The sequence below is a fragment of the Kribbella sp. NPDC043289 genome (assembly GCF_056436705.1).
This window is the reverse complement of sequence record NZ_JBWKCB010000001.1, coordinates 975,183-1,089,402: the sequence shown is the minus strand read 5'-3', so window position 1 is coordinate 1,089,402 and position 114,220 is coordinate 975,183. Positions and strand designations below refer to the sequence as shown.

The following is a 114,220-nucleotide window of genomic DNA, read 5'->3' as shown; positions in this document are numbered from 1 at the left end:
GGCCTTCGCCCGGTACGTCGTCCGGTCGAGGTACATCAGCCGCATACCGCGCGAGACGGCGTAGCGAAGCGACGAGTTGAGCGGCAGATGTTCCTCACCACGGATCACGCCGATCGTGCCGAAGCCGCAGTACGACCCGACCGCAGCAGTGGCCCGGATGTGATTCGAATAGGCACCACCAAACGTCAGCAGAGTCCCGAACCCCAACTCCCGGGCAGTCGCGACGTTGTACTTCAGCTTCCGCCACTTGTTCCCCGCCACCTCTGGATGAATCAGATCATCCCGCTTCAGCAGAACCCGCACCCCCGCAGCCCTCAACCGTTCGTCATCAATCTCGACAACCGGCGACGGCAACCGAAGCCCCGCAATCAACCCATCCTCCACCACGCCAGCATGGCACGCCGCCATCGTTCTGCCCTCCCGCAGGCCCAGCGTCCGACCACGACACCAAAGCGGCCGCTGCTGCCCAAAACTGACCAGGCACCGGTCGCTCGTCGACCCGAGCCTTGATCGACAGCAGAAGCTCCGTGAGCCGCTGGATCTCATCAATGATCATCGGCTGTGGCCCGGCTTGCCTGCAGTATTCGTACGCCGTATGGTACGGCGAATCGTACAGCGTATGGTTATGGAAGGTCGTGGGTGCATGAGTGTGATCCGGATCGTGAGGGCGCGGGAGCACAACCTGCGAGACGTGTCGCTTGAGCTGCCCAAGCACCGGCTGATCGTGGTGACCGGTGTCTCCGGCTCAGGCAAGTCGTCGCTGGTGTTCGACACCCTCGCCGCCGAGGCGCAGCGTCAGTTGAACGAGACCTTCAGTACGTTCATCCGCAACCGGCTGCCGAAGTACGGGCAGCCCGCGGCCGACGGGATCGAGAACCTCTCGCCCGCGATCGTGGTCGCTCAGCGCCGGATCGGCGGTAACGCCCGCTCCACCGTGGGCACGGTGACCGACATCCACCCTCTGCTGCGCCTGTTGTTCTCTCGCGCGGGCCGACCCACGGCCGGGTCCTCGAACCGCTACTCGTTCAACGATCCTGAAGGTATGTGCCAGGACTGCCACGGCACCGGGATCAGCGCGCGGCTCGACGAGAGCGAGTTGCTGGACCGGTCCCGGACGCTGAACGAGGGCGCCTTCCGCTTCACGAGTTTCGCCGTCGGCACCTGGTACTGGCAGTACTACGGCGACAACCCGCTGTTCGACCCCGACAAACGACTCGGCGATTACTCCGATCGCGAGTGGGAGACCCTGCGCCGCGGCGGCAAGGCCGTTGATCCGTTGCCCGGGACGCCGACCGACTTCGAAGGTGTGGTCGACAGGTTCAACCGGATCTTCCTGCGCAAGGACGTCGCCAAGATGTCGCCCAAGCGCCGGGCGGAGTTCGAGCGGCTGGTTCAGTCCGGCACCTGTCCGACCTGTGAGGGCGCCCGGTTGAACGCGGCGGCGCTCGCTTCCCGGATCGACGGGCGCAACATCGCCGAGCTGGCCGCGCTGCAGGCCGACGAGCTGCTCGACGTACTGGAATCTGTCGACACGCCGGACGCCGCTTCGGTGGTCGAGAGCCTGCGGGACCGCTTGGGCAACCTGGTCACCATCGGCCTCGGTTACCTCAGCCTCGACCGGCCGACGACCACACTGTCGGGTGGCGAGTCGCAGCGGATCAAGATGGTCCGCCACCTCGGCAGCAGCCTCGGCGACATGCTGTACATCTTCGACGAGCCGACGGCTGGGTTGCATCCGAGCGATGTGCAGCGGTTCAACCAGCTGCTGCGCAAGTTGCAGGTCAAGGGCAACACGGTGCTCGTCGTCGAGCACGATCGGGACGTGATCGAGATCGCCGACCACGTTGTCGACGTCGGGCCGGGCGCCGGCCCGAATGGCGGCCAGGTCCTGTACGAGGGACCGGTCGACGGCCTGCTCAAGGCCGGTACGCCGACCGGTCGCGGCATGAACCGGCAGCTCGAGCTGAACCGCAAGCCCCGTCAGGCGAACGGCGTACTGACCGTCGCCAACGCGACCGCCCACAATCTGCAGGATGTGACGGTCGAGTTCCCGATCGGGGTCTTCACGGTGGTCAGTGGTGTCGCGGGCTCGGGTAAGAGCAGCCTGGTCAACGGCGAGCTGCGCAAGCGGTACCCGGACGCCGTGGCGATCGACCAGAGCCAGTTGTCCGGCAACAGCCGCTCGACCCCCGCGACGTACACCGGGCTGATGGACGAGATCCGCACTCTGTTCGCCGCTGCCAACGGTGTGAGCGCATCGCTGTTCAGCGCGAACTCCGACGGCGCCTGCCCGAAATGTCGCGGGCTCGGGTTCGTCACCACCGAACTGGCGTTCATGGACGACCTGAAGTCGGTGTGCGAGGAGTGCGACGGGAATCGGTACACCCAGGATGTGCTCGAGTACCGGCTCGATGGGCGGACGATCACCGACGTCCTGGAGCTGACGGTCGGCGAGGCCACGGGCGTGTTCGACAGCGAGGTGATCGAGCGTGTTGTCCGGTCGCTCGACGATGTCGGACTGGGCTACCTCAAGCTCGGGCAGCCGCTGAACACCCTGTCCGGCGGTGAGGCTCAGCGGGTCAAACTCGCCACCGAGCTGCGGACCCCGGCGAAGGTCTACCTGATGGACGAGCCGACCACCGGCTTGCACATGACCGATGTCGACCAGCTGCTCGGCATTGTCGACCGGCTCGTCGACGCCGGCAGCACGGTGATCGCCATTGAGCACAACCTCGACGTCATAGCCGCGGCCGACTGGATCGTTGATGTCGGTCCTGGCCCGGGCCACCACGGCGGCCGCATCCTGTTCACAGGTACGCCGGAGGCGCTGCTCGACCGCCCGGACTCGGCGACCGCCCAGCATCTGCGCGCCGCGACCGCGCGGTCAGCGGAGTCTGCTCAGGGCTTCGCGATGTGAGGCTCGGCAAGGTCATTCGCGGCGGTCTGCAGGCACACCTGGGTTCCCGGTCATCGAGAGGGGTGGCGTCTGCTCGGATGGTGGCAATGACGGCTTACGTTCGGACAGGACCGCCGCCCACGCGGCACGCCGCGTCGTCGGCGTTTCGCCCATCAGCCGCACCAGCTCCGGGGCGACGGTCAGCGACGCTGCCGCACCCGCCCCGAACACACGTTCACGACAGTAATGCGGGCCGGCGCCGGACGCGTGAGCGCAGCGCACCCCCGGTGCTCTACTCGCGACGGCTCCCGCTACCGGACCATCTCGACGCGGTCACCACCTCGACCGAGTGGATCCCGCTGTGAACCTGCTGGCCCTTGCCGCTCAGCCGGCGGTGAAGGTTGACGGGCCGGACGCGGCCCGATAGGTGGCAGCGGTTGCGGTTCTGCTGATGAGTACGGCGTTCGCCGGGGCGGCAACGTGTGCTGCGGGGGTCGCGAGTGGGACGACGACCGTGGGCTCGGTGCTCAAGGGCGTGGTGAGGGTCAGCTCGAGCCCGGCCGAGGTACGGCGCCAGCTGGACGTGATGCGGCCGCGGACGGTGTCGATCGAGGCAGTGATGTAGTCGAGACCTTCGGGTGTGCGCGCTGCGATGGTGACGGTCCGGTACGCCGGTGATGTCAACTGGATGCCGGCCAGCACGGTGTAGAGCGCGGCGTTGATACCGGCGAACATCGCGTGGTCGTGAGTGATCATGCCGGCGTCGTACGACCACTGCTCCCAGCCTGTGGTCGCGCCCTTGCCGATCTGGAACCCGAAACTCGGGTATGTGCGTTGCTGGAGGATCTGCATCGCAAGGTCCAGCCGGTCGATCACGGCCAGCGCGTCGACGAGATAGCGAGTGCCGAAGATGCCGGTGTCGAGATGGCCGGAGTTCTTGGTGGTGATGGTTTCGACCAGCTTCGCTCCGACGTCCTCGAGCCGATCGGCTGCGACGAGTCCGAGGGCCAGCGGGATCACACTGGTGCACTGTCTGCCGGAGCTGTAGGTGTTGTCGGTGTTCAGGAATTGCTTGTTGAAGGCCGACTTGATGGCTGCGGCCAATTGGTCGTAGCGAACGCGGTCCGCCTTCTGCCCGAGGGCGTTGGCCGACTTGGCCAGATCGACCGTCTGCTGATACCACAGCGCGGTGTTCACCAGCGATACTTCGCTGAAACACTCCCCGGCGTTCGGGCTGCCCATCCCGCCGTTGGCCTCAGGCCCGTGATCCGGCGGGCACCAGTCCCCGAAGCCCTGGTCGCCGGGCCAGATGAGGCTCGGCTGGTCCTGTGCGTTCTTGTCCACAAAAGCCTTCATGGCCGGGTACGTCGCAGCCAGTGTGGCGCGATCGCCGTACTGCTCGTACAGATGCCAGGCCAGCGAGACCTGTCCCCCGGCCATGTCGGGGTACTGCGCCTTCACGGCGTCACTGGGTAGCGCGGTCCCGGGCGGCAGGTCGCGCAGGTACTTGGCGTAGAAGCGGTTCATCCCGAACTCACGGATCGCCGCGTCCCGGTACGCCTGGACGTCCATCGTCGGTGGCGTGCGCTCGTCGCGCACCGGTGTGTCGGTCGGCAGGCTCATCGAGTTGTTGAGGATCGCCCACCGGTTGTTCCGCCAGATCGTGTTCAGCAGCTCGTCGGAGGAGTGGAAGGCACCGGTCGAGGCCACGTCGGCATGGACTACTCGCCCTTCGACCGCGTTCCGGTCCGGGCGACCCGGATAACCGGTCACCTCCACATAGCGGAAGCCGTGGTACGTGAAGCGCGGCTCAAAGGTCTCCAGGCCGGCAGTGCCCTTCAGGATGTAGGTATCGGTCGCGGCGGCGCCACGGTTCGTCCGCCGGTCCAGCAGGCCGTCGGCGCCCAGCTCCTCGGCAGTCCGGAGACGGACCTCGGTACCCCGCGGGCCGCTGACGCGCAGCCGTGCCCAACCGGCGATGTTCTGGCCGAGGTCGTAGACGTAGACGCCTGGCTTCGGCTCGGTCAGACCGACCGGGCGCAGGGTCTGCGTAACGCGGAGGGCCGGCATGGTGTTCGCGGCCAGCACCGGGCTCGGCGCGGGCGTGGTGCGGACGGGCTCCCAGTCACCGGCGTCGAATCCGGGGCGGTCCCAACCCGGCCGTTCCGCGCGGGCGTCGTACGTCTCGCCGGCATAGATGTCGTTGGCAACGATCGGCCCCGTCGACCAGGTCCACGATCCGTCGGTGCCGACCGCCTGCGAGGTCCCATCGGCGTAGGTGATCGTGATCAGCGCGATGACTTGTTTCGGCCCGGTCCATCGGAAGCCGTACGGGTTGTACCGCGCCCCGTAGCCGTTGCCCAGCCAGATCCCCACGGTGTTCGCACCATGCTGTACGTCATTCGTGATGTCGTAGGTGTCGTACAGGTTGTGCCGCTCGTACGGCGTACTGGCCGGACTCAGCACCCAGTCACCGACCTTGGACCCGTTGAGCCGCAGCTCGTAGAAACCCACACCGTAGACAGTTGCCCTTGCGCGGACGATGCGCTTGCCGACGGCGAAGTCCTTCCGCAACATCGGCGCCTCGGGCCCGCGGGTCATCAGCACCGGATCGCCGGTGTCAGGCGTGATCCACTGGGCGCCCTGCCAGGCGGCGTCGTTCAGCAGGCCGGTCTCCCACCAGGCAATCTCCCTCGAGCCGGCACGACGACCCCGGGTGTCCCAGACGTCGACGGTCCAGTAGTACCGCGTCGACGACGACACCGCAGGCCCGTCGTACCGGATGCCGATCGCCTCGTCGCTCGTGATCCGCCCGCTGTCCCAGACGTCGGCACGCCCGTCCCGTAGCGGCGCGGGTTCCGTGGCGACCAGGATCCGGTACGCCGTCTGTTGCGTGCTGCCGGCGAGCTGCCAGCTCAGGGCCGGTGCCAGGTTGTCGATGCCGAGCGGATTCACCGCATTGTCCACCCGAAGCTCAGTCGCCCGCACCGCACCTGGCGGCGAGCCCGCGATCATCACCGGCGTCAGAATAGCAACGAGCAGTTGCCGGGCCATTCACCTCCCGAGGTCACACGCGGTGGGAGACGGGCTACCAGCGACCGCGTACCGCACCAGACGGCGTACCGAAGCAGAGTTGGCTGTGTGCCCATTCTTGCCAAATCGCGGCGTTCGTGGCGAGAACGGGCAATTCGTTTACATGTGTCTTCCGGTGCTGCGTACCGGTTGGTGGCCGACACCGTCGGGAACGCCGAGCTCACGCCGTACTCGACGAGCACGTATACCCTCGTACGACGACGGGGCGACCTGGCAACGGCTGCAGCTGAAGGAGAGCAAGGGCAGCTGGGAGACGCGGCTGCAGGCGCCGCCGCGGCCGGGATGGTGTCGGTGCGGGTCATCGCCAAGCAGCGCAACGGCGGCGGCATCAGCCAGACAATCACCCGCGCCTTCGGCCTCAGATAATGCGGGCAGGCGACCGGTGCACACCGGTCGCCCGCAGTTGCTGTACTTGCGGCAATACATCCACAAGCGCTCCTCGCCGTGGGCGGCTCATGACCTCCTTGCGAACCGAGCAAGGCGACCACCGCTACCGAGAGCGTGAGGGCTGCCCTAGGGGGTCTTAGTCGCGGCCAGTGGCCGCGATCCGTTCGCGGAGCAGGTCGAGCTTCTCTGCGTTGGGCGTGCCTGGCTCGGCCCAGTTGAGCACGATGTGCAGGTCGGCGCACTCAATGGTGAGGATGTCGCAGTCCAGGGTGATCTCACCGAGCTCGGCATGCACGACCGTCTTGCGCGAGCGCCCGGTCGGGACGGTCTCGTAGCGGCTCCAGAGTTCGTCAAAGCGCGAGCGAAGTAGAGCCTGACGCCGTGGGAGGCGAGGTCGCGCGTGAGCTGGTCGAGCATGTCGGCCGCGGTGATGTCGATGAACGGAGTGGTCTCGCCGTCGAGCACCACGGCCCTCAACCCGGCTACGGCGAGGGCGCGGATGCTGTCACGGATGTGGTCGGCGTTGGCACGGTTTACGGGGTGACGATCGCGAAGCCGGGGTCGGGTTGATCAGTCAGACCGGCGATCATGGCGAAGATCTGTGGGTCACCGTCGAACTGGACGCCATCGGTTCCCGCACCGCCGAGCATGCCCAGCAGCTCCGGCTTGGTGAGGGTGATCACCAGGTCGGCGTCCTTGGTCTGGCTGGTCGGGAGGTGCGTGAGGACGCCGTTGGACAGCTCCATTCGGTACGTCTCGCCCGTGTCACTGAAGTGCCAGCGGATCGACGCCGTGGTGCCCCATGCGCGTTTGCCGTCGATGCGGATGGCCAGACTGTCGAAGAGCTGGGTGACGGTCAGAGCCGTCGCCATCCCGGCTGCGCTGACGGCCGCCGGCGTAACCCGACCACGAAGTTCTTGCGCGCCGGTGAGGAAGTTGTTGCGCCAGGTTCCGCATTCCGATCCGTAGCCCAGGCGGGTGAACACCTCGCCGAGCAGCATCTTGGCACCCGCATGGGCTGGGTCGGCGAACACGGCGTGACTGGCGAGCTCGGCCGCGAAGCGGAGGTCTCCGGAGTCAGCGAACTCGCGAACCCGCGCCATGGTCGCATCGATGCCCCCAATAGCCGCGACATAGCGGGCGGCAGCGGCCTCTGGCGGGTGCTGCCAGAGGTGGGCGGGATTGCCGTCGTACCAACCGAGGTAGCGCTGGTAGATCGCCTTCACGTTATGGCTGACTGAGCCGTAGTAGCCGTGGGTATGCCAGACCGCGTCCAGCTCGGGCGGCATCTCGATCATCTCGGCGATCTCGCTGCCCACGTAGCCCTGGTTCATCAGCCGCAGCGTCTGGTCGTGCAGGAACGCGTACAGGTCACGCTGTTGTCTCATCAGCGTGCGGATGTTGTCGGAGCCCCAGGTCGGCCAGTGATGCGACGCGAACGCCACGTCGGTGTCGTCACCGAACAACTCCATGGCTTCGTTGATGTACCGCGACCAGCTACGCGCGTCGCGTACCTCGGCACCGCGCAGCGTGAGCAGCTTGTGCAGATTGTGGGTGACGTTCTCGGCCAGACACAAGGTGCGCCGCTGCGGGAAGTGGAAGTTCATCTCGGCCGGCGCTTCGGTGCCGGGCGTCATCTGGAAGACGATCCGCACACCGTCGAGAGTCTCCTCCTGACCGGTACGGGTGATGTCCAGGGTGGGTGCGATCAGGCCGACCGCGCCGGTCGAGGTCCCAGGACCGAGGCCGACTCCGAGGGTTCCGGTCACGCTCACCGGCAGACCCATGCCGGTGTGGTACAGGCCACGGCGGAGCATCGCCGTACCGGCGTAGACGTTCTCCGACACTGCGTGCTCGAGGAATCCAGCCGGCGCGACGATGGGCACGTCCGTGTCCGCAGCCACCACACCGAGGACGCCGCCGAAGTGATCGATGTGCGAGTGCGTGTAGATCACCGCTCGCACCGGCCGATCGCCGCGGTGCTCTCGGTAGAGCGCCAGCCCGGCCGCCGACACCTCGGCGGACACCGCTGGATCGATCACGATCACGCCCGAATCGCCTTCGACGACGGTCATGTTCGACAGCTCGATGCCGCGAAGCTGGTAGATGCCCTCGGTCACTTCGAACAGGCCCTGGATCGAGGTCAGCTGACATTGCCGCCACAGGCTGGGATCCACGGTATCCGGACAGTCCCCGGCCGTCGCCTCGGTATAGGCATCAGCGTCATAGACCACCCGGCCGTCCGCGGCCTTGATCACTCCTGGCTTCAGTTGCGACACCAACCCACGCGTCGCGTTGTCGAAATCGGTGCGGTCGCTCATGTCCGCAGGCACGATCCGGACCTCCTCAGCAGAGGTGAACGTGTCCGCGCCGACCCTGACAACCGACCAGGCAGTCCGCCTCATCCGAGGCGGATGAACACGAACGGACCGCCGGGGTGGGCGCGGCGACCTTCCCTGTCGGCGCGTGCGCGGCGTTCGGGTCCTGCGCCGCTGGGGTGTCCGCGCCGCAGGTCGGCAGGGTCGACAGGCCCTGGGTCAGCGGGGTCCGGTTGGGCAGCGGTTTGCCGTTAGCAACCAGTGTGCTCTTCATCTGACACACGTCATCGGGGCTCGCGAGGGAGCACGATGTCCTGGTTCCACGCCTGCCGGCCGGTCCCAGCAGGACAAGCTCGATTGAAGCAGCGCCAGTACCAGACGTCGTTGCGCCTGCGCCGAAGATCGACGTCGGCCTTACCGCATTTCGGGCAGGTTGGCGGGTTCGCGAAAACCTCGGCGTGCTCGTGCTCGAGAATCTTGCGGGCGAAATGCGCGCCGCGGACGGTCACCATGATTTCGCGGGTCCAGCTTTGGGACAGGGCGTTCAGACTGCCGATCATCACCGTCTCCTCGTCCACCACGATGATCTTCTGGTGCATCATGTTCACCAGGATCGCGGAGTGGACGGCAGCGCGCAGTTCCGCCACCAGCTCCACAGCGGCTCGCTGTGTGGCGTCGCTCGGATCGCGGATGAAGACGACGATCCGGACGCCGCGCGCGGCGGCTTCCGTGAGATGCGGAACAAGCTGGCGAACGCGGTTGGCGACCCAGGGTGCCCAGATCCACAACGAGGCACGCGCCGTACGGATCGCATTGATGAAGGTCTCGAAGAACTCTCGCTCATCGTCGATATCGGTGATCTCGACGTGCCTCCCGAGGACCTCCCGCAGGCGTGATCCGAAAGGTCCCAGGGGGTCTGGGTCTGCGATGGTCCGGGGCGTGATCAATGCGGTTCCGGGCACCGTGCGATTGATCCGGTCCTTCAACTGAGCGAAAGCCGTTCCGGGGGCTGCCGCGGTGATCCGTTCGCGGCTACCTAGCAGATAGAGCCTGGTCTGGACACGGGTGATCGCGACGTTGAACAAGCGAAGCCCGTTCTGCTGCCACCCGTTGGTGCCGGAGCCGCGGCCTGCCTGTGCCATCCACAACGCTCTGCCGGCACTTCCCTCGACCAGGTCGAAGATCACGATCGGGAACTCCCGGCCCTGGAAACGGTGAGCCGTCCCCACCTCGGCCAGTGGGCCTCCGGTTCGCTCGACGTCGCGGAGCGCCTCGAGCGTCGCGGACGCCTGATCGCGGTACGGCGTCACCACACCTGTGGCCTCACCATTCTCTTCGTGCAGCTCGATCAGTGCCCGGGCAAGCAACGCGCCCGCGGGCCACCATCCCTTCGCGGCGCCTGTCCTGGTCGGTACGGCGAGTTCGCCCAGCCCGTCGGTGTCGATCAGCACGATCTCGGGATCGGCGCGGATGTCTCGCGCGGGCACCAGTGGCCCCGCCTCGAGCGCGCCGTCGTACGCGATCGCGTTGGCCAGGTCCATCACCGTGCGGCCGAAACGGTTCTGCGCCGTCAAGGTAATACACGAGGGGTGGGCCCTCGCCTTGGCCGGACTGACGATTCCGCAGTGCTCGAAGACATCGCGCTGCAGCCAGGTGACGATTTCTGGTTGCTTGCTCTTGCTGATGGCCTGCGGGAGTACGGCACCGAGCTGGAGGAAGTCACCAAGCAGGACCGCAGTTGACGATGCCCGCGAGACGGCCAGCAGGACCTCTGGCAGCGTTGCCGCCCCGACCTCGTCGACGAGAACAACGTCGTACCTGCCGTTGAGCACATGCTTGTTGGTCCGCGATCTGGCCAGTGTCGTAGCGACCAGCCGCGCCGTCGCGATGATCTCTCCCTCCGCATCGCGCGCCAGCCGCTCGAACTCCTCCTGAACAGCCTGGTACTGCGCCTCCAACTCGGCTGACCGCGGGCCGTCCACTTCCACGTGCCGTCGCAAGTGTTGCGCTTGGGTGTGCAGAACGGGCCGCCCGGCCGACTTCTCGGACCGAACGATCTCGTCAGCCCTTTGTGCGTCCTGCTGCCGCTCGACGGCCAACCGCAAGTGGCTGAAGGTCTCCTCTTTGATCCGGGTGAGCCGCTGAAGTTCCGGCGCGGCCGCACGTGCGCGGCTTTCCCGGTCCCGGATCACCTCGCTGCTGAACGGGATTCCGGACGCGATCGCCTGGGCTTGGTCGAGGAGAACACGTGACCGGCGATTGGCGACGTCACGAGCCGACAATGCCTTCGCTGCAAGGGTCGTCTGCTTCTCGGCCGCCAGTCGGAGATGTTCCGTCGTCGTGGCCAGTTCCTTGCGGGCTCGCCATTTCGAGATGCCCGAGAGACGTTCCAGCCCGCCCAGGCGACGCTCGACATCGCTACGCTCCTGATCGGCCATCAGAGCCGCTGCTTCGGCCTTGGTCGCCGCAACCTCGACCTGGTCCGCCTCTGCCCGGAGCTGCTGGACCTGTGTCCACAGGTGCCGGGAGTCGGCGACCTCGTCGAGCAGTTGCCGAGCCTGCCGGACCTCGCGAGCAGCGGCTTCCACATCGCCGGCCCGCTTCCGGCAGGCGGTCTCGGCGCTGAGCACCGCACTGCTCAACCCGGTCAGGTCGTCGTCGTGCCGGGCCAACAGTCGCCGCGCGCCGACGTACCGGTCGACGTCGAAGTCGGCGAGTTCCTTCTCCAGGGCGTCCAGCCGATCCTGACGTTCCTGAATGGCGACCAGTTCGTGCGAGATCGCCTGCCGCTTCGCCTCGATCGCCGTCAAGCGGTCCCGCACCAGCAGGGGCAGGGACACTGCCGCGTCCGCCGCGACCTCACGAAGCTGGGGCGGCCCGACTCGAAGGATTTCGCCGGCGGACTGACCGCCCTCCCGCAGCACGCCGAGCAACGCGTTGTCCACGGCGATATTGGTCCCGGAGACCAGCAGGATCCGCTTGCCTTCGGCCAGCAGATCGCCGATCGCACGTGTGAGGACCATCGTCTTACCGGTCCCCGGTGGCCCCCAGACCAGAAAGAGACCCGACCCGAGGCAGGCCCGGTAGGTCTCCATCTGAGCCGGCAGAAATCCGGGCCGGCCCGCCGTCGAGGCCGGCCTGCCCCGCAGATTTCCATCAGCGAGCAAGGCAGTGAGGGGAGCGTCGCCGAGGTCGGCCAACCCGTCGCGCAGCGCCTCGATCAGGAACGTCGTGGGCTGCCGTATCAGCCACAGGTGCGGGTCCTCGGGCCGAGCGAACTCGGCGACCCGGACCGTGAGTGTCGTCCCGCTCTGGGACACCTGCATCACAGCATGCCCGGAGTCGATGCTGGTTCGCTCCGGACCCGCCAGCTTCAGATCGTCGAGCTGGTCCGGTCCAAGCTCCGAACCCCGGACGTCGACGACGTACTCACCGTCGACCGCCGTCCGGATGGCACGCCCGATGCGCCGCCACGACGGCCGTCGCGAAGTGCCGCCCTCCAGGGCGATCCACTCCTCCACTGCCGCCACGACCTCATCGCTCCACCCCACCCCGCCCCCTCACCGAGAGTGATCGCTGTGTAGCAAACATCTCACAGTGAGCCCCCGAGCGCCTGTCGAGGCCGCGTCGATCGGTGCGAGCCCACCCGGCGCAACCCAAGAACTTCGAAGGCTTCTCCTAGGTCGGCCGGTCAGCCGTGGACGGTGCGGTAGCGGTCGGCGGCGCCTGGGTGGAGTTTTAGTGGGCTGGTGCCGATGAGTGAGTTCGGGTCGAGGTAGTGGGCGCCGACCGCGGAGGCCGGCACGAGGCCTGCTGCGCGCTTGACGAGGACGTCGACGATCTTCGACGCGACCGCACGGGGGACGTCGGGTCGGCAGATCAGCAGGTTCGGTACGCCGATGGTGCTGATCTGTTCAACACCGCTGTAGGTGCCGGCCGGGATCTGCGCGCGCTGGTAGACCACGCCGTACGCCGTGCGCAGCGTGGACAGCCAGCGATCGAGAGGCAGCAGACGGATGGGTACCTGGGAGGAAAGATCTGACAGCCGCCGGGTCGGTACCCCACCGGACCAGAACATCGCGTCGATCCGCCCGGTGGCAAGCGCGTCGGTGGCGTCCGACAGACGGAGGTTGGCGATCACGGGCGCACGCTCGGCGTGCATGCCGGCTGCGAGGAGGAGCCGGTCCGTGGTCAGCGCGGCGCCGGCGCCTGGTGGCCCGGAGGAAACCCGCTTGCCGACGAGATCAGGCAACTGGCGGAAGGGTCCGGCCGCGCGGACCACGCACTGCAAATAGTTCTCGTACACCCTGCCGAGGGCGACAACCTCGCGAGACTGCGCCGCGGCATCGGCGAGGCATAGTGCCAAGTCTGCTTGCCTGAGATGGAGGAGCTCGAGGTTCTGCAGGCTGCCCTCGGTCGACCGCACCTCGACGGCCCGGGCGACCTTTGCGGCCGTCAGCTGGGTGGCGAGGAGCTGTGCGAACTCCAGGTAGAACCCGCCACGTTCGCCGCCGGCCACCACCAGCCGGTCCACGAGAGGGCGGTCAGAGCTGCACCCAACGACTGACGACGCCAGTCCTGCAGCTAGCAGAGCCCGCCGGGACAAGCGCAGCATCTCCTGCCCAGTGCGTACGTCGTCGCTCATGTCGCCGTCCGCAGGTCGACGTGAACCGCCAGGCCGTGTGGCGTCACCGCCTCGATCGTGAGCGTCCCACCGGCGGCGCTCACCAGTTGATCGACGATCGCCAAACCGAGGCCACTGCCTCGCGACGACTGATGCTGGTCGGCGCGCCAGAACCGCTGCGATGCCAACTCACGTTGCTCCTGGGGAAGCCCTGGCCCGTCGTCGACGACACTCAGCCGTACGCCGTCCGCACCTGACTGCTCGATCCGGACGATCACCTGCGCTCCGTCGCCGGCGTACTTGATTGCGTTGTCGACGAGAGCGCCGACGATCTGTCGTAGGTCAATCTCGCTGATCGCCACAGGCGGTACGGCGGCGAGCTCGGCGGCCAGGTCGACACTGTTCTCGGCCGCGAGCAGCCGCCACGCTCCCACTTCACCGGGCAGCACCTCGGACACCACCGACTGACCGACCACGGCAACCGGGCGCCGGCTCTCGGCCTCAGCAAGCCTGAGCAGATCGTTGAGCAACGCTTCGAGCCGATCAAGATCCTGCTGTATGCCGGCGAACCGCGGGCTCGACGGATCGCGGAGCTCCGAAGCCAGCGCGTCGAGCCGGAGACGGACGGCGGCCAGCGGGTTCCGCAACTGGTGCGACGAGTCGGCCACCATCCGGCGCTGCATCTCCAGGGATCGTGTGACCGTGGCCGCCATGTCGGCGAACGATCGCGTCAGATGGCGCAGCTCCGGCGGGCCGGACAGCATGACAGCTGGACCAGTCGTCGGTGTCTCGGCAAGGCCGACGACGGCCTCCTCGAGCCGCCGGACCGGAAGGACCACCCAGCGAGTCAGCAGAATCGCCAGCTCGAGGAGGAGCAGCTCGGCGGCGATCGCCCCGGTCACGATCAGAGCCCAGTCGCGACGTACGCCGGAGATCGCCCGGCCGGCGTCGACTCGCAGTACAACTGCGCCGGCCAACTCATGGGGGTTGCCGACGGGACGGGCCAGCAGATGCCGTGGCTCGCTCCACGGCCGCACCGGGTCGAGGGTCGTCTGCGCAAGGTTCCGCGACGCGGAGGCCAGGGTCTCTCGCACACCCGGATCGTTGAGGTCCAGCGAGCCCGTTGACATGACAGGGTGTCCGCTCGGGCCGACCAGCAGCAGGTCTTCGCCGTACACCTCGGTCATCCGGGACGCTTCCGCCTGCACGGTGGCCAGGTCGCCGGCATCCTTCATCTCTCTGGCCAGTGCGGCAAGCCGGTCGAGTGTTGCGACGCGGCTGAGCAACAGCGCCTGCGTTCGGGCCTGAGAGGTGGTCACGAGCAACGGCAGAACCAACCCGGCAACCGCGACGATCGAGAACACCGTCAGCACGATCAAGACTCGCGTTCTCATGCGCCGAGCCGGTATCCGAAACCCCGGATGGTGGTGATCAGGCCGGGACTGCCGAGTTTGACGCGGAGCTGCGCAAGATGGACATCGAGCGCCCGCGAACTCGCCAGGAAGGCATCGCCCCACAACTCGTCAAGGATCACCTCGCGGCTCACAGCGGCACCCGCTCGGCGCGCCAGCGCCCCGAGCAGGTCGAACTCCTTCGGAGTCAGCGCGATCTCCCGCTCGCTGACCCTGACGCGTCGAGCGGTCAGGTCGATCACGACGTCACCCACCTCGACCACCCCGGCCGGCAGGGAGCTCCGGGCACGACGGGTGACCACGACGTCGATCCGGGCCAGAAGCTCGCCCAACCGCACAGGCTTCACCAGATAGTCGTCCGCGCCGAGCCGCAGGCCGCGCACCACCGACCGCTCGTCGCCGCGCGCGGTGACGACCACCAGCGGTACTTCGCTGACCTGGCGCAGCTTTCGCAGTACGTCCAGCCCATCTCCGTCGGGCAGGCCGAGGTCCAGCAACACGACATCGGCCGAGCTGTGCCGAAGCAGTACGTCGGCGCCTCTGGAGACCCGATGTGGTTGGTGTCCATGCGCGCCGAGGACGTCGACCAGCGCCGCACCGACGCTGTCGTCGTCCTCGGCGATCAATATCCGCACGACGTCAATGTCCTGACAACCGCCGTACTGCACAACCCCGAGCGCCGAATCCTTACGTGGCCTTGAGCACAACCGCTGGACTGCAGACGCGCACGTCTGTTGTCGGTACGCGCAGGATCGTGGAGGACTGCGTGGACGCGACAGCGCCGGACCGTGTTCCTTGACACGGAGGACTCAGTACTCCGTTGTCGCCCCGTGGAGGCCGTCATGCGATCTCGAACTCTTCAACGCCCGCGTATGCCCGGTTGGTTGGCGGTGGCGATGAGCAGTGTCCTCGCCCTTCTGGGAAGTCTGCTGGTCGTCATCGCCTCGACCCCGGCTGAAGCCGCGACGGTGATGGGCGAGGCGCAGGCGCGGGATGTCGCCGCCAGGACAGGGCGCCAGGTCGAGGTCGACACGCTGACCACCGAGACAGGGCAGGTGCTCGCCAATCCGGACGGTTCGTTCACCCGGCACGAGTCGGCGTTGCCGGTACGGGTACGCCGCTCGTCCGGGTGGGTGCCGGTGGATATGACGTTGCGGGCCGGAACGGACGGAACGGTGGCGCCTGTTGCCGCCCCGCTCGATCTGGCGTTCTCCGGGGGTGGCGAGACGCCTCTGGTGCGGCTTCGCCGGGACGGGCGTGAGCTGGCTGTCAGCTGGCCGGGCGCACTCCCCCAGCCGGTGTTGTCCGGCGACACCGCGACGTACCGGGAGGTCTTTCCCGGCGTCGACCTCGTCCTGACTGCCTCGACGACCGGTCTGTCGCAGATCCTGGTGGTCAAGAACGCGGCGGCCGCGGCGAACCCGGCGCTCGGATCGCTGCCGTATCGCCTGACAACCAAGGGTTTGGTGGCTCATGCCACGGCGGCCGGTCTGACCGCGACGGATCCGGCCGGCGAGGTCGTGTTCAGTGGACCCGCGCCGTACATGTGGGATTCCTCCGGTCACGGGTCCGCCGTACAGCCCGGTGGCCGGGTCACGGCAGTCGGTGCCCGGGTCGCCGGGGATCAGCTGTCACTCGTGCCGGATCGGGCGTTCCTGACCGGCAAGACCACCCGATTCCCGGTCTACATCGACCCGTCGTGGTCCGGCGTCAAGCAGGCTTGGACCCAGGTGTGGAGCAATTACCCGACTACGTCGTTCTACAACGGGGCGAACCTCGGGACTTCGGAGAAAGTCGCCCGGGTGGGCTACGACAGCACGGACAAGAAGCGCACCCGCTCGTTCTTCCAGTTCGACACCAGCGGCGTGAAGTACAAGCACATCCTCAAGGCCACACTGCAGACATCCTCGAACTGGTCGTGGTCGTGCACGGTGCGCGAGGTACAGGTCTGGGCGACGAACCCGATCTCCTCGGCGACCACCTGGAAGAACCAGCCAACCTGGGCGTACCAGATGGAGAAGAAGAGCTTCGCGAAGGGCTTCTCGTCGTCCAGTTGCCCGGCCGGCGGGGTGGAGTTCAACGTGACCAGCCAGGTCACGAACGCCGCGGCCAACGGTTGGTCCAACGTCACGCAGGGACTTCGGTCGTCGACGTGGGCGGAGAGCAACAACGATCCGTACTCGTGGAAGAAGTTCGCCAACAACCCGAGCATCACCATCGACTACAACACGATTCCTGACAACCCGGCCAACCTCACGACCGAAGGCTCGGCGTCGTGTGTCACGGGCCCCGAGCGGTTGGTCGTGTCCACGGTGACGCCGACGCTCCGAGCGACTCTCCAAGACGCCGACAACTCGGTCCAGGCGCACTTCGAGTGGTGGACGGTCGACGGTTCGGCCCCGGTCGGCGAGTACGTCTCGCCGACAGTCGCCGGCGCGACGCCGACGGTCGTGGCGACCACTGTTCCATCGGGTGCCTTCGGCAACGGTGCGGTCGGCAAGTGGCGGGTACGGGCGGAAGACGGCATCGACGTCAGCGCGTGGAGTCCGTGGTGTGAGTTCGCCGTGGACGCCACCGTGCCCGATGCGCCGACGGCGGTGTCGTCGGGGTTCCCGGACAACGGGGCCGGTGACGCGGTGATGGGGACGAGCCTGCCGGTGACGTTCGGCGCCAACGGCGAGTCCGATGTCGTCAGGTACGAGTACGCCCTGAACGGGACCTCGACTGCGCTGAACCTGACCGCGACGCCGTCGGAGCCGGGTGGCGAGGTGACGGTTTCGGTCGTGCCGGATCGGTACGTGAACTGGGTGCATGTCCGCTCGGTCGATGCCGGGGGCAACCGTTCCGCGGTGGTGACGGCGGTGTTCTACGCAGGCCCGGCGCCCGGCCCGGTGGCGGACTGGGGGCTGGACGAGACCGGTGACGGCACGGTGGCGATCGACTCCGGGCCGGGAGGACACGGCGCCTCCCTGGGTGGCGGCGCGTCCTGGGGCGACGGCAGGCAAGGCGGTGCCTTGACGCTCAACGGCACCACGGGGTACGCCGCGACGAGCGGGGCGGTGGTCAACACACTGAACTCGTTCTCCGTGTCGGGCTGGGTGCGGCTGACCGACACGTCGCGCAACTCGGTGATCGCCACCCAGGTCGGGAACCAGGCCGGCGCCTTCACGCTGTACTACTCGAGCTCGTACAAGCGGTGGATCTTCAACCGCACCTCGGCCGACGTCGCCTCGCCGACCTACGTTCGGGCGATCTCCACCACGGTGCCCGCGGCGGACGGCAGGTGGGTCCACCTGACCGGTGTGTACGACGCTCCGAACGCCCAGATCCGCCTGTACGTCAACGGTGTTCTCGAAGCCACCACGGCGTACACCACACCGTGGAGCGCGGCCGGCTCATTCCAGATCGGGCGGTCGAAGGTCAACGGCGTCTACGGCGAGTACTGGCCGGGCGACCTGGACCAGCTCCAGGTGCACAACCGGGTGTTGCTGCCCGGCGAGATCCAGCAGGTGGCCCGGCGCGACGGTCACTGGCAGATGGACGAGAGCTCCGGTACGACGGCCGGGGACGCCGCCGGGGCGCATCCGGCCAGTTGGTCGGCCAGCGGTGTGTCACGCGTGGCCGGGAAGACCGGCAACGCGGTGCAGTTGAACGGCAGCACCGGTGTGGTGACGGCGTCAGGGCCGGCGGTCCGCACCGACGGCAGCTTCACGGTGGCCGCCTGGGTGAAGCCGTCCACGGTCGGCAAGAACGAAGTCGTGATCAGTCAGGACGGTTCGCAGGTGAGCGGTTTCAGCCTGGGATACGTCTGGGACGACCTGTACGGCGGTTACCGCTGGTCGGTGGCAATGCCGGTCGCGGACTCGGCGTCGGCGGAGGTGCACACGGCGGTCGGCCCGTTCGACGAGCCGGTCGCCGGTGGCTGGACACACGTCGCCGGGGTGTACGACGCGAAGGATCAGATGCTGCGGCTGTACGTCGGCGGCCAGTTCGTCGCCGAGACGTATCACCGCAGTGCGTGGAACGCGACCGGGGCGGCACGCTTCGGCGCGAGGTGGACGTCGGCGGCCGGCCTCGGTGACTTCTTCACCGGCGCCATCGACGACGTCCAGATGTATTCCGGTGTGCTCACGGATCAGCAGATCGCCGACCTGTACTTGCCGTCCCAGCAGTAACCCACTCGTGGTCACAGAGTTCCGCCCCGCTCGATGAAAGGAGTGGCGCCATGCTGGTGCCGTTCACCGGAATAATCACGGCCGTCGCGCTCGCTGCCGGCGGCCTGGTCGCCGCGCCGACCGCGTACGCCGATGTTGGTACGTCGAACGCGTGGCGGCCCGCCGCGCAGTCCGAGTTCTCGGTACCGGGGCGCGATTCCGCGCCGAAGCCACGTCCGGCCGATCCGAAGGCAGCGTCCGTGCTGCAGCAACCTCCAAAGGTGAGTCGACCAGAGGCGGGTGAGGCGGAGGTGTCGCTCCCCCGCGACGGCACCACGACACAGGCCGGCCGGTTGCCGGTTCGGGTCGGCGCGACGCGGGTTCAGGGCGCTGCGTTGACGGACGTGAACCGCGTACGCGTCCAGGTTCACGACCGTTCGGCTGCCGAGAAGCTGGGCGTCTCGGGGATGCTGTTCAGCATCGGTCGCGCCGACCAAGTTGCAAGCAGCGGCCAGGTGAAGGTCGAGGTGGACTACTCGACGTTCCGTTCGGCGTACGGCGGTGACTGGGCAAGCCGGCTGCGGCTCGTCCGGCTGCCGGCGTGTGCGCTGACCACTCCGGACAAGGCTGGGTGCTCGAACGGGCAGGTGCTGAAGTCCAGTGTCACCGGCGACAACCGGATCGCTGCTGAGGTCGCTGCCTCGAGTGCGGAGACGGTGCTGGCGTTGACCTCGGCACCGTCAGGCAGCGCGGGTAGCTACAAGCCGACCGCGTTGTCGGCGTCGGCGTCATGGAACGCGGGCGGCTCGTCAGGTGCGTTCACCTGGGGCTACTCGATGGATAGCCCGGACAGTTTCGGCGGCCCGGAACCGGATCTTGATCTCGGCTATTCGTCGGGTGACATCGACGGCCGGGTGGCGTCGACGAACAACCAGTCGTCGTGGGTCGGGGAAGGCTGGGGCCTGGACGAGGGGTTCGTCGAGCGCCGGTACTCGTCGTGCGCGGATGAGGTGACGACGACACCGAAGCCCCAGGACCTGTGCTGGGAGACCGACAACGCCTACCTGGTGTTGGGTGGGACCGCGTCCGAAATCGTCCATGACGACGCCACCGGTGCCTGGAAGCTGCGGGACGACGACGGTTCGCGGCTGGAGCGGTTGACCGGTGGAGTGAACGGCGACAACGACGGCGAGCACTGGCGGCTGACGTCGCTGGACGGCACGCAGTACTACTTCGGACTGAACCGGCTGCCGGGATGGGCCGCGGGTAACGAGGAGACCGGGTCGGTCTGGACGGCGCCGGTGTTCGGCAACGACACGGGCGAGCCGTGTCACGGGGCGTCGTTCGCGTCGTCGTACTGCACGCAGGCGTGGCGCTGGAACCTGGACTACGTGGTCGACCCGAACGGCAACGCGATGTCGTACTTCTACGGCAGCGAGACGAACTACTACGGCCGGAACCTGACCGCGACCGCCGGCACCCAGTACGTGCGCGGTGGGTACCTGAAGCGGATCGACTACGGCCAGCGGTCCACGTCGATGTATTCAGCGCCCGCTCCGATGCGGGTGTCGTTCACTGTGGACGAGCGCTGCGCGGCGGGTGCGACCTGCGGCACCGGCGACATCACGTCGGCCACTGCCGCGAACTGGCCGGACGTGCCGTACGACCAGAACTGTTCAGCGGGTGCGAAGTGCACGGGGTTGTATTCGCCGACGTTCTGGACGCGCAAGCGGTTGGCGTCGGTGACGACCCAGCTGTGGGTGTCCGGGACGACGTACCGGGATGCGACGTCGTGGGCGTTGGGCTATGAGTTCCGTGATCCTGGTGACGGAACATCGCCGGCGTTGTGGCTGGCGTCGATCACCGCGACCGGCAAGGTCGGCGGGATCGCGTCGCTTCCCTCGGTGTCGTTCCAGGGTGTGCAGCTGGCCAACCGGGTGGACGCCGCCGAGGGGATTCCGCCGATGTACAAGTGGCGGTTGACCGACGTGTACGACGAGGCCGGCGGGCACACCCACGTCAACTACTCGGCGCCGGAGTGTACGGCGGGTTCGTTGCCGGCTCCGGATCAGAACACGAAGCGGTGTTTCCCGCAGTACTGGCAGGCCGACGGGTCGGACTCGTTGACGCGGGACTGGTTCCACAAATACGTGCCGGTCCAGGTGCTGGAGGATGACCAGGCCGGTGTGGCCGGGACCGAGCGCACCGACTACGAGTACGTCGGCGGCGGCGCGTGGCACTACGACGACAACGAGCTGACGCCGGCGAAGTACCGCACGTGGGGACAGTGGCGCGGCTACGGCCAGGTCCGGGAGCTCCACGGCAACCCCGGCGAGACGCGCTCCCAGGAGGAGAACCTGTACCTGCGCGGGATGGATGGCGACAAGCTCGCGAACGGCAGCACCCGCTCGGTGACCGTCACCGACTCCCTGGGCGGCACGATCGCCGATCACCCCGCGCTGGCCGGGTTCCAACGCGAGTCCCTCACCTACACCGAGGCAGGCGGCAGCGTGCTCGAGGGCGAGATCACCGACCCGTTGATCTCCTCCCCCACCGCCACCCAGGTCACCCGCAACGGCACGCTCAAGGCCTACATGGTCAACGAGGCCGCCGAACGGTCCCGCGAGGCGCTGTCGTCCGGCGGATGGCGCAACACCGAGACCCGCACCACCTACGACTCCTACGGACTCGCGGTCGAGGAGAACGACCTCGGCGACACCGCCAAGACCGGCGACGAGGAATGCACCCGCACCACGTACGCGCGCAACGTCTCGTCGTGGTTGATCGATTTCGAGGCCCGCGAACAGGCCGTGTCCGTGGCCTGCACCGCGACACCGTCGTACCCGGCCGACGCGGTGTCGGACGACCTGACCTACTACGACGGATCCACCACTCTGGGTGCGGCGCCGACCAAGGGCAACGAGACCCTCAGCAAGGAACTCGCCTCCTACTCCGGCACGACACCGGTCTACACCCAGGAGGGACGCACGGTCTACGACTCCTACGGCCGGCCGATCGAGACCTACGACCAACTGGACCGCAAGTCGTCGGCCACCTATACGCCGGCCAGTGGCGCGGCCGTCACCGATATCACCGTGACCAACCCGGCCGGGCATGTGACCACGACGACCGTCGAGCCTGCGTTCGGTGAGTCGGTCGCCGAGATCGACCAGAACGGGCGGCGTACCGACACGACGCGGGACCCGCTCGGCCGGATCACCGCGGTGTGGCTGCCGGACCGGTCCAAGGCGGCCGGAAAGACCCCGAACACCAAGTACTCCTACCTCATCCGGCAGGACGCGCCGTCGGTGATCACCACCGAGGAGGTCCGCGACGACGGCACGTACGAGGCCAGCTTCGACCTGTACGACGGGCAGTTGCGCGAACGGCAGACGCAGGACCCCGCGGCTGACGGCGGCCGCGTCGTGACCGACACGTTCTACGACTCCCGCGGCCTCGAGGCGAAGTCCAACGGCTCGTACTGGAACAACGGCACCGCCGGTACGACGTTGCTCACAGGCGTGACCGACGCGTCCGTGCCCGGCCAGGACGTGACCATCTACGACGGCGCCGAACGCGAAACGGTGGAGATCTTCCGCTCGCACGGGTTCGAGAAGTGGCGCACGACCACCACCTACGGCGGCGACCGCACCAGCGTGGACCCGCCAGACGGCGACACGGCCACCACGTCCATCACCGATGCCGACGACGCGGTCGTAGAGCTGCGCCAGTACACCGGCGGCTCACCCACCGGTTCCTACGATGCGACCACCTACACCTACAACAACCGTGGCGACATGGTCGCCACGACCGACCCGGCGGGCAACACCTGGAACACCACCTACGACCTGCGCGGCCGGGTCACCCAACGCGAAGACCCCGACACCGGAACGAGCAGTTTCACCTACGACAACGCCGGCCAGATCCTCACCAGCACCGACGCGCGCGGCACCACGCTCGCTTATACGTACGACGGTCTGGGACGCCGTACCGGCATGTACGACGGGTCCACCTCCGGCACCAAACGTGCTCAGTGGACCTACGACACACTCGTCACGGGCACGAGCGTCAAGGGCATGCTCGCGACCTCGACCCGCTTCGTGAACGGCAACGCCTACACCAAGTCGGTCGATGCCTACGACATCCGGTACCGGCCGCTGACCAGCACCGTCACGATTCCCGCGTCCGAGGGCGCGTTGGCCGGGTCGTACAAGACCAACACCGGCTACACCGCCACCGGGCTGCCGTCGCTGGTTTCCTACCCGGCAGCGGGTGGGCTCGCGGCGGAGACGCTGCGGTACGGCTACGACACGGCCGGCCGGTTGCAGACCGCGAGCAGTGGTCTCGGCACGATGCTCACCGCAGCGACGTACACGCCCTACGACGAGGTCGCCCAGTCGACCCTGTCAGCCGTGGCCGGCAAGCAGGTCGTCCACACCGCGTTCTACGACGACGCGACCCGGAACCTGGACCGGGTCCTGGTCGACCGCTCCACTGCCCCCGAGCACCTGGCGGACGTGAAGTACACCTACGACCCGGCGGGCAACATCACCAAGATCGCCGACACGCCTCAAGACGGCGTGAGTGATGTCCAGTGCTTCAGCTACGACCACCTGCGCCGCCTCACCGAGGCCTGGACCCCTGCCGCCGACTGCGCCGCCCAACCCAGCGCCACCGCGTTGGCCGGAGCCGCGCCGTACTGGCAGGGCTGGACCTACGACAAGACCGGCAACCGGCTCAGCGAAACCAACCACGACCCGGTCACCGGCGCCGCCACCACCTCCAACTACACCTACCCAGCCGCCGGAGGGCCCCGACCGCACGCGCTGGGCGGCGTCGCCACCGGCACCCGGACCGACACCTTCACCTACGATTCCGTGGGCAACACCACTGCCCGCAACGTCGCCGGGAAGGCCCAGACCCTCACCTGGGACGCCGAAGGCAATCTGGCCACCCTCACCGAGAACGGCAAGGCCACCAGCTACCTGTACGACGCCGACGGTGAGCGACTCATCGCCCGCGACACCGGTGGCAGCACCCTCTATCTCGACAACTCCGAAGTCCACCTCAGCCCCGCCGGCACTGTGACAGCCACCCGCTACTACGACCTCGGCGCCCCCAGCGCCGTCCGCAACGAGTCGGGTCTCACCTTCACCGTTGCCGACCACAACGGCACCAACACCCTTTCGGTCAACGCCACCGACCTCAGCCAGGAGCAGCGCCGCTTCACCCCGTTCGGCGTCGACCGCGGCACCAAGCCCGCGACCTGGCCCGACCAACACGGGTACGTCGACGGCGTCGACGACCCCACCGGCCTCACCCACCTCGGCGCCCGCGAATACGACTCCGCCCGCGGACGCTTCATCTCCACCGACCCCGTCGCCGACTTCGACAACCCGCAACAGCTCAACGGCTACGCGTACGCCGACAACACCCCGATCACGGCCAGCGACCCCGACGGCCAATGGCGCGTCCTGCCCGGCGGCCACTACTGCGACGGCTGCGGCGGCTACAACCACGCCCCCAAGAAGAAGAAAGCCAAGAAGCACAAGAAGGCCACCAAGAAGGCCGCCCCCCACTACTGCGATGGCTGCGACTACCAGCGCTACCTCGCGAAGAAGAAAAAGGAGAAGATCGCCGCGGCCAAGCGGGCCGCCAAGAAGGCCGCCGCCAAGAAGGCGCGTGAGAAGGCGGCCAAGCTCAAGAAGAAGAAGGCGAAGAAACACGCCAAGAAGCCCAAGAAGAAGGAACACCGCAAGGCGAAACACCGCCCCAAGAAGAAGGGGAACTCCATCCTCGGCGGCGAGGCCTGGGCACAGGTGAAGGTGGCCGGCGCCGGCTTCGCGGTCTGCCGGTTCATCCGGGGCACCCCGGCGAACACCTGCGCCGTCCTCGGCTCGGCGCTCGCGAAGGGGGAGGCCGACGGTGGCCAGTGGCACGCCGTCAAGTGGTACGTCTACGCCCGTGGAACCTGGACCCTCTACCGGGTCGGCGAGATCTGGAAGAAGGGCGGCGTCACCCCGCGGGGACAACTCGGCAAGGTCAAGGGCGAGTTCAGAGCCGATGGAAAGGCCTTCAGACGAGGCCTCGGCCTCTGGTTGCTCTACGACATGCTCGGTGGAGACACCCGCTCTCCACATCGCAACGACAAGCCCAAGCAGAAGACGAAGTGCGTGGTCTCGTGGAAGGCCTGGGGGCACAACATCTTCAGTATCTGCTGAAATCTGAACCCGAGTTCTCCTGCACCGGCGGCGCGCCTGATCGACTGCCCGCCGCCGGTCAGGAGAACTCGCTGCGTTCCGCACCACCTTGTCCAGGGATTCTTCTTAAGGCGAGGTAAGGATGCCGCGGTGGGGGTTGTGGGCCACCTGTGAACTGAGGATTGTTTGCGGCAGATCATTCACAGGAGGCCCCTTATGGCAACGAGCGCTATATGACTGCCATTACCGATTCGGTGAGCACCGGCCCGAGCGCAGAAGAACTGGCTGCTTTCGAGCAGGAAAGGCCGGCGCGGAGGCTGAGCCCGGCGCTGGACCGCGCCCTCTCGGTGTGCTGCGCATTGATCAGTGTCGGCGTTCTGGTGCAGGTATTCTTTCCGATTCCCGCGGGGACGCAGTTCTATCTGATGCTGTTTCTTGCCGCGGTGTTGCCGGGGGCGCTGTTGTGTTACCGCGGTTGGCGGGTGCCGGCGTTCCTGAACCCGTTCCGCGCAGATCGACGCAGCGACGACCCGCCGGTGGCGGACTGGGTCCTGGCGGCGGTTGCACTGATGGTCTCGCTGTACCCGTTGCTGGACTTCGACGCGTTTCTCGAGCGTCGGCAGGCTCCTACACAGCTCGATCTGCTCGCGGGGTCGCTGCTGCTGGTGCTGGCGTTGGAGGCGTGTCGGCGTACGACGGGCTGGGTTCTGCCGGTGGTGAGCCTCTTGTTCATCGCCTACGCCTATTACGGCGGCTATTTGCCGTACACGTGGGCCTTGGCGCACCAAGGATTCGACTTCTCGGCGATCGTGGCGCAGTTATTCATGGGTACGGCGGGCTTTTACGGGACGCCGTTGTCTGTAGCGGCAAGTTACATCGTCCTGTTCACGATCTACGGCGCCGTACTGGACGCTTCGGGTGCGGGGAAGTTCTTCATCGACGTATCGTTCGCGGCGTTCAAACGCAGCCGTACGGCGCCTGGGCGGACCGTCACGCTGGCGGGTTTCCTGCTGGGCACGGTGTCGGGTTCCGGTACGGCGACGGCGGTGTCGCTGGGCACCGTCGCCTGGCCGATCCTGCGCCGCGCGGGATATCCGTCCGAGCCGGCGGGCGGCATGCTGGCAGCGGCCGGTATCGGGGCGATCCTGTCGCCGCCCACGCTCGGCGCGGCGGCGTTTATCATCGCCGAGTATCTCCAGGTCAGCTATCTCGTGGTGCTCGGCTACGCGACAGTCCCGACCGTCCTGTATTACCTCGGCATCTTGCTGGCCATCGAGATGGACGCCCGGCGCCACGGCACGGAAGCGGCCGAGCCATCGACCCGGTCGGCGCGCCGACTGCTGCTGCGGTTCGGATATCACTTCGTGTCGCTGTTCCTCATCATCGGCTTCATGGCGATGGACATTCCGCCGTTCAAGGCCGTCGTCTACGCGACGTTGCTGCAGATCGGGCTGTCGTTCCTGGACCGTGAGCACCGGTTGACGCCACGCCGGCTCGGTATGGCGCTCGCGCAGGGCACTCGCTCGGTGCTCCCTGTCGTGGCGACCTGTGCCGTAGCCGGCATCATCGTCGCCGTCGTCACCCAGACCGGCCTCGGTCTGAACCTGGCCGAGATCATCGTGTCCGCGGCATCCGCGATCTCCGAGAACCACACCGTGGTACTGATCATGACCGTCACGCTGTCGGCGTTCGCGGTCATGGTGCTCGGGTTGGCGGTGCCCGTCACCGCATCGTTCATCATCGCCGCCGTGGTGATCGCGCCCGCCCTGTTCCAGCTCGGCGTGGCCCCGGCCGAGGCGTACATGTTCATCTTCTACTACGCCGTCCTGTCGGAGGTCTCGCCGCCCACCGCTCTCGCTGCTGTCGCGACGGCGGCGATCACCGGCGGGCGGGCGATCCCGACGATGTGGCAGGCGTGGAAGTACACGCTGCCTGCGTTCCTGGTGCCCTTCGCGTTCGTGCTGACGCCGAACGGGGCCAACCTGCTCGGTCTCGAGGGTCTGGGAGGTGCGGCCTGGACGCTGGTGGTCTCGGCGCTCGCCGTCGCCGCGCTGGCGGTGGTCACCGGTGGATGGATCGTCGTCCGGACCGGCTGGCTGGAGCGTGTCCTCTGTGTCCCTGCCGCATTGCTGTTGCTCTATCTCGCACCCATCACGATCGGCGTCGGCCTGGGGCTGCTCGGGGTCGCCGTCGTCATCAACCTCGCACGGCGTCAACGCCTGCGGAACACCACGGAAGGGCCCTTACCCTCATGAGACTCCGTTCTTTGTCCACTCTGGTGGTCGCACTCGCGTTGACGGTCTCGATGGCCGCCTGCGGCGGGCAACGCAAGCCCGAGAAGGGTGACGGCGCGGCAGGCGGTCGCCTTACCATCGCGACCGGCAACACCACCGGCGTGTACTACCAGCTCGGCGGTGCCCTAGCCTCCTTGATCTCGGACAACCTCGAGGGGTATCGCGCCACCGCCAGCGAGACCGGCGCGTCCGTGCAGAACATCCAGGGACTGACCGCCGGGAACTACGACATCGCCTTCTCCCTGGCCGACACCGCCGCCGACGCGGTCGCGGGCAAGGACAGCTTCACCGCGCCGCAGGACGTCGTCGCGCTGACCCGGCTGTACTCGAACTACACCCAGGTCGTCGTACGGGCGGCGTCCGGCATCACGAAGATGGCCGATCTGAAGGGCAAGCGGGTCTCCACCGGTTCGCCGAACTCCGGCACCGAGGTGATCGCGCGGCGCCTGCTCACCGCCGCCGGCGTCGACCCGGTGAAGGACGTGACGGCGCAGCGGCTCGGCCTGCCCGAGTCGGTGGACGCGATGAAGAGCGGACAGATCGACGCGTTGGTCTGGTCCGGCGGCCTGCCCACCAGCGGCATCACCGACCTGACGACGTCGATGGGCAACAAGGTGCGCTTCCTCCCTCTCGACGACGTGCTGCCCGTCCTGCAGAAGGAGCACGGAAAGGTGTACGCCGCGGGCGTGATCCCTGCCGCGGCGTACAAGCAGCCGACCGACACCGCGACGATCATCGTGCCGAACCTGCTGCTGGTCCGTAAGGACATGCCCGACGACCTGGCCGAGAAGCTCACCAGCCTGCTCCTCAAGAACAAAGAAGCCCTTGTGAAAGTCAATCCCGCGGCCAAGGGGATCGACCTCAAGAACGCTGCAATGACCGACCCCGTGCCGCTGCACGCGGCCGCGAAGAAGGCCATCGACGCACTCGACTGAGCGTCCGCCGTCGTTTGACGAGCCCTTAGAACCAACCGCCCAAGGCTCTTTTGCGCCGGAACAAGTGAGGTCCCTATGTCAACCGCGATCTGCACGCGTGGTGCCCCGGGTTCGCCCTATTCGGTCGACTCGTGGACGACTGACGATGTCAGACCACCGGAACGTGTCGAATACTGGATGAGCGTGATCAGCGCGGCCACCCGGTACCGGGTGGATCCGACGTGTTCGCCGGGGACCTTCCGGGGCCGGCTGCTGCGCATCGGCACGGTCGCCTACACGCTCGGCCGGGTGTCGGCCGACTGTGCGCAGGGACATCGAACCGCCGCCATGGCGTCGGAGGATCCGCACGACCTCCGCACGCTCATGGTGACGATCCGCGGTCAGTTGCTGGTCAGCCAAGATGGTCGGGAGTTTCGGGTCGGCCCGGGTGGGGCGTTCTTGGCGTCGTCGACTTCGCCGTTCGCGGCGAAGCTCGACCACGCCGACATCGCGCTGCTGACGATTCCCGGGGCGGAGGTGGACACCCGCCTGCGCCCCGGGGCGCGCCGCTCGGCATCCCGGATTCTCGACACCAACCGCGGCTTGGGCCGGGTTCTTGTCGGCATGCTGGGTGGACTGTTCGCTCAGCGGGCCCACCTGTCGGCAGCCGAATTCGACGCGGTCTGCGATCGGCTGGTCGATCTGCTGTGCATGCTCGCCATCGGTGACGACCGACCGGACACCGAGGGCGGCCTGAGCGAGGTCCAGGCGATGGTCAGACGCTACGTGCGAGAGCACGCCCCCGATCCGGGGCTGACCGGCGCAACGGTGGCACGTGCCCTGGGCTGGTCGCTGCGGCAGGTTCAGCTGGCCATGCAGCAGGCAGGTACGACGCCCCGGGAACTGATCCGGGAAGAACGACTCGCGCTGGTGCACGAACGCCTGCGCAGCCCCGTCCGCATCGTCATCGGCGACCTCGCCCACACCTGCGGCTTCTCCTCCAACAGCGCACTGAGCGCCGCATTCCGCCAGCGCTACGGCATGAGCCCACGCGAATTCAGAGCACAGTATTTGCTGGGCACCTGCGAAACGACCGTAGGGATGTCAGCGTGACGTACGGCGGATGGCGACCACTTTGGGCTCGGTGAGGGACTCGATGGCGCTGGTGATGCCTTCACGGCCGACGCCGGAGGACTTGAAGCCGCCGAAGGGCATCGCGTCGATCCGGTAGTCGGAGCTCGAGTTGATGAGGACGGCACCGACCCGAAGGCATTCGGCGATCTGCAGGGCTCGGTCGAGATCGTGCGTGAAGACGCCGGCCTGGAGACCGGTGTCGACAGCGTTGGCCGCCGCGATCGCGGTGGTCAGGTCGTCCCAGGGTTCCAGTACGACGACGGGCCCGAAGATCTCGTCGCGCCAGAGATCGCAGTCGTGCGGTACGCCGGTCAGAACCGCCGGATGCACGTAGGACCGTTGCCGCTGGCCACCACAGTGCAGAACCGCCCCTGCGGCGACAGCTCCCGCGATGCGCTCGGCGACCACGGTGGCGGCCTCTGAGCTGATCATTGGCCCAAGATCGGTCAACGGATCGGTTTTGGCGCCGACGCGGAGTGCGGAGGCCAGCGTGACGACCCGCTCGACGATCTCGTCGTACAGCGGCCGGGCAATCAGGGCTCGCTGCACCGACAGGCAGTTCTGGCCGGCCACACCAAAGGCGCCGTCAACGATCGCCGCGGACACCTCGGCAGGATCGGCGTCCGCGCAGGCGATCAACGCGTTGTTGCCGCCGAGCTCCATCAACAACTTCCGCGCCCGCCCCTGCCCCGCGATCTGGTCAGCAGTACGCCGTCCACCGGTGAACGAGATCACGTCAACCCGATCGTCGTCGACCAGTGCGCGTGCCGCCTCCAGCCCGGTCAGCAGCGCCAGGTGCGAACCCGGCACACCCGCCTCCAGCAAGATCTCCACCAACGCGTACGCCGACAGCGGCGTCAACTCCGACGGCTTCAGTACGACGGCGTTCCCGGCGAGCAACGCGGGCCCGAGCTTGTGCGCCACAAGATTGAGCGGATCGTTGTACGGCGTGATCGCACCGACGATCCCGACCGGTTCTCGCGTGGACCAACCGATCCACCCAGCGCCCCGCTCAGTGTTCTCGAACGGGACAGTCCGGCCCTCGAGCGCAGCAGCAGCCTCTCCCGACAACCGCAACGTCTCCGCGGCCCGCCGCACCTCAGCCGATGCCTCGCGCAGCGTCTTCGACGACTCGGCCGCAATCAAGGCCGCCAGTGAAGCAGCACGCGCATCGACCAGACGAGCGGCAGTTGTCATCGCCTCGCGTCGCGCCCACAGCGGCCAATCGGCTCGCGGGTACTCACGCGCCAGATGGCTGATCGCCCGATCGACCTCGGCAGCACCGGACTCGGAAACCGTGCCCACGACCTCTCCCGACCCCGGATCAAGAACCTCCAGAGCACGCGAGCCCCACGTCCAACGACCCTCCAGAAAGGCGTCGCCGGCCGGCTCGAAGAACTCCTCGTGGAACTCGCACGCGACCGCCGACGTCATGCCAGCGCCTCGCGGGTCTCGTCGGCCCGCAGACACCGCACCTCGTGTCCAGTGTCGACCACACTCAGCGAGGGCGCTTCCAGACGACACCGATCCGTCGCCAACGGACAACGCGTGTTGAAGCGGCAGCCGGCCGGCGGATGGACCGGTGACGGCGGCTCGCCCTGCGCGACGACGCGCTCCTCCCCCTTCGCATGCGTCGCCGCAGCAAGGAGCGCAAGCGTGTACGGATGGCGCGCGTCGGTGAACAACTGCTCCCGGTCGGCCGTCTCCACAATCTGCCCGAGATACATGACAGCCACCCGATCGCTGGTCAGCCGCACCACCCGGAGATCGTGCGAGATCAGCACCATCGTCAGATCACGCTCCCGGCGCAACTGACCGATCAGGTTCAGCACAGTCGCCTGCACCGAAGCATCTAGCGCCGACGTCGGCTCGTCGCACACCAACAGCTCCGGCTCGAGCAACAAGGCTCGCGCGATCACCACGCGCTGCAACTGTCCGCCGGAACAGTCGCCCGGATACCGATCGAGGTACTCCGCATCCAGGCCGACCTCCCGCAACGCCCGCACGACCCGCGTCTCCCGCTCCGAATGATCACCGATGCGATGCTGCGCCAGTACGGCGGTCAGACTCTGGCGGACCGTCATCCGCGGATCCATCACCGCGTGCGGGTCCTGGAAGACGATCTGCGCCTTCCGCCGGAACGCCTTGTCGTCCTTGCGTTTCAACGACGTCACCCGAACACCCGCGACATCGACCCGGCCGGTGTCCGGCTCCTGCAGACCGAGGATGATCCGGGCGAGGGTGCTCTTGCCCGAACCGGACTCGCCGACGATGCCCAGCGACGTACCGTTGTCGACGCTCAGGGTGATGTCGTCGACGGAGTGCACGAACTCGCGCTTGCCGAAGCCCCGCCGTCGCAGCGGGAAGTGTTTGACGACGCTCTCCAGTTCGACCAGGGCGTTCATGCGCCCTCCCTCTCGTCGGTGGTTCCCCAGCAACGGCACGCGTGCTCGGTCGGAGTTCCGCCGATCGACAGCAGGACCGGTTCGTTCGCGTCGCACACCTTTTCCAGGCGCGCTTGCTCGGTCAGGCCGCAGCGGGGCCGGAAGCGGCAGCCGTGGTCGAGTTCGCGGGCGCTGTCGCTGCCGCCGGGAATCACGTACAGCTGGCCGCTGGCGTCGGGTCGCAGCGTCGCGCACTCGATCAGTGCCTTGGTGTACGGATGTTCCGGGTTCGTGAGGATCTCGTCGGCGGTCCCGATCTCGACCACGCGGCCGGCGTACATGACGGCGATCCGGTCGGCGATCGAAGCGACGACGGTCAGGTCGTGCGAGATGAACAGGACACTCATCCCGAGCTCGCGTTTCTTCTGTTCGATGAGCTGCAGGATCTGGGCCTCGACCGTGACATCGAGCGCGGTGGTCGGCTCATCGGCGATCAGGAGGGACGGTGACGCGGCCAGCGCGACGGCGATCATGACCCGCTGCGCGAGCCCACCGGAGAGTTGGTGCGGGTAGGCCTGGGCGCGGCGTTCGGGCTCGTCGATCCCGACGTCGGCGAGCAACTCCAGGACACGCCGACGCGCATCGCGGCGGCTCAGGTGCAGGTGCCGGCCCAGGGGCTCGGCGACCTGGCTGCCGACCGTCGCGGTCGGGTCGAGCATCCGGCGCGGCTGCTGGAACAGCATCCCGATCCGGCCGCCGTGCAGCCTGTCGACCTCGCGGCCGCGCAACGACATCAGATCTGTGCCTTCCAGACGCATCGCGGTCGCCGACATCGATAGCGTCGACGGCAGCATCTGCATGACGGACAGTGCGGTCAGGCTCTTGCCGGATCCGGACTCGCCGACGACTGCCAGCACCTCACCTGGGGCGACCCGCAGGCTGACGTCGTCGAGCAGCGGCCGGGCCGCCGTACGCGTACCGACGGTCAAGCCGTCGATCTCGAGCAGGGGTTCCATGGTTGCCTCGGTTCCTCGCCGGGCGGGGCGGCCGCCCGGCGTCGTTCAGCGATTGAACACGCGGGCGTCCCCACCGTGGCTGTGGCCGTTCCCGTGACTGTGGCCGTTCCCGTGACTGTGGCCGCCGGACATGTCCTCGTCAGCGATGTCGAAGTGGTGGTCGATGGCGTCGGTCAGGGCTCGGCGGTCGCCGGTCTTCATCTGGTGCAGCATCACCTGGTGCTGCTCGATCAGCCCGGACCGCTCGGCGTAGGTGTCGATCACGAGGTTCAGCCCGAGCCGCATCTGGCCGAGTAGCGCCTGGTACATCTGCAGGAGCCGTGGACTGTCCGCCGCGGCGACCAGCGCCTCGTGGAACTGCAGATCGGCCGCTGCCACAGCTCGGACGTCGCCCTCATCGAGGGCGAGCTCCATTTCCCCCAGCACCTGTTCCAGGGTCGCGAGCGTGGCGGCCGGGATCCCGCGTTCGGCCAGCCTCAGCATCGCGGCACGTTCCAGCGCCGAGCGAGCGAAGTACAGATCCTGGACGTCGTCCGCGGACAGCACCGGGACGAAGATGCCGCGGTGCGGGCTGCTGACCAGGAGTCCTTCCTGCACCAGGCGCTGCATGCCTTCCCGCACCGGCCCGCGGCTGGTCGAGAAGCGGGTGGCGAGCTCGACCTCGTTCATCTGGCTGCCCGGTGGGATCCGCCCGGTGATGATCGCTTCCCGCAGTTCGGAGACGATCACCGCCGCCAGCGTCGGCTTGGGCACTCGGGTCGGCCGTTTGCGGCCCTCTGAGCTGTTTGCCATGGTGTCCTCTCTCCGGTGCGCGGCCGATCGCGGCGTACTCACGACCGGCTCCCTCGACGCGCGTTGATCCCCTGACCGATCATCGTCACGCTCAGTGCGGTGACGAAGATGGCCAACCCTGGGTAGACGACCAGATGCGGTGCCTGGCTGAGGAACGGCTGCGCCGCGGCGAGCATCGAACCCCAGTCCGCCGCCGGCGGCTGGACCCCCAACCCAAGGTACGACAGCGCGCCGACGGTGATCAGCTTGTGACCGAAGCGCAGCGCGGCGTGGGCCAGCAGCGGGTTCAGCGAGTTCGGCAGCAGGTGCCGCAGCACGATGAACCGCCGCGAGCATCCCAGCGCCCGGGCCGCCTCGATGAACCCGCGGGCGTCGACCTCCATCGCGACACCGCGGGCGAGCTTGGCGAACGGCGTCCAGCCGCCGACGGCCAGTGCCAGGATCAACGTCGTCTTGCTCGCCCCCAGGATCGACACCACGAACATCGCGACGATCATCTCAGGGAAGGCCAGCAGTACGTCGCAGACGCGCATCACGAGTTCGTCGAAGGCACCGCGGACGCGGGCGCAGAGAATGCCGATCAGCGTGCCGAGAACGGCGCAGATGATCACCGTGATCCCGGCGATCGTGACCGAGAACCGTCCGCCGTACATCAGCCGGGTGAGCAGGTCGCGGCCGAGTTGATCGGTGCCGAGCCAGTGCGCCGCGCTGCTGCCGGCCAGTCGCTGCGTGAGGTCCTGATGCGCCGGGTCCGACGGGGCGATCCACGGCGTCAGCAACAGCACGGCCACGACGAGACCGAGGATCGTGGCCCCGACCGTCAGCGTCCACGGCTGCCGGAAGATGTTCCGTGCGGAACGCTGTTTGCGCGCCGTCCCGGTCTGGGCGCCGTCCACGACGCTCATCGTCTTGGGGCCGTCAAGAACCGACATGGCTCCCCCTCACGGTCGGGTTGATCACGGTGTAGAGCACGTCGGTCACGGTCGCCAGTACGACGGTGATCGTCACGATCGTCACCATCGAGGCCTGGATCAGCGGGATGTCCCCGTTGTGTACGGCGTTGTAGACCAGCCGCCCCATCCCCGGGATCCCGAAGATGACCTCCACCACGACCGAGCCGCCCAGCAGACCGCCGAGCCACACCGAGAACAGTGTCAGCACCGGGATGAGCGCGTTCCGGATCCCGTGCCGCACGATCGTCCGGTAGCGCCCGAGGCCGCGAGCGCGGGCACCGACGATGTACGGCGACTCCAGCACCTCGACCATCGATGCGCGCGTGATCTGCGTGAAGTAGCTGATCGGCCGCAGCGCCAGCGTCACGCACGGCAGCACCATCCAGGCCGGCCCGGCCCAGCCCGCCGAGGGCAACGAACCCAGCTTGACCGCGAATACAAGGATCAGCAGCGGTGCCAGCCAGTACTCCGGGACGGCGACGAAGCCCTGTGTCACGGTCGTGATCGCCGTGTCGATCGGGCCGCCGCGCCGCATCGCAGCGATGATCCCCGACGGCAGCGAGATCGCGACGGCCAGTCCGAGCGCACCGGTGGCGAGCACCAGGGTGACCATCGCTGCCGCACCGATCTGTGGCATCACCGCGGCCTGGCTGGTGTAGGAGTACCCGAAGTCCCCATGCAGCACCGAGCCGAGCCAATCGGCGTACTGCACGAGCACCGGGCGGTTCAGGCCGAACTGCGCTCGCAGCGACTCCAGCTGCGCGGGATCGATCTCCATCGAGTTCACCCGCCCGCGGAGGATCTTGCGTGCGGGATCTCCCGGTGTCAGGTAAGGAATCAGGAACACCAGCAACGACACCGCGAGCAGCGCGGCGACCAGCACCGCCAACCGCCTGGCCAGGAATCGCATCACGAGCCTCCGAGCTACTTCACGAGATCCAGGAAGCGGAAGTAGGCACCCACCGGCGGCAGGAACCACGGCGGCCCGACATGCCCCGGGACCGCTCGGAACGTCAGATCTCCCCACGGGTTGGCGCGCGAGTCGCCGCCGATCACCTGTGCCGCGACCTTGCCCATGTGCGTCGCCATCTGGACGCCGTGACCGCTGTAGCCGACCGAGTAGAACACTCCGTCCTTGCGGCCGGCGTGCACCATCTGGTCGAGGGTCATGTCCACCAGACCGCCCCAGCAGTAGTCGATCCCGACGCCCTTCAACCGCGGGAAGACCTTCGTGACCGCCCGCCGCAGGACGTCACCCGACCGCAGGTCCGAGCCGGGGTTGGACATCGCGAACCGCGCGCGGCCGCCGAAGAGCAGCCGGTTGTCCGGGGTGATCCGGAAGTAGTAGACGAGGTTCTTACTGTCCGACGCGACGCGGCGCTTCGGCAACAACTCGTCGACGACCGCGCGATCCAGCGGCTCGGTGACCACGATGAAGCTGCCGATCGGCACCACCCGGCGGCGCAGCCACGGCAGCAGCCGGCCGGAGTACCCGCTGGTTCCGACGACCACGTCGTCCGCGAGCAGCGAGCCCTGCGAGGTGACGACCCGGTGGCGTCGCTCGCCGATCCGTTCCAGCTGGACGACCTCACAGTCCTCGTGCAGCGAGGCGCCGTACTGCGACGCCGCCATCGCGAGACCGCTGCACAGCTTGCCGACGTGCACGCCGGCGGCGATCGGGTCGATCATCGCCCCGTGGTAGAAGTCGCTGCCGATCTCGTCACGGATCTCGCTGCGTGGGACGAGCGTCATCTCGTGGCCCGCGTGTCGGGACAGCAACTCGGCCGAGCGCTGGAACTCCTCGTAGTGCGTGGGTTTGCAGGCCAGATTCAGCTTGCCGACCCGCTCGAAGTCGCAGTCGATACCCTCGCTGTCGACGACCTCTTCGATCGTGTCGATCGCCTCGTTGTACAGCTTGAACATCCGGGTCGCAGTGTCGAGCCCGTAGCGTTCGACGCCCTTGGTGAAATCGATCGCCAGGCCGGTCGTCGCCATCCCGCCGTTGCGCCCCGAGGCGCCCCAGCCGAGAGTGTGCGCCTCGAGGACCGCGACGGAGGCTCCCTGCTTGGCCAGGTGCAGCGCCGTGGACAGGCCGGTCAGGCCGCCGCCAACGATCGCCACGTCCACGGACGCCGGTAGCTCCTGGTGCCGGAAGTCCCCCGCCGGTTTGGCCGTGTCGAGCCAGTACGAGGTGAGCTTCATGGCGTCACAGCCCCAGCAGACCCGGTACGCCGGTCAGGTCGCTCGTCTCCGCGTATTCGTAGTACGGCGTCGACGGGTCGTACCCGCGGTTCACGTAGACCTTGTGCTTGATCCCGAGCTCGTGCGCCGGAATCACGTCGTACCAGATGTGTGACGACACGTGCAGGATCTCGGTCCGGTCGACGGCGAGCTGGTCGAGCATGTACTCGAAGGCGCGATACCGCGGCTTGTAGGCGCCGGCCTGCTCGGCGGTGAAGACCCGGTGGAAATCGACACCGAGCTTCGCGACGTTGCCGGCCAGGATGCTGTCGACCGCATTGGACAGGATCACCAACGGGTAGTGCGAAGCGAGCTTCTCCAGCGGCTCCGGTACGTCGGCGTGCGGGCCCCAGGTGCCGAGCGAGGCGATGATCGCGTCGACGTCGGACGGCTTGAACTGGATCCGCCAGCGGTTGCAGGTCCGCTGCCAGGAATCACGCAGTACCAGCGGGTAGAGCTTGAACTCCCCGAGCACCTCGTCGATCCGGTACGCGCGGAAGTCCTTGAGGAACCGGTCCGTGTGCTCCGGCGGGATCACGCCGTCGATCAACGGCCGCACGGTGTCGTTCATCTGGAAGTTGGTCAGCGTGCCGTAGCAGTCGAAGGTGATGTACTTCGGCTTGAACCCGAGGAGTTCCATGGGCGTGCCCCTTCTGGGAGATCAGTCGGTCAGGGAGAGCTGGGGAGTCAGCGCGTACCGTCCCAGCGGGTCGTCGACGAAGTTCTGTACGCCGGAACGCCGGGCCGCGATGGTCTTGTCCGAGACCATGAACACCGTGACGGCCTTCTCCTGCAGCTGTTTGGCGAGCTCGGCATAGATCACGTACCGGGCGGCGGGATCCTTCTCGCCGTTCGCCTGCGCGAGTCGCGCGTCGAAGGCCGGATCGCAGTAGTGGCTGATGTTGAACGAGCCCTTGCAGGTGTAGTCCGCGTCCAGGAACCCGATCGGGTCGGCGATATCGGTCAGGTGGTTCCGGGACAGCAGCGCCATGTCGTAGTTGCCGCCGAGCAGCGACGGTTCCAGGCCGGCGTAGTCGGACATCGAGACCTTGACCGTGATACCGATCTGCTTCAGCTGGTCCTGGACCACGGCGGCCAGATCGCCGAACTCGGGGCGTTCGGTGTAGGCCCGCAGCGTGAGCGTCAGTTTGCCCGGACCGTATCCGGCCTTCTGCAGCAGGGCCTTCGCCACCTCGACGTCGTGCTTGGCTGGTTCGACACCCTTCGGCGCCCAGGGCTCGCTCGCCGCGAAAGGTCCGAAGGCCGGCGTGACGGTTCCCGAGTAGATCGTCTTGGCGACCGCGTCGAGATCGATCGTCATCTGGATCGCTTTGCGGACATCAGGATTCGTGAACGGCGCCTTGCTGTCGTTCAGGTACAGGCCCGTGGTCCGCGGGGTGTTCGCCTCCGAGACCGTCAGAGACTTGTCGCCCTGGAGCTCCTGGACGCTCGCGGCCGGGATGCCTAGGCCGACCTGCGACTCCCCCGTGCGAACCTGCGTCGCCCGCGCGTTCCCGTCCGGGAGGAACTTGGCCTCCGCCTTGGCCAGCGTCGCCTTCGTTCCCCAGTACGCGTCGTTGCGTTCCAGCGACATCGACTGCTGAGGCTTCTGGGCCGTGATCGTGAACGGGCCGGTGCAGTGCTTCACCGGGTCGATCCCGCGTCCGGCGTACGCCGCCTTCGCCAGGATGCCCGTGTTGACGCTGGCCAACCGGTACGGCACCAGCGCACTGGGCTTCGGAGTCGTGATCCGCACGGTCGACGCATCGAGCGCCGTGACACCGCTGATCACCGACGGCTTGAACGCGCGCGGTGGCGCCGTCGCTTTGAGGAGTTTGTTCAGCGCGAGCGTCACGCTGTTCGCGTCGAACGGCGTACCGTCCTGGAACTTCACGCCCTGGCGGAGCGTGAAGTCCCACGTTGTCGGGCTGGACTGGGTCCACTTGGTCGCGAGCAGCGGCTGCAGCTCGCCGGCCTGGAAGTCGTACTTGAGCAGAGTCTCCAGGCACCCGGCCTGCGCGAGAACGAACGCGTCGTCGGTCTCGAGCGCGTAACCGGCCTTGGGCGTGAACTGGAGGGCGATGGTCAGGCTGCGGTCCGCAGCACCAGCGGCGTTGCCGGAACTGGTGAAGCTGCCGCAGGCCGTGACCGAGAGGAGTGCGGCGAGCGAGAGCGCGGCGCCGTGCAGGGGACGAATCGATCGCATGCGTCACCACCTGGTGGGAGGGGAGCCGTCGGAACGGGCTCCGGTGCGATACAGGGACGGTAGGAGGGGCCGTTCCAGATTGTCAACAACTCGGCACAAGCGACTGCACTGTCGACGTTCTGACAGTTACTTCCATTCCTTGTCGACGAAACACGGCGAGTCGCCAAACACGCGTAAAACAAGGCTTCCAAGCCACCGAGAGCGAGCAATGTGACAGCGAAATGACGGCAAGATTTCCTGTCGTTCAGGGTTGTCAACAATCTGTCCGCGGGTCATCATCATTGGCATGGCCCACACCGCCACCGACCCGGACGGTGTCCTGATCCGGGATCTCACAAGCGCCGACATCCCAGCCGCGCAAGCGGTCATGACGCGTTCGGTCGTCGAGGACTTCGGGTCCACGTACGACCCCGTCATCCATGCCGACATCGACGACATCCCCGGCTGGTACCTGCAGCCGACCGGCCCCTTCCTCCTGGTCGCCCAGGACACCGCGACCGGAGAAGTGATCGGCACCTGCGGCATCCGCGGCGGCGCGCTCAAGGAGGGGCTCAGCCCTGAGCATCTCGTCGAGCGCTACCGCGACGGACGCACCGGCCAGCTTGTTCGTGTCTACGTACTGAAGGAGCACCGCCGCCGGCACATCGCGAGGGCGCTCGTCCAGGCGACCGTCGAACGTGCCCGGCAGGAGCGCCACTACGACACGATCGCGCTGCACACCTACCCGCACTCCCCCGGCGCACTGCCGTTCTGGCTGTCGGTCGGCTGCGAACTGGTCGAGGACGACGTGAACGGCATGACCAAAGCGATGTTCTTCGAACTCCCCCTCACCGAAAGGACTTCCCTGTGAACCTCGACGCGAAGCGACGCGACCTCTTCATCTTCGTCCCGCAGCCCGGCAAGGCGGCTGAGGCGAAGCAGTACCTGGCCGACTGGCTCCGCTCCCTCGGCGACCACCCCGGGTACCTCGGTGGTTCGGTGCTCGAGGAGACCGCCGGCGAACTGCTCCCGGACACCCTCGTCATGACGCTGGAGTTCGAGTCGACCCACGCGGCCCGAGCACTCTGGCCGAAGATCGAGAACACCATCAACCCGCTGTACCCCGACGACAAGAGCGACAAGAGGCCGGACCAGGGCACTGCCTTCTTCGACGACACCACCGACCTGAACTACACCCGCGGCAACGGACTCCTGGCCCGGATGCTGCACATCCACGCGGCGGTGGCTGACGAGTTCAGCACCGAAACGGCCGCCGCCGGCGCCAGGTAATCCCGTGAGTACGCCACCCGCCCTGTGGCATCCGCAGGCGCACATGCCGACGACGATGCGGGAACGCCTCGTCGTCGCCTCCGCCAACGGCGCCTGGCTGACCACCGAGGACGGTCAACTCCTGCTCGATCTGCCCGCCGGTCTCTGGTTCGCCAACATCGGCCACGCCCGCGAACGGATGGCCGCCGCGGCCGCACAACAGATGACGAGGCTGGAGACCTATCACCTGTTCGGCATCCACGCGAACCGTCCGGCGCTGAACCTTGCCGATCGGCTGCGGGAGCTGGTGCCGATGCGCGATGCGTCGTTCATCTTCACCTCCGGCGGATCCGACTCCATCGACGCGGCCTGCAAACTCGCGCGCCGCTACTGGCAGGAGCTCGGACAGACCGGCAAGACCGTCGTGCTGAGCAGGACGGGTGGCTACCACGGACTCCACGGCTTCGGTACGTCGATCGCCGGCCTGGACTTCAACCGGGCCGGCTACGGCACCGACTCGCTGATCCCCGAAACGGCCCGTGTCCCGCTCGCAGATCTGGCCGAAACGCGCCGGATCATCGAGGAACTCGGCCCTGAACGCATCGCGGCCTTGGTCGCCGAACCAGTTGTCGGTACCGGCGGGGTGCATCCACCGCCCGACGGGTACCTGCCTGGATTGCAGGAACTGTGTCGTGAGTTCGACATCCTGTTCATCGCCGACGAGGTGGTGACCGGCTTCGGCCGCACCGGCGCCTGGTTCGGCAGTGATCGCTGGGAGATCCAGCCTGATCTCATGACGATGGCCAAGGGCATCACGTCCGGCTACCTGCCGCTCGGTGCCGTGGCGGTCTCGGCGCAGGTCTCCGCACCGTTCATGTCCGGCGCGGACGCACCAATCTTCCGGCACGGCATCACGTACTCCGGTCACGCCACCGCCTGCGCGGTCGCGCTGGAGAACCTCGCCGTACTCCAGGAAGAGGATCTGTTGGCCCGGGTGCGGATGCTGGAACCGATCCTCGCCGGCGCTTTCGGATCGCTCGCTTCGTCCGAGCTCGTGCAGGAGGTTCGCTCGATCGGGTTGATGGCTGGGGTGCAGCTGTCGCCCGATGTGCCCGCGGACGACGTGATCCGTGGGTGTCGCGAGGGCGGCGTCCTCACGCGACTGTTGGCCGGCAACACCCTGCATGTCTGTCCGCCGTTCGTCATCACTCCCGACGAGATCCAGTTCGCCGCCGACGTGATGGCGACCGCGATCACAGCGGTTGGGGAAAGGATCGCCGCATGACCACCGTTGCCTGGGGCACCGATGTACTCACGTCGGTCCCGGACGGCTTTCTGACCGACCGCTGGCGCCCGGCCGCCTCCGGCGCCACCTTCGATGTCGTCGACCCGAGCACCGAGCAGGTCATCGCCTCGGTTGCCGACTGTGGACCTGAGGACGCTCTCGCTGCGCTCGCTGCAAGTGCGACCTGGTCCGCTTCGACGCCGCGGGAGCGGGCCGACGTACTGCATCGGCTCTTCGATCTGCTGATCAGTCAACGCGAGCGGCTGGCCCAACTGCTCGTGCTCGAGGTCGGGAAGACCATCACCGAGGCTCGGGGCGAGGTGAACTACGCGGCGGACTACATCAGGTGGTACGCCGAGGAAGCGGTGCGGCCGCACGGACGCAGTACGGTCTCGCCCGACGGGCGGAACCACATCGTCACAGTGGCCGAGCCGGTCGGACCATGTCTGTTGATCACGCCGTGGAACGTTCCGCTGGCGATGGCGGCTCGCAAGGTCGCACCTGCGCTCGCGGCGGGCTGCACCGCCGCACTCAAGCCGGCCGAGCTGACTCCGCTCACCTCGCTGGTGTTCGGTGAACTGGTGCTGGAAGCCGGCGCGCCGCCCGGTGTGCTGAGCGTGATCACGACCAGTCGACCGGCTGACGTTTGCGGGCCGCTGCTGGCTGATCCGCGGCTGCGGAAGGTCTCGTTCACCGGTTCCACGGACGTCGGGCGACTGCTGCTCGAACAGAGCGGCCGACGGGTCCTGCGGACGTCGATGGAGCTCGGCGGCAACGCACCGTTCCTGGTCTTCGACGACGCGGATCTCGACCTCGCGGTCCGGGAGGCGATGATCGCGAAGATGCGTCTGGGCGGGCAGTCCTGCGTCGCCGCCAACCGCTTCATCGTCACCGACGGCATCGCGGACGCGTTCGTCAGCGCCCTCGCCGCGCGGATGGCCGCCCTCACCGTCGGGCGCCCGTCCCAGGAGGACACCGACCTCGGCCCGCTCGTCGACCACCGAGCTGTCCAGAAGGTCCGTCGGCTGGTGGACGATGCGGTCGCGAAGGGCGCCGAGATCGTCGCGCAGGCGCAACTCCCCGACGGTCCCGGGTACTACGTCGCTCCAACAGTGCTCGACCATGTACCCCCGACCGCGGACATTCTGCGTGAAGAGGTGTTCGGTCCGGTGGCCGCCGTACGACGGGTCTCCTCCGAGGCCGAGGCCATTGCTGCGGGCAACGACACTGAGCACGGTCTGGCCGCGTTCCTCATCACCCAGGACATCGACCGGGCCCGCCGGGTCGCGAGTCGTCTGCAGACCGGGATGGTCGGGATCAACCGCGGTCTCGTCTCCGACGTCGCCGCACCGTTCGGCGGCGTGAAGCAGTCCGGACTCGGCCGCGAAGGTGGACCGGAAGGACTGCACGAGTACCAGCACTTCAAGTACCTCTCGTCGCCGGGATTCCACTCGTGACGGTCAAGCGACTCGCGCTCATCCCCGGCGACGGCATCGGCGTCCAGGTGATGGAGTCCGCCCAACAGGTGCTCCGCGTCATCGAGCAGTCGTACGACGTGACGCTCGAGCTCACCGAGTTCGACTGGTCCTGCGAGCGGTACCAGCGCACCGGCGCGATGATGCCGCCGGACGGACTGGACCTGCTCGCTCCGCACGACGCGATCCTGCTCGGCGCGGTCGGCTGGCCCGGCGTACCGGATCATGTGTCGTTGTGGGGTCTGTTGATCCCGATCCGGCGAGCCTTTGAGCAGTACGTGAACCTCCGCCCGATGCGGGTCTTCGAGGGTGTGCCGGCACCGGTGCGAGCCGAGTGGTCCGCGGGCACCGACTTCGTGGTCGTGCGGGAGAACTCCGAGGGCGAGTACAGCGAGGTCGGCGGCCGGCTCGGGCACGGACGGTCCGAGGTGGCGTTGCAGCAGGCAACGTTTTCCCGGATCGGGGTCGAGCGGATCGCGGAGTATGCGATGAACCTGGCGGAGCGTCGTAGCGGCCGGGTCCGGTCCGCGACGAAGTCCAACGGGATCATCCACACGATGACGTTCTGGGACCAGGTGGTCGACGAGGTCGCCGCCCGGCATCCGAAGGTGACTGTGACCCGCGAGCACGTCGACGCGCTCGCCGCGCGGATGGTGCTACATCCCACCGACTTCGACGTGGTCGTGGCATCCAACCTGTTCGGCGACATCCTGTCGGACCTCGCCGCGGCGGTCTGCGGCAGCATCGGCATCGCTCCCTCGGCCAACCTCGCACCGGACGGGCCCGGGCCGTCGATGTTCGAACCGGTGCACGGCTCCGCGCCCGACATCGCCGGCCGCGGTCTCGCGAACCCGATCGGGATGCTCTGGTCCGTCGTCCTGATGCTCCAGCAACTCGGCCTCCCGGACCCGGCGACCGCACTCATGTCTGCCATCGAGGAATCGTTACGTGACCCCTACACCCGCACCGCCGATCTCGGAGGTACGGCGTCGACCGCCGAGGTGACCGCGTTCGTGACGCGCCGGCTCGCGAAGGAAGGACGAACCGATGACACACGCTGAGGTCGCCGTGATCGGGCTGGGCGCGATCGGGTCGATGACCTTGTGGCGACTCGCCGAACGCGGCATCGCAGTCCACGGCTACGAACGGTTCAGCGCCGGGCACGACCACGGCGCCTCGGCCGGAGAGACCCGGCGCTTCTCCGTCCAGAGCCAGGGCGATCCGCGCTTCACACCACTCGCCGTCGAAGCGCTCGAGCTCTGGCGTGAGCTCAGCGACCACTCGAAGCGCGAGCTCTTCACTCAGACAGGAGGCGTGATCATCGGTCCACAAGGCACACCCGCTCTCGCCTCCGCGATCGCGTCCGCGCAAGAGAACGGGCTCCCCCACGAGGCGCTCACAGCCGACGTACTGCGATCACGCTTTCCGCAGCACGTCGTACGGCCGACCGATGCCGGAGTCATCGATCCGCTCGCGGGGTACCTTCGCCCGGAGGCCGGTGTCAGCTCGGCCATCGCACGTGCCGACGCGTCGGGCGCGACAGTGCGGCTGAACACCGAGGTGCTTGCCGTCGAGCCACGGGACGGCGGGATCGCTGTCATCACGGGTGACGACGAGCAGACGTTCGAGCGGGTCGTTCTGGCACCAGGTGCTTGGGCAGGTGGGCTCGCACCGGAGGCGGTGAGTTCCGTCGTACCGCGTCGGCTGGTGCAGGGGTGGTATCTCGCCCGGCTGGCGAGCGACTACACCGCCGACATCTTCCCGGTGTTCGAGCGTGTCGGCGATGTGTCCGCCTACGGGTTCCCGTCGCTGGACGGGGTCACAGTGAAGGTCGGCGTCAAGTTCGGCGCGCACCCGGTGGTCCAGGACCTGAGGTTCGTCGACCGGTCCGTGCCGGCCGACTACCTGCGCCGCGTGGGCACGGTCATCCGCGAGTACCTTCCCGGGCTCTATCCGGATCCCGCTCGGCTGCAAACGGGTGTCGAGGGCTACAGCACGGACGGACGACCGTACGTGGGACTCTCCCCGACCGACCCGCGCCTCGTGATCACGTGCGGGTTCTCCGGCGCCGGATTCAAGTTCGCGCCCGTGATGGGTGACATCGCCGCCGACCTCGCCACCACGGGCAAGACCAACCGGGACATCACGTTCCTCGCTCCCGGTCGGCAGGCCGCCTGATCGCGGCCTCCAGCCAATCGGTTGCGATCGGCAAGCAACGCTCGTCGAGGTCGAACAGCGGGTGGTGGTGCGGCGCCGGGCTGCTCGCGCCGACCAGCACGAAGGTCGCCGTACCCCCGTCCCGCTGTACTGCGTCCATCAGCAGCGTCACGTCATCGCTCGCCAACATCGGCGCACCGCGCAGTACCTGGACGATCCCGGGGACGCCGTCAGCCGCGACCAGCAGCTCGTCGATCTCGGCCTCGTCGCATCGCGCCGTCAGCGCGCGCCCACTCACATCGACCGCCCAGCCGAGGCCGTACGACAGCCCAACGCCCGCGATGACTTCACGTGCCCGCTCTAGAAGAGACCCGAGCGCCTTGTCACTGTCAGCGCGGAGCTCGACCAGGAGTTCGGCGCGATTCGGGACGATGTTGGCCGCCGTACCGCCGTGCAAGGCGCCGACGTTCAGCCGGGTCACCGCGCCGGCGACCTGCGGAAGAGTGTGCAGCGCAAGCGTCGTCGCAGCAGCACCGAGGACGGCGTGGCGTCCGTCCGGTGGCGCGAGACTCGCATGGGCGGACCGACCAGTCAGGACCACGCGCCACTTCTCGGTCGCCATCACGCCCAGCGCCGACGCTGCGACCGTACCGACGGGCAGACCGATGCCCAGATGCAGACCGATCATCCGTCGTACGCCGCTCAACGCACCGGCAGCTCCACCAACTCGTCGGGCACTCCCGCGTCACCGGCCCGCCGACGAGCGTCCGCAAGCTCGGCGGACCCCGGTACTCCGGCGCTCGTCGGGAGCCGCAGCACGTCACGACCGAGAGCGATCGCGTCCGCGACCGGCTCGAGGAGTCGTACGACGGTCGCGGCCGTGATGACCTCGGTGAAGCCCAGTTCCGGGCGCGCGTGCAGTGCGCGACGAAGTTGGACCAACCGATCGCCCGAACCACCGTCGAACATCGCCGCTCCTCTTGCCCTCGGTCATCTGCACTGCTTAGTATCTGCATATGCGCGCAGATAAGCAATTGCATAGATCTGACCCGGACGAGGAGCACGTCGCCCTCGCCGTGGAGGTCTTCCGGATGCTGTCCGACCCCACGCGGGTCCGGCTGCTGTGGGCATTGCTCGACGGCGAGCGGCCCGTGAACGAGCTGGCCGAGGCGGTCGGGAAGTCCCCCGCGGGCGTCTCGCAGCACCTGGCCAAGCTCCGCATGGCCCGGCTGGTCCGGACCCGCAAACAAGGAATCCAGGTCTTCTACCGGATCGAGAACTCCCACGCGAGCCAGCTCGTCGAGGACGCGATCTACCACGCCGAACACTCCAGCGGCGGGTTTCCTGAGCACCACCGGGCCACCGGTTCGGTGACTCACGTCGACCCTGCCGCTGCCACCTGACGAATCAGAGGACGAAGAGCCGATGAGCGCCACAGAACACGACCACAAGCACCCCCACGAGGACACCGCCACCGCCGGGCACGGTCATGGGCACGGTCACGGCCACGAGCAGCAGAAGCACGACGACCATCAGCCGGCCGCCGAGCACGGCGAGGGTCATGGGCATGGACACGGGCATGGGCACGGCGCCGGTCACGGGCACGCGCATCACGACGGCTTCCTCGGCAAGCTCAAGGAGATCTTCGTCCCGCACTCGCACGACAGCGCCGACAAGGTCGACTCCGCGCTCGAGGCGAGCCGTGAAGGCATGCGCTGCCTGAAGATCAGCTTCGCCGGCCTGATCCTGACCGCGATCATCCAGACCGTGATCGTCATCTACACCAACTCGGTCGCCCTCCTCGGCGACACCCTGCACAACTACGCCGACGCCCTCACGGCGATCCCACTGGCGATCGCGTTCCTCGTCGGCCGCCGCCTCGCCACGCGTGCGTACACGTACGGCTTCGGCCGCGCCGAGGACCTGGCCGGCATCATCGTCGTGGTCCTGATCGCGTTGTCGTCCGCCTATGCCGGCTACGAGGCCGTCATGCGCTTCATCAACCCGTCCGACGTCCGGCACGTCGGCGTACTGATCATCGCCGGAGTCGTCGGCTTCCTCGGGAACGAGGTCGTCGCGCAGTACCGGATCCGTACCGGCAAGCGGATCGGTTCGGCTGCCCTGGTCGCCGACGGGCTGCACGCCCGGACCGACGGATTCACCAGCCTGGCGGTGGTTCTGAGCGCGGTCGGCGCCTGGCTGGGCTTCCCGCTCGCCGACCCGATCATCGGTCTGCTGATCACGATCGCGATCCTGTTCGTTCTTCGCGACGCCGCCCGCGAGGTGTACCGCCGGCTCATGGACGCGGTCGACCCCGCCCTCGTCGACCAGACCGAGCAGATCATCCGGTCCACGCCTGGGGTGATCGATGTCCGCGGCATCCAGCTCCGCTGGCTCGGCCACAGCCTCCGCGCCGAGGCCAGAATCGCCGTCGACACGAACACGTCCCTCACCGACGCGCACCACCTGAGCCACCAGGTCGAGCACGACCTGATCCACGGCGTACGACGCCTCTCGTCCGCCACGATCCACACCGAGCCCCTCGACCCGGAAGCAGCTCACCAACTGGTCGCGCATCACCAGTAGCAAATGCGGGGGTACGGCACGGTCGACGTACCCCCGTACCCGGCTACCGGCGGGGCCAGGCGGCGTTGCGGAGCAGGCGGAGGCCGTTGAGGCCCACGATGATCGTCGAGCCTTCGTGGCCGGCGACACCGAGTGGGAGCGGGAGATGGCCGACGAGGTCCCAGATCACGAGACCGGTGATGAACGTTGCCGCGATGACGAGGTTGGCGATCACGACACGGCGAGCACGTCGCGACAGCTCGATCACGGCGGGGATGGTGGTGAGGTCGTCGCGTACGACGATCGCGTCGGCGGTCTGCAAGGTCAGGTCGGAGCCGGCGCCGCCCATCGCGATACCGGCATGCGCGGCGGCCAGCGCGGGCGCGTCGTTGATCCCGTCCCCCACCACGGCCACCCGCGCACCATCGGCCTGCAGCCGACATACCTCGGCGACCTTGCCATCGGGCAGCAGTTCGGCCCGGACCTCGTCGATCCCGACCTGCGTGGCCACCGCGCTCGCCGCCGTCGCGTTGTCTCCGGTCAGCAACACCGGCCCGTCGCCGGTCAGCCGACGGACGTTCGCAACGACACCGGCTGCCTCGGAGCGAAGCTCGTCGACAAGCCCGAACACCGCGACCGGCAATTCGTCCACGGACATCACAACGGCCGTCGCCCCGAACGCCTGCAACCGGCGCACCTCGGTGAGATCTTCCCGCGGAGCAGCGATGCGAACGGCGCGACCGTCGACCCGCGCGGAAATCCCACGGCCGGCGGTCGCCTGGAAGTCGTCAACCGGCAGCAGGTCGATCTTGCGCTCGCGAGCGGCCCGAACGATCGCGGCGCCGAGCGGGTGCTCGCTCGCGTGCTCGGCCGACGCGGCCAGCCGCAGTGCATCGGCGTCGGAGAGGTCTGCGAGGAGACGGATCTCCGACAACTGGGGTGCGCCCCGCGTCAACGTTCCCGTCTTGTCGAACGCGACCCGGGTCGTTGCGCCGAGCGACTCCATGACGACCGCGGACTTCACCAGTACGCCGTGCCGGCCGGCGTTCGCGATCGCGGCCAGCAACGGCGGCATCGTCGCCAGCACCACCGCGCACGGCGAGGCGACGATCATGAACGTCATTGCCCTCAGCAACGTGGCGGTGAAATCGTGACCGAGCAACAGCGGGACGACGAGTAGCAGCACTGTCATCGTGACCATACCGACCGAGTACCGCTGCTCGACCTTCTCGATGAACAACTGCGTCTTCGCCTTGGTCTTCGATGCTTCCTCGACGAGCGCGGCGATCCGCGCCACCACCGACTCCTCGGCGGAACGGTCGACGCGCACGCGCAGTACGCCGGTTCCGTTGACCGTCCCCGCGAACACCTCATCACCCGACGCCTTGTCCACCGGCAGCGGCTCACCGGTGATGGTGGCCTGATCGACCTCGCTCGATCCGTCGAGCACGGTCCCGTCAGCGCCGACACGCTCCCCCGGGCGAACCAGGATCTCGTCACCGATCACGAGTTCACGGACCGGTACGACGTCCTCCGCCGTACGACTGACCCTCGTCGCGGTGTCGGGCGCCAGGTCCAGGAGTCCGCGGACCGAGTCCTCCGTGCGCTTCGTCGCGACGGCCTCCAGTGCGCCCGACGTCGCGAAGATGACGATCAGCAACGCGCCGTCCAGCACCTGCCCGATGGCCGCGGCCGCGATCGCCGCGACGACCATGAGGAGGTCGACGTCCAGCCGACGTTGGCGAAGCTCCTGCAGACCTGCCCAACCGGGCTCCCATCCTCCGGCCGCGTAGCACGCCAGGAACAGCGGCCACGTCAGCCACCCCGGCGCCCCTGCCAGCTGGGCCACCAGCCCCGTGGCGAACAGCGCGGTGGCCGCAGTCGCCCATCGCACCTCCGCCAGGGTCCATGCGGCTGACCACCAGCCGCCGGCACGTTCGTTCAGCCGGCTGATGTCGGGTGCTCGGGAGTCGTTGAGTTGGATCGTCACCCGATTAGCCTACATGCGCAAACATGCAGGTACGCACACAGGCAGGCAAGCAGGTAGGGCTACCATCGACCCATGCACTCGTCGATCGAAGACTTCGAGATGCCGAACGAGGAGCAGGTACACCTCGCGGCCGAGTCGTTCCGCCTGCTCGCCGACCCGACCCGGATCAAGGTGCTCTGGGCCCTCCTGCAGGGCGAATCGTCGGTGGCGTGTCTGGCCGAACTCGCCGGCGCCGCCCCGACCGCCGTCAGTCAGCATCTCGCCAAACTCCGCCTCGCCGGCCTCGTCAAAGGCCGCCGCGAAGGCACCTTCGTCTACTACTCGGCCGCCGACGACCACGTCCAGGGTCTCCTGGCCCAAGCCCTCTTCCACGCCGACCACATCGACCGCGGCTCAGCGGTCGGCCACGGTCCGAACGACGCCGCACCACGAAACGCAGCCACTCCGTAACCTGGTGGCGCAAGGGAATCCCGCGTGGGGATGGTCACAGCGCGTAGGGAACCATCCGACTGTCGGTGAGCGTTGTCCGCTGTGGATGCCGATTGACCCGGGAGGTGGCATGGGCCGATGGACGGCCGCGGTGATCACCGCGGTGCTCGCGGCTCTGCTGTTCCACGGCACTCTTTCGCACACCGTCGTACAGTCGGTCGCAATCGAGCGTGCTGCCGAACGTACCGACCTCGGGGTCGTCGATACCGCGGACGGCGACCCAGCGCACGACTCAGAACACCCGCCGGCCTCGGACACGGAGCGCCTCGCGATCTCCGGCGCCGGTCAGGCCCAACCGGGAACCGATGCCGCCGCTCTGTCGGCGGATGGCATCGTCGACGCGCGTGCCACGACGTTGCACTCCCGCCTGGCACGTGACCACCAGGCCCGGAGTGTCCGTATCGCGCCCTGCTCCATCGCGTTGCAGATCTTCCGCTGCTGACAGACCCACGCGCCTGGATCCGTTGCTGACCCCCGCGACCTCATGTCACGGCCTCGACAAGCAACGCCCGCCGCCGCTACATTGCACATATGAAGAGATCTGCAGATGTGGCCTTTAGCAACCGAAAGTCGGCCGAGTCGGCATGAGCGGGCACGGACACGGGCACCCGACAGCCACCGGAGAGCACCGGCGCGCACTGATCGGCGCCTTGATCGCGTCGCTCGCCATCCTGGTTGTCGAAGTGGTCGGCGCCATGGTGTCCGGCAGCCTCGCACTGCTCGCCGACGCCGGACACGTCGTCGCGGACTCCAGCGGCGTCGCCCTGGCACTCGCCGCGGCAACACTCGCTGCCCGCCCGCCGAGCGGCCGGCGCACGTTCGGCTGGGCCCGGGCCGAGATCCTGGCCGCCGCCGCGAACGGCCTGATCCTGACCGGAATGGGCCTCTACGTCCTCGTCCAGGGCGTACGCCGCCTCGTCGAACCGGGCCAGGTCGAAGCGGGATCGATGGGCATGTTCGCGCTTGTCGGGCTATTGGGAAACCTGGTCGCGCTGGCGCTGCTCTTCCGTGCCCGCGGCGCAAGCCTGAACCTGCGGGGCGCGTTCCTGGAGGTCGCCACCGACACGGCGGCCTCGGTCGGCGTTCTGATCGCCGCGATCGTCATCGCCACCACCGGATTCGTCCGCGCCGACGCTCTCGTCTCCGTGGCGATCGGGTTGCTGATCCTGCCGCGGGCGGTACGTCTGCTGCGTGACGCCGTACACATCCTGCTCGAGGCCGCACCCGGCGACATCGACCTTGACGAGCTCCGGCGGAACATCGAAACCGTGGAACACGTCACCGAGGTCCACGACCTGCACGTCACCACAGTGACCTCCGGTCAGCCGGTCCTCTCTGCGCATGTCGTGGTCGAGGAGACGTGTTTCCAGGACGGTTACGCTCCCCGGCTACTCGATCAATTGCAGGCGCGCGTCAGGAAGGACTTCGACGTCGAGCACGCGACATTCCAGCTCGAGCCGAGCGGACATGTCCGACACGAACAACCCCAGCACGCCTAATGGATGGTGACCGGATGGCAATGGCAATCGCCGCACTTGCGCTCTGCGCGACCTGGCTGACAGTCGTCTTCGGCTGGCGCAGTCTCGACCAACGCCGCCGTACGGGCGACACCGGCTTCCGCCGACTCACCGGCCGGCCCGGAACCGCTGCCTGGTGGGCCGGACGCCTGTTCGCCCTCGCGTTGATCGCCGGCCTGCTTGCGCCACTCGCGGATCTCTTCGGCCTCCCGACGATCCCCGGCCTGCAGCACACAACCATCGGCATTCTCGGCGGCGTCGTCGCCGTACTCGGAGGCGTCGGGACCGTTGTGGCCCAACACGCCATGGGTACGACGTGGCGCGTCGGGGTCGATGCACACGAACGGACCGATCTGGTGTCGACCGGCCTCTTCCGCCTCTCCCGCAACCCGTTCTTCACCTTCACGGCCGTCGCAGCGGCAGGACTCGCGGCAATGACCCCCAACCTCGTCGCCATCGCCGCACTCGTCACCCTCATCACCGCCATCCAACTCCAGGTCCGCGTGGTCGAGGAACCACACCTAACCAGGCTCCACGGCACGACGTACCGCAACTACGCAGCCGCAGTCGGCCGATTCGTCCCACTGCTGGGCCGCAGTGGCAGGTGAGCGGCCAGTGCCAACCCGGCCGCTCAGCTGAGGCTCAGAATTGGCTGCTAGCTTCGCGCCGGTGAACTGGTTCTCCGCCGTCGTCCTCGGCCTCGTTCAGGGACTCACCGAGTTCCTTCCCATCTCCTCGTCGGCCCACCAGCGGGTCGTCGCTGTCCTGGCCGGCTGGCCCGACCCCGGCGCAGCCTTCACCGCGGTCACACAGCTCGGCACCGAGGCCGCCGTACTGATCTACTTCCGGCGTGACATCGCCCGGATCATCGCGACCTGGTCGAGATCACTCGTACGCCGCGAACTGCGCAGCGACCCGGACGCCAAGCTCGGTTGGTACGTGATCATCGGAACCATCCCGATCGCCGCACTCGGCCTCGTCCTGCAGGATCACATCGAAACCGCGTTCCGCGATCTGCGGCTGGTCGCCGCGGCGCTGATCGGCTTCGGCATCGTTCTGGGGATCGCCGACCGCGTCGCCGCCGACGACAAGCCACTCACCCGGCTCACGAGCGGCAACGCCATCGCGTACGGATTCGCCCAGGCGCTGGCGCTGATCCCCGGCGTGTCCCGCTCCGGCGGCACCATCACCGCCGGACTCCTCATGGGCTACCGGCGCGAGGCCGCCGCCCGCTACTCGTTCCTGCTCGCGATTCCCGCCGTACTCGCCTCCGGGCTCCTCCAGCTCACCAAGATCGGAACCGATGGCGACACCCCGGCCTGGGGACCGACACTGCTCGCGACGGGCATCGCGTTCGTCGTCGGGTACGCCGCCATCGCCTGGTTCCTGCGCTACATCACCACCCACAGCTTCACCGGCTTCGTCATCTACCGGATCGCGCTGGGAACCGTCCTTCTAGGCCTCACAACCACGGGAGCACTGCCGCACTGAACGTCAGCGTGGTGGGCGGAGTACGGCGAACGGATCGGTGACGGTCAGCTCGCGGGCCACGAACTTGTAGACGGTCGCTGGACGGCCGCCGCTCTGGCCCGGGCTGGCTCGCCGTTCGGTCGGGTCGATCACGTGCCTGCGGGTCAGGACGCGGGTGAGATTCGTGGCGCCGAGCTCATAGCCGAGCGCGGCACCGAACAGATCACGGAGCTCCGCGATGGTGAACTCCAGCGGCGCCAGCGCGAAACCGATATTCGTGTACGACAGTTTCGCGCGCAACCGCGCGACCGCGGCCTCGATGAAGAAGTGATGATCGAACGCGGTCCGCGGCAACTCGTCGACCGGGTGCCACAGCGTGTCGGACGGAAGCTTCGGCTGTACGTCGGACGGCACCAGACCCAGATAGGCCGTCGCCAGCACGCGGGCCCGCGGATCACGATCGATCGCACTGTGCGTGGCCAACTGCTCGAGATGCGCGACGTCGCGTACGTCGACCTTCGTCGCAAGGTGCCCGGTGATGGCGTCCCGGAGCCGCTCGGTGGACTCTACCCCGCCACCAGGAAGCGCCCAACGGGCGCGGAACGGGCTCTGTCCGCGTTTCCACAGCAGCACACACAGCCTGCCGTCGCGAACGGACAGGACCACGGCGAGCACCTCGTGCGGGTAGCTGGGGAAGTTAACCGGATCACCTTTCTTGGCTGCGAGCACGAGGCCGATGGTAGCGTGCATCTAGTTATCGCCTCGGAAGCGAAAACATCACGGAGAGCAGGACAGCAGATGCAACTGACGACGGAGACGGTCCGGACCGCGGTGGCGGCCGCACTGATCGAGGACCAGGCGGCAGACGATGTCACCACCCGATGGAGCGTCCCGGAGGCGCTGGAGGTCGAGGCGACGATGATCGCCAAGCAGTCCGGTCGCGTGGCCGGCCTGACTGTCGTACAGGAGGTGTACGCCGCCGTCGATCCCACCGTGAAGGTACGGGCAGCTGTTGCCGACGGCGATCCGGTGGTCCCGGGGCAGCCGCTGGCGTGGATCAGCGGCGCGGCGCGGTCGGTCATCACCGGCGAGCGCGTGGCGCTGAACTTCGCACAACGGATGTCGGGCATCGCAACCCTCACGTCGGCATTCGTCGCCGCGATCGGAGCGCGTCCGGTCGCGCTCCTCGACACGCGAAAGACAGCACCCGGCCTCCGGGCCATGGACAAGTACGCCGTGAGTTGCGGCGGCGGCACCAATCACCGGCTCGACCTGTCCGCCATGGTGCTGCTCAAGGAGAACCATCTGGCCGCGGCCGGCGGCGTCCTTCCGGCCGTTCGCCGAGTTCGGGAGGGCATGTCCGCGGACGACAACGCCGTGGCGATCGAGGTCGAAGTCACCACTGCCGACGAGGCTCGCGAAGCGCTGGGCTGCCAGGTCGAGTGGATCCTGCTGGACAACATGACGGTCGAGCAGATGGCCCAGATCGTCGAGCAGCGCAACACCTCCGGCTCCACCACCCGACTCGAAGCCTCCGGCAACATCACCCTGGACACCATTGCGGAGGTCGCCGCCACCGGCGTCGATGCCATCTCGGTCGGCGCCCTGACCCACTCCCCTACTGCACTTGACATCAGCCTGCTGGTGGCCTTGCCATCTCCAGTTATCGCTCAATAAGCGAAAACTCCCCGAAAGAAGGACCTGTTGTGACCACAGCAATCACCTGGCAGGAAGAGGTACGTCGCCTCGCCCAGGAGCGCGATGCGGTGATACTCGCCCACAACTACCAGGAACCGGCGATCCAGGACGTGGCCGACCACGTCGGCGACTCACTCGCACTGTCGCGCATCGCGGCGAGTACCGATGCGTCCACGATCGTGTTCTGCGGCGTGCACTTCATGGCGGAAACCGCCAAGCTTCTCAGCCCGGACAAGACCGTGCTGATCCCGACGGCCCAGGCGGGCTGCTCGCTGGCGGACACCATCGATGCCGACCAGCTTCGGGCCTGGAAGGCTGAGCACCCCGACGCCGTTGTTGTTGCCTATGTCAACACGAGCGCGGCGGTGAAGGCCGAGGCGGACGTCTGCTGCACGTCGTCCAACGCGGTGGACGTGGTGAACTCGATTCCGGCGGATCGGCCGATCCTGTTCCTGCCCGACCAGTTCCTCGGCGCGCACGTCCGGCGGCAGACCGGCCGGGACAACATCGAGGTGTGGATGGGCGAGTGTCATGTGCATGCCGGCATCAGCGCGGCCGACCTGCGCGCTCAGGTAGCCGCCGATCCCGAGGCCGAGGTCCTCGTGCACCCCGAGTGCGGCTGCGCGTCATCGGCCATCTGGCTCGCCGGCGTGGGCGATCTTCCGGCCGAGCGAACCCACATCCTGTCCACCGCCGGCATGCTGGACACCGCTCGCGGCCTGACTTCGAAGACGGCTCTGGTCGCGACGGAGATCGGCATGCTCCACCAACTGCGCAAGGTCAACCAGCAGACGACGTTCCTGCCGGTGAACCCGAAGGCCTCGTGCCGCTTCATGAAGATGATCACCCCGGAGCTGCTGGTGCGGTGCCTACGGGAGGGACGCGACGAGATCCAGCTGCCGCCTGAGGTCGTCGAGCGGGCCCGGCGTTCGGTCGAGCGGATGGTTGCCATCGGCAAGCCTGCGGGTGCTCGATGACGCGCGTGGCCGATGTCGTCGTCATCGGCTCCGGCGTGGCGGGCCTGTCGACCGCACTCGGTCTCGCGGCGACCCGTCGGGTGATCCTGCTCAGTGCCGGCGACGGCAGCACGCCCTGGGCGCAGGGCGGCATCTCGGCCGCGTACGGCGATGACGATCCGCTCGACCACTGGCACGACACCGAGGTTGCGGGCGCGGGATTCTGCGATCCCCGCAACGTACGGGCGTTGGTCGAGGAGGGACCGCAGCGGCTTGCCGAACTCATCGCTCACGGGGCGCGCTTCGACCGCAACGGTGACGGCTCGCTGTCGAGGACCTTGGAGGGCGGCCACAGCCGTCCCCGGGTCGTGCACGCCGGCGGCGACGCCACCGGCGCTGAGGTCCATCGCGCGCTCCTCGCCGCCCTGCAGCGAAGCAACGTTCAGACGGTGACCGGGCGTACCGTCGGTCTGCTGCAGTCGGAGTCCGGAAGCGTGGTCGGGGTGCTTGTCGAGACGGGCACCGAGCTCACACAGATCGAGGCGCGCGCCGTCGTACTGGCCACTGGCGGTATCGGCAACGCGTACCTGGCCAGCACCAATCCCGCGGCGGTGCGCGGTGACGGGATCGCCTTGGCGTTGCGCGCCGGTGCGTCGCTGGTGGACATGGAGTTCGTCCAGTTCCATCCGACCGCGCTCCACACCGGGGAGACGAGCGGCCAGTTGCCCCTGGTCACCGAGGCGGTCCGTGGCGAAGGCGCCGTACTGCGCGACGTCCACGGCCGTCGGATCATGGCCGGACGGCATCCGCAGGCCGACCTGGCGCCACGAGACATCGTCGCCCGGGCGATCGAGGCGACGATGCGCCGCGACGGATCCGACCATGTCTGGCTGGATGCGACAGCGGTCGCGCCGGACGTACTCCGGAAGCGGTTCCCGACCGTACTGGCCTCGTGCGCACGCATCGGCGTCGACCTCTTGTCCGAGCAGATCCCGGTCGCGCCGGCCGAACACTTCCTGTGCGGCGGCGTTCGGACCGATCGGAACGGCGCAACCGACGTACCCGGCCTGTACGCCGTCGGCGAGGTCGCCGCGACCGGCGTCCACGGGGCCAACCGGCTCGCCTCGAACAGCCTGCTGGAAGGACTCGTCTTCGGGCGACGCGTCGCAGCGGCCTTGACCCTCGACCTCCCCGCGAAGGACCTCGGCCGCACCCGTGAGGTCACGCTCGGCGATGATCGTCAGCCGGAGCTGATTCGCACGATCCTGAGCAGGTACGCCGGCATCCGTCGCGACGGCGCCGGTCTGAACGCCGCCACGGACGAGCTCGACGCCCTCGGTACCGGACCGCTAGCGACGGTGGCGCGGGCTGTCGTCGTCGCGGCGACCGCACGGCAGGACAGCCGCGGCTGCCACTGGCGTTCCGACTATCCGCAGGCCGACGAACGATGGGACGAGCACATCGTCGTACGCCTCAACCAGGAAGGCCGACCGACTACGCGCCGACTTCTTTCCTCGGCGTCTTCGGCGTAGCTGCGTAGTGGTGGTCAGTCTGTGGTTCGCGGGCGGCGGAGGTGTCTGCTCAGCGCGGTGCAGCCGACGAAGACGATCAGGGAGAGGAGCGCGTAAACCGCGGCGTGGTCCAGGAGCAGGAGCCAGCCCGGGCCGAGAAGTGTCGGTAGCGCGATCGCGACACCGATACCGAAGGCCGGCACTCGCTGGCGGATCGACAGTACGACGACGGTGACCATGGTCACGAGCATTCCGGCGAGGATGCCGGGGAGAAAGCCGGCCGCGACTCCCAGGCAGTCCTCGTCGGGTTCACACTCCATCGACCCGACCACGCCCAACACGATCGCGACGACCACGCCGACCCCCACACCGAGGCCCACGGCACGCACCAAGCTGAACCAAACCGCCTGCGACCAGCTACGTTCACGCATCAGAGCACGGTACGACACCCACGGGTCGCCACCTGCCCGAGACCGTCGACAGGCTCTGTTTCACGCCAACCGACAGGTGTAGCGTCGATTAGACAGAACGCGTGGCATCGTCGATCACGCGCCGGCCCGCCGATAGGTGCCCTTGGCATCGATTCGGTGCATCCCCTTGCCGGCTTCAGGGCTCAGCTGCAGTTCAGGAAGGGGAACGCCATGGCAGACGACAACGTCCAGCACAACCTCAAGGGTATGGACGACCTCGACTTCACCGGGTGGAACAACGCCGACTGGGACGGTGTCTTCGCCGACCACCACACCGACGACGTCCTCGTCGACTGGAAAGGCCAGCCGCCGACGACGGGTGTCGCGCAGCACATCGACGCGATGAAGGCGTTCGTCGAATCGGCAGGGGGAACGCCGCCGCAGATCACTGCCCACCCGATCTCTTTCGGTTCCGGAGAGTGGACCTGCGTCGTCGGCGAGTTCGAGGGCGGCGGCCGGATGGTCACCGTCGCCAAGTGGCGCGACGGCGCGATCGCCGAGGAATACATCTGGTCGTAACCCTCGCAGTGGGTAGTACCCCGGTACGACGCGCAGCCCGAAGATCAGGCCGCGGTACCACGATCGGGCGCGTCACGCTGCCTAGCTTGGACGACGAGAGCGACCGAGCACCTGGTGCATGGAGTCAAGGGCGGCGTGATGATCGAGGCACGACAACTGAGCAAGAAGTACGGCGAGACGATCGCGGTCGACGGGCTGGAATTCACCGTGCGACCTGGTTCCGTGACCGGGTTCCTCGGACCGAACGGTGCGGGCAAGTCAACGACGATGCGCATGATCATCGGACTCGACGCTCCCAGCCACGGCACGGTCACCGTCAACGGGAAGCACTACCGGGACCACGCCGCTCCGCTTCAGGAGGTCGGAGCGCTACTGGAGGCCAAATCCGTCCATCCGGGCCGCACCGCCATCAACCACCTGCTCGCCCAGGCCTACACGCACGGAATCCCCCGCAGGCGCGTCGACGAGGTCATCGAGCTCACCGGCCTGCAGTCCGTGGCGAAGAAGCGCGCCGGCCAATTCTCGCTCGGCATGGGACAGCGGCTGGGAATCGCGTCGGCCCTCCTCGGCGATCCGGCAACTGTCATGCTCGACGAGCCAGTGAACGGCCTCGACCCTGAAGGCGTCCTCTGGATCCGCAACCTCCTGACCGGACTCGCCGCCGACGGCAGGACCGTTTTCGTCTCCTCCCACTTGATGAGCGAGATGGCCCTGGTCGCCGAGCGACTGATCATCGTCGGACGCGGTCGCCTGCTGGCCGACACGAGCGTCGATGAACTCGTGCGCGAGGCCGGTGGCGACACCGTGCGAGTCCTGACCGCGGATCCGGCGAGACTGCGCGACGTACTGGCGGGGCCGGGCGTGGAAGTCGTCGGGCGATCTGGTTCCGAGGAACTCGAGATCACCGGGCTCTCGGCTCGCTCCGTCGGAACGACCGCGGCCGAACACGGCATCGCGTTGTACGAACTGACCACGAAGAAGGTGTCCCTGGAGAAGGCGTTCATGGATCTGACGCGGGACGATGTCGTCTACCACGGCACCACCGAGCTCGCGGAGCGTGCAGCATGAGCGTCGTCGCGTCGCCGAAGCCCTCCGGCAGCGGATCGGCGGTTTCCGAGAAGCCGCGGTACCGCGTCACCGGTCCTCGGGTTCTCCGCTCGGAAACCGCCAAGCTCTGGTCCCTACGCTCGACCTGGACCACGCTCGGGCTCGGCCTGCTGTTCTTGATTGCCTTCGGCATCATCGCCGCGGCGCGTTATCACTCGCTCGTCACCTCCGGCCGGCGCATGGACCCTGACTTCGCCGATTCCACCACGCTCAGTCTCGCGCTCTTCGGCGTTCCACTCTCGCAGTTGGCGCTCGGCGTACTGGGCGTTCTGGTCATGGCCGGCGAGTACTCGACCGGGACGATCCGGTCCACGTTGGCCGCCGTTCCGCGCCGACTCCCGGTGTTGTGGTCGAAGGCCGCCGTGTACTTCGTGGTTGCCTTGGCGATCGCTCTGGTCGGGACCTTCACGGCGTTCCTCGTCGACAGTCGAATCCTGACCGGGACGCGGGCCGCGCTGACGATCTCTGACGCGGGCGTCGTACGAAGCCTGTTCGGCGCGACGCTGTACCTCGCCCTGGTCGGCGTACTCGGTGTCGCCCTGGGCGCGATGCTGCGGTCCGTCGCCGGCGCCATCTCGGCTCTGGTGGCGGCGCTCATGCTGGTGCCGGGACTGATCTCGCTACTGCCGACCTCGTGGCACAACGCGATCCAGCCGTACCTTCCGAGCTTCGCGGGCGAGTCGATGTACGCACTGCATCAGGCACCGCACACTCTGTCGCCAGGTCATGGACTTCTGGTCTTCGTCGGGTGGTCAGCCCTGGCCCTCGCTGCGGCCGCCTGGCGCCTCGTACGGAGCGACGCCTGAGCAGCATGAACGGGAACCCGTGTTGATCGACGGTCACAATGGACATGTGACCGCGACTGACAGCGCGCGGACGACGCCGATCGCCGACGCAACCGTCGCCGACCCGGATCCGTTGTGGCAGCACCCCTTGGTACTGCGCCTCGGCCGGATCGGCCGACGGTTGCGGCGCTGGGACCAGGCCCACCCCTGGACACTCGACACCCTGGTGGTCGTCGCGGCCCTGCTGCTCTTCTGCCTACCAGACCTCGTGCGCGACAACCGCCCACGCGAACTCGACGGGTTCTTCGCGCAGATTCCACTCTGGGCGACGGTTGCCCTGCAGGCCGGCCTGATCCTCCCCCTCTTCCTGCGCCGACGAGCACCGATGACGGCTCTCGTCCTGATCGCCACAGTGTTCGCGCTGCAATGGTCGCTGCCGGTGTTTCTCAGGGCCGATGTCGCTCTGTTCATCGCGCTCTACAGCCTGACGCTCCACAGCACGCTCCGGCGACTGCTGCTGGCCTGCGCGATCACCATCGTCGTACTGACACTTGCTCTCGTCCGGATCTCCGCGTTCGCGTCGGTGGCCGAGGTGGCGTTCTTCCTGGTCTGTGCCTCCACGGCGGCTGTCGCTCTCGGGCTCGTCGTCCGGATTCGGCGATCGCAGCTCGCCGGGCTGCGGGAGCGCGCGGCTCGGCTCGAGATCGAGCGAGATCAGCGCAGCGCCCTCGCGGTCGCCGGAGAACGAGCGCGCGTGGCCCGCGAGATGCACGACATCCTCGGGCACAACCTGTCCGTCATCATCCGACTCGCCGACGGCGGAGCGTACGCCGTCCGGACCAATCCTGCGCGAACGGCCGAAGCGCTCACCCTGATCGGCGAGACCGGACGCGAGGCGCTCAACGATCTACGACGTACCCTCGGCGCCCTGCGCGACGAGCCCGCCGTCGCGGACCTCGCACCGCAGCCGGGGATCGCCGACCTCGACGCGCTGTGTGACCGGATCCGGGCGGCGGGACCTCGGCTGACCTATCGGACCGCGGGCGTGCTCCCATCCGACCGCGGTCTGCAGTTGGCGACGTACCGGATCGTGCAGGAAGCGTTGACCAATTCGCTCAAGCACGCTGGCCCGGAGACCGAGGTGCGCGTTTCGCTCGAGGTGCAGCACGATCACCTGCGGATCCTGGCCGAGGACAGCGGCCCGACGCCTGCTTTCCGACCGACGACGCCGACGGCGGACGGACAGGGTCTGATCGGGATGCGCGAGCGGGCCGCACTGTACGGCGGGACAGTCACGGCCGGGCCGTCCAGCGCCGGTGGTTGGACTGTGCACACCGAGCTCGAACTGCCACCCATCGACGAGGGAGCACCGTGACCACCGTCTTGATCGTCGACGATCAGCCCCTGCATCGGCTCGGCCTCCGGATTCTGCTGGAGTCGGTCGACGAGACCCAGGTGGCGGGCGAGGCCGGCAGCGGTTCAGAAGCAGTACGGCGGACCGCGGAGCTGCATCCGGATGTCGTGTTGATGGATATCCGGATGCCTGGGATGGACGGTATCGAGGCGACCCGGCAGATAGTGGCTAGCGGCAACCGGTCTCGCGTGCTGGTGCTGACGACCTTCGACCTCGACGAGTACGCACACGCTGCGCTCAGAGCCGGAGCGAGCGGCTTCCTCCTGAAGGACGCCAGACCGGACGAACTGCTGGGCGGCATCCGCGCAGTCGCCGCCGGCGACGCGATCATCGCCCCCGCCATGACCCGCCGGCTCCTCGACACCTACGCCCACCGCCTGCCGCGCGCCGACCGCGACCACGACGACGCGAAGATCCAAGCCCTCACAGACCGGGAACGCGAGATCCTGGTCGCCATCGCCCACGGCTGGACCAACCCCGAGATCGCCGACCGCCTGCACCTGTCCGAGTCAACCGTCAAAACCCACGTCGGCCGAGTCCTCGCCAAGATCGGCGCCCGCGACCGAGTCCAAGCCGTCATCTTCGCCTACGACGCCGGCCTGGCGTACCCGAATCCTTCCTAGACCCCGGTGACCGTCGAGGCGAGCGGTGGCAGGTTGGTATGCCACCGGCTACACCCCTCGTGCACCGCCACAGCTAATGCCGTGGCACGAGCCACACATCCAGTACAGACTGGCAAAAGGGAGAAGGAGGGGCAGAGTGGAAACCTCGACGATGGCTGCGGCCGAGGCGTTCGTGGCCGACCGGCTCAATGTTGACTTCGCCGGGACCGGGTTGGACACGGTGGAGTTCCGCTACGACCCGTCCTGGTCCCACTCGGCCGGAGATGACGTCATCCTCGTCTGTGGCGGGCACGAGTTCCCGGTCGATGTGGAGGACGTTGAGGCCGCCTGCGCGTTCGCGGCCGACCGGTTGCAGGATGACGCGATGGATGAACTCAACCGTCCATGGCCCGAGCTGATCGGGCCTGGCGGTGAGTACCTGGGCGTGCTGGCGGTGCTGACGGATCCGGGGCCTGGGGTAGCGACCTGGGCGCTGAGAGGGCAGCCGTTCTGCGCGGTCGGGCACCTGCTCCGATCCGTCCAAGCGGCAGGCATGCGCATCAGCACCGCCCCGGAGTAACCGCTCCCGGGCACGAACCACTGCTCGGCGGCAGCACCGATCCAACGCCACCAGTCACCGGAATCAGCCAGGCTTCACGCCCAGATCGTTCTGATTGTCCGCCAGCCTCAACCACCAAATCCCCGTACGGCGCTGTGCTGCGCGTCGGTCAGAATCCGGTCAAGTGCTGATTTTGAAGTTTGCCGATGTCACCAGCTCGGCCAGCTGGTTGGGGGTGAACACCGGTTGCGTCAACGGTGAGCGGCTCTGGTCGTCGGTCTTCTTGGCCTGCGCGAGATACACGACGGTGCCGTCGGGGTGGCGGTAGGCGGCCCATTGGTCGTAGGTGGCGCGGCCCTTTGTGGTGAGTACGCCGACCTTCTTGCCGGCTACGTCGATGACGGTGCAGGTGCCGGTGCCGCCCCAGAAGCGTTGCGCGAGCTTGCATGGGGTTGTCGCCGGCTTGCCGTCGGGGGTGGTTGACTGCGCGAGCAGCTGGCCGACTCGGCCGTCTTTCTGCACGGGGATGATGGCCTGGTAGTCCCAGTAGTCCTGTTCACCGTCATTGGACGCGTACTGGGCTTGCGGCCATCTCATCGGGCGGCCGTCTGCGTACTTCAGGTTCGGCGTGGTGAATCCTGCCGGTACGGACGAGCTCAGCTCATCCATCAGCGCCACAGCCCGGTCGGCGCGTGGGCCCGTGGTCGCCGTACGGTCGATCTGGCCCTCCGGCCACGGGTCCGTAGACTTCCGCGTGGTCGTTGCCTTCGGTGTTACGGTGGCGACGGCTCGCGGCGTGGACACAGGCTGCGGCGTGCCGGTGGCACTCGCCACCATCGGGCCCGTCGGTCGGCCGGCGGTGACATGCGCGACCAGCGCTGGACCGGCCCCGATGCCAACCACCAGCGTGACGGCGGCGGCCCCTGTCAATGCCGCCGTACGGCGCTTGCGCGTTCGGCGGGCCCGGGCGAGGGCGCTCGCAGGGTCCATCGACGGCGGCGGGCTACTGCGCACCATGACGTCGTGCAACGCCTCGCTCAGATCCTCTTTCTTCATCGAACCTTCTCCTCTTCCAGCAGGCCGCGCAGCGTCGCCAGCCCGCGCGCGGCCTGGCTCTTGACATTTCCTGCCGAGCAGTCGAGCAGCGCGGCTGTCTGCTCGACGGACAGGTCCTCCCAGTACCGCAGGACCAGGACGGCGCGTTGCCGCGGCGGCACCTTCGCGAGCGCCTCCAGCAACACGAGCCGTTCGTCGGCGAGGCCGGACGACGGCGTGACGCGTTCGGTCTCCGAAGACCCGACCGACTCGTGCCGGAACCATCCCCGGCGCCGCTCGGACAGGAAGGTCCGCACGAGCGTCTGCCTGGTGTAGCTGTCCATGACCTCGTGCCGCTGGATCCGGCGCCACGCGAGATAGATCTTCGTGAACGTCTGCTGAACCAAGTCCTCCGCGCGATGCCAGTCGCCGCACAGCAGGTACGCCGTACCGCGCATGGCGTCCGACCGCGCCGCGAAGTACGCCTCGAACGCGGCGTCCCGGTCACTCATGTGCCCTCCAGATCCTCGGTACCGGGTTAGACACGCCTACGAGTGCAAAGTTGGTTGCATCGGCCCGGCCATCAATTCATCGGCCGCGGCGTACTCCTCACGAGGTAGCGCCGTGAACGACCGTTCCACCGTCGCCGACGAACTCATCCTGAACCCCTTGGCGGTGAGGTAGATGCCGAAGGTGGAAGGGTCGCGGGGTTTCTTCAGGTGCCCGGCGTGGCGGACCAGTGGGAAGCCCTGGTGTGACGTGGCCGCTCGAGGCCCATGGTGGAGGTAAGCACTCACGGAAGGCAGGAAGATGAGCTCAACCACCGCACCGACCGGGGTGATCGGCCGGGATCGGGCCCGGAGTCTGTTCGCGCAGACGATGCAGTACGTCGCCGGCACCACCGCACTGTTCGCGCTCGGGGCATACCTCGGCCGCAATCTGCACGGCGTGGTCGGCATCATCGCCTTCATCGCGGCGTTCGGCGCGCTGATCGGCATGCAGTTCGCGGCCCGGCGCTCGGCCGGGACAGCGCTTCTCCTGCTCGGCGCCTTCGGTCTTCTCCTGGGACTCGCGATCGCGCCGACGCTCGCCTACTACGCCTCGGTCGCCCCGAGCGCCTTCTGGCAGGCGGGCGGCGCGACGGCTCTCTTCGTCGCCGGCTTCGGCGCCGCGGGCTGGGCGACGCGCCGCGATCTGACGGTCCTCGCACGAATCGGGACCTGGGCGCTCGTCGGCCTGCTCCTGTTCGGCGTCGTACTCATCTTCGTCCGGATCCCGAACGGCGCGCTGATCTACTCGGTCCTCGGCCTGGTGATCTTCGCCGGACTGATCGCGTTCGACTTCCAGCGGCTGCGGAGGTCGCGCGACATCGCGTCCGCTCCGCTGATGGCCGCCTCGATCTTCCTGGACATCCTGAACGTGTTCTTGTTCTTCCTGCAGATCTTCTCCCGGTCCAGCCAGTAGGAGCTCACGGCAGCCGGACAGCATCCAGAATCGTCGCGGCGTACTCGGTAGGGGTGTCCTCCCAGGCGAAGTGACCGGACTCCAGCACCACGAGCCGGTTGTTCGGCAGGCGCTCAGCCAGGAATTCGGCGTTGGCCAGCGGTACGACGCGGTCGCCGGTGGCACCGATGACGGTCACGCGGGTCGCGATCGCCGGCAGGAGCTCCGCGAGTACGGGAAGCTCTGCGGGATAGCGGCGTACATAGGCCAGCGACTCGTAGAACCGGTCGCCTTTGTACGACGTCAGGTAGTCGGCCCGGATCTCATCCGGTACGTCGCTCGCGTGCGTGTCCATCGCCACGTTGACGACGGTGTGTGGGTCGACCTTCCGGTACTTCTCCAGGTCCGTGTCGAGCACCCACGACTTGAGCGGATCGCCCAGTTGCAGGGGAACCGCCACTCCCCCGGCGCCGACGACCAGACCGGCGAACAACTCGGGATAGTCGGTGGCCGCGAACAGCGCCGCCGCAGTACCGACGTCAGGCGCCACGACGTACGGTCGCCCCAGGTCCAGCTCACCGACCACGCGGCTGAGGAAGCTGCCCATCGCGCGCGGCGACATCAGATCGTCGCGGCGTTCCGACTGGCCGAATCCGGGGAGATCGATCGCGACGAGGCGGGCTGCTTCGGCCAGCGTCGGCCAGATCGGCGCGAACGCATACAGGCTTTCCGGCCAAGGGCTGGTCAGCAGGATCGTCGAGCCGCGCGAGCCTTTGCTGTCGGCGTAGCGGATCCGGAGCCCGTCGACAGTACGGAACTGCAGATCAGGAATCATGCTCGTCCCTTCCTGCCCGCGTTCGTCTGGCTCAGCCGAACGTGAAGGCGTAGGCGTGGACGCCGGGTTGTTGGAAGACGATCTCGAAGGTTCGGTCGATGATGGGTCCGGGCTGACGGAGGAGTTGGTAGACGCCGGGATGATCGAGCAATCCATTGCCCTCGGCATCTACGTCTGCTCCGTGCGAGGTCAGCGGTGGCGACCCGTCGATGCCCGTTCCGAACGCAGTTTCTGGTACAGACCGGCGTGCGCGCGGCATCCCCCATCCCCTCCCGCGCGACGACATCACTCTAACCGCGAGCACAGACCGGCGAAATGGTCCGTTCCGCAGCATCGGCCCCCCGTTCACCGGGTATCACGCTGCGCTCAGGACCGCTGCTCGATCGCGTGCACCGACTTCTTGAACGCGTTCGCGAGGACGCCCTTTCCGACGCTCGCGAACAGTGCGGCGAACACCTTGCCGCGGAAGTTCTTGCCGTCGCGGACGATCGTGTAATGGATATCCGTCGCACCGTCGGCCCGCGGAGTCAGGTCGTAGACGTGACCGGAGTCGCCGCCCCAGACGTTCGAGTCGGTGGTCTTCAGGACGATGTGTCGCGGGTTCGACCAGTCGTAGCTCAGCCGTTCCCAGACACCGTTCGACCCCTCGGTCACATCGGCGTGGTCGACGCCCTTCTCGTGCACCACCAGGTCCTTGTCGGTGCTGTTCCCGAACAGCTCCCTCCGGCCCGGCCCGAAGTCGGTCAGGCCCTCGACGAACTGCTCCGGCGTCGACTTGGTGTTCGCGTGCAACTGGATCGTGGTCATCGCAGATTCTCCTTCAACTGGTTCCTGTCTCTGCCCACCACGATGCCCCTGCGCGCCCCGGTACCGCGTCCGGTGAAGTCACTGGTCCCACCCACGGGCCGGTCACGTGCCTACGGGAAAGCTGTCGGATGCTGCAGCGCCGATGACGGAGTCGCGATGACGAGGCGTATCGCCCGACCGTAGCTCCCTGTGGCGGACAGTGTCTCTGCCGTGAGCGATGCGAACCTGCCGTCCTGGGCCGACACACACTGGTAGACCGCGTGGCCGCCGAGCTCCCCGCTTGGAGCTCATGAAGCTGGACTACGCCTAGCTGGTCACCACCAGTACGGTTCCTGCGGCATGTAGGGAGCTTCGAGGGCCTCAAGTTCCGTGTTCCTGAGGGCAACGTTGAGGGACTTGATTGCCTCGGTGAGGTGGTGGGGCTTGGTGGCGCCGACGATGGGGGCGGCGACGACCGGTTTGGTCAGGAGCCAGGCGATCGCGATCTGTGCCATCGAGACGCCGCGTGCTTCGGCGAGGGTCTGTACGGCGTTCACGATCGGGCCGTCGGCGGGACTGTCGAAGGTTTTCGCGACCTCGTCGACCGCGGACCGGGACGTCTGCGTGCCCCACGGGCGCGTGAGGCGGCCCTTGGCCTGCGGTGAGTACGGGATGCTGCTGACGCCGAGATCGAGGCACATCGGCAGCATCTCGCGTTCCTCTTCGCGTTTGAGCAGGTTGTACTGGTCCTGCATCGACACGAACGGCGTCCACCCGTGCAGCGCCGCGGCATGCTGGAGTTTCGCGAACTGCCAGGCCCACATAGACGACGCGCCGAGATAGCGGACCTTGCCGGCCCGTACGACGTCGTACAGGGCCTCCATCGTTTCCTCGACCGGTGTGTCGGGGTCGAAGCGGTGGATCTGGTAGACATCGATGTAGTCGGTGCCCAGTCGGGTGAGTGAGCCGTCGACCTGTTCGAGGATGGCCTTGCGGGACAGGCCGCTGCCTCCGGGTCCGTCGTGCATCCGTCCGGACACCTTCGTCGCGAGCACGATGTCCTCGCGGCGCGAGTAGCGGGTGATCGCGCGGCCGACGTACTCCTCCGAACTCCCGAGTTGGTAGACGTTGGCCGTGTCCCAGAACGTCACGCCGAGCTCGATCGCCTGCCGGAAGAACGGTTGCGCGGCGTCTTCGTCCAGGGTCCAGCTGTGCAGACCGCGGGTCGGATCGCCGTAGCTCATGCATCCGAGCGCGATCCGGCTGACCTCGAGCCCGGACCGGCCGAGCCTGGTGTACTCCATCGTCAGCCCTGCGCCGGCTGACGGGCGTCGAACGTGGTGGCGGCCCAGCTGGCGAGCAGCTTCATTCCTTCTTCGGACGGTGAATCCGGCTCGGGCGTGTAGGCCGTGAGGGTGAGACCTGAGTCGGCGGTCAGTTCCATCGCTTCGAAGCCGAAGGTGAGTTCGCCGACGGCGGGGTGCCGGAAGTGTTTGACGCCGGTCCGGTGGACCCGTACGTCGTGGGCCGCCCACCGGGTACGGAAGTCGCTGCTGCGGGTGGAGAGTTCGCCGACGAGGGCGCTGAGGTCACGGTCGTGTGGATCGTGGCCGGCGGCGGCTCGCAGCAGCTGGACGCAGGTGTTCGTCGCCTCCTCGAAGTTCGGGAAGAACTCGCGCGCGCTCGGGTCGAGGAAGTGGAACCGGGCCAGGTTCGGCGGGGAGATCTCGCTGGTTCGGGTCGGGCTGTCGAACACCGGCGCGTAGAGCGCTCGACCGAGCAGGTTGGTGCCGAGGATGTCGAGGCGCCCGGTGCGGACGAACGCGGCCGTCGTACTCATCGAATCGAGGACCCGCTGGACGGTGGGCCGGATCTGATGCGTACGGCGGCGGCGCTGACCAACCGGTGCGCTGGGCCGGCCGGAAGCGTTGGCGGCGCGGGCGAGGTCATACAGGTAGATCCGTTCGGCTTCGTCCAGCTGAAGAGCGTCAGCGATTGCATCCAGAACGCTGTCCGAGGCGCCGGCGAGGTTCCCCTTCTCCAGCCGGGTGTAGTAGTCGACCGATACCCCGGCGAGCAGTGCGGCTTCCTCGCGCCTCAGGCCGGGTACGCGGCGATGGCCGCCGTAATGGCTCAGCCCCGCCTGCTCGGGCGTGATCTTCGCGCGCCGGGTCACCAGGAAGTCGCGGGCCTCGCTGCTCTTCTGGTTCACGCCTCCACGGTACGGGGCCCACGCCGTACGAGAGAGGTTCTGCTGGTACCTGGAAGAGCTCGACCTGCCGCACGAACGGCAAGCGCGGTTGTCTCGTTGTCATGACCACCTTGGAGCGCGCACCCAGCCGCGCCGCGGGCACGACCCTCTTCACCGCGCTGCTCGGGTTCTTCCTCGTCACCCTGGACGCGGTCATCGTCAACGTCGCGCTCTCGCAGATCCAGGCCGATGTCGGTGGTGGGATCCAAGGGCTCCAGTGGGTGGTCGACGGGTACACGCTGCTGTTCGCCGCGTTCCTGCTCGCCTCCGGCGCGCTGGTCGACCGGATCGGCGCCAAAGCCTCTTTCGGACTCGGTACGGCGTTGTTCGTGCTCGCCTCCGCGGCGTGCGGTCTCGCTCCGACTCTTCCCCTGCTCGTGCTGTTCCGCTTCGTTCAGGGCACCGGAGCCGCGATCATCATGCCGTCCTCGATGGCACTGATCGCGCTGGCCTATCCCGATCCGCTGCGCAGAGCCCGCGCGGTGGCATGGTGGGCGATGGGTGGCGCTGTCGCGTCATCGGCTGGACCGATCCTGGGCGGTGCGCTGACGTCAGTGAGCTGGCGGCTGATCTTCCTGGTCAACATCCCGTTCGGCCTGGTCGCGCTCTTGCTCCTCACCCGGGCGGCCCCGTCTGGCCGGGCGCGGACTCCGTTTGACTGGCCGGGTCAGGTCGCGGCAGTCGTCGCGATGGCCGCGCTTGTCTTCGCGGCGATCGACGCCGGGCGGGCCGGCTTCACCGATCGCCGCGTGCTCGTCTCCTTGGGTGTTGCGGTTGCGGCGACGGTCGCCTTCGTCAGCGTCCAGCGCCGAGCCGCGCATCCGATGGTGCCACCAACGCTGTTCAGGTCGCGCGTCGTGGTGTCGAGCACGGTCGTCGGCTTCGCCTTCATGATCGGGTACTACGGACTTCCCTTCGTGATGAGTCTGTACCTCCAGCAGCACCGCAACCTCACCGCGCTCGAGACCGGAGCCGCGTTCGTACCGATGATGCTGATCGGCCTCCTCGTCACCCCGATCGGCCCGCGGACCGTCGAGCGATTCGGAGCTCGTCGTGTGATCGCGACCGGTCTGGTCCTCATGACCGTCGGCCTGACGTCTATCGCCGTCGCGCCGGCCGGCACGCCAATCGCCGTACTCGCGGCTCTGATGATCCTCGTCGGACTCGCGGGGCCGACCGTCATCCCACCGTTGATCGCGCTGCTGCTCAACGCCGTACCTGGCGAACGCCCCGGAACTGCCAGCGGCGTGTTCAACACCAGTCGACAGCTCGGTGGGGCTCTCGCCATCGCAGTCTTCGGAGCCCTTCTCGACACGCCTGGCGGACTTCAAGCCGGCGTACGCAACAGCCTCCTCGTCGCCGCGGCCGTCGTACTCGCCGCCGCGCTAACGGCAGCCATCTGCCTGTATGAAAGGAAACAGCAGTGACCGACCACTCGAACGAACCCTCCGGTGCCGCGAAGATCTTCGGCGATTTCGCGCCAGGCCTCGTGCACTTCACCGACGACGTACTGTTCGGCGAGGTGTGGAAGCGTACAGAACTCTCGCCGAAGGAACGCAGCCTGGTCACCGTCGCCTGCCTGGCCACCAGCGGCAACACCGACCAACTCGTCTTCCACCTCGCCCTCGCCAAGGCCAGCGGCAACACCGACCAACTCGTCTTCCACCTCGCCCTCGCCAAGGCCAACGACAACACCGAGGAAGAACTCATCGAAGCCCTCACCCACCTGGCCTTCTACGCCGGCTGGCCCAAAGCAATGTCCGCCATGACAGTAGCCAAACAAGTCTTCACCACCTGACCACAACTACTCGGAGTGTGCGGGGTTAGCCTCGTTCTTGTGGACAACGAAGCGGCCAAGGATGTGGTGCGGCGCGGCTATGACGCGGTGTCTGTTCGGTACGACGAGGCGTACGGCAGCGAGACGAAGTACGGCGACTGGTTGGAGGAGATCCTCACTCGGCTGCCCAGGCGCGGCCGGGTGCTCGACCTGGGCTGCGGATCAGGTGTGCCGGTAGCGCTTGTCCTGGCTGAGGCTGGTCACGAGGTAACCGGGGTCGATATCAGCGAAGTGCAGGTCAGCCGGGCGAGAGCTCGGGTCCCGGCGGCCACCTTCATCCAGGCTGACGCGACCAAGCTGAACTTCCCGGCGGCGTCCTTTGATGCGGTGCTGTCGTTCTATGCACTCATCCACGTTCCGCTCGACGAGCAGGAGGTGCTCCTCCAGCGCGTGGCGGAGTGGCTACGCCCGGGCGGTCTCTTCGTCGCAACTGTCGGCGCCACCGCCTGGACCGGAGCCGAGGAGAACTGGCTCGGTGGTGGCGCCCCGATGTGGTGGAGCCAGGCCGACGTATCCACGACCCGAACCTGGATCGAGCACGCCGGTCTCCAGGTGGAGCGAGAGGAATTCGTCCCCGAAGGCGACGGCGGCCACACCCTCCTCTGGACCATCCGAGCTTGACCCGTGTACCCGCTTCAGTTTTGGCCGGGATCGAAGTCGGGGTTGTGTACGTCGACCTCCGCGGACCGGTCCTCATCCGCCCGGATCTGGTCGCGTCGTCGCTCGAGCAGGTCGAGGATTCGACCTCGCTCGCCGTGGATGCGCTCGTATCCGATCAGCTGCTCCACCTGCTCGATATCAAGCCCACCCATCCGCGACGCCAGCGAAGCGGGCGGCACCACTTCGAAGTCCGGCACCGGTAGGGATCCGTTTCTGCGCGACACGCGACACTCCTTTCGTCTACGACGCGAGGTCCAGCAGCGCAACGTCACGGTGCCCGTGTCGGCCGCGCCAAAACCACCGGGCCGCGTGAGGATTCTTCGTGTCGGGGGCTGGGTACTTGGGGAAGGTCCCGGTCGCGGTTCAACCACCTGCCGTATTCGACCAGGACTGCGACAGGTAGGACGACCCCGTCATGGCATCGAACACCCCAGCCACGATCTCGTCGCGCCGCTCAGAGTCCTCCAGGCTGGAGAAACTCCTCAGAGCAGCCCACGCCGCGCGCGGACACCGGCGTACCGAACTCCTCGACCAGGCGATCGTCGCCGGCGTACCCCTCGCGCGCACCCTCGCCAGCCGGTACCGAGGCCGCGGCGTCGACCCCGAGGACCTCGAGCAGGTCGCGTTCGAGCACCTGGTACGGGCCGTACGCAACTATCGCCCGAGTGCCGGTTCGGACTTCCGGTCGTACGCCGTGCCGACGATTCGCGGCGGCATCCGGCACCACTTCCGCGACCACGCCTGGGCGATCAAACTCCCGCGGCGTCTCCAGGAAGTCCAAGCGCGAGTCAACGCCGTCCAAACCACATTGGCCGGCGACCTGGGCCACTGGCCGACGTACGCCGAACTCGCCGACGCGACCGGTATCGACATCGCCGAGATCACCGAAGCCGAACAGGCCCGTGGCTGTTTTCAACCCACCTCGCTGGATGTCGACCGGGTATCCGGCAGCGGTCCGGTCACTCAGGAGATCGCCGATCCACGCGACACCTACGAGCTGGTCGACCAGGTCCACTCTCTCCGACCGATCGTCGACGGGTTGCCCGAGCGGGATCAGCTGATCCTGCGCAGGCGGTTCGTCGACCACCACACCCAGGCGGAGATCGGCGCTGAGATCGGCGTCAGCCAGATGCAGGTGTCCCGGCTCCTGCACGCGATCATCGGCCGCCTACAGCTCGCCCTTTCCGCCTGACCTTCCCTACCCGGTGGGGGTCGATGTGGTTGTCTCGGGTGCCGGTGGGAGTTCGCGGGTGCTGAGCAGTTCGGCCGCGACGTCCCGCAGCTTGCGGTTCTGGTCCTGCGAGTAGCGACGCAGGACCGAGAACGCTTGATCCGCAGTCAGCTCGTACCTCTCCATCAGGATCCCGGAGGCCTGACCGACCCGTTGCTGGGCCTGCACTGCCTCATGAAGGTTCTCCTCCGAGCGCAAGGTGTCCAGCGCGACGGCGATGTGTGCGGCGAACACCCTCAGGTGGTACGCCGACTGCGCATCCAGCGGCTGACACTCGGAGTGAGCCACGGCCAGGACGCCCAGGGACCGGCGTCGGCGGTCGAGGAGGCAGAAACTGGCCCAACTGCGCCAACCCAGCTCGCCGGCGACCGGACGCCATTGAGGCCAGAGGTCAGTCCGAACAAGGTCGAGACACACCTCCGGCGTCGTGTCTCGGACCGTGTCGAGAGCGGGCCCTTCGTCGAACTCCACCTGGGCGAGGTCTGCTGCTGTCATTGCGGTGCTACTCGCAGCCATCGGTTCGAGAGTTGGTCCCCGCCGCGCCATCACGCTGACGGCGTACCCGGGGAGCAGATCCGGCCCGATAGTGGTTGCAGCCGCCGCGACCTCGGTCGGGCTCGTCAGCTGCGCCAGGTAGCCCGCGATCTCCGCGAAGGCACCGGCAGTGAACTCTGCAGGCATGCCACACTCCCACGATGGGTTACATGCGGCCCGATGCCTGAGCCCCTTCGACTCCAAGAATCTGAGTCATCGACGATCCTACCGTCCCATCGACTGAACCAAACCCGGCGGCCCGGACAGCAGGGACGGCGCGCACGCGGGCGTGATCCCCGCAGTTTTGGGCACCAAACACGGTGAGGAGGTGTACCCGTCATGTCGGACAAGACCAGTCCGGACCAGTCGGATCGGGGCCAACCGTCGCCACAGGACACCGGAACGATGGAAGGACAGGACGCACTCGCGGTCCAGCTGGGCCAGGTCGCGCGCACTCTGCAGGAGACCGACGACTCCGGTGCACTGCTGGCCGAAGCCGTCGTCGCCGCGGTGCACATGGTTCCGGGAGCCGAACACGGATCGATTGCCGATTTCGTCGCGCGAGAGCAGATCGAGCACAAGGCGGCGTCCAGCGATCTTGCCCGTCGCGTCGACCTGTTCATGCAGGAAACCGGCCAAGGGCCGTGCCTGGACGCGGCCTGGGAGCACAAGACCGTCCGTGTTGACGACACGCTCACCGAGCAGCGCTGGCCGAAGTTCGCGGAACGAACCGCCGACGCGGGAATCCGCAGCATGCTCTCACTCCAGCTGTACGTCGAGGCGGACAACCTCGGCGCCTTGAATCTCTACAGCAGCCGGCCCGGAGCGTTCACCGACGAATCCGAACATGTCGGCCTCCTCGTCGCCGCGCACGCCGCCGTCGCGTACGCCGATGCGCAGCGCCAGGACCAACTCGAGCAGGCGATCGACACCCGCGACCTCATCGGCCGTGCCATCGGCATCACGATGGAGCGCTACAAGGTCTCCGGTAACCGTGCGTTCGCCGTCTTGGCCCGGATCAGTCAGCAGTCCAACCGCAAACTCCGCGACGTCGCCGACGAACTGGTCCGCAGTACGGAGAAGCAGTTCGAATAGTTCGCGCCTGCGGATCAGCCTTCAGCTCTTGATCGCCGGGGTTGCCCACGCGGCGAGCAACTGGAGCCGTTCGGCGGATGGTGACTGCGGCTCCGCGGTGTAGACGAGCAGGATCAGGCCCGGTTCGGCGGTGATCGCGAGTTCTTCGTACGCGAGGTTGAGTTCGCCGACGACGGGATGGTTGAACCGCTTGGTGCCGGTTCCATGGGTGCGGACGTTGTGGTCCGCCCAGAGCTGACGGAACGTCTCGCTGCGGGTGGACAACTCCCCCACGAGGTCCTGGAGACCGCTGTCGTGCGGGTCGCGGCCGGCCTCGGCACGCATGATGCCGACGCACATCTGGGCGAACAGGTCCCAGTCCGGGTAGAAGTCGCGCGAGGCGGGATCGAGGAACTGGAACCGGGCCAGGTTCGGGACCCGGCCGCCGTCTCCGATGACCGGTGAGTAGAAGGCGCGGCCCAGGGCGTTGGTGGCGAGAAGGTTCTGGTGCGGGTCGCGGACGATCGCGACGCCGTCCTTGATCGCGTCGAGTGCCCATTGCAGGCTGAGCCGCGCGACCGCCTTGCCCGGCGTACGGCGGCGCGGCCGGCCCGAGGTCGGTATCCCGTCGGCGGCGCGGGCGAGGTCGAACAGGTGCGCTCGTTCAGTCTCGTCGAGTTGGAGTGCTCGGGCGAGCGCCTCGAGTACGCCGGTGGAGGCGCCGGCGATCTGCCCGCGTTCGAGCCGCGCGTAGTACTCGACGCTCAGCCCGGCGATAGTCGCGACCTCGCTGCGACGCAGACCGGGCACGCGGCGGGCGCCGGTGACCGGGAGACCGGCCTGATCCGGGGTGATGCGGGCGCGCCGAGTGGTGAGGAACTCGCGCACCTCTTGCCGGTTGTCCACACCATCGACAGTAGACGACCAATGACGGCGTACCGACGCTGAAGGGTGCCCTGGCAGTACACCCATCGACAGTGACTTCTCCCGCCACGCGCCGGGGCGTTGACTCGGAGCGTGGCCCCCGTTCGGCGGGTCTCGATCATGAGGAGAAGCACGCAATGCGTCAGGTAGTCATGCACGGCCCTGGGACCGTCCAGGTCGAGAACCGCGAGGACCCGAAGATCATCGAGCCGACCGACGCGATCATCCGCGTGTCGGCGACCTGCATCTGCGGCAGCGACCTGTGGCCGTACCGCGGCGCCGAGCCCGTCGACCACCAGGTGATGGGACACGAGTACGTCGGCGTCGTCGAGGAGATCGGCGACGAGGTGCGCACCATCAAGGTCGGTGACTTCGTCGTCGGCTCGTTCTGGGCCTCCGACAACACCTGTGAGATCTGCCAGGCCGGGTACCAGGCCTACTGTGTGCACCGCGTCTTGATGGGCACCCTGGGTACGCAGTCCGAACTGGCCCGCATCCCGCTGGCCGACGGCACCCTGGTCGCCACCCCCGCAATGCCCGACCCAGACCTGATCCCATCGCTGCTGGCGGCGTCCGACGTCCTCGGCACCGGCTGGTTCGCCGCCGTGGCCGCCGAGGCCGGCCCGGGCAAGACCGTCGCGGTCGTCGGTGACGGCGCCGTCGGCCTGCTGGGGATCCTGGCCGCGAAGCAGCTCGGCGCCGAGCGGATCATCGCCTTCAGCCGCCACGCCGACCGGCAGGCCCTGGCCACGGAGTTCGGCGCCACCGACATCGTCGAAGAACGAGGAGACGAGGGTGTGGCCCGGGTCAAGGAGCTCACCGGCGGGCTCGGGGCGCACTCGGTCATCGAGGCCGTCGGCACCCAGGAAGCCATGATGCAGGCGATCCGTTCCACCCGTCCGGGAGGCCACGTCGGATTCGTTGGCGTTGCCCACGATGTCGCCATCCCGGGTGACGAGCTGTTCATGGCGGGCGTCCATCTCCACGGCGGCCCGGCACCGGTGCGCCAGTACCTGCCCGAACTGATCCAGCTCATCTGGGACCGCAAGATCAACCCCGGCAAGGTCTTCGACCTCGTCCTCCCCCTGGACCGCGCAGCCGAGGGCTACGAGGCCATGGACCAGCGAACCGCCACCAAGGTCCTCCTCACCGTCTGATCCCGTGCTGAAGTCACCTCGCCAAGCCCGGCTGACGGCCGGGCTGGTTGCGACCGTGGTGTTCCTGACCGCGATCGCTCCCCTGGCCACCGACATGTACGTCCCTGCGTTCCCTCGGGTCGCCGGGGACCTGTCCACCACCGCGACGCAGGTTCAGCTGACGCTCACGACGTTCTTCGTCGGGATGGCGCTCGGCCAGCTGATCGGCGGACCGGTCTCGGACCAGCGCGGCCGGCGCGTCCCGCTCCTCGCGGCGCTCGCGCTAATGACTGTGACCTCGGTCGTCTGCGCGCTCGCACCGACGATCGCGGTGATGACCGTCGCCCGGTTCGTCCAGGGCTTCGCGGGCGGCTGGGCGATGGTCATCGGGCGGGCAGTGATCGTCGACGTGGCTACGGGCGCTCAGCTCGTCCGCGTGCTGAACGTCATCGCCGGCGTCGGCGGCCTCGCACCGATCGTCGGCCCGCTCCTCGGCGGGCTCATCCTGCAACTGTCGCACTGGCGGGTCTCGTTCTGGCTCGTTGCGGTGCTCGGCGTCGCGATGACGTTTGCGACCGTGCTCGCGGTACCTGAAACACTCCCGCGCGAGCGCCGTCACGCCGGCGGCCTTCGCAACTTCTTGGTTGCCGGTCGCACCGTTCTGGGCAACCGGGAGTATGTCGGCTACCTCGTCGTCGCCGGCGCCGCGATGGGTGCGCTGTTCGCGTACGTCGCGACCTCCGCGTTCGTGCTGCAGACGATGAACGGGCTCTCGCCGATCGCCTACTCCATCGACTTCGCGGTCAACGCCTGCGGCATGACAGCCGCAGCGCTGATCGCGGCGCGGCTCGCCGGGCGGGTCTCCACCCGCAAGCTCATCCTGACCGGGCAGATCGCCGCACTCGCCGCGGGCATCGCCTTACTGATCGGCGCCCTGTGGTTCGGTACGCCGCTGCTCCTCGCGCTCGTGTGCTTCTTCGTCCTCATGACCGCCCAAGGCCTGATGATCCCGAACGGCGGCGCGCTCGCGTCGGCCACCGTACCCGATCATCCCGGCACCGGCTCGGCCCTGCAGGGCTTCGTTCAATGGGTCGCGGCAGGGACCATCGCGCCGATCGCCGGCCTCGGCGGCGCCCGCACCGCCGTACCAATGGCCGCCCTCATCACCACCGGCGCGGTCGTTTCCCTGGCCGGTCTGCTCGGAGCCACCAGAGCTCGAAAAGCGCTCGTTGGCTCTGCTGGTCCTCGGTAGTGTGCTGGGCCATGTGGGGTGAAGCGCTACCGCCGACGCCTGGTCAGGTTTGCGATGCGTTCGGGGTGGACGTGGGCGAGTTCCGGGCGCGTGCGGGTGGGTTCGAGGCGGATGCGTTCACGGACGGGCGCTGGTTTGTGAAGTTGTGGCGTCAGGAGCCGGACAGTGATGCGGCGCTGGCGCTCACGGGTGAGTTGGCGGCTCGCGGCGTACCGGTCCCGGCTGCGCAGCGGGCGCTCGACGGCTCGTACACCGGTGAGCACCTCGGCCGGCGCTACGCCTTGTTCCCGTACGTCGAGGGCCGCCAGGCGACGCGCGACGACACCGAAGCGATTGCTCGGGCGATGCGCGCCGTACACGACATCGCAGACCTCGTCCTGCCGCGGACCGCTGTCGACGAGTGGTGCATCGAGGCACTGCGCGACCGGCGCGACCACCCTTGGCTGGGCGATCGCAGCGACGAACTCATGGCCTGCGTCGACCGGCTCGAGGCGGTGATCGAGCGGGCACGCGCGACCGACGTACCGCACGTCGTGTGCCATCACGACCTGTTCCCGCACAACGTCCTCATCGACCGTGACGGTCGCGTCGCAGCCCTGCTCGACTGGGGTCACACGATGCTGGCACCGCGTGAGCACGATCTGTTCGCCGCCTTGTGCGAGCCCGACACCGTTCGCTTTCTCCAGGCGTACGGCGCGGAGGGTCTCGACCTGACCCACCTCGAGTACGCCCGGCTCGCACGCTCGCTGCGCGACCTCGCAGTACGCCTCTGTGAGGAGGTCGACCTGGAGGGAATCAACACGTGGGGCTTCGCCGGCCTCCGCAGAGTCGACGCCGACCTGGACCTGGCCCGCCCGTACTGCGCCCTCTGAAACTCAGCCGACACTCAGGTAGGGACCACCGGGATTACGAAGCGTCACAATCGGGCACCACGCAGTCGAGCGACCCCCGGTTGACTGGCCCCCCACACAGCCGTCCCGGGGGTCGCGGCATTTCTCCCGCCTCGGCGGAGGGTTGCTTGCGGCGGGCAATTAATCCAGCGCCTTGTCCGCTCAGCGGTCGGTTTCGGGTGATGGGGTTGGCGGGCGCGCGAGGGCATCTACTGTGGGATGGTTCCGCCTGGCGGTCTCCTCCACCGGGCAGTTGATCGAGAGAGCCTGGCCGCGCGACCTCTACCCCCCACTGAGCCGTGCACATGCCGCCATCGGTCTGTGCCGCTGCCCGACACCGCCAGGCGGACACCTCGCGCTCGTGCGCGCCGACCCACCTCGTCGGCGCGCGCGACGCCAGTACACGTCACCTTCCACAGTCACGTCAGACCCGGCGTACAGCCTTCAGTAGTTCGGCCTTGGTCATCTTCGACCTGCCTTTGATTCCAAGGCGTTTCGCGTCGGCGTACAGCTCGGACTTGGTCTTCCCACTGTCCGGGCTCCCAGAACCGACGCCCGCCCGGGCCGCGAGGTCCATCGCGCCGGCCACGGCGTGCCGCACGCTGTCCTCCAGCTTGTCCCCTGCCTGCTCCCCGATCGTCCGATCAGACATGCTCCACTCCTCTCCATCCAGTCCCGTCAAACGCCCCATCCCTCACCTGCTATTCGGCTAGCAGCGACCCGAGCGGTCCGAGGTCGATGTTGAGGTCGGCCGGGCTCAGGTCGAATCGTTCCCGCAGGGTCGTCATCGCCTCGTCCAGGCGCATCAGGCTCAGCCCGAGCGCCTCGGTCTGTGCCGCGCTCAGGTCGCCCTGGTCGATCCGCCGCAGCGCTTGGCGTTCCATCACCTGACGGACCAACTCGACGATCGTCAGCACCAGCTTGAGCAACTCGCGCTCGACGGTGTCGGCGTCGGCTTCGATGCGCTCAGGCAGCGGCAACGCTCGATCCGTCATACTCGCGTCATCTCCTCGCGTACCGACTGGATCACCGCCGACAACTGGATACGCACCAGGTCGACGTCGGCCAGCGAGATCACCACGTCACCGGTAATCACGACGCCCTTGCCGAGCAGCCGGTCGAGCAGGTCCACCAGGCTCGGTTCGGTCCGCACGGCCTCCATGGTCATGGCGTGTCCAGTGCGGCGAACGAGTACGGCGGCCACGGCCCGTTCACCTCGATGTCGAGCGACGGGTACCTGGTCCGCAGTACGTCGACCAGATCGAGGAACTCCGTACGACGCTGATCGTCGACGAGGAACGTCGCGTTCGTGATCATCGCCGCCGACCGCCCGGTCAGTCGTCGGTCCTGTGGCGCGAGCCGACGGGTCGCCGCAGCGACCGGCACGAGGTCCCAGAACAACTGGTCGGCGACCACGGCCTTGTCTGCTGCCGCCTCGCGCTGCTGCTGGATCTGGGTACGGCGCCGCTCCAGGTATGCAACGCCCGCGCCCACCGAGTCCGACCTCGCGGTTGGCGATGCGGGCGTCGAGACCGGACGGTCGTAGACCTTCACGCTCCACTCGCCGCGCCGGTCGATCCGCTCGAGCGCGACCACGAGGTCGTCGTACAGCTCCTCGATCCGGTCGCAGACTGCAGCGTCCGACCGGTAGATCGTGACCAGCCGGAACGGCGCGAGAGCTGTCGTGGACGCGGCCGACCGCCGAACGATCTCGTCGTGCCGCCGTGCCGTTCGCTCCACCCAGTCGAGATTCTCGAGGTTCCTGCGCAGCGCCGACTCGCCGAACTCGGCCAGCCGGACCGTGCTCACGAGCACCGTCAGATCGCGATGCACGATCGCCCGCACCGGGCCACCACCGACACCTTCGAGGTCCGCGATCAGCTGCTCGTCGAGATGCCGGCCGACGGCATAAACGTAGGTCGCTCGGTCAGTCACCGTCACCCTCCAACTCCTCGACCCGCTGCCGCAGCTCGCGGTTCTCGTCCGCCAGGTCCCGCGCGCCGGCCGACAGCATCGGATCCCGGGTCCACCAGTCGATCCCCATCTCCATGGCCTTGTCGGCCGAGACGACGAGCAGGCGAATCTTGATCGTCAGCAACTCGATGTCGAGCAGGTTCACCTGGATGTCGCCGGCGATCACGATGCCTTTGTCGAGGACCCGCTCGAGGATGTCGGCGAGTCCGTCCGGCCGCGAGCTCGTGGGCGGCTGACCGTAGCGGTCCATGGCCGGCCGGCGGGCGGACAGCGTCGGTTCGGTCATAGCGCCTCCCTCAGTCCTCGATGCGCCCGCGGACGTACCGATTCATGCGCCGATAGCTGACCACCTGGCCGCCGTCGTCCACATTCACCTCGTAGACCGCGAGAATGTCTGTTGTCTCCGGGATCCGGTGCGACTCGACCACCTCGACCTGCACGCACCAGCCGTCGTCCCGTTTTTCCACCGCGACAATGCCTTCGGGCACCTGCCCGCTCAGCTGCGCGAGCTCCGCCGCGGCCGACACCGCCACAGTGCGCAGCGAATGCCGCCCCGTGCGTTTCCTGTCCTGCGACGCGCGGGGCGCCTTGTCCGTCGTACTTCGTTCGGACCCGTTCGCCGCCGTACGTCGTGGCGGACTGGTCTTGCGTGGCGTTGCCATCAGAACTCCCCACGCTGCTGGGCGTTGTGGACCAGCAGTCGGTTGAGCAGCTCGTCCTCGAGCGCGGTAGCTGCTTCCTCGTCGATCTCGCCGTTCCGCCGGAGTACGTCGATCTGCTCGAGCTGCTCGCGGATGCGCGCCGGATCGTAGTACTCGCTCTCGGCCTGCCGGCGGATCTGTTCCGCGATCGCAACGGTCGCGCGCACCGGGACCAGCGGCAGGGTCAGGAGACTCGTCATCAAGCCCATGACTGCTCTTCTTCCACGAAGTCGTACGGCGCCGTCGGTCCGACGAGCGTCAGCTCGATCCGGCCGGCGACAACGGTGGCCAGCGCTTCCATCGCGCTCTCGAACTCGTCACGCCGGCTGTCCTCGATCAACAGCGCGACGTCGAGCACACGGCCCGATCCACCGGGGGCCCGGAGGTTGGCAGCAGCGGCGTAGCGTTCGATCCGGGTCAGTAGCGCTTCCTCGTCCTCGGCGCTCTTCACCTCCAGAGCACGGGAAACCAGCTCACCCAGTCGCAGGTTCTCGCTGTACGAGGAGTGCTCCGGCCGCTCGCGCGAGGCGCTACGGAGCCGGGCGATCTCCGGATTCTCTGTCACGATCTCGGCCAGGACCCGCTCCTCGTCGTACCGAGCGCGCACGACGAACTGCGAGCGCCCCGACAGTTCGCCCAGCATGACCGCGAAGCGATCGCACCCCGGCGCGAGCAGCTCGCTCTCGACCGCGTGCCGGTTCTTCAGCACGGCACCGAAGCGAATCGGCACGACCGGACCCTGGGCAGCGACCTCGTCGACCACCCGGCTGTGCGCCATCAGTTCGGCACGACCGGCCACCGAGTGATCGCTCCCGAGCGAACTCACCACGGCGGCAACCTCGCCGTACCGGACCAGCCCGACGGCCTGCTCGGCGACGCCGAGCAGATCCGTCGGTAGGACGGTATCCCCTGCCACGATGCCGTACAGATAGCACGCCTGGTCGAGGTCATTGGGCGTCGTCGTCACCGGTCACTCCTTCGCCGACGAGCCGGCGCCTTCTTCGCGGGGCGCCGGCGTGGCCGCTCTTCCTCGTACTGGTCCTCGTCCTCGCCGTCCCGGCCGCCGGAGTCGTCATCGTCGTCGGAGCCGAGCAGTGCTTCTTTCGCTCCGGAGAGGAGCCCACGCGTCTTCCCCTGTGCGCCGCCTTCGCTCATCTCCTCGATCACCTCCGGCAGGTCCTTGCTCTTCGCCTCGAGATCCAGCCGGTTCGTCGCCTCCGCGAATCGCAGGTACGTGTCCACGCTCGCGACGACGATCCGGGCGTCGATGGTGAGGAGTTCGATGCCGACCAGGGAGACCCGGATGTAGGCGTCGATCACCAGACCCTTGTCGAGGATGCTGTCGATGACGTCCGCCAGACCGCTCGGTGCGGGCCGTTGCAGATAGCCACCAGAGCTACGGGCACTTGTGGTTGCGACGGTCATGGATCCACCTTTCAGATCGCTCGGTCAGCTGGCCCGGCGGTGCAGCCGGGTGGGCTCGTCGTACTCGTCCTCGCCCTCGTCCTCGGGCAGTTCCTCTTCGTCTTCATCCTCGTACTCGTCGTCGTACTCGTCGGCGTCGTCGTACTCCTCGTCGTCGGCGGGCTCTTCGTCCTCGTCGGCTTCCTCGTCCTCGTCGGCTTCCTCGTCCTCGTCGGCTTCCTCGTCCTCGTCGTCCGCGTACTCGTCGTCGGGCTGGTCACCTTCGTCGGTGTCCTCGTCCTCGTCGTACTCGTCCTCGGCGTCGTCGTACTCGTCTTCATCGGACTCGGCTTCGTCGGCGGGCTCTTCGTCCTCGTCGGCGGGCTCTTCGTCCTCGTCGGCGGGCTCTTCGTCCTCGTCGCCGTAGTCCTCGGACTCCTCACCGTCGTGGGTGTCCTCGTCCTCGTACTCGTCGTCGTACTCTTCCTCGCTGCCCTCCTCGAGCTCGCCATCATGGATCGTCCCGTGCCAGCCCTCGAGTTCCTCGGGGTGCTGGATCACGTGGACCATCACGTGCCGCTGGAAGTGCTTCAGCTCGACGCGGGCCCGGCGGCCCTGGGCGCGCCAGATGTTGCCGACCCGCTCGAACAGCCCTTGCGGGTAGTACTCGAGAACGACCAGGACGCGCGTCAGGTTCGGCGCCAGCTCGTGGAACGTCACCGCGCCGTCGACGTGCCCCTTCTGGCCCTTCGAGCGCCAGACGATCTTGTCCTCCGGCACCTGCTCGAGGATGGACGCTTCCCAGGTCCGGTGCGACCACACGATCTTCGCCTTGAAGTCCAGCGTCTCGTCGGACTTCTGCTCGACTCGCTCCACCTTCTTCATGAAGCCGGAGAAGTCCTGGAACTGCGTCCACTGGTTGTAGACGACATCGATCGGTACGCCGACGTCGATCGACTCGATGATGGTCGTCGCCTTGAGCGGGTTCTGCTTGCCACCGCCCCCGGACCCACCGCCGGAGCCGCCGCCCAACGCCTCGACCGCCTTGTCCTTCGCGCCCAGCACGCCGCCCTTCAACGCGCCGAGCAGGGGCGATCCGCCGGTTGCCGCAGCCTTTCCGCCTTCGGCCAGTACCTTCCCCGCGACGCCACCGTTCTGCGCCACATCGGTCAGCCGCTCGGTCAAGTCGGAGATCTTGTCGCCGGCGACTTCGACGCCGTGCTCAGCGACCGCGGAGAGCGCGTCCTGCAACTCCTCCTTCAGGCGGTCGAGCGGAAGCTCGTCGAGAATCGTCTGGAGCATGCTCGGTACCTCGGTACGCGATCGGTCAGCCATCGTCGATCACCCACGTCCCCGGGTCGAAGACCTGCTGGTGCTCTTCTTCGCCGCGGTCTTCTTCGCAGTCGCCTTCTTGGCGGTCTTCTTCGCCGCCGTCTTGCGCGGCGGCGCCGAGGTCTTGGCAGCGCTCTTCTTCGCCGCCGGCTTCTTGGCCGCGGCCTTCTTCGCCGGGGCGGAGCTCTTCTTCGCGGGCGACTTCTTGGCCGTCGACCTCCGAGCGCCGGAGCCGGACTCGCCGTCCGAGCCCGACTCGCTGCCCGAGTTCGAGGCCCGGCGCGATCGCGAGCCACCGTTCGCGCGCGAGGACTCACGCCCGCTCCGCGCGGAGTCCCGCCCGTTGCGTCCGGAGTCCCGCCCATTGCGCGCGGACTCGCGTCCGTTCGCGGCCGTCTCCCGGCCGCCCGAGCCGGTACGCCGCGAGCGACGGGAACCGTCACTCGACGAGTCGTCCTCAACCTCGTCGCCAGCCTCGTCGCCGCCGTCCTCGCTGTCCTGGCTCTCCGCCTGATCGTTCGATCGGCCGCCACGACGCCCGTGCAGACGACGCCGCCGCGGGCGCTCCTCGGCCTCGCCGTCCTCGCCGTCGTCGCCGTCGTCGCCGTCGTCGGAGCTGCTGTCCAAGTTCGCAGGAGACAGCATCCGGTCGGTACGGTCCCGGATCGAGTCGCTGACCCGGTTCAGCCGGTTGCTGGCGGCCGCGACGGCGGCCTCGCGCCCGGCGGTAGCCAGCTTGCCACGCACCTGGTCGGACAACTTGGCCAGCTCGGGGTTCTGCTCGACCACCGTCGCGAGTTGTTGCACGATCGCCCGCGGGTCGGTGGCGATGCGTTTCCCGGCCAGCAGTCCGCCGACGGTGATCGCCAATTTGAGTTTCTTGGTGCGGCCGAGAAGGTAGCCGCTGGCAATCGCCGCCGCCACCTTTGTGCTGGTGTTCATGAATTCTCCTACGGAAGTAATTACGCCATCCTCGAGTGATCTCCAAGAATGGTGTCGCGCGAGTCAGGTCATTGCGTCAGGGCGTTGATCCGACGCAGAATCGTCAGGCTCGGATAGGTCTCGTCCCGGACCTTGTGCAGCAGCAGCTGCACATAGACCCCGACCTCGTCCGGCCGGAGCATGGACTCGATCAGGTCGAGCATCGAGATCGACGGAAAACGATCCTCGGCCACCTTGTCGAGCAATGCGTCCAGCAGAAGCTCGCGGGGCTCGGGCGGTGTACGCGTAGTTGGCATGGTCACTCCAGAATCAACTCATTCGTTGATGTCGGGCGCCCGGTCAGCGATCAGAAATACCGACGTACCGATGCCCACGAAAGCCTCCTGACGTTTTCTCCCCGAGCCGAACATTGACTTCCCAACGCGGTACCCGGCGCCAACCGCATGAAACGGCACTACTTTCGGGCTATCGGCGGTCGCTTTACGCGTCGGTTCAGCCAAGCGATCGATTCAAACAATCGGCAGCCCCGCAAACGCGTCGGCGGGTGCGGCAGAATTGCCGCACCCGCCGATGTGAACCGCCGTCGCTATTCCTTGACGGCGTCCTTCGCCTTCTCGCCGGCCTGCTTCAGGTCGGCCTTCGTCTGCTCCGTCCGGCCCTTGGCCTCGAGGTCCCGGTTGCCGGTCGCCTCGCCGGTCACCTTCTTGACCCCGCCCTTCGCCGCCTCAGCAGCATGCTTCGCCTTACGCTTCACATTCATTGGCCTCTCCCTTCGCGCGTTGCGCACGATCAACACCATCCCGGTGCCCCCACCCAGCCGATCCATACCGCCGAACTCAGACGAGGCGGCAGGACCCCGCGGTTGATGCGTCGCGCGGCACCATATCGCAGATTCCTGCTGTGGGTCGCGGATTCCCGCTCACGATGTGGGCGGGGCGGATCGGTGGTTGGCGTGGGATGCAGGCTGGCCGGATGGCGTCGTTGTTGCTGGTTCTGGATCTGGCCGGGGTGCTCGTGTTCGCGATCTCCGGTGCGTTGCTCGCCGTACGTCGGAGGCTGGACATCGTCGGCCTGGTGGCGCTGGCCTCGCTGACCGCACTGGGTGGCGGCTGGATCCGCGACGTACTGATCGGGGCGACACCGCCCGCCGCGCTCGCCGACTGGCGCTACCTGGTCGTGCCGGTCGTCGCGGCGCTCGCCACGTTCTGGTTCCACCCGGCCGTGGCGCGACGGGAGCGAGCTGTCGACGTACTCGATGCCTTCGGGCTGGGCCTGTTCTGCGTCGCCGGGGCGCTCAAGGCGCTGGAGTACGGGCTCGGTCCCCTGCCTGCCATCGCGCTCGGCATCGTGACCGCGGTCGGCGGCGGGGTCCTCCGCGACGTCGTCGCGCTGCGTGTCCCCGCGGTCTTCGGTCCGGACGAGCTCTACGCGATCCCGGCCGCGGCCGGTGCGGCTCTCGCCGTCGTCGGTCACGAACTCGGCCTGCCGTCCGCCGCCGTCGCCACGGTCGCCGCCTCCGTCGCCATCGTCTGGCGATTGCTCGCCCGCACCCGCGGCTGGCACGCCCCCGTCCCAGCGCTCTGAAGCGCGAGGCGCTGACGGACCGTTCGCGGGTTAGGGTCCTGGGGGTGCAGCAGAGTCGCAGGGTTGTGTTGAAGGAGTCGGCGTCGAGCCGGGAGGTACTGGCGCTTGCGGCGGCGTTCCGGTGGGACTTTGTCGGAGAGCAACTGCCTGATCCGGATCGCGGCGTCGGTTACAGCGCGACCTGGACCGGCGCGGACGGGACCACCCTGCATTACCTCGAGGACCAGGTGTCCGGCTTCAGGTACGTCGTACTGCAGTCGCCGGCGAGTCGGGTGTTGGAGGCGCTCCTCGAGACGCTCGACGAGACGGAGTACGTCTGGGGACTGGACGAGCTGGTTGAAGAGTTCGACGCGGCGGACAACCCCAAGGAACTGGCGACGGCCGTCCTGAGGCTCGGAGCCGGCGCGCCGGACGAGTACACCGCCGAGATCGCGAGCCGGATCAGCGGCGCGCTCGCGCATGCGGATCCGTCAGTCCGGGATCACGCGCTCTGGGCTGTTGCTTACAGCAGCTACCCCGCGTACCTGCCCGCGTTGCGCCAGTTGGCGGAGGAAGATCCCGAGCTGCGCGAGCGTGCGCTGGCGACCGTCACCGCCATCACCGCGCAAGGCACGTAGTACTGGTCCCGAGGTGCCGCCCAGCGACGGCACCCCGGGAGTCGGTCAGATGGGCAGCGGGTCGTAGTTGGCACCGAAGGGCGCGTCCGGGCGAGCGAACTCCCCCATCAGTGCGCGCCGCAGAGGCGTGGTGCGCTCGAGGAACTCGGGGTCGTTGTTGAGACGGTCGGCGGCCCGGACCCACGGCGGGCTGTAGACGTAGTGAGTTGTGTAGCGGTCGTAATCGCCGTCGTGGCGGAAGGTGCGATGCCAGACGCCGTTGTGGAACACCAGCGCAGACCCGGCCTCGGCGCACACGACGTGGCCGATCGAAATGTCGCCTTTGGACTGACGGATCTCATCAGGTAAAGCGACTCGCGAGCGGTGGCTGCCGGGAATCAGTTCCATGTTGCCCATACCGGGAACGGTCTGGTCGGTGAGCAGGTACGAGACGCGGAGCTGCAGCAGCGGGACCGGGTATCCCAGCTCCTTGAAGTCGAAGGCGGACGATCCGTCCTGGTGCCAACCGCCGTTCCCGCCGTGCGCCGGCTGCATCGTGTTCCAGCCGGCCTGCAGCACGAACCGGTCGCCGAGCAGACCCTGCACCTTCGGCAGGACGTCCGGGTGATCGATCAGCCGCTCGAGAACCGGCTCGCTTTCGTAGGTACGGCCGATCTGCCCGAACTCGCGGTCGCGGCTCTGGTGCAGTCGCTGCGAAACGTCGTACGCCTCGGCAGCCTCTTGTTTGGTCAAGACGTTGGGGATCAGGAAATACCCCCACGACTCGAAGATGAAGCGGTCAGTCTCGGTGAGCTGACCTTTGTCGACGACGGGATCGAGCATCACGCTGTCCTTTTCTTCAGGGAGATGAAAACGACTTCTCAGAGCTGTGCCGGAGCGCTGACCGCAGCACAGGCGGTCAGCGCGACAGCCACCGTTCCACGGCAGTCCGTGGATGGTGGCTGTCAGAGATCGCTGAGGTCCTCAGAGCCGCAGCGGCCGCGACCAACGCCGACGACGGGGCACCACGACGGGCCCCTGCCGTCCCACACCGGGCTGGATGATGGCGGTCACAGTCCCATCCTTACCCGCATCCCACCCCCGATAAAGGGCCAACTTCGCCGGATTGGCATCAACTCTTCGCAGGAATGGGAGCCCGCGAGACCGGCATCTTCGACAAGTTCAAGACACGGCCGAGAATCTGAAGGACAAGGCCACCTGGATAGCCGCCGGGGGCCGATCCACCGAGTCGTGCATCGAGGCGCCTCCCACAACCGCCGAGTCGTGAATCCGGGTGCCGTCTCGCCCGCCACACCCCACGACTCGACCACCGGTGCGCGCCGTCGTAGTTTCCGGAGCATTTTCGTCGCCTGCTGCGGAACAAGTTCCGAACAGCGTCGGCGCGAGGCTCGCCTACGGTGTCGCGGCGGACCGTGGATAGCCTCCGAGGACTGCGCACAGGCTATTGCTTGTCCTCAGTCAGCGGCGGGGGTGCTCAGTTCGGGCTGCCGGCTGGAGTACGGCTCGCCGGTCGAGCTGCCGAACATCTACCACCGCAAGGAGTAGGAGGCCGGGATGGACCGCCCGCCCGACTACCGCCTCACCTGCCTCTTCACCGACCGCAATGACTCACCGGTCGGCCTCCTCGATCCGCGGCGGAACGCGACACGCACGGGCGATCCGCCGGTTGGGTGGCGCCGGTCAGGGGACAATGCGCGTCGGTGCCGTTGTGCCGCCGTACGTCGAACTTGCTCGCGAGACCGAAGAGGGACAGCTGTGACGATGCCTCAGGTTGTTGAGGTTCAGGTTGAGGATGACCCCTTTGCGGGGGGTGAGTGGCCGGCCTGGTGGGTTCGGGCGGTTGACGGTGGTGACGTGGTGGGGTTTCGGCTGCGGGTTGAGTGCGGGGAGGCGGCCGAGGTTGGTGTGCACGTGTCGGCGGATGAGCGGTATGAGTTGTGGGTCGACGGGGAGCTTGTAGGGCGTGGGCCGTCGCGGGGGGAGGTTGGGCAGTGGTCGTTCGAGAGTTATCGGGTGCGGTTGCCGGTCGGTGGGCATTGGCTTGCAGCCCGGGTGTGGAGCCTTGGGGACGACGCGCCGATGGGGCAGATGAGTCTTGGGGATGGGCCTACGTTCCTCCTTGCTGCTGAGGCTGTGAGCGGTCAGTTGGTTGAGCTCGCCACTGGCACGGCGGCTTGGCAGGCGGCTGTGTTGTCTGGGCATGGTCTGCGACCGAAGGGTGACGGGTATGGGTGCGGCGCCCGGCAGGTTAGTGACGGTCGTGCCTATCCGTGGGGTTGGCAGACCGGCGAGGACAACCTCACCTGGTCAGATGCCGCGACCGGAGACCTGGCACGCGCGAGCGACGACGCGGGCAAGCGTGCGGATGCCAGTGAGCGGTTGTTGGTGCCAGCTCGGTTGCCTGGGCCTGTGCGGCGGTGGGTCCAGGGGGCCCGCGTGCGTCATGTCGCGGAACATGCTGCGGGCGCCCAGACACACGATCGCGTCGTGGAACCAGCGGACCACTTGGACGATGAGGCCGACGACTGGCAGCGGCTGCTCGACGGTACGGCGCTGCACCTCCCGCCCGGGACCTGTCGCCGCGTGCTCATCGACCTCGACCAGTACGTTTGCGCGTACCCCGTTCTCGATCTCGAGGGCGGACGCGATGCCGAGGTACGAGTGCTCTGGCAGGAGTCCCTCTACGAGACGGACGCGGCAGCCGGCAAGGGACACCGCGACGTCATCGACGGCAAGCTCTTCGGCCGCCCGGGCCTCGAGGAAGACGGCATCGGCGACCTCTTCATCGCCGGCGGCGGCCGCGAGTCGCACAGCACGTTGTGGTGGCAGTCCGGCCGGTACGTCGAAGTTCTCGTCACCACCGCATCCGAACCACTGACGATCACCGGCCTGCGACTCCGCGAGACCCACTACCCGTACGAAGACCGCAGCGGCTTCACCGCGAGCGACCCCCGGCTCGCGAAGGTCGGCGTACTCGCGTTCCGCACCCTCCAGGCCTGCAGCCATGAGACGACCATGGACTGCCCGTACTACGAGCAGCTCCAGTACGCCGGTGACACCCGCCTGCAATGCCTCATTGCCTACGCCACCACCGGTGACGACGCCCTCGCCAGGCAGGCGCTTCGTGCTTTCGCTCGCAGTCAGGACGGCAACGGTCTGGTCGCGTCCCGGACGCCGTCCCGGCAGTCGTCCCCGATCCCGCCGTTCACGCTGTGGTGGGTCGCGATGGTGCACGATTTCGCGTTGTGGCGCGGCGATCTGGCCTTCGTCGCCGAGTTGATGCCCGCGGTCCGCGCGGCGGTCGACGCGCATCGCCGTACTGTCGACGAGCGCGGGATCTTCCACGCCTTGCACGGATGGAACTTCACCGACTGGGTGCCGGGCTGGGAAGCCGGTACGCCGCCCGGCATCGTCCAGGACGGCGAAGTACACGCGGACTGGCCCGGCCCGGGACGCGGTCAGTCAGCGGTGCTGCAACTACAACTGGCGCTCGTCGCGCGGCAGGTCGCCGAGCTGGAGTCGTGGGTCGGCGAGTCCGACGCATCAGCACGGTACGCACAGATGGCCGGCCAGCTCCTCGAAGCCGCCGACGAGGCGTTCTACGACGCCGACCGCGGGCTGTACGCCGACGATCTCGCGCACACCGCCTTCAGCGAACACGCACAAGCGCTGGCGGTGCTCGCGGGAGCGAAGTACGGCGAGACGGCGGTCCGGACGATGCTGCAGGAACCGTCCGAGGGGCTCGCGCGGACCACTGTGTACTTCGATCACTACCTGTTCGAGGCACTGCACGCGATCGGGCGAACCGACGTACTGCTCGACCGGCTCGAACTCTGGTACGGCCTGCTGGACCAGGGCCTGCGCACCGTGATCGAACACCCCGAACCCACCCGCAGCGACTGCCACGCCTGGGGCGCACATCCCCTGTACCACTACGTCGCGACGCTCCTCGGCGTCCGCCCAACAGCCCCCGGGATGACAGCCGTCACGGTCGCTCCCCAGCTCGGCGGCCTCGAATGGGCCCAGGCCTCGGTCCCGACCCCCCACGGTCCCCTCACCATCCGCGCAGAAGCCGGCAAACCACCAGCAGTCATCGCACCACCCTCGATTACGGTGACAGCACGCTGACCGGCGTCCGAAGACGCATGATGGACGGATGAATGGTTGGCCTGTCGTGCTGCTGCACGGGTGGCCGGTCACCGAGGCGCACTGGCGAGGCTTGCTGCCGGTCCTCAGCCGCAGCGGGTTCGTGCCGGTTCCGCTCACCTTGCCTGGGCTCGGCAAGCCGGCGGGAAGCACGACCAGTTTCAGGAAGAGCGATCTTGCGGCCGGGCTCCGCGACGAGCTGAGCGAGCGCGGTCTCACGCGGTTCTCGATCGTGGGCCATGACTGGGGTGGCACGATCGCGTTTCTGCTGGCGGCCGCGCTCCCCCAGGCGGTGAACGCGATCGTGATCGAGGAGGAGATCCTCCCCGGCATCGACGTCGACATCCCCGCACCAGGCGCCGAGTACTACCCGTCCTGGCACGGCCCGTTCAACCGCGCCCCCGACCTCGCCGAGCAACTCGTCCCCGGACACGAAGACGCCTACTACGGAACTTCCTCCAACAGAGCGCAGGCCCCGCAGGCCTCGACCCCGAGACGATGCGGTCCTACATCGACGCCTACACGACGTACGACGCTCTGCAAGCCGGACTCGCCTACTACCGAGCCCGCGCCGACGACATCGCCGACGTACAACGGCTCTCAGAAGTCCACACCCCCGTGCTCGCGATCGGAGGACACTACGCGATGGGCTCCGCCGTCGCCGACGGCCTCCGCACACTCGCGACGAACGTCACGGAACGAGTCCTCGAGCACTCCGGCCACTACCCCGCCGAACAAGAACCCGATCCGACAGCCCAAGCCATCGTCGAGTTCCTCCAGCAGGCCCGGTAAGACGGCTGCGGCCCGGCATGCGGGCCGCAGCCAAATCCAGCTACGGCAGCGAACGCAACTGCTGCGCCGACGCCGCGCTCTGGAATCCACGCAGCGGCAGGAACACTCCCTGCTTGCCGACCACCTGCTGACCCTGCTTGCTGATGATGAACTTGATCAACTCCTGCAGCACCGGATCCATCGCGCGACCCGGCGCCTTGTTCAGGTTGAGATAGACCAGCCTGCTCAGCGGATACTGCGCCGAGGCAACGTTCTCGTACGTCGGGGCGTACGCCGGATCGTTGTCGTGGTTGCTGAGCGACAGGACCTTGACCGGCTGGTCGACGTACGCCATCCCCGTGTACGCGATGCCGTACGGGTCCTGGCTCACGTGCTTGGCCTGGTTGAAGACCGTCGTCTCCCAACTCACGTTCGGATCGGTCTGGGCCGAGCGCCACTCACCGCGCTGCCCGTTGTAGTCGAGCACGCGCTCCCGGACGAACTCCTCGAACCCGTTCCACGGCTGGATGCCGTAGATGTGGATCGGCTTGTCCTTCCACTCGCCGGTCAGACCGAGATCACCCCAGGTCCGGATCGGCGTACCGCCCCGGTTCCGGGTGCTGGACAGCAACCGGTCGAGCTGGTCGAACGACAGCTTGTTCAGAGGGTTCGAGGAGTTGACGACGAAGCCCATCGAGTCGAGGAAGCCGAAGTGCCGGTAGCTTCCGCCCGAGATCGGGATCGACGTCGGACCGTAGCCGAACTTCGCCCGGAACGCGACGTCGTCGGACGGCTTCAGCTCGCGGGACACGAACACGCAGTCCAGCTTGCCGTCGATCAACGCCAGCGCTCCGAGGCTTCCGGCGTACGGCGGGTCGACGTTGATCGTCACCTTCGGGTACAGCGCGGTGAACTCCTTGATCCAGTCCTTCGAGAGCGCCGCGAGGACATCGGACGCGCCGCAGTTGTAGTTCCCGCGCAGCGCGTTCCGGCCGAGCGGTTTGTACGGCGCCAGGCTCGGGTCGGCACTGGGTTGCAGCAGCTCGGGAGCAGGCGTCGGCCGGCCGTGCTCCTTGTTGTAGGCGTCCTGCTCGTCGGTCTGCTTCGTGACCGTTTTCTGTGGTGCGACGGCCCAGACGGCCAGCTCCTTCGCGGTGAGGTCGGGTTCGGCCCCGGCACTGACTGCTCCTACGGCGGTGAGCGCCGCGCACGTCACCAGGATCGTCGCGATGCGTACCGGACGTTGTCTCATTCTGATCCTCCTCGTTCGGCGGACCCAAGCGGCGCGGGCGCCCTACACCGCTCCGGTGCCGATTACCGTAGGGAGGACCCTCGATCCGGCCCAGCTTGCGCTCGTTCGCGGCGTTGAGTTCATAAAGGTCACGGTGGCCGGCGGATGCGTGCGTTCCGAGGTGATCCCAGATCGCGGCGTGAACACTATGGTTCGAGCTGTGCGACGGACGTTGACGAGTGCTGCCACCGCGCGGCGGCCGCGGTTGCGGCTGCGCGACCAGGTGATCCTGCTCGTCACCGCACTGGTCGCGGCGACGCTCATCCCGTCCGTCCTGATCGCGGCGTACGTCGTCCGCGGCATCGTGCAACGCCAGTTCGAGATCCGTGCGCTGACGATTGCTCGCGGCGTCTCGGTCGACACCCGGTACGCGACGTGGCTCGCGATGCCCGCGGCGCAGGGCGGACCGATCCAGGCCGAGGCCGAGCGAGTCCGCGCCGCCACGAATGCGCAGTACGTGATCGTCGCCAACGCCGCGGGCACGCGCTACAGCCATCCCGATCCGGCGCGCGTCGGCGGCCGGACGGGCATGGACCTCGCGCAGGTGCGGAGCGGGAGCCAGCTCATGACCATCGATCGGGACGCGGAGCGTAGGTCGGCGACGGGCAGCGTGCCGCTGCGCGCGACCGACGGCCGCATCGTCGGAACCGTCACCGTTGGCCTCGCCATGAGCCGGGTCAACGAACGGGTGTGGTCGCTCACCCGCTGGCTGGTCGCCGGTGGCCTCGTCGCACTACTGCTCGGTGTCGCCGGCGCGATCGCCTTGGCCCGCCGGCTTCGCCGTACGACGCATGGTCTCGAACCGGCCGAGATGGCGGACCTGCTCCGTGATCAGGAGGCGATCCTGAGCGGCGTCCGCGACGGTGTCATCGCGGTGGATCCGGACGGCGTCATCACGGCCTGCAACTCCGAAGCCGAGCGTCTCCTCGGCATGCGACCCGAGGCCGGCCGGACGATCTCCCACGCCGGACTGCCCGCTTCGGTCCAGGCCCTCCTGGTCCGAGCCGAGGGACCGGTCGGAGAGACGATCGTCATCGGCGACAACACGGTGAAGGTGACCCGGCTGGCGGTGATTCGCCACGGGACCGACCTCGGCAGCGTTCTCGTTCTGCGCGATCACTCCGATCTCGACAACATCGCCCGCGAGCTCGAAGCGACGCGGGCCCTCACCGACGCCCTCCGCGCCCAGGCGCACGAGCACAACAACCGCATCCACGCGCTGACCGGCCTGCTCGGCCTCGGCCGGGTCGAGGAAGCCCGCGAGTACCTCGATGACCTCGGTCCGACGACGATCTGGGGCGAACGCCTCGCGGACCCGTATCTCGCCGGGCTACTGACCGCGAAGGCGGCCGTCGCCTCGGAGGTCGGCGTCGAGCTGCGACTCGGCGAGACGACCTGGGTCGACGAGCGCCTGACCCATCCGCTGGACTGCGTCACCGTGATCGGCAATCTGGTCGACAACGCTGTTCGCGCGGCGGCCGCGGGGACGCACGGCGCCTGGGTCGAGATCACGCTCGCCTCGGACGGGCAAACGCTGGTGATCCATGTCGCCGACTCGGGTGCTGGAGTTCCGGACGCCGCGCGTGGCTCGATCTTCGACACCGGGTTCACCACCCGCAACCTGCAGGGCCCCGCGCGCGAGAGCCACGGGTTGGGGCTCGGCCTCGCTCGACACACCGCGCGGCGGCATCGGGGCGACGTACTGCTCCTCGATCCGGGCAGTACCGCGACGCACGGCGCGATCTTTTCCGCACGGTTGGAAGACGTCGTCGGCGCACCCAGCACGATCCGAGTGCCATGAGTGCGGCTCTCCGGGTCCTGGTCGTCGACGACGACTTTCGCGTCGCGCAGCTCCACGCCGACGTACTCGACACACTGGCGGAGTGCGAGGTCGTCGGTCAGGCGCGCAGCGCGGCCGACGCGCTGCGACTCGCCCGGACGCAACGACCCGACCTCGTTCTCCTCGACGAGTACCTGCCCGACGCCCCCGGGACATCGCTGCTCCACTGCATCGGCGCGCCGTGCATCATGGTCACCTCGGCGAACGATTCGGACACGGTACGCCGAGCCATCGCCGGCGGCGTACTGAACTACCTCCTCAAGCCCTTCCCGGTCGAGGCGCTCGTCGAACGGGTCACGGCGTACGCCCGCGGCCGGTCAGGTCTCAGCGGATCCCGCACCGTCGACCAGGCGCACATCGACCACGCGTACGCCGTGATCCACGGCGGCGACCGGAGCACGACGAAGGGCCGTTCCGCGGCCACCCGAACTCTCGTCCGAGACATCCTGCTCGCCGCACCCAATGCCCTCACCGCGGCCCAGGTCGCCGAAGACGCCGGCATCTCGCGCGTCACGGCTCAGCGCTACCTTGCCGATCTCACCAAGTCGGGCCTCGCGAGTCTGACCCTCCACTACGGCACCACCGGCCGCCCCGAACACCACTACACCTGGCTCCGGTGAACGGACTAGTGCGTGGCTGACGACTTCGAGGGGCCGGAGTCCGGTACGTCGGCGTAGTCGGGCAGGTCGACGCCGTTGAGGGCCCGGTCGACGAGTTCCATGAAGGCGTCCATGTCGGGCTCCGGGCCCGGCTCGGCATCCGGTGCGGCGTCCGGTCCAGAGGCGGCGAGGCTCTCCACGTGCATCCGGCCGATCTCCTGACTGGCCTCGACCATCGCCCGCATCCGCGCCTGATAGGCGGCGAACCCGGCCTCCGGGTGCCACCCGGCGGCGGCCAGCTCGCCGGCGAGAACATAGGCGCCGACCAAGGCCAGCCCGGTCCCCTGCCCGGACATCGGTGACGCACTGAACGCCGCGTCGCCGATCAGCCCGACGCGTCCGTCGTGCCAGCGGGCCATGACGACCTGGGCGACCTGGTCCAGGTAGAAGTCCGGGGTGTCGTCCAGGTGCGCGAGGATGCGCGGGGTCAGCCAGCCGAGGCCGGTCATGTGCTCGCGCAGCAGCGCCTTCTGTCCCTCGATGTCGCGGTAGTCGACGTCCAGGCTGGCCGCGGGGAACGAGAAGATGGCCATCGCCCGGCTGGCGTCCTGGATCGGCCGCAGGCCCGCGGATCGTCCGGACTCGCGGTCCTGGTAGTCGAGCATCCAGCGGTCTAGCCCGAACTCGTTGGGCACGCTGTAGAACGCGAGCACGAGCCCGAGGTGGCGGATGAACTGCTCCCGCGGCCCGAAGATCGTCGCGCGGAGCGACGAGTGCAGGCCGTCGGCCCCGATGACGAGGTCGAACCGCCGCCGAGCGCCGCTCGCGAACGTCACGTCGACGCCGTCCGCGTCCTGGGTGAGCTCGGCGATCCGGTCATCGAAGATGTACTCGACGCCGTCGCGAGTGTCGTCGTACAGCACCTGGGACATGTCCCCGCGGAGGATCTCGATTTCCGCGATATACCCGTCGCCGCCGTCGTCGTCCGCGCGGTAGGTCTCCAGCACGTTCCCGTCGGCGTCCACGGTGTGCGCGCCGGCGGTGTCGGTACACGCCGCGCGTACCGCAGCGTCCAGCCCCATCCGCCGGATCACTTCCTTGGCCACGCCGCGCGCGTCCACCGCCTGCCCGCCGGGACGGATCCCGGGCGCGCGCTCCACCACGGTCACCTCGGCGCCCCGCCTGCGCAGCCAATGCGCCAACGCCGGCCCGGCGATGCTCGCCCCCGCCACCAACACCGTCGTACTCATCCAGTCCCCCACTCACCCGTCCGGATCAAGGCCCAGATCGTACTGCGTTCCCGAGTCTGAGCGGCCGAGGCGACGCCGCGGGCGGGGTGAGTGGCCCATCAGAACCGACTGCGAATGGCCTATCGAACACGGGCCATGACTGCCTACCGTCGAAAGTGACCAGCCACCGACCTTTTGCTGAGGATCCTCATGCGTGCCATCACTGTCCGGGACCGCGACGCCGACGACTACGGGCTGTCGCTGACCGAGCTGCCCTCCCCCACCGCTTCCGAGAACGACGTCGTCGTCGAGGTCCACGCCGCCGGATTCCTCCGCGGCGAACCGGAATGGCCCAGCACCTGGACCGACCGGGCCGGCCGCGACCGGACGCCGAGCGTCCTTGGCCACGAACTGTCCGGTGTGGTCGTCGAGCTCGGCTACGGCACCACCGGTCTGACCGTCGGCCAGCGCGTCTTCGGGCTGACCGACTGGGCCCGCAACGGTTCGCTCGCCGAGCAAGCCGCCGTCGAGGCCCGCAATCTCGCGCCGCTCCCGGCCGACATCGATCACGTCGCCGCGGCGGCTGTGGTGATGCCTGGTCTGACGGCGTGGCAAGCGCTGTACGACCACGGTCACCTGGAAGCCGGCCGTACGGTCCTCATCCACGGCGCGGGCGGTTCCGTCGGCTCGGTCGCCGTACAGCTGGCCCGCGAGACCGGAGCCCACATCATCGGTACCGGCCGAGCTGCCGACCGGGCGTTGGCGGGTTCTCTCGGCGTCCACGAGTTCGTCGACCTCGGCAGCGACCGGCTCGAGGACGTCGGCGCGGTCGACGTGGTCTTCGACGTGATCGGCGGCGAGATCCGGGACCGCTCCACTGCGCTGCTCCGACCGGGCGGCACCGTCGTCAGCGTCGCCGAGCCGCCGACCGTCCAGCCGAGCGACGGCCGGTCGATCTTCTTCGTCGTCGAGCCCAACCGCGAACAGCTCACGCAACTGGCCGCGCGCCTCCGCGACGGCCGGCTCACCCCGCTCGTCACCGCGGTCCACGACCTGGCCACCGCCCCCGCCGCCTTCACCGAGCACACCCGCGGCAGGTCCATCATCACCATGAAGTGACGTGGTCCCCCTCACATGCGCTCGACGGCGTAACGGCGTACCGCAGGATTCCGATACGTCTGCTGAGGGAGGGGGACGCCAATGAAGGTACGACGCTGTCGGAGCGAGCCGGATCCGTACGCCGCGGACTTGGTCCGTCGGCTGCGCGGTCTCCTGGCGATCGTCACCCGTCCCCCCGCGAAGTCCCAGAATCCGGTACGCCGCGACGACGAACTACTCGACCGCCTCTGACCTGACCCAGGTCTCCACGTCCCCCGGCGAGACGCGCCAGGGAGCACCGTGGCCGGGAAGGATCCAGGACGCGAACAGACCGGCGATCCGATCCAGGGACGACAAGGCCATCGCCGGGTCGTCGGTGAAGGGCGCGGCCTGCGGACCGGTACGGCCGGTGAGCACGTGCCTCGTGGTCAGGGCGTCGCCGACGAACACCGCCTCTGCCAGCGGGACATGCACCGCCACACTGCCCGGTGAGTGCCCCGGCATCCCCACGATCACCGGCTTCCCGGGCAGATCCAGGACGTCGCCGTCACCGATCTCGACGACCTCGCGGACATAGCGGGTCCGCAGGCCGTTCTTGCGAAGGGAGTACCCGAAGAAGCCGAGCGTCGGACCGAGCTTGGCCGGCCCGAAAGGCACCTTGGGCTTCTCACCGGTACGGGTCCGGACCGCGTCGGCGGCGTGCACGAACACAGGTACGCCGTGTTCACTGCGCAACCGTTCCGCAAAACCGATGTGGTCCGAGTCACCGTGGGTCAGCACGACTCCCCGAATGTCGTCCACCGACTTGCCCAGCACGCCCAATTCGCGCTGCAGATCCCGCCAGTGCCCGGGCAGTCCCGCGTCGATCAGCGTGATGCCGTCGGCCGTGTCCACAAGGTACGACGCGACGACGTCATTACCGAGCCGGTGTAGATGCGGTGCGAGTTTCATGGTCTTCTCCGAAAGTCTGATGCTGTTGAGGAACACACGGTCGTAGCCCGCAGCCAGTTCAACCGTCAGTTGGGGTCCGGGTGTACGCCGGTCAGCTCGGCGGTGCGGCGCCACAGTCGGGCGCGGAGTGCCTGGTCCTGTGCGCGGGGATCGATGCGGGCCGGACCGACGCCCCGGTAGAACTCGCCGAACTTCCGCGGCCCGTAGTATTCGCCGCCCTGTACGTCGGGTGCGGTCGCCGCGTACAGCACCGGCAGCGTCCCCTCGGACACCGGCTGGGACATCGCTTTCGTCATCGCGTTGAGCGGTCTCGCGAAAGCGCCGAGCCCCTGGTTGCGCGCGCCCGCGGCGGCGATCTCCGTGGCGGTGAACCCGGGGTGCGCGGCCACGCTGAGCATCGAGGAACCCTCGGCGCGCAGGCGGTGCTGCAGCTCCAGCACGACCAGCTCGCCGCCGACTGCCGCCGCGGCGCGCTCACCGCGCTCGCGGGACCGGCAGGCCAGGATCACCCGCGCGCCCTTGGCCGCGAGTACCGTCGCGGCGCGCAGGCCAAGCCCCGAGTTCGCCCCAGTGACCACGGCCGTACGGCCTTGCTGGTCGTGGATGTCATCGTCGCCCCAAGCGTCCACGCCAGCATGCTAGCGCCGTACAAGGGCTAGGTCTGTCGAGGCACAGGCGACCTCACCTGCGCCTCGACAGACCGTTGGAGGGCTAGCCGGCGTCAGCGCCGATGTTGGGTGGGTTGGGGATGGTGGTGCCGAAGTAGTCGACTCCCCCATTGCCGGAGATCGGGGTTCCCGCTCCGAGGGCCGGGGAGCCGGCAGTCAGGGTGTAGGCCTGCGGGCACGGTTGCGGTCCGGTGCCCGAGGGCGGCGACCAGGTGCAGGTTCCGCCGCCACCGGGTGACGTGAACAGCGGATCGCCCCAGACCGCGTTGGTCTCCACTCCGGCGGCCTGCCAGGCGGCGAAGGTGGTGTACGTCGTGCCACCCCAGCGCCAGCCGCCGGTGTTCGTCCCGTAGTACAGGTTGTTCGACAGTGTCATCCCGGTCTGGGTGTACGGGTTGTAGTACATCTGCCCGGTCTTGCCGAAGTTGTTCCGGTTCGTCAGATAGCAGATGTTGTCCTTGATCAGCGAGCCCGCCGCCCAGACTCCGGTGGCGTAACCGAAGTTGAAGCAGGCACTGGCGCCCTGCTTCTTGTTCGCGCTCTGGTCCTTGTTGCTGAAGAACGTGTTGCCGTAGATCGACAGCGCGTTCTTCGGCGCGTTCGGTACGACGTCCATCAAGCCGCCCTGGGCGAGCGCCGAGTCGTCGTTCTGCGAGATGTTGTACCGGTAGGTGTTCGGTCCCCACACCCGGGACGCGGCGGTCGACGTGTAGGCGAGCAGCCCGCTGCCGGCGTTGTCGTGGGTGTAGTTGTACTCGACGAGCGAATTCGTCGTACCGCCGTCGAGATCGATGCCGTCCCAGTCGCAGCCGGCCGTGTACGACGGCAGCGGCTGGACCTTGTACACCTCGTTGTTGCGGATGGTCACGCTGTTCGACGTGTACGACATGATCCCGCTGGTGCCGCCGCAGGACGTCACGTTGGCGCCGATGTCGTGCACGACGTTGCGCTGGATCAGCGCGACGTTCCAGCCGTTCGCGGTGATCGCGGCGCCGGTCGACTTCGGCGCCATCCCGAGGTTGTAGACGGTGTTGCCTTCGACGCGGACGTTGCTGATGTTCAGGCCGGAGCCCCAGCCGTACACACCCGGTCCCGCGTTCGACGTCGCGCTGGCGCCGTACAACTTGTTGTTGACGATCTGTACGTCGTTCAGCGGGCCTGAGTTCCCGTTGACGGCGTAGCCGAGCACCATGATCTGTCCACCGAACGTGCTGGTGCTACCGCTCGGGGTGGCGAAGTCCGAGATCTCCGCGTTGTTGATCTGCAGTCCGCTGGTCGCGGTCGTCGTGCTCTGGTTCTCCAGCAGGACACCGGCCGCAGTCGTGCCGCCGTTGACCAGTTTGATGTTGTTCAGCTGGAAACCGTTCACGGCGTCCGCGGTGACGGCCGCGGAGTAGTCGCCGACGCAGTTGGAACTGATCGTGGCCTTCCCGGTGCCGTACGACGCGACCCGGAACGGTACCGAGGCCGACGACACGGGGACGTTCGTCGGATTGAAGACCAGGCAGCCGGTGAACGCCGCGCCGCCTTCGAAGGAGATCAGGCTGCCTTGTGCATAGGTCGAACTGTTGACCTTGGCAATCGTCTTCCAGGCCTCGGTGGGTGACAGGCCGGTGTTGCTGTCGCTGCCGTTGGGCGAAACGTAGTACGTCGGACCGGCGGCCTGCGCCGGAAGGGTGAGAGTACCCGCCAGGAGGGCTCCCACCGTTCCGGTCAGTGCTGCGGCGAACCATCTCGATCTCATCTTTCTCCTCACTTCGTGGGCGTTGCGAAGATGTTCGAGAACCAGTCGAGCTGTGCTTCCTGCTGGTACGCCTGCCCGCCTTCGTGTTCGTTGTAGGGGTAGACCTCGATGTCCTTCTGCTCGCTTCCGTAGTGGTTGTAGGCGGCGAACACTGTCGAGGGCGGACAGTTCGCGTCCATCAGCGCGACCGAGAACAGTGCGGGCGCGGTGGCCAGCCGGCCGAGATTGACGCCGTCGAAATAGCTCAGGGTGTTCAGCGCCGTGTCGACCTGGTGCCGGAAACCCTTCAGGTACTGCGCTATCTCGTTGTAGCGGCCGCGATCGGTGAGCTGCACGGCCCGCTGGAAATGGCACAGGAACGGTACGTCGGCAGCGCAGCCGCGCAACTCGATCCCGGCCAGCGGGGCCAACCCGGCCGTCGCGATCGCGATGCCCCCGCCTTGGCTGACACCGGCCACGACCAACCGGTCCGGGTCAACGAACGGCGACGTCCGCGCGGCCTCGAGCGCCCGGACCGCGTCGATGTAGACGCGGCGGTAGTAGTACGTCTCTGGGTCCGTGATCCCCGACGTCAGGAACCCCGGCACGTGACTCAGACCGGCGTACGCGCTGTCGTCCGGCGTACTGCTGCCGCCCGACGTCCAGCCCTGACCGCGGGTGTCCGTGACGAAGTGGGCGTACCCGGCCTGAGCCCAGAAGTTGATCGCGTGCGGCAGGCCCCGGCCGCCGGAGTACCCGTGGTACTGAACGATCGTCGGCAGCGGACCGGTCGCGCCGGCCGGGACATGCAGCCAGCCCTTCACGGGCGAGCCGCCGAAGCCGGCGTACGTGACGTCGTAGGTGTCGATCACCGCGAGCTTGTTGTCGATCTCGGTGAACGAAGCGGACAGGTCGTCGGTGCGCGCCTTCTCGATCGAGCGGCGCCAGAACTCGACCAGATCGGCGGGAGCGGCCACCTCGGGCCGGTACTCGCGGAGCTTGTCGAGCGGAAGATCGAACATCGCCATCAGAAAGCCCTTCAGCTGTCGGGACGGACGACGGGCAGCCCGAGCCCGTTCGGCGCATTGGCGGTCAGGTGATCGGGCACGCGCTGTGCGACCAGCACGAACAACAGTCCGGCTGTCAGTACGTCGCTCGCGCGGCCCGCGAAGAATTCGGTCCAGGTCCCGCCGGCCGCCGTACCGGTGTCGAGCACCACCTCGGCGGCACGGCCCAGTGGTGAGTCGACCACCCCGGTGATCGCGACGGTCAACGCTCCGACAGCCTGCGACCGCCGGACGAATTCGAGCGCGGTCGTGTTGTGCCCCGACCGGATCACGGTCAGCGCGACATCGCCCTCGCCGAGCAGGCCGGCGCCGATCTCCGACGACTGCGGACCGTCGAAGAACCACACCGGAATCCCGATCCGCAGCAACCGGATGTACAACTCGCGAGCCGGGATCGCGTCGCCCCATTCACCGTAGATGTGAGTACGCCGGGCGCCCGCGACCGCGTCCGCGACCCGGGTCGCCGCGGCGAGGTCGATCGACGACAAGGCGTTCCGCAACGCGTTCGCCTGCGTCGAGGCGAGCACGTTCAGCACCTGCTCGGGCGGATCCGCCGGGCCGATCTCCGACCCGATGTCGCTCGCCCACCCGGCCTCCATTCCGCGGCCGACCTCCATCGCCAGCGCGGCCCGCAACGCCGGATAGCCGGCGTACCCGAGCTGCGTCGACAGCCGGGTGACCGCCGACGCCGAGGTCCGCGCGGCGTCGGCCAGTTTGGTGATCGACCCGCGCGCGACCTCGTCCGGGTTCGCCACGATCTGCTCGGCGACCCGCTGCATCGCACCGCTCAGGTCGGGCAGCGCCCGCCGCACCAGCTCCAGCGGGCTCGGACTGCCGGCTCGTTCCCCAGAGATCATGTGCCGCTCACTTGGCCAGCCCGAGGTCGGTGAGTTGCTTCTCGGCACCCTCGATGTACTTGCCGTAGCCGAACTTGTTCGTCAGATCGCTGACGAAGGCGTCGTACTGCGCCATCGGCTTCTTCCCGCTGATGAACTGGACCAGCTGCTCGTTCGAGTACCGATCGGCGTCGACCTGGTTGTACCCGTCGGGACTGACCACCAGGCTCGTGTAGGTGTCCAGCAGCGGCTGCTTCGCGGCGAAGTCGATCTCCTTCTTCTGGGCGGCGAACTTGATCCCGAGATACTCGCCCTCGTCCCGCCCGGTCACCTGGTAGAGCCAGAACCAGCCGCCATCGGTCGCCAGCTTCGGCGTCGGCTTCACCTTGCCATCGGCAAGCGTGTAGTGCGTGCCCTCGATGCCGTACGACACCAGCCGGTTGCCGGCCTCACCCGAGACGTACTCGAGGAACTTCATGACGTTCTTGAGCTTCCCCTCGTCCTTGCCGACCTTGGCCGGGATCGCATAGATCGACGCGAAGTTGTCGTCGTTGGCCATCGCGCCCGGACCGCCCGGCCCGGCGAGCGGCGCGAGCTGGATCCACTGCGCACCCGGCTGCGCCTTCTTCGCGGACGCGGTGAACTCGGGCTTGGTCATCTGCGGCCAGCTCTGGCAGATGATGCCCGACTTGCCCTGCATCGCACGCTCCTGAGCCTGTGCAAGCGTGCTGCTGAGGAAGTCCGGGTCCACCACCTTCGCGCTGACCAGCTTGGAGATGTACGACAGCGCAGTCTTGGTGTCCGGGTCCTGGTAGCCGTTGACGATCTTGCCGTTCTCGACGTACTCCGCGCCGGGACCGCCGGTGCCGAACCCGCCCCACAGCGGCGCCCATGGGTCGGCGTCCTTGCCGCCGGTGATCCCGTACGTATCCGGCTTGCCGTTCCCGTCCGGGTCCTTGGTGGTGAAAGCCGTCGCGACCGCGAACAGGTCGTCGGTCGTCTTCGGGACGGCCAGCCCGAGCTTGTCCAGCCAGTCCTTGCGGATCCAGTACGTGCTGTAGGCGTACTGCGGCCGCTTCACGACGCCGTACGTCTTGCCGTCCAGGATCGCGGCCTTCATCTGGTCCTTGCCGACGAACGACGTGTACTGCTTCAGATCCGTGTCCAGGTACTTCGACACGTCCAGCACCAGGCCCTGCTTGACGAACTGCTGGAGCCTGGAACGGTCGACCTGGAACAGATCGGGCGCGTCCCCGCCGGCCAGAGACGCCGACAGCTGGGCATAGTAGTCGTCACTCGAACCGACGGCGTTCAGCTTGATGTCCAGGCCGAGATCCTTCTTCAGCGCCTGGCCGATGACATCATCCTTCGGCGGCGTCGCGCCGTACGAGATCTCACTGATCGACAACTCGGTGTCCGCGGCCCCGTCCGCGCTTCCTTCCCCCGACGAACAGGCCGTGAGCAGCAAAGCGCTCCCCAGGGCAACCGCAACAGCACTTCTGTACATCTCTACTCCTAGTTGACTTAGCCCTTCACGGAACCGAGCAGAACGCCCTTCTGGAAGTGCTTCTGCACGAACGGATACACGGCGATCATCGGGATCGCCGCCACCACGACAGCGGCCATCTGCACGGTCACCAACGGCAGGACGGCGTCAGCGTTCTCGGTCGCCTGCGAACGCGCGAGCAGGTTGCGGACCACCACCTGGAGCGGCAGCAGGTCTGGATCGCGGACGTAGAGGATGGCCTGGAAGAACTCGTTCCAGTGCGAGACCCCGTAGAACAGGCCGAGCGTGAGCATCACCGGCACCGAGAGCGGCAGGATCACCTGCACGAGGATCCGGAGCTCACCGGCGCCGTCGATCCGCGCCGCGTCGACGAGTTCCTCGGGGATGCCTTCGAAGAACGTCTTCATGATCAGCACGTTGAACACCGACACCGCGCCCGGCACGATCATCGCCCACACCGTGTCGAGCAGCCCAGTGGCCTTGACGATCAGGTATGTCGGGATCATCCCGGCGCCGAACACCGTCGTGAACAGCGCGATCAGCAGTACGGCGCTCCGCCCCGGCAGATCGCGGCGCGACAACGGATACGCCATCAACGTGGTGAGCAGCATGTTCAGCGCGGTGCCGACGACCGTGATGAACACGGTGACCGACAGCGCCCGCGGGATCGCGGGATCGGACAGCAGCTCGCGGTACGCGTCGAACGTGATCGCCCGCGGGATCACGATGTAGCCACCGTTGCGCAACACCTCGCCGTACGGCGTGATCGACGCCGCGACCACGAACAACAGCGGGAAGACGCAGACCACTGCCACCAGCGCGCAGGCGACGTACACGATCGCGTTGACGATCCGGTCCTCGCGGCTGCTGATCCGGGTGGTGCTCGGGGTCTTGGTCCTGGTCTTGATCCGGGTCCTGACGAGTGTCACCACAGCTGACCGTCCCAGCGCTTGGCGATCCGGTTGGCGGCCAGGATCAGCACCAGCCCGATGATCGACTTGAACAGACCGGCGGCCGCGGCCAGCGAGAAGTTGAGGTTCTCCAGGCCGGTCCGGAACACCCAGGTGTCGAGGATGTCGGCGACCGGGTAGACCTGCAGGTTGTAGAAGATGTAGATCTGCTCGAACCCGGCCTCCAGCACATGGCCGAGCCGCAGGACCAGCAGCAGGATGATGACGTTGCGGATTCCCGGCAGCGTGATGTGCCAGATCTGCCGCAGCCGGTTCGCGCCGTCGACCCGGGCGACCTCGTACCGGGACGGATCGATGGCGACCATCGCGGCCAGGTAGATGATCGCGCCCCAGCCCATGTCCTTCCACACCTCGGTCCCGACCAGCACCGAGCGGAACCAGTCGGTCGAGGTGAGGAAGCCGATGGTGTGGCCGGTCAGTTGCTCCAGCCAACGGTTCACCAGACCGGTGCTCTCGGACAGGAACGCGCCGGTGATGCCGAAGATGATCACCCAGGACAGGAAGTGCGGCATGTAGCTGAGCGTCTGCACCCAGCGCTTCATCCAGTTCAGCCGGCACTCGTTGAGCAACAACGCGAGCACCAGCGGAAGCGTCGTACCCCAGATGATCTTGTAGATCGACAGCAGGAAGGTGTTGCGGAGCAGCTGGCCGAAGTACGGCGATCCGAAGAGTTCGCGGAAGTGGCCGTACCAGGGGTGGATCCACGGGCTGGCGACGATGCCTTCGCCGAGCGAGTAGTCCTTGAACGCGATCACGATGCCGTACATCGGCGCGTACTTGTAGACCGCCAGATAGACGAGTGCCGGCAGCAACATCGCGTACAGGACCCAGTACCGTCGGGCCCGGATCATGGCTGACACCAGCGCTGGATCGAGGACACGACGACCGCCATGAGCAGCAATGGCGCAGCCGGGAAGACGAAGGTCAGACCGGTGGCCAACGCCAGCAACGCAAGGGTTTTAACGGTCGCCAGCGGGCTGCCGACGGCCAACCGGACGGACGCCACGAGGATCCGCGGCAGGGACATGTTGTAGCCGACCATCAGCGTGAAGGCGTACGACGCGATCGGAGCGACCAGCACCGCGGCGACGACCGTGCCGGTCGGCAGGAAGAGCGCGAGGAACAGCAACTGCAGCACGAACGCCTGCCGGAAGTTCTCCCGGAAGTACTTCAGGAACGATCGCGCCAACGGCGGCTCGAGGCCGCGGTTCCAGTCCCGGACGACACCGAAGACCGCCGCGGTGGCCGGGCCGGCGGTGACCACCGGCAGGCTCGCGACCAGCCAGAGCAGGTTGAGCGCGACGACGCGGGCGAACCGGTCCGCGGCGCTGTAGGCCCGGGACGCGAGTACATCGCCCGGAGATCTCGACCTCACACCAGTGCTCCTCTCGCGCTGCAGTAGACGGGAAGCGGGCCGACACAACCCACGCGCGGTGCAAAACCTTTGCGGCTCGCACTCCGCTTCCCGTCAGATCGCGCAAAAGATTAGCGACAACACCAGTCTTTGCCTAGATCTCGTGCAAATGTTTTTCACCGACCCTCGCGACGTCACCGTCTCGGGCGGTCCGTCGCGGTCAGCTGACGCGGAAGACCGGCCAGGCGATTTCGGTTCTCCACGCCTGCGGATCGGGAGTGTCGCGGGGACCAGCGACGTACGTCTCCTGGACCGGGCCGGCCACGGTGAGGGTGTGTTCGTGGACCCAGCTGGCGAGCTGGCCGTAGGTGACGTCGATATCGTCGTGCGGGCCGTGGTGGACGGTCGCCGCCAACTCGACCGCGGGCAGTTCGACGGGCCGCACCCGGCCTCGGGACGGCGCTTCCGCGACCGGGTAGTAGACGAGGACCGTGCCGCGTCCGTCCGCGAAGAGCTCGTTGTCGTAGTGCCCTCCGGGTGGACCGAGAGGTTCGGGTACGGCGGCGTCGAGCTCGGCCATCGCGCCGTCGTACCACTGCAGAACGTCGTCCACGGCAACCACATCGGTGATCCCGGCAACCAACCTCGCCGGCTCCGATCGCAGCTCCACCTCGAGCTCGCCGGGATCCGGTCGGAGCAAGCGCTGCAGGGATGTCACCGCCGCCCGGGTCCGATCGAGCGATGTCTGCAACCGGTCGAGATGCGCCGCGATCAGCACCGACCGCTTGTCCGGGTCGGCACTCGCCACGATCTTTCCGACGTCGACCAGTGGTACGTCGAGTTCGCGCAACTGGTGGATCACCTGCGCGAGTGGGATCTGCTCCGTCGCGTAGTACCGGTACCCGCTCGATGCGTCCACCGACGCCGGCTCGAGCAATCCGCTCTCGTGGTACCGCCGCAGAGTTCGCACGCTCAGATGCGTCGCCCGCGCGAACTCACCGATCGTCAGCCCCCGGCTCATGACGCACACAATGCACCCTCTCCCCACGGGAGAGTCAACTCCTTGACCCTCCCCCGCCGAGAGCGTCCACGGTGGACGGCATGGACTTGAAAGACCGCCGAGCCGTCGTCACCGGCGCCAGCAAGGGAACCGGCGCAGCCATCACCACGCTCCTGCGGGCCCGCGGTGCGACCGTACTCGGCGTCGCCCGCACCGCACCACCCGACGCCGGCCAGTTTGCCACCGCCGACCTCACCACGGTCGACGGCACCGCTGACGCCGTCGAGTCGATTCGCACCACCCTGGGTACGCCGGACATCGTCGTCCACACACTCGGCGGATCGAGCAGTCCAGCCGGCGGCTTCGCCGTACTCGACGACTCGCTCTGGGACGCCGAACTGCAGCTCAACCTCCTCGCCGCTGTTCGCCTCGACCGGGCGCTACTGCCGGCGATGATCGAGGCCGGGTACGGCGCCGTCGTGCACGTCTCGTCCATCCAGCGCCGGATGCCGTTGCACGAGGCAACACTCGGGTACGCCGCGGCGAAGGCGGCGCTCACCACCTACAGCAAGGGGCTGTCCAACGAGGTCGCCGGGCACGGGATCCGCGTCAACGTCGTCTCCCCCGGCGCCATCCAGACCAGCGGTGCCGACCATCTCGTGGAGCGGATCGCCACCGCCCGCGGCATCGACCACGAGCAGGCGTGGCAGCAGGTCCTCGCCTCGCTCGGCGGCGTACCGCTGCAACGCCCCGCCCAACCGGCCGAGGTGGCCGAACTCGTCGCGTTCCTCGTCTCGGACAAGGCCGGCGCGATCACCGGCGCCGAACACACCATCGACGGCGGCACCGTCCCCACCCTCTGAGAAGGAGCACCCATGACCACGTTGCCCGAGCCCATCACGCAGTACCTCGCCAGCCACATCGCCCGCGACGTCGACACCGCGATGCAGTGGTACGCCGACGACGCCAAGGTCACCGACGAAGGCCAGACGCACCACGGACGCAACGAAATCCGCGCCTGGCTGCAAAGCGCCGGCACCGAGGCAACTCAGCTACAGGAGTTCTCACAGCGTGGGCATAGGCGGGTGGTGGCTATGGCCAGTAGGCGGTGGGTGGGGATCGGGCGTCGGCAGAGTTCGCAGAGGCCGAAGGTGCCTCGGGCGAGGCGGAACAGGGCGGCGTCGATCTCGGCGAGGGCGCGCCTGGCGCCGGTGGTCAGCGTCGCTCGGACCTCGGCCGCCGCAGGGCACGACACGTCCACCTCGTACGCGAGGCTGATCAGTTGTTCGAGGCGGAACTCCCGCGCCTGCTCGAGCTCGTGGCGGAACCACGCTATGTCGAGTGAAACACCGCCACCTGGGCCGACCTCTGCCGGCATGTGATCCGACACCACCATCGAGCAATCTCCTCATCCGCTGAGGCGCAGGCCACCCAGGTACCCACCCGAACTCGCGCCGACGCACCCCCCGCTCGCTGTCGAATAGTTTGTCGAGTGCGAATTAGAAATAGGCCCTTGACAAATTATTCGGCGCGATGCGAACCTCGGCTGCAGCAGCGATCACGAGGCTTCTGCGGCGAAGGGATCACAGGGTGAGCGAGCGGTCCGGAACCAGAACGCGGGGGCGGATGTCGTTCGGTGCCCGCCTGCTGCGCGACTACCCGGTGCTGCTGCTGGCGGTCCCGGGGATGGTGATCATCCTGGCGTTCCAGTACTACCCGCTGTACGGCAACGTCATCGCCTTCCAGGACTTCCAGCCGTACCTCGGGATCGGCAAGAGCCTGTGGAACGGGGTGGAGAACTTCGCGGTCATCGTCAACGGTGATCCGGAGTTCCTGAACGCGGTGAAGAACACGCTGATCCTCACCCTGATCCAGACCGTGATCGTGTTCCCGGCCCCGATCGTGGTCGCGATCACGCTGCACACCCTGTTGTCGAACAGGCTCCGGCAACTGGTGCAGTCGATCCTCTACCTTCCGCACTTCATGTCCTGGGTGATCGTGGTCGCGATCTTCCAGCAGGTACTCGGCGGAACGGGCATGATCAACAACTGGTTGCGCGGCCACGGCATGGATCCGGTGCACATCATCGGGAACGCGGAGGCGTTCCGCGCCCTGCTCACCTCACAGGTGATGTGGAAGGACACCGGCTGGGCGACGATCCTCTTCCTGGCGGTGCTGTCGCAGATCGACCGCTCGCTCTACGAGGCGTCGGCGGTCGACGGTTCGAGCCGCTGGCAACAGATCCGGTACGTCACGCTGCCGGGCCTGAAGCCGATCATCATCCTGCTGCTGATCCTCAAGCTCGGCGACTCGCTGTCGGTCGGCTTCGAGCAGATCATCCTGCAGCAACCCGCGGTCGGGACCGGGGCCAGTGAGGTCCTCGACACCTACGTCTACAACAACGGCATCCTCGGCGGCGCCTGGGGAGTCTCGGCGGCGGTCGGACTGGTCAAGGGGATCATCGGCCTCGCGCTCGTCCTCGCGGCCAACAAGATCGCCCATCGCCTCGGCGAAGAAGGGATCTACCGCGGATGACCACCCTGACACCGACGAAGCCTCCGACCACACCCACCGCCGCTCCGACGAAACCGGGACGTCATGCGGTGATCGACGGAATGCCCCGGCCCGGAATGCCGGAACGGGTGGTCAAGGGGATCTTCCTGACCGTCATCAGCGCGTTGGTGGTGCTCCCGTTCATCTCGGTGATCTCCACCAGTCTGGCGACCCCCGAGGAAGTGACCCGGGCCGGCGGCTTCGTGATGTTCCCGAAGCACGGCATCGACCTGTCGGCGTACCGATCGATCTTCGCCGGCGGGACGGTGACTCGGGCGCTGCTGGTGAGCGGCTTCGTCACGGTCGTCGGCACCGCGATCTCGATCGTCCTCACCTGCACACTCGGATGGGCGCTGAGCCGGCGCGGAACCCTTGGCAACAAGGCTTTGCTGATGCTGGTCCTGGTCAGCCTGCTCTTCAATCCGGGTCTCATCCCGACCTATCTCGTGGTCCAGCAGCTCGGTCTGCTGGACAGCCTGTGGTCGGTGATCGTCCCGACGTGTGTCAGCGCGTTCAACGTCATCGTCGTACGGTCGTTCTTCGCGGGGCTGCCGGCCGAGATCCTCGACGCCGCCCGCGTCGACGGCGCGTCGGAGTGGCGGATGTTCCGACACATCGGGCTGCCGTTGTCCAAGGCGGTCGTCGCCGTGATCGGACTCTTCTACGGCGTCGGCTACTGGAACAGCTTCTTCAACGCACTGCTCTATCTCAACGACGCCGGCAACTGGCCGCTGCAGCTTGTACTGCGGACCTATGTCGTGAACGGTGTCGAACTCGGCGGCCAGGATCTCGGGCTGGGAGCCGAATCCGTACCACCGCAGACCACGATCCAGATGGCGATCCTGATGATCTCCGTCGTCCCGATCCTCTGCGTCTACCCCTTCATCCAGCGGCACTTCGCCAAGGGCGTCCTGACCGGCGCCGTCAAAGGCTGACCGCGCAAACTCCGTTGTCTCACCCGTCACTGTGGGAGGTTCACCCATGTCGATTGTCGACGCGCAGTCGTTGTCCCGAAGGGCTCTGCTTGGCGCGGGCGCAGCCATCGGATTGTCCGGTGTCATGTCCGGGTGCTCCAACGCGGGCCGCGGCGGGGGTGCCGGAGGCAACGACACCGGGTCGAAGGAGAAGGTCCGTCCGGCGTACGTCCGGTACGACGGGGTCAAGGCCGACCTCGCCGGCGAGAAGTACGGCATTCCCGACGGCTTCCTCCGCTACCCCGCCGACCCGGTGCAGGCGATCGCCGATCGGCCCGGTGACGGCAAGCCGATCGAGGTGATGACCAACACCAACACCCCGATCCCGCCGAACGTCACCCAGAACGCGTTCTGGCAGCAGTTCAACGAGCGGGTCGGTTCACCGGTGCGCCTCAATCTCACCCCGTCGGTCGACTACGACGAGAAGTTCGCGACCGCGGTCGCCGGCGGCAAGCTCGGGGACCTGTTCATGATCGGCAACGTGCCGCAGAAGCCGCAGATGCTCGCGGCCAAGGCGGTCGACCTGACTCCGCATCTGGCCGGCGACAAGATCACGAAGTACCCCTACCTGGCCAATCTGCCCGAGACCAGCTGGAACTCGGCGATCTTCGACGGCAAGATCTACGGCGTCCCGATCCCCCGCGGCGCGATCAGCTCGCAGGTGCTGTACGCCCGCAAGGACATCCTCGACGCGCAGGGGCTCCCGGCCACGCTGAAGAGCGCCGACGACTTCGTTGCCCTCTGCAAAGAGCTCACCGACAAACGGAAGAACCGGTTCGCGCTCGCGGATCTGCCGACCCAGTTCGTGCAGAACATGTTCGGCATCGCGAACGGCTGGCGCGAGGCCGACGGCAAACTCGTCAGCAACAACGAGGATCCGGCGCAGCAGGAGGCATTCACGCTGGTCCAGAAGCTCTGGAAGTCCGGCTACATCCACCCCGACGCGTTCACGAGCCAGAACCAGGACCGCAAGACGCGCTTCGGCAACGGCACCGGACCGTTGGTGCTGGCAACGTTCAGCGGCTGGCCGACCTATCTGCAGACGATGGAGGAACAGGCCGAGATCGCGATCATCGCCCCGCCCGCGCACGACGGGTCGGGCCCCGGCCACACCTGGATGGGCGCCCCGAGCCTGTCGGTCACGGCCGTGAGCAAGACGGCCGAGGACCGGGTCGAGACGATGCTCGCGTACCTGAACTACCTGGCCGCTCCGTTCGGGACCAGCGAGTACCTGTTCCGCAAGTACGGCATCAAGGGCATCGACCACCGGGTGTCCGACGGGAACCCGGTACTGACGCAGAAGGGTTTCAGCGAGACCCAGCTCGCCCTGCAGTACCAAGCCGACGGTCCGTGGGCGATCTTCCTGCCCGAGCGGAAAGGCAGTACGGATGCCTGTTTCAACGCCATGAAGGAGATCTGCCCCGAGGCCGAGACCAACCCCGTCGACGGCATGTACTCCGAGACGCAGAGCCGCAAGGGTGGTCAGATCAACCGCGACCTCAACGCCGTGACCAGCGACATCATCCAGGGCCGGAAGCCGGTGTCGGCCTGGGCACCGGCGGTCAAGAAGTGGAAGAGCTCCGGCGGCGACAAGATCGCCGAGGAGCTGTACGCCGCCTACAAGGCGTCCCGCTGAACACCATTGCTGGAGGAGCCGACTCGATGAGCCGACCGAACATCATCTATTTCCACACCCACGACACCGGGCGCTACATCGAGCCGTACGGCGCCCCGATTCGTACCCCTCGACTGCAGGAGTTCGCCGAGGAGTCGGTGGTGTTCCGGAACGCGCACTCGGTCGCGCCGACCTGTTCCCCGAGTCGCGCCGGTCTGCTGACCGGCCAGTGGGCCCACTCCTCCGGCATGCTGGGTCTGACGCACCGCGGGCACGGGCTCAAGGACTACGACCAGCACCTGATCCACACCCTGCACCGGAACGGCTACACCTCGGCGCTGGTCGGTGTCCAGCACGAGGCGACCGGTCCGGAGGCGGCAACGAGGATCATCGGCTATCACGAGGACCTGCCGGTCGACAGTGATCTCGCACCAGCCCGTCGCGAGGCGGCTGTGCGCTACCTGCGGCGCAACCACGAGCAGCCGTTCTTCCTCTCGATCGGCCTGAACGAGACGCACACCATGGCGCGCTCGGAGTGGCTCTTCGGTCATCCCGCCGAAGACGATCGCTGGGCCGCCCCGGCCCCGACGATGCCTGACACTCCGGTCACGCGACACGACATGGCGCTGTTCCAAGCGGCCGCCTCACAGGTGGACCAGACGCTCGGCGCGGTGCTGGACACGTTGCGCGAAGAAGGCCTGGCGGAGAACACGATCGTCGTGGTCACGACGGACCACGGTCTGGCGATGC

Annotated in this window: 110 protein-coding genes and 4 pseudogenes (2 of these 114 only partly in view); 53 read left to right on the top strand and 61 right to left on the bottom strand. The window is 67.6% G+C overall.

The features are described 5' to 3' along the window. Positions 1-408: the beginning of a 1-aminocyclopropane-1-carboxylate deaminase/D-cysteine desulfhydrase gene (locus AC0662_RS05085; RefSeq protein WP_452198418.1), read on the bottom strand. It extends 519 nt beyond the left edge of the window; the window shows 408 of its 927 coding nt (coding positions 1-408); its start codon is at positions 406-408; its stop codon lies off the left edge, out of view. Between the two features lie 235 nt (positions 409-643). On the opposite strand from AC0662_RS05085, the gene AC0662_RS05080 reads away from it, so the two are divergent. After that, entirely contained in the window at positions 644-2,917 is a 2,274-nt protein-coding gene (locus AC0662_RS05080) for an ATP-binding cassette domain-containing protein (RefSeq protein ID WP_452198416.1), read from the top strand. Between the two features lie 363 nt (positions 2,918-3,280). Here the strand turns inward: AC0662_RS05080 and AC0662_RS05075 are convergent, their stop codons facing one another. Continuing rightward, a complete protein-coding gene (locus AC0662_RS05075; RefSeq protein WP_478298638.1) occupies positions 3,281-5,950 on the bottom strand; it encodes a family 78 glycoside hydrolase catalytic domain in 2,670 nt (889 codons plus the stop codon). Positions 5,951-6,094: 144 nt separating this feature from the next. On the opposite strand from AC0662_RS05075, the gene AC0662_RS05070 reads away from it, so the two are divergent. Beyond that, positions 6,095-6,355, top strand: coding sequence for a hypothetical protein (locus tag AC0662_RS05070; RefSeq protein ID WP_452198412.1), 261 nt, complete (start codon positions 6,095-6,097; stop codon positions 6,353-6,355). A gap of 157 nt (positions 6,356-6,512) precedes the next feature. Here the strand turns inward: AC0662_RS05070 and AC0662_RS05065 are convergent. The 7 genes and pseudogenes from AC0662_RS05065 to AC0662_RS05035 form a co-directional block, all read right to left on the bottom strand. Next, a pseudogene (locus AC0662_RS05065) lies at positions 6,513-6,716 on the bottom strand (MmyB family transcriptional regulator); the annotation flags it as partial. Between the two features lie 77 nt (positions 6,717-6,793). Continuing rightward, a pseudogene (locus AC0662_RS05060) lies at positions 6,794-6,877 on the bottom strand (hypothetical protein); the annotation flags it as partial. 32 nt (positions 6,878-6,909) lie between these two features. Continuing rightward, positions 6,910-8,781, bottom strand: a complete 1,872-nt coding sequence (locus AC0662_RS05055) for an alkyl/aryl-sulfatase (RefSeq protein ID WP_478298636.1) — start codon at positions 8,779-8,781, stop codon at positions 6,910-6,912. Between the two features lie 197 nt (positions 8,782-8,978). Beyond that, entirely contained in the window at positions 8,979-12,224 is a 3,246-nt protein-coding gene (locus tag AC0662_RS05050; protein WP_478298634.1) for an AAA domain-containing protein, read from the bottom strand. Positions 12,225-12,385: 161 nt separating this feature from the next. Further along, positions 12,386-13,309, bottom strand: coding sequence for a TAXI family TRAP transporter solute-binding subunit (locus AC0662_RS05045; RefSeq protein ID WP_478300192.1), 924 nt, complete (start codon positions 13,307-13,309; stop codon positions 12,386-12,388). A gap of 26 nt (positions 13,310-13,335) precedes the next feature. Beyond that, on the bottom strand, positions 13,336-14,712 hold the full coding sequence (locus AC0662_RS05040; RefSeq protein WP_478298632.1) for a sensor histidine kinase: 1,377 nt from the start codon (positions 14,710-14,712) through the stop codon (positions 13,336-13,338). Next, positions 14,709-15,365: a response regulator transcription factor gene (locus tag AC0662_RS05035; RefSeq protein WP_452198403.1), complete on the bottom strand. Its 657-nt coding sequence runs from the start codon at positions 15,363-15,365 to the stop codon at positions 14,709-14,711. The genes AC0662_RS05040 and AC0662_RS05035 overlap by 4 nt, the downstream gene beginning before the upstream one ends. Positions 15,366-15,626: 261 nt before the next feature. On the opposite strand from AC0662_RS05035, the gene AC0662_RS05030 reads away from it, so the two are divergent. The 5 genes from AC0662_RS05030 to AC0662_RS05010 all read left to right on the top strand — a co-directional run bounded on the left by AC0662_RS05030 (position 15,627) and on the right by AC0662_RS05010 (position 29,405). Continuing rightward, entirely contained in the window at positions 15,627-18,905 is a 3,279-nt protein-coding gene (locus AC0662_RS05030; RefSeq protein ID WP_478298630.1) for a LamG-like jellyroll fold domain-containing protein, read from the top strand. A 50-nt stretch (positions 18,906-18,955) separates the two neighbouring features. Further along, entirely contained in the window at positions 18,956-25,105 is a 6,150-nt protein-coding gene (locus tag AC0662_RS05025) for an RHS repeat-associated core domain-containing protein (protein WP_478298628.1), read from the top strand. A 212-nt stretch (positions 25,106-25,317) separates the two neighbouring features. Next, complete coding sequence (locus AC0662_RS05020) at positions 25,318-27,339, top strand: TRAP transporter permease (protein ID WP_452198397.1); 2,022 nt, start codon at positions 25,318-25,320, stop codon at positions 27,337-27,339. Between the two features lie 11 nt (positions 27,340-27,350). Then, positions 27,351-28,313, top strand: a complete 963-nt coding sequence (locus AC0662_RS05015; RefSeq protein WP_452198395.1) for a TAXI family TRAP transporter solute-binding subunit — start codon at positions 27,351-27,353, stop codon at positions 28,311-28,313. A gap of 75 nt (positions 28,314-28,388) precedes the next feature. Next, a complete protein-coding gene (locus tag AC0662_RS05010; protein WP_452198393.1) occupies positions 28,389-29,405 on the top strand; it encodes a helix-turn-helix domain-containing protein in 1,017 nt (338 codons plus the stop codon). On the opposite strand, the gene AC0662_RS05005 is transcribed toward AC0662_RS05010, so the two are convergent. Genes AC0662_RS05005 through AC0662_RS04965 form a run of 9 tightly spaced genes read right to left on the bottom strand, consistent with a single transcriptional unit; the run spans position 29,397 to position 39,018 of the window. Further along, on the bottom strand, positions 29,397-30,860 hold the full coding sequence (locus tag AC0662_RS05005; RefSeq protein ID WP_478298625.1) for an aldehyde dehydrogenase family protein: 1,464 nt from the start codon (positions 30,858-30,860) through the stop codon (positions 29,397-29,399). The two genes, AC0662_RS05010 and AC0662_RS05005, sit on opposite strands and share 9 nt — an antisense overlap. Beyond that, positions 30,857-31,831, bottom strand: coding sequence for an oligopeptide/dipeptide ABC transporter ATP-binding protein (locus AC0662_RS05000; protein WP_478298623.1), 975 nt, complete (start codon positions 31,829-31,831; stop codon positions 30,857-30,859). Before AC0662_RS05000 ends, AC0662_RS05005 begins: the two co-directional genes overlap by 4 nt. Continuing rightward, positions 31,828-32,826, bottom strand: a complete 999-nt coding sequence (locus AC0662_RS04995; protein WP_452198389.1) for an ABC transporter ATP-binding protein — start codon at positions 32,824-32,826, stop codon at positions 31,828-31,830. Before AC0662_RS04995 ends, AC0662_RS05000 begins: the two co-directional genes overlap by 4 nt. 45 nt (positions 32,827-32,871) lie before the next feature. Continuing rightward, positions 32,872-33,618 carry a GntR family transcriptional regulator gene (locus tag AC0662_RS04990; RefSeq protein WP_478298621.1) on the bottom strand — a complete coding sequence of 249 codons (747 nt, stop codon included), beginning with the start codon at positions 33,616-33,618 and terminating at the stop codon, positions 32,872-32,874. A gap of 38 nt (positions 33,619-33,656) precedes the next feature. Continuing rightward, a complete protein-coding gene (locus AC0662_RS04985) occupies positions 33,657-34,550 on the bottom strand; it encodes an ABC transporter permease (RefSeq protein WP_478298619.1) in 894 nt (297 codons plus the stop codon). Then, entirely contained in the window at positions 34,537-35,481 is a 945-nt protein-coding gene (locus AC0662_RS04980) for an ABC transporter permease (protein WP_478298617.1), read from the bottom strand. Before AC0662_RS04980 ends, AC0662_RS04985 begins: the two co-directional genes overlap by 14 nt. A gap of 14 nt (positions 35,482-35,495) precedes the next feature. Further along, on the bottom strand, positions 35,496-36,773 hold the full coding sequence (locus AC0662_RS04975) for an NAD(P)/FAD-dependent oxidoreductase (RefSeq protein WP_452198382.1): 1,278 nt from the start codon (positions 36,771-36,773) through the stop codon (positions 35,496-35,498). Positions 36,774-36,777: 4 nt separating this feature from the next. Beyond that, complete coding sequence (locus AC0662_RS04970; protein WP_452198380.1) at positions 36,778-37,452, bottom strand: haloacid dehalogenase type II; 675 nt, start codon at positions 37,450-37,452, stop codon at positions 36,778-36,780. Positions 37,453-37,473: 21 nt separating this feature from the next. After that, positions 37,474-39,018: an ABC transporter substrate-binding protein gene (locus AC0662_RS04965; RefSeq protein WP_478298614.1), complete on the bottom strand. Its 1,545-nt coding sequence runs from the start codon at positions 39,016-39,018 to the stop codon at positions 37,474-37,476. Positions 39,019-39,304: 286 nt separating this feature from the next. Between AC0662_RS04965 and AC0662_RS04960 the strand changes: the two genes are divergently transcribed. Genes AC0662_RS04960 through solA form a run of 6 tightly spaced genes read left to right on the top strand, consistent with a single transcriptional unit; the run spans position 39,305 to position 45,204 of the window. After that, the gene (locus AC0662_RS04960) at positions 39,305-39,868 is read left to right on the top strand and encodes an N-acetyltransferase family protein (RefSeq protein WP_478298612.1); all 564 of its coding nucleotides are present in this window, start codon (positions 39,305-39,307) and stop codon (positions 39,866-39,868) included. Beyond that, entirely contained in the window at positions 39,865-40,287 is a 423-nt protein-coding gene (locus tag AC0662_RS04955; RefSeq protein ID WP_452198375.1) for a hypothetical protein, read from the top strand. The genes AC0662_RS04960 and AC0662_RS04955 overlap by 4 nt, the downstream gene beginning before the upstream one ends. Before the next feature lie 4 nt (positions 40,288-40,291). Beyond that, entirely contained in the window at positions 40,292-41,551 is a 1,260-nt protein-coding gene (locus AC0662_RS04950) for an aminotransferase family protein (protein WP_452198374.1), read from the top strand. Beyond that, positions 41,548-43,008, top strand: coding sequence for an NAD-dependent succinate-semialdehyde dehydrogenase (locus AC0662_RS04945; protein ID WP_478298610.1), 1,461 nt, complete (start codon positions 41,548-41,550; stop codon positions 43,006-43,008). The genes AC0662_RS04950 and AC0662_RS04945 overlap by 4 nt, the downstream gene beginning before the upstream one ends. After that, the gene (locus tag AC0662_RS04940) at positions 43,005-44,087 is read left to right on the top strand and encodes a tartrate dehydrogenase (RefSeq protein WP_452198370.1); all 1,083 of its coding nucleotides are present in this window, start codon (positions 43,005-43,007) and stop codon (positions 44,085-44,087) included. The genes AC0662_RS04945 and AC0662_RS04940 overlap by 4 nt, the downstream gene beginning before the upstream one ends. After that, complete coding sequence (gene solA / locus AC0662_RS04935; RefSeq protein ID WP_452198368.1) at positions 44,074-45,204, top strand: N-methyl-L-tryptophan oxidase; 1,131 nt, start codon at positions 44,074-44,076, stop codon at positions 45,202-45,204. The genes AC0662_RS04940 and solA overlap by 14 nt, the downstream gene beginning before the upstream one ends. Here solA and AC0662_RS04930 read toward each other — a convergent pair. Next, positions 45,170-45,889 (bottom strand): peptidase dimerization domain-containing protein, encoded by a 720-nt coding sequence (locus tag AC0662_RS04930; protein WP_478298607.1) that lies wholly within the window; start codon positions 45,887-45,889, stop codon positions 45,170-45,172. The genes solA and AC0662_RS04930 overlap by 35 nt on opposite strands. After that, positions 45,886-46,152, bottom strand: coding sequence for a hypothetical protein (locus tag AC0662_RS04925; protein WP_478298605.1), 267 nt, complete (start codon positions 46,150-46,152; stop codon positions 45,886-45,888). Before AC0662_RS04925 ends, AC0662_RS04930 begins: the two co-directional genes overlap by 4 nt. Positions 46,153-46,217: 65 nt before the next feature. Here AC0662_RS04925 and AC0662_RS04920 point away from each other — a divergent pair, with 65 nt between their 5' ends. Beyond that, positions 46,218-46,586, top strand: coding sequence for an ArsR/SmtB family transcription factor (locus AC0662_RS04920; RefSeq protein ID WP_452198363.1), 369 nt, complete (start codon positions 46,218-46,220; stop codon positions 46,584-46,586). Between the two features lie 22 nt (positions 46,587-46,608). After that, entirely contained in the window at positions 46,609-47,769 is a 1,161-nt protein-coding gene (locus AC0662_RS04915) for a cation diffusion facilitator family transporter (RefSeq protein ID WP_478298603.1), read from the top strand. Positions 47,770-47,812: 43 nt separating this feature from the next. Here AC0662_RS04915 and AC0662_RS04910 read toward each other — a convergent pair whose 3' ends face one another. Beyond that, positions 47,813-49,738 carry a heavy metal translocating P-type ATPase gene (locus AC0662_RS04910; protein WP_478298601.1) on the bottom strand — a complete coding sequence of 642 codons (1,926 nt, stop codon included), beginning with the start codon at positions 49,736-49,738 and terminating at the stop codon, positions 47,813-47,815. A gap of 72 nt (positions 49,739-49,810) precedes the next feature. Between AC0662_RS04910 and AC0662_RS04905 the strand changes: the two genes are divergently transcribed. The 5 genes from AC0662_RS04905 (at position 49,811) to AC0662_RS04885 (ending at position 53,235) form a co-directional block, all read left to right on the top strand. Further along, positions 49,811-50,188: an ArsR/SmtB family transcription factor gene (locus tag AC0662_RS04905; RefSeq protein ID WP_478298599.1), complete on the top strand. Its 378-nt coding sequence runs from the start codon at positions 49,811-49,813 to the stop codon at positions 50,186-50,188. Positions 50,189-50,318: 130 nt separating this feature from the next. Beyond that, positions 50,319-50,669, top strand: a complete 351-nt coding sequence (locus AC0662_RS04900) for a hypothetical protein (protein WP_478298597.1) — start codon at positions 50,319-50,321, stop codon at positions 50,667-50,669. Between the two features lie 142 nt (positions 50,670-50,811). Beyond that, positions 50,812-51,726, top strand: a complete 915-nt coding sequence (locus tag AC0662_RS04895; RefSeq protein ID WP_452198350.1) for a cation diffusion facilitator family transporter — start codon at positions 50,812-50,814, stop codon at positions 51,724-51,726. A gap of 14 nt (positions 51,727-51,740) precedes the next feature. Further along, complete coding sequence (locus tag AC0662_RS04890; RefSeq protein WP_478298595.1) at positions 51,741-52,352, top strand: methyltransferase family protein; 612 nt, start codon at positions 51,741-51,743, stop codon at positions 52,350-52,352. A gap of 61 nt (positions 52,353-52,413) precedes the next feature. Then, positions 52,414-53,235 carry an undecaprenyl-diphosphate phosphatase gene (locus AC0662_RS04885; protein ID WP_478298593.1) on the top strand — a complete coding sequence of 274 codons (822 nt, stop codon included), beginning with the start codon at positions 52,414-52,416 and terminating at the stop codon, positions 53,233-53,235. Between the two features lie 3 nt (positions 53,236-53,238). Here the strand turns inward: AC0662_RS04885 and AC0662_RS04880 are convergent, their stop codons facing one another. After that, complete coding sequence (locus AC0662_RS04880) at positions 53,239-53,964, bottom strand: NUDIX hydrolase (protein WP_478298591.1); 726 nt, start codon at positions 53,962-53,964, stop codon at positions 53,239-53,241. Positions 53,965-54,012: 48 nt separating this feature from the next. Between AC0662_RS04880 and nadC the strand changes: the two genes are divergently transcribed. Genes nadC through nadB form a run of 3 tightly spaced genes read left to right on the top strand, consistent with a single transcriptional unit; the run spans position 54,013 to position 57,400 of the window. After that, positions 54,013-54,891: a carboxylating nicotinate-nucleotide diphosphorylase gene (gene nadC / locus AC0662_RS04875; RefSeq protein ID WP_478298589.1), complete on the top strand. Its 879-nt coding sequence runs from the start codon at positions 54,013-54,015 to the stop codon at positions 54,889-54,891. Between the two features lie 29 nt (positions 54,892-54,920). Beyond that, the gene (gene nadA / locus AC0662_RS04870) at positions 54,921-55,889 is read left to right on the top strand and encodes a quinolinate synthase NadA (protein WP_452198341.1); all 969 of its coding nucleotides are present in this window, start codon (positions 54,921-54,923) and stop codon (positions 55,887-55,889) included. Then, positions 55,886-57,400: an L-aspartate oxidase gene (nadB, locus tag AC0662_RS04865; protein WP_478298587.1), complete on the top strand. Its 1,515-nt coding sequence runs from the start codon at positions 55,886-55,888 to the stop codon at positions 57,398-57,400. The genes nadA and nadB overlap by 4 nt, the downstream gene beginning before the upstream one ends. A 14-nt stretch (positions 57,401-57,414) precedes the next feature. Here nadB and AC0662_RS04860 read toward each other — a convergent pair whose 3' ends face one another. Beyond that, positions 57,415-57,810 carry a hypothetical protein gene (locus AC0662_RS04860; protein ID WP_478298585.1) on the bottom strand — a complete coding sequence of 132 codons (396 nt, stop codon included), beginning with the start codon at positions 57,808-57,810 and terminating at the stop codon, positions 57,415-57,417. A gap of 210 nt (positions 57,811-58,020) precedes the next feature. On the opposite strand from AC0662_RS04860, the gene AC0662_RS04855 reads away from it, so the two are divergent. The 6 genes from AC0662_RS04855 to AC0662_RS04830 all read left to right on the top strand — a co-directional run bounded on the left by AC0662_RS04855 (position 58,021) and on the right by AC0662_RS04830 (position 62,856). Continuing rightward, a complete protein-coding gene (locus AC0662_RS04855) occupies positions 58,021-58,368 on the top strand; it encodes a nuclear transport factor 2 family protein (protein ID WP_452198336.1) in 348 nt (115 codons plus the stop codon). A 138-nt stretch (positions 58,369-58,506) separates the two neighbouring features. Next, positions 58,507-59,436: an ABC transporter ATP-binding protein gene (locus tag AC0662_RS04850; protein ID WP_478298583.1), complete on the top strand. Its 930-nt coding sequence runs from the start codon at positions 58,507-58,509 to the stop codon at positions 59,434-59,436. Then, on the top strand, positions 59,433-60,281 hold the full coding sequence (locus AC0662_RS04845; RefSeq protein WP_452198332.1) for a hypothetical protein: 849 nt from the start codon (positions 59,433-59,435) through the stop codon (positions 60,279-60,281). The genes AC0662_RS04850 and AC0662_RS04845 overlap by 4 nt, the downstream gene beginning before the upstream one ends. Positions 60,282-60,327: 46 nt before the next feature. Further along, entirely contained in the window at positions 60,328-61,635 is a 1,308-nt protein-coding gene (locus AC0662_RS04840) for a sensor histidine kinase (RefSeq protein ID WP_478298581.1), read from the top strand. Next, entirely contained in the window at positions 61,632-62,297 is a 666-nt protein-coding gene (locus AC0662_RS04835; protein ID WP_478298579.1) for a response regulator, read from the top strand. Before AC0662_RS04840 ends, AC0662_RS04835 begins: the two co-directional genes overlap by 4 nt. 136 nt (positions 62,298-62,433) lie before the next feature. Beyond that, positions 62,434-62,856, top strand: a complete 423-nt coding sequence (locus tag AC0662_RS04830) for a hypothetical protein (RefSeq protein WP_478298577.1) — start codon at positions 62,434-62,436, stop codon at positions 62,854-62,856. 159 nt (positions 62,857-63,015) lie between these two features. On the opposite strand, the gene AC0662_RS04825 is transcribed toward AC0662_RS04830, so the two are convergent. Further along, a complete protein-coding gene (locus AC0662_RS04825; RefSeq protein WP_478298575.1) occupies positions 63,016-63,891 on the bottom strand; it encodes a hypothetical protein in 876 nt (291 codons plus the stop codon). Beyond that, positions 63,888-64,382 (bottom strand): SigE family RNA polymerase sigma factor, encoded by a 495-nt coding sequence (locus AC0662_RS04820; protein ID WP_452198324.1) that lies wholly within the window; start codon positions 64,380-64,382, stop codon positions 63,888-63,890. Before AC0662_RS04820 ends, AC0662_RS04825 begins: the two co-directional genes overlap by 4 nt. Before the next feature lie 298 nt (positions 64,383-64,680). On the opposite strand from AC0662_RS04820, the gene AC0662_RS04815 reads away from it, so the two are divergent. Further along, positions 64,681-65,334 (top strand): Bax inhibitor-1/YccA family protein, encoded by a 654-nt coding sequence (locus tag AC0662_RS04815; RefSeq protein ID WP_452198322.1) that lies wholly within the window; start codon positions 64,681-64,683, stop codon positions 65,332-65,334. Between the two features lie 4 nt (positions 65,335-65,338). Here AC0662_RS04815 and AC0662_RS04810 read toward each other — a convergent pair whose 3' ends face one another. From AC0662_RS04810 to AC0662_RS04790, 5 genes are all read right to left on the bottom strand, one after another. Beyond that, positions 65,339-66,148, bottom strand: a complete 810-nt coding sequence (locus tag AC0662_RS04810) for an alpha/beta fold hydrolase (RefSeq protein WP_478298573.1) — start codon at positions 66,146-66,148, stop codon at positions 65,339-65,341. Positions 66,149-66,179: 31 nt separating this feature from the next. Beyond that, the gene (locus AC0662_RS04805) at positions 66,180-66,407 is read right to left on the bottom strand and encodes a hypothetical protein (RefSeq protein WP_478298571.1); all 228 of its coding nucleotides are present in this window, start codon (positions 66,405-66,407) and stop codon (positions 66,180-66,182) included. Between the two features lie 107 nt (positions 66,408-66,514). After that, positions 66,515-66,955, bottom strand: coding sequence for a hypothetical protein (locus AC0662_RS04800; RefSeq protein WP_478298569.1), 441 nt, complete (start codon positions 66,953-66,955; stop codon positions 66,515-66,517). A gap of 314 nt (positions 66,956-67,269) precedes the next feature. After that, complete coding sequence (locus AC0662_RS04795) at positions 67,270-68,238, bottom strand: aldo/keto reductase (protein WP_478298567.1); 969 nt, start codon at positions 68,236-68,238, stop codon at positions 67,270-67,272. 2 nt (positions 68,239-68,240) lie between these two features. Beyond that, positions 68,241-69,146, bottom strand: coding sequence for a helix-turn-helix transcriptional regulator (locus AC0662_RS04790; protein WP_478298565.1), 906 nt, complete (start codon positions 69,144-69,146; stop codon positions 68,241-68,243). Between the two features lie 101 nt (positions 69,147-69,247). Here AC0662_RS04790 and AC0662_RS04785 point away from each other — a divergent pair, with 101 nt between their 5' ends. Genes AC0662_RS04785 through AC0662_RS04775 form a run of 3 tightly spaced genes read left to right on the top strand, consistent with a single transcriptional unit; the run spans position 69,248 to position 71,643 of the window. After that, the gene (locus tag AC0662_RS04785) at positions 69,248-70,612 is read left to right on the top strand and encodes an MFS transporter (protein ID WP_478298563.1); all 1,365 of its coding nucleotides are present in this window, start codon (positions 69,248-69,250) and stop codon (positions 70,610-70,612) included. Next, positions 70,609-70,983, top strand: a complete 375-nt coding sequence (locus tag AC0662_RS04780; RefSeq protein WP_478298561.1) for a carboxymuconolactone decarboxylase family protein — start codon at positions 70,609-70,611, stop codon at positions 70,981-70,983. The genes AC0662_RS04785 and AC0662_RS04780 overlap by 4 nt, the downstream gene beginning before the upstream one ends. A 39-nt stretch (positions 70,984-71,022) precedes the next feature. Then, entirely contained in the window at positions 71,023-71,643 is a 621-nt protein-coding gene (locus AC0662_RS04775; protein WP_478298559.1) for a class I SAM-dependent methyltransferase, read from the top strand. Positions 71,644-71,657: 14 nt separating this feature from the next. Here AC0662_RS04775 and AC0662_RS04770 read toward each other — a convergent pair whose 3' ends face one another. Beyond that, the gene (locus AC0662_RS04770) at positions 71,658-71,906 is read right to left on the bottom strand and encodes a DUF8129 domain-containing protein (protein WP_478298557.1); all 249 of its coding nucleotides are present in this window, start codon (positions 71,904-71,906) and stop codon (positions 71,658-71,660) included. Positions 71,907-72,097: 191 nt separating this feature from the next. Here AC0662_RS04770 and AC0662_RS04765 point away from each other — a divergent pair, with 191 nt between their 5' ends. Continuing rightward, positions 72,098-72,874 carry a sigma-70 family RNA polymerase sigma factor gene (locus AC0662_RS04765; RefSeq protein WP_478298555.1) on the top strand — a complete coding sequence of 259 codons (777 nt, stop codon included), beginning with the start codon at positions 72,098-72,100 and terminating at the stop codon, positions 72,872-72,874. Between the two features lie 6 nt (positions 72,875-72,880). Here AC0662_RS04765 and AC0662_RS04760 read toward each other — a convergent pair whose 3' ends face one another. Then, positions 72,881-73,594, bottom strand: a complete 714-nt coding sequence (locus tag AC0662_RS04760) for an ANTAR domain-containing protein (protein WP_452198301.1) — start codon at positions 73,592-73,594, stop codon at positions 72,881-72,883. Between the two features lie 192 nt (positions 73,595-73,786). On the opposite strand from AC0662_RS04760, the gene AC0662_RS04755 reads away from it, so the two are divergent. Next, complete coding sequence (locus AC0662_RS04755; protein WP_452198299.1) at positions 73,787-74,542, top strand: GAF and ANTAR domain-containing protein; 756 nt, start codon at positions 73,787-73,789, stop codon at positions 74,540-74,542. Positions 74,543-74,563: 21 nt separating this feature from the next. Here AC0662_RS04755 and AC0662_RS04750 read toward each other — a convergent pair whose 3' ends face one another. Then, on the bottom strand, positions 74,564-75,427 hold the full coding sequence (locus tag AC0662_RS04750) for a helix-turn-helix transcriptional regulator (RefSeq protein ID WP_452198297.1): 864 nt from the start codon (positions 75,425-75,427) through the stop codon (positions 74,564-74,566). A gap of 155 nt (positions 75,428-75,582) precedes the next feature. Between AC0662_RS04750 and AC0662_RS04745 the strand changes: the two genes are divergently transcribed. The 3 genes from AC0662_RS04745 to AC0662_RS04735 are packed head-to-tail and all read left to right on the top strand — an operon-like array spanning position 75,583 to position 78,705. Continuing rightward, positions 75,583-76,602 carry a zinc-dependent alcohol dehydrogenase family protein gene (locus tag AC0662_RS04745; RefSeq protein ID WP_452198296.1) on the top strand — a complete coding sequence of 340 codons (1,020 nt, stop codon included), beginning with the start codon at positions 75,583-75,585 and terminating at the stop codon, positions 76,600-76,602. A gap of 4 nt (positions 76,603-76,606) precedes the next feature. Further along, a complete protein-coding gene (locus AC0662_RS04740; RefSeq protein ID WP_452198294.1) occupies positions 76,607-77,833 on the top strand; it encodes a multidrug effflux MFS transporter in 1,227 nt (408 codons plus the stop codon). An 11-nt stretch (positions 77,834-77,844) separates the two neighbouring features. Further along, the gene (locus AC0662_RS04735) at positions 77,845-78,705 is read left to right on the top strand and encodes a phosphotransferase enzyme family protein (protein WP_478298553.1); all 861 of its coding nucleotides are present in this window, start codon (positions 77,845-77,847) and stop codon (positions 78,703-78,705) included. A gap of 442 nt (positions 78,706-79,147) precedes the next feature. Here the strand turns inward: AC0662_RS04735 and AC0662_RS04730 are convergent, their stop codons facing one another. The 14 genes from AC0662_RS04730 to AC0662_RS04665 form a co-directional block, all read right to left on the bottom strand. Continuing rightward, positions 79,148-79,375: a Rho termination factor N-terminal domain-containing protein gene (locus AC0662_RS04730; protein ID WP_452198290.1), complete on the bottom strand. Its 228-nt coding sequence runs from the start codon at positions 79,373-79,375 to the stop codon at positions 79,148-79,150. Between the two features lie 49 nt (positions 79,376-79,424). Beyond that, positions 79,425-79,718, bottom strand: coding sequence for a gas vesicle protein K (locus AC0662_RS04725; RefSeq protein WP_452198288.1), 294 nt, complete (start codon positions 79,716-79,718; stop codon positions 79,425-79,427). Then, positions 79,715-79,891: a gas vesicle protein gene (locus AC0662_RS04720; protein WP_452198287.1), complete on the bottom strand. Its 177-nt coding sequence runs from the start codon at positions 79,889-79,891 to the stop codon at positions 79,715-79,717. Before AC0662_RS04720 ends, AC0662_RS04725 begins: the two co-directional genes overlap by 4 nt. Then, the gene (locus AC0662_RS04715; RefSeq protein ID WP_452198285.1) at positions 79,888-80,664 is read right to left on the bottom strand and encodes a GvpL/GvpF family gas vesicle protein; all 777 of its coding nucleotides are present in this window, start codon (positions 80,662-80,664) and stop codon (positions 79,888-79,890) included. The genes AC0662_RS04720 and AC0662_RS04715 overlap by 4 nt, the downstream gene beginning before the upstream one ends. Beyond that, positions 80,651-80,983, bottom strand: coding sequence for a gas vesicle protein (locus AC0662_RS04710; protein ID WP_452198283.1), 333 nt, complete (start codon positions 80,981-80,983; stop codon positions 80,651-80,653). Before AC0662_RS04710 ends, AC0662_RS04715 begins: the two co-directional genes overlap by 14 nt. 10 nt (positions 80,984-80,993) lie before the next feature. Continuing rightward, complete coding sequence (locus tag AC0662_RS04705) at positions 80,994-81,359, bottom strand: gas vesicle protein GvpO (protein WP_452198282.1); 366 nt, start codon at positions 81,357-81,359, stop codon at positions 80,994-80,996. Beyond that, complete coding sequence (locus tag AC0662_RS04700) at positions 81,359-81,598, bottom strand: gas vesicle protein GvpG (protein WP_452198280.1); 240 nt, start codon at positions 81,596-81,598, stop codon at positions 81,359-81,361. Before AC0662_RS04700 ends, AC0662_RS04705 begins: the two co-directional genes overlap by 1 nt. Beyond that, positions 81,598-82,365, bottom strand: a complete 768-nt coding sequence (locus AC0662_RS04695) for a GvpL/GvpF family gas vesicle protein (protein ID WP_452198278.1) — start codon at positions 82,363-82,365, stop codon at positions 81,598-81,600. Before AC0662_RS04695 ends, AC0662_RS04700 begins: the two co-directional genes overlap by 1 nt. Next, positions 82,362-82,823: a gas vesicle protein GvpJ gene (gene gvpJ, locus AC0662_RS04690; protein ID WP_452198276.1), complete on the bottom strand. Its 462-nt coding sequence runs from the start codon at positions 82,821-82,823 to the stop codon at positions 82,362-82,364. The genes AC0662_RS04695 and gvpJ overlap by 4 nt, the downstream gene beginning before the upstream one ends. Positions 82,824-82,847: 24 nt before the next feature. Next, on the bottom strand, positions 82,848-84,137 hold the full coding sequence (locus AC0662_RS04685; protein WP_478298550.1) for an SRPBCC family protein: 1,290 nt from the start codon (positions 84,135-84,137) through the stop codon (positions 82,848-82,850). Positions 84,138-84,143: 6 nt separating this feature from the next. Further along, positions 84,144-85,076 carry a hypothetical protein gene (locus tag AC0662_RS04680; RefSeq protein WP_478298548.1) on the bottom strand — a complete coding sequence of 311 codons (933 nt, stop codon included), beginning with the start codon at positions 85,074-85,076 and terminating at the stop codon, positions 84,144-84,146. A 68-nt stretch (positions 85,077-85,144) separates the two neighbouring features. Beyond that, positions 85,145-85,372 carry a hypothetical protein gene (locus AC0662_RS04675; RefSeq protein ID WP_452198270.1) on the bottom strand — a complete coding sequence of 76 codons (228 nt, stop codon included), beginning with the start codon at positions 85,370-85,372 and terminating at the stop codon, positions 85,145-85,147. Positions 85,373-85,390: 18 nt separating this feature from the next. Then, on the bottom strand, positions 85,391-85,576 hold the full coding sequence (locus tag AC0662_RS04670; protein WP_452198268.1) for a hypothetical protein: 186 nt from the start codon (positions 85,574-85,576) through the stop codon (positions 85,391-85,393). Between the two features lie 86 nt (positions 85,577-85,662). Then, entirely contained in the window at positions 85,663-85,836 is a 174-nt protein-coding gene (locus tag AC0662_RS04665) for a CsbD family protein (protein ID WP_452198266.1), read from the bottom strand. Positions 85,837-86,048: 212 nt separating this feature from the next. On the opposite strand from AC0662_RS04665, the gene AC0662_RS04660 reads away from it, so the two are divergent. Both AC0662_RS04660 and AC0662_RS04655 read left to right on the top strand, forming a co-directional pair. Beyond that, positions 86,049-86,660 (top strand): trimeric intracellular cation channel family protein, encoded by a 612-nt coding sequence (locus AC0662_RS04660; protein WP_478298546.1) that lies wholly within the window; start codon positions 86,049-86,051, stop codon positions 86,658-86,660. Between the two features lie 44 nt (positions 86,661-86,704). Further along, on the top strand, positions 86,705-87,277 hold the full coding sequence (locus AC0662_RS04655; RefSeq protein WP_452198260.1) for a HEAT repeat domain-containing protein: 573 nt from the start codon (positions 86,705-86,707) through the stop codon (positions 87,275-87,277). 45 nt (positions 87,278-87,322) lie between these two features. Here AC0662_RS04655 and AC0662_RS04650 read toward each other — a convergent pair whose 3' ends face one another. After that, positions 87,323-88,099, bottom strand: coding sequence for a phytanoyl-CoA dioxygenase family protein (locus AC0662_RS04650; protein WP_452198258.1), 777 nt, complete (start codon positions 88,097-88,099; stop codon positions 87,323-87,325). A 1,665-nt stretch (positions 88,100-89,764) separates the two neighbouring features. On the opposite strand from AC0662_RS04650, the gene AC0662_RS04645 reads away from it, so the two are divergent. The 3 genes and pseudogenes from AC0662_RS04645 (at position 89,765) to AC0662_RS04635 (ending at position 92,215) form a co-directional block, all read left to right on the top strand. Then, positions 89,765-91,405, top strand: a complete 1,641-nt coding sequence (locus AC0662_RS04645) for an alpha-L-rhamnosidase-related protein (protein ID WP_478298543.1) — start codon at positions 89,765-89,767, stop codon at positions 91,403-91,405. A 28-nt stretch (positions 91,406-91,433) separates the two neighbouring features. Then, positions 91,434-91,829: pseudogene (locus tag AC0662_RS04640) on the top strand (alpha/beta fold hydrolase); the annotation flags it as partial. 92 nt (positions 91,830-91,921) lie between these two features. Then, positions 91,922-92,215 carry an alpha/beta fold hydrolase gene (locus AC0662_RS04635; protein WP_478298541.1) on the top strand — a complete coding sequence of 98 codons (294 nt, stop codon included), beginning with the start codon at positions 91,922-91,924 and terminating at the stop codon, positions 92,213-92,215. 40 nt (positions 92,216-92,255) lie between these two features. On the opposite strand, the gene AC0662_RS04630 is transcribed toward AC0662_RS04635, so the two are convergent. Further along, positions 92,256-93,446 (bottom strand): PstS family phosphate ABC transporter substrate-binding protein, encoded by a 1,191-nt coding sequence (locus AC0662_RS04630; protein ID WP_452200245.1) that lies wholly within the window; start codon positions 93,444-93,446, stop codon positions 92,256-92,258. A gap of 199 nt (positions 93,447-93,645) precedes the next feature. On the opposite strand from AC0662_RS04630, the gene AC0662_RS04625 reads away from it, so the two are divergent. Both AC0662_RS04625 and AC0662_RS04620 read left to right on the top strand, forming a co-directional pair. Continuing rightward, positions 93,646-95,286: a sensor histidine kinase gene (locus AC0662_RS04625; protein WP_478298538.1), complete on the top strand. Its 1,641-nt coding sequence runs from the start codon at positions 93,646-93,648 to the stop codon at positions 95,284-95,286. Continuing rightward, on the top strand, positions 95,283-95,945 hold the full coding sequence (locus AC0662_RS04620) for a response regulator (protein ID WP_478298536.1): 663 nt from the start codon (positions 95,283-95,285) through the stop codon (positions 95,943-95,945). Before AC0662_RS04625 ends, AC0662_RS04620 begins: the two co-directional genes overlap by 4 nt. 5 nt (positions 95,946-95,950) lie before the next feature. Here AC0662_RS04620 and AC0662_RS04615 read toward each other — a convergent pair whose 3' ends face one another. Then, positions 95,951-97,174 (bottom strand): FAD-dependent monooxygenase, encoded by a 1,224-nt coding sequence (locus tag AC0662_RS04615; protein ID WP_478298534.1) that lies wholly within the window; start codon positions 97,172-97,174, stop codon positions 95,951-95,953. Positions 97,175-97,363: 189 nt separating this feature from the next. Here AC0662_RS04615 and AC0662_RS04610 point away from each other — a divergent pair, with 189 nt between their 5' ends. Then, complete coding sequence (locus AC0662_RS04610) at positions 97,364-98,272, top strand: NADP-dependent oxidoreductase (RefSeq protein WP_478298532.1); 909 nt, start codon at positions 97,364-97,366, stop codon at positions 98,270-98,272. 81 nt (positions 98,273-98,353) lie between these two features. Next, positions 98,354-98,503, top strand: a complete 150-nt coding sequence (locus tag AC0662_RS04605; RefSeq protein ID WP_452200253.1) for a hypothetical protein — start codon at positions 98,354-98,356, stop codon at positions 98,501-98,503. Here the strand turns inward: AC0662_RS04605 and AC0662_RS04600 are convergent. The 10 genes from AC0662_RS04600 to AC0662_RS04555 all read right to left on the bottom strand — a co-directional run bounded on the left by AC0662_RS04600 (position 98,486) and on the right by AC0662_RS04555 (position 108,349). Next, on the bottom strand, positions 98,486-99,202 hold the full coding sequence (locus AC0662_RS04600) for an MBL fold metallo-hydrolase (RefSeq protein WP_478298530.1): 717 nt from the start codon (positions 99,200-99,202) through the stop codon (positions 98,486-98,488). The genes AC0662_RS04605 and AC0662_RS04600 overlap by 18 nt on opposite strands. A 65-nt stretch (positions 99,203-99,267) precedes the next feature. Beyond that, on the bottom strand, positions 99,268-99,831 hold the full coding sequence (locus AC0662_RS04595; protein ID WP_478298528.1) for an SDR family NAD(P)-dependent oxidoreductase: 564 nt from the start codon (positions 99,829-99,831) through the stop codon (positions 99,268-99,270). Between the two features lie 82 nt (positions 99,832-99,913). Further along, complete coding sequence (locus AC0662_RS04590) at positions 99,914-101,614, bottom strand: right-handed parallel beta-helix repeat-containing protein (protein WP_478298526.1); 1,701 nt, start codon at positions 101,612-101,614, stop codon at positions 99,914-99,916. Positions 101,615-101,622: 8 nt separating this feature from the next. Then, a complete protein-coding gene (locus tag AC0662_RS04585; RefSeq protein ID WP_478298524.1) occupies positions 101,623-102,621 on the bottom strand; it encodes an acetylxylan esterase in 999 nt (332 codons plus the stop codon). 11 nt (positions 102,622-102,632) lie between these two features. Then, the gene (locus AC0662_RS04580) at positions 102,633-103,517 is read right to left on the bottom strand and encodes a MurR/RpiR family transcriptional regulator (protein ID WP_478298522.1); all 885 of its coding nucleotides are present in this window, start codon (positions 103,515-103,517) and stop codon (positions 102,633-102,635) included. A 7-nt stretch (positions 103,518-103,524) separates the two neighbouring features. Continuing rightward, on the bottom strand, positions 103,525-105,003 hold the full coding sequence (locus AC0662_RS04575) for an extracellular solute-binding protein (protein WP_478298520.1): 1,479 nt from the start codon (positions 105,001-105,003) through the stop codon (positions 103,525-103,527). 17 nt (positions 105,004-105,020) lie between these two features. After that, positions 105,021-105,932, bottom strand: coding sequence for a carbohydrate ABC transporter permease (locus AC0662_RS04570; protein WP_478298518.1), 912 nt, complete (start codon positions 105,930-105,932; stop codon positions 105,021-105,023). Then, positions 105,929-106,825: an ABC transporter permease gene (locus AC0662_RS04565; protein ID WP_478298516.1), complete on the bottom strand. Its 897-nt coding sequence runs from the start codon at positions 106,823-106,825 to the stop codon at positions 105,929-105,931. The genes AC0662_RS04570 and AC0662_RS04565 overlap by 4 nt, the downstream gene beginning before the upstream one ends. Further along, entirely contained in the window at positions 106,822-107,349 is a 528-nt protein-coding gene (locus tag AC0662_RS04560; protein ID WP_452200268.1) for a DUF624 domain-containing protein, read from the bottom strand. Before AC0662_RS04560 ends, AC0662_RS04565 begins: the two co-directional genes overlap by 4 nt. Positions 107,350-107,548: 199 nt before the next feature. Continuing rightward, entirely contained in the window at positions 107,549-108,349 is an 801-nt protein-coding gene (locus AC0662_RS04555; protein WP_478298514.1) for a MerR family transcriptional regulator, read from the bottom strand. A gap of 80 nt (positions 108,350-108,429) precedes the next feature. Between AC0662_RS04555 and AC0662_RS04550 the strand changes: the two genes are divergently transcribed. After that, a complete protein-coding gene (locus AC0662_RS04550) occupies positions 108,430-109,191 on the top strand; it encodes an SDR family oxidoreductase (RefSeq protein WP_478298512.1) in 762 nt (253 codons plus the stop codon). A 12-nt stretch (positions 109,192-109,203) separates the two neighbouring features. Further along, positions 109,204-109,350, top strand: a pseudogene (locus AC0662_RS04545) (nuclear transport factor 2 family protein); the annotation flags it as partial. Between the two features lie 26 nt (positions 109,351-109,376). Here AC0662_RS04545 and AC0662_RS04540 read toward each other — a convergent pair. Further along, entirely contained in the window at positions 109,377-109,724 is a 348-nt protein-coding gene (locus AC0662_RS04540; RefSeq protein WP_452200276.1) for a TraR/DksA family transcriptional regulator, read from the bottom strand. A gap of 194 nt (positions 109,725-109,918) precedes the next feature. On the opposite strand from AC0662_RS04540, the gene AC0662_RS04535 reads away from it, so the two are divergent. The 4 genes in view from AC0662_RS04535 to AC0662_RS04520 are tightly spaced (at most 46 nt apart) and all read left to right on the top strand, a layout consistent with a single transcriptional unit that may run on beyond the window. Then, positions 109,919-110,863, top strand: coding sequence for an ABC transporter permease (locus AC0662_RS04535; protein ID WP_478298509.1), 945 nt, complete (start codon positions 109,919-109,921; stop codon positions 110,861-110,863). Next, positions 110,860-111,816: a carbohydrate ABC transporter permease gene (locus AC0662_RS04530; protein ID WP_478298507.1), complete on the top strand. Its 957-nt coding sequence runs from the start codon at positions 110,860-110,862 to the stop codon at positions 111,814-111,816. Before AC0662_RS04535 ends, AC0662_RS04530 begins: the two co-directional genes overlap by 4 nt. 46 nt (positions 111,817-111,862) lie before the next feature. After that, positions 111,863-113,491, top strand: a complete 1,629-nt coding sequence (locus AC0662_RS04525; RefSeq protein ID WP_478298505.1) for an extracellular solute-binding protein — start codon at positions 111,863-111,865, stop codon at positions 113,489-113,491. A gap of 26 nt (positions 113,492-113,517) precedes the next feature. Next, a protein-coding gene (locus AC0662_RS04520; RefSeq protein ID WP_478298503.1) for a sulfatase family protein crosses the window boundary here: on the top strand, positions 113,518-114,220 show its 5' portion. The gene runs 581 nt beyond the window's last position; only the first 703 of its 1,284 coding nucleotides appear in the window; it begins with the start codon at positions 113,518-113,520; the stop codon falls past the right edge of the window.

Bases quoted from the DNA above. Each gene is read 5' to 3' on its own strand.
- AC0662_RS05080 (WP_452198416.1), top strand. From the start codon at position 644: ATGAGTGTGATCCGGATCGTGAGGGCGCGGGAGCACAACCTGCGAGAC.
- AC0662_RS05075 (WP_478298638.1), bottom strand. From the start codon at position 5,950: ATGGCCCGGCAACTGCTCGTTGCTATTCTGACGCCGGTGATGATCGCG.
- AC0662_RS05055 (WP_478298636.1), bottom strand. From the start codon at position 8,781: ATGAGGCGGACTGCCTGGTCGGTTGTCAGGGTCGGCGCGGACACGTTC.
- AC0662_RS05045 (WP_478300192.1), bottom strand. From the start codon at position 13,309: ATGCTGCGCTTGTCCCGGCGGGCTCTGCTAGCTGCAGGACTGGCGTCG.
- AC0662_RS05040 (WP_478298632.1), bottom strand. From the start codon at position 14,712: ATGAGAACGCGAGTCTTGATCGTGCTGACGGTGTTCTCGATCGTCGCG.
- AC0662_RS05030 (WP_478298630.1), top strand. From the start codon at position 15,627: ATGAGCAGTGTCCTCGCCCTTCTGGGAAGTCTGCTGGTCGTCATCGCC.
- AC0662_RS05025 (WP_478298628.1), top strand. From the start codon at position 18,956: ATGCTGGTGCCGTTCACCGGAATAATCACGGCCGTCGCGCTCGCTGCC.
- AC0662_RS05020 (WP_452198397.1), top strand. From the start codon at position 25,318: ATGACTGCCATTACCGATTCGGTGAGCACCGGCCCGAGCGCAGAAGAA.
- AC0662_RS05010 (WP_452198393.1), top strand. From the start codon at position 28,389: ATGTCAACCGCGATCTGCACGCGTGGTGCCCCGGGTTCGCCCTATTCG.
- AC0662_RS05005 (WP_478298625.1), bottom strand. From the start codon at position 30,860: ATGACGTCGGCGGTCGCGTGCGAGTTCCACGAGGAGTTCTTCGAGCCG.
- AC0662_RS05000 (WP_478298623.1), bottom strand. From the start codon at position 31,831: ATGAACGCCCTGGTCGAACTGGAGAGCGTCGTCAAACACTTCCCGCTG.
- AC0662_RS04995 (WP_452198389.1), bottom strand. From the start codon at position 32,826: ATGGAACCCCTGCTCGAGATCGACGGCTTGACCGTCGGTACGCGTACG.
- AC0662_RS04990 (WP_478298621.1), bottom strand. From the start codon at position 33,618: ATGGCAAACAGCTCAGAGGGCCGCAAACGGCCGACCCGAGTGCCCAAG.
- AC0662_RS04985 (WP_478298619.1), bottom strand. From the start codon at position 34,550: ATGTCGGTTCTTGACGGCCCCAAGACGATGAGCGTCGTGGACGGCGCC.
- AC0662_RS04980 (WP_478298617.1), bottom strand. From the start codon at position 35,481: ATGCGATTCCTGGCCAGGCGGTTGGCGGTGCTGGTCGCCGCGCTGCTC.
- AC0662_RS04975 (WP_452198382.1), bottom strand. From the start codon at position 36,773: ATGAAGCTCACCTCGTACTGGCTCGACACGGCCAAACCGGCGGGGGAC.
- AC0662_RS04970 (WP_452198380.1), bottom strand. From the start codon at position 37,452: ATGGAACTCCTCGGGTTCAAGCCGAAGTACATCACCTTCGACTGCTAC.
- AC0662_RS04965 (WP_478298614.1), bottom strand. From the start codon at position 39,018: ATGCGATCGATTCGTCCCCTGCACGGCGCCGCGCTCTCGCTCGCCGCA.
- AC0662_RS04960 (WP_478298612.1), top strand. From the start codon at position 39,305: ATGGCCCACACCGCCACCGACCCGGACGGTGTCCTGATCCGGGATCTC.
- AC0662_RS04945 (WP_478298610.1), top strand. From the start codon at position 41,548: ATGACCACCGTTGCCTGGGGCACCGATGTACTCACGTCGGTCCCGGAC.
- solA (WP_452198368.1), top strand. From the start codon at position 44,074: ATGACACACGCTGAGGTCGCCGTGATCGGGCTGGGCGCGATCGGGTCG.
- AC0662_RS04925 (WP_478298605.1), bottom strand. From the start codon at position 46,152: ATGTTCGACGGTGGTTCGGGCGATCGGTTGGTCCAACTTCGTCGCGCA.
- AC0662_RS04915 (WP_478298603.1), top strand. From the start codon at position 46,609: ATGAGCGCCACAGAACACGACCACAAGCACCCCCACGAGGACACCGCC.
- AC0662_RS04905 (WP_478298599.1), top strand. From the start codon at position 49,811: ATGCACTCGTCGATCGAAGACTTCGAGATGCCGAACGAGGAGCAGGTA.
- AC0662_RS04895 (WP_452198350.1), top strand. From the start codon at position 50,812: ATGAGCGGGCACGGACACGGGCACCCGACAGCCACCGGAGAGCACCGG.
- AC0662_RS04890 (WP_478298595.1), top strand. From the start codon at position 51,741: ATGGCAATGGCAATCGCCGCACTTGCGCTCTGCGCGACCTGGCTGACA.
- AC0662_RS04880 (WP_478298591.1), bottom strand. From the start codon at position 53,964: ATGCACGCTACCATCGGCCTCGTGCTCGCAGCCAAGAAAGGTGATCCG.
- nadC (WP_478298589.1), top strand. From the start codon at position 54,013: ATGCAACTGACGACGGAGACGGTCCGGACCGCGGTGGCGGCCGCACTG.
- nadB (WP_478298587.1), top strand. From the start codon at position 55,886: ATGACGCGCGTGGCCGATGTCGTCGTCATCGGCTCCGGCGTGGCGGGC.
- AC0662_RS04860 (WP_478298585.1), bottom strand. From the start codon at position 57,810: ATGCGTGAACGTAGCTGGTCGCAGGCGGTTTGGTTCAGCTTGGTGCGT.
- AC0662_RS04855 (WP_452198336.1), top strand. From the start codon at position 58,021: ATGGCAGACGACAACGTCCAGCACAACCTCAAGGGTATGGACGACCTC.
- AC0662_RS04850 (WP_478298583.1), top strand. From the start codon at position 58,507: ATGATCGAGGCACGACAACTGAGCAAGAAGTACGGCGAGACGATCGCG.
- AC0662_RS04845 (WP_452198332.1), top strand. From the start codon at position 59,433: ATGAGCGTCGTCGCGTCGCCGAAGCCCTCCGGCAGCGGATCGGCGGTT.
- AC0662_RS04825 (WP_478298575.1), bottom strand. From the start codon at position 63,891: ATGAAGAAAGAGGATCTGAGCGAGGCGTTGCACGACGTCATGGTGCGC.
- AC0662_RS04820 (WP_452198324.1), bottom strand. From the start codon at position 64,382: ATGAGTGACCGGGACGCCGCGTTCGAGGCGTACTTCGCGGCGCGGTCG.
- AC0662_RS04815 (WP_452198322.1), top strand. From the start codon at position 64,681: ATGAGCTCAACCACCGCACCGACCGGGGTGATCGGCCGGGATCGGGCC.
- AC0662_RS04810 (WP_478298573.1), bottom strand. From the start codon at position 66,148: ATGATTCCTGATCTGCAGTTCCGTACTGTCGACGGGCTCCGGATCCGC.
- AC0662_RS04805 (WP_478298571.1), bottom strand. From the start codon at position 66,407: ATGCCGCGCGCACGCCGGTCTGTACCAGAAACTGCGTTCGGAACGGGC.
- AC0662_RS04800 (WP_478298569.1), bottom strand. From the start codon at position 66,955: ATGACCACGATCCAGTTGCACGCGAACACCAAGTCGACGCCGGAGCAG.
- AC0662_RS04795 (WP_478298567.1), bottom strand. From the start codon at position 68,238: ATGGAGTACACCAGGCTCGGCCGGTCCGGGCTCGAGGTCAGCCGGATC.
- AC0662_RS04785 (WP_478298563.1), top strand. From the start codon at position 69,248: ATGACCACCTTGGAGCGCGCACCCAGCCGCGCCGCGGGCACGACCCTC.
- AC0662_RS04765 (WP_478298555.1), top strand. From the start codon at position 72,098: ATGGCATCGAACACCCCAGCCACGATCTCGTCGCGCCGCTCAGAGTCC.
- AC0662_RS04760 (WP_452198301.1), bottom strand. From the start codon at position 73,594: ATGCCTGCAGAGTTCACTGCCGGTGCCTTCGCGGAGATCGCGGGCTAC.
- AC0662_RS04755 (WP_452198299.1), top strand. From the start codon at position 73,787: ATGTCGGACAAGACCAGTCCGGACCAGTCGGATCGGGGCCAACCGTCG.
- AC0662_RS04745 (WP_452198296.1), top strand. From the start codon at position 75,583: ATGCGTCAGGTAGTCATGCACGGCCCTGGGACCGTCCAGGTCGAGAAC.
- AC0662_RS04735 (WP_478298553.1), top strand. From the start codon at position 77,845: ATGTGGGGTGAAGCGCTACCGCCGACGCCTGGTCAGGTTTGCGATGCG.
- AC0662_RS04730 (WP_452198290.1), bottom strand. From the start codon at position 79,375: ATGTCTGATCGGACGATCGGGGAGCAGGCAGGGGACAAGCTGGAGGAC.
- AC0662_RS04725 (WP_452198288.1), bottom strand. From the start codon at position 79,718: ATGACGGATCGAGCGTTGCCGCTGCCTGAGCGCATCGAAGCCGACGCC.
- AC0662_RS04720 (WP_452198287.1), bottom strand. From the start codon at position 79,891: ATGACCATGGAGGCCGTGCGGACCGAACCGAGCCTGGTGGACCTGCTC.
- AC0662_RS04710 (WP_452198283.1), bottom strand. From the start codon at position 80,983: ATGACCGAACCGACGCTGTCCGCCCGCCGGCCGGCCATGGACCGCTAC.
- AC0662_RS04705 (WP_452198282.1), bottom strand. From the start codon at position 81,359: ATGGCAACGCCACGCAAGACCAGTCCGCCACGACGTACGGCGGCGAAC.
- AC0662_RS04700 (WP_452198280.1), bottom strand. From the start codon at position 81,598: ATGACGAGTCTCCTGACCCTGCCGCTGGTCCCGGTGCGCGCGACCGTT.
- gvpJ (WP_452198276.1), bottom strand. From the start codon at position 82,823: ATGACCGTCGCAACCACAAGTGCCCGTAGCTCTGGTGGCTATCTGCAA.
- AC0662_RS04685 (WP_478298550.1), bottom strand. From the start codon at position 84,137: ATGGCTGACCGATCGCGTACCGAGGTACCGAGCATGCTCCAGACGATT.
- AC0662_RS04680 (WP_478298548.1), bottom strand. From the start codon at position 85,076: ATGAACACCAGCACAAAGGTGGCGGCGGCGATTGCCAGCGGCTACCTT.
- AC0662_RS04675 (WP_452198270.1), bottom strand. From the start codon at position 85,372: ATGCCAACTACGCGTACACCGCCCGAGCCCCGCGAGCTTCTGCTGGAC.
- AC0662_RS04665 (WP_452198266.1), bottom strand. From the start codon at position 85,836: ATGAATGTGAAGCGTAAGGCGAAGCATGCTGCTGAGGCGGCGAAGGGC.
- AC0662_RS04660 (WP_478298546.1), top strand. From the start codon at position 86,049: ATGGCGTCGTTGTTGCTGGTTCTGGATCTGGCCGGGGTGCTCGTGTTC.
- AC0662_RS04650 (WP_452198258.1), bottom strand. From the start codon at position 88,099: ATGCTCGATCCCGTCGTCGACAAAGGTCAGCTCACCGAGACTGACCGC.
- AC0662_RS04635 (WP_478298541.1), top strand. From the start codon at position 91,922: ATGCGGTCCTACATCGACGCCTACACGACGTACGACGCTCTGCAAGCC.
- AC0662_RS04630 (WP_452200245.1), bottom strand. From the start codon at position 93,446: ATGAGACAACGTCCGGTACGCATCGCGACGATCCTGGTGACGTGCGCG.
- AC0662_RS04620 (WP_478298536.1), top strand. From the start codon at position 95,283: ATGAGTGCGGCTCTCCGGGTCCTGGTCGTCGACGACGACTTTCGCGTC.
- AC0662_RS04615 (WP_478298534.1), bottom strand. From the start codon at position 97,174: ATGAGTACGACGGTGTTGGTGGCGGGGGCGAGCATCGCCGGGCCGGCG.
- AC0662_RS04610 (WP_478298532.1), top strand. From the start codon at position 97,364: ATGCGTGCCATCACTGTCCGGGACCGCGACGCCGACGACTACGGGCTG.
- AC0662_RS04605 (WP_452200253.1), top strand. From the start codon at position 98,354: ATGAAGGTACGACGCTGTCGGAGCGAGCCGGATCCGTACGCCGCGGAC.
- AC0662_RS04600 (WP_478298530.1), bottom strand. From the start codon at position 99,202: ATGAAACTCGCACCGCATCTACACCGGCTCGGTAATGACGTCGTCGCG.
- AC0662_RS04590 (WP_478298526.1), bottom strand. From the start codon at position 101,614: ATGAGATCGAGATGGTTCGCCGCAGCACTGACCGGAACGGTGGGAGCC.
- AC0662_RS04585 (WP_478298524.1), bottom strand. From the start codon at position 102,621: ATGGCGATGTTCGATCTTCCGCTCGACAAGCTCCGCGAGTACCGGCCC.
- AC0662_RS04580 (WP_478298522.1), bottom strand. From the start codon at position 103,517: ATGATCTCTGGGGAACGAGCCGGCAGTCCGAGCCCGCTGGAGCTGGTG.
- AC0662_RS04575 (WP_478298520.1), bottom strand. From the start codon at position 105,003: ATGTACAGAAGTGCTGTTGCGGTTGCCCTGGGGAGCGCTTTGCTGCTC.
- AC0662_RS04565 (WP_478298516.1), bottom strand. From the start codon at position 106,825: ATGATCCGGGCCCGACGGTACTGGGTCCTGTACGCGATGTTGCTGCCG.
- AC0662_RS04555 (WP_478298514.1), bottom strand. From the start codon at position 108,349: ATGAGCCGGGGGCTGACGATCGGTGAGTTCGCGCGGGCGACGCATCTG.
- AC0662_RS04550 (WP_478298512.1), top strand. From the start codon at position 108,430: ATGGACTTGAAAGACCGCCGAGCCGTCGTCACCGGCGCCAGCAAGGGA.
- AC0662_RS04540 (WP_452200276.1), bottom strand. From the start codon at position 109,724: ATGGTGGTGTCGGATCACATGCCGGCAGAGGTCGGCCCAGGTGGCGGT.
- AC0662_RS04530 (WP_478298507.1), top strand. From the start codon at position 110,860: ATGACCACCCTGACACCGACGAAGCCTCCGACCACACCCACCGCCGCT.
- AC0662_RS04525 (WP_478298505.1), top strand. From the start codon at position 111,863: ATGTCGATTGTCGACGCGCAGTCGTTGTCCCGAAGGGCTCTGCTTGGC.